General features: G+C 54.0%; 80 protein-coding genes (1 of these 80 running past the window's edge). 30 read left to right on the top strand and 50 right to left on the bottom strand.

What is annotated here, in order from left to right; translation table 11 throughout:
- Positions 1–827 carry the 3' portion of an SDR family oxidoreductase gene (locus AC5DDB_RS21355; protein ID WP_491741800.1) on the top strand. Its footprint begins 43 nt before the window's first position, so only the last 827 of its 870 coding nucleotides appear in the window; the start codon falls outside the window, past its left edge; it ends in the stop codon at positions 825–827.
- A 66-nt stretch (positions 828–893) separates the two neighbouring features.
- Here AC5DDB_RS21355 and AC5DDB_RS21350 read toward each other — a convergent pair whose 3' ends face one another.
- Positions 894–1,661 carry an AraC family transcriptional regulator gene (locus AC5DDB_RS21350; protein WP_491741799.1) on the bottom strand — a complete coding sequence of 256 codons (768 nt, stop codon included), beginning with the start codon at positions 1,659–1,661 and terminating at the stop codon, positions 894–896.
- 167 nt (positions 1,662–1,828) lie between these two features.
- Here AC5DDB_RS21350 and AC5DDB_RS21345 point away from each other — a divergent pair, with 167 nt between their 5' ends.
- Genes AC5DDB_RS21345 through AC5DDB_RS21335 form a run of 3 tightly spaced genes read left to right on the top strand, consistent with a single transcriptional unit; the run spans position 1,829 to position 7,218 of the window.
- A complete protein-coding gene (locus tag AC5DDB_RS21345) occupies positions 1,829–4,906 on the top strand; it encodes a DUF1553 domain-containing protein (protein WP_491741798.1) in 3,078 nt (1,025 codons plus the stop codon).
- 6 nt (positions 4,907–4,912) lie between these two features.
- Complete coding sequence (locus AC5DDB_RS21340) at positions 4,913–6,340, top strand: DUF1501 domain-containing protein (protein ID WP_491741797.1); 1,428 nt, start codon at positions 4,913–4,915, stop codon at positions 6,338–6,340.
- A 50-nt stretch (positions 6,341–6,390) separates the two neighbouring features.
- On the top strand, positions 6,391–7,218 hold the full coding sequence (locus AC5DDB_RS21335) for a hypothetical protein (protein ID WP_491741796.1): 828 nt from the start codon (positions 6,391–6,393) through the stop codon (positions 7,216–7,218).
- A 55-nt stretch (positions 7,219–7,273) separates the two neighbouring features.
- On the opposite strand, the gene AC5DDB_RS21330 is transcribed toward AC5DDB_RS21335, so the two are convergent.
- The 3 genes from AC5DDB_RS21330 to AC5DDB_RS21320 all read right to left on the bottom strand — a co-directional run bounded on the left by AC5DDB_RS21330 (position 7,274) and on the right by AC5DDB_RS21320 (position 14,048).
- Complete coding sequence (locus AC5DDB_RS21330; protein ID WP_491741795.1) at positions 7,274–8,872, bottom strand: alpha-L-fucosidase; 1,599 nt, start codon at positions 8,870–8,872, stop codon at positions 7,274–7,276.
- 91 nt (positions 8,873–8,963) lie between these two features.
- Complete coding sequence (locus AC5DDB_RS21325) at positions 8,964–10,427, bottom strand: sulfatase family protein (protein ID WP_491741794.1); 1,464 nt, start codon at positions 10,425–10,427, stop codon at positions 8,964–8,966.
- A 213-nt stretch (positions 10,428–10,640) separates the two neighbouring features.
- A complete protein-coding gene (locus tag AC5DDB_RS21320) occupies positions 10,641–14,048 on the bottom strand; it encodes a S41 family peptidase (RefSeq protein WP_491741793.1) in 3,408 nt (1,135 codons plus the stop codon).
- Between the two features lie 354 nt (positions 14,049–14,402).
- Here AC5DDB_RS21320 and AC5DDB_RS21315 point away from each other — a divergent pair, with 354 nt between their 5' ends.
- The gene (locus AC5DDB_RS21315; RefSeq protein ID WP_491741792.1) at positions 14,403–15,089 is read left to right on the top strand and encodes a DNA alkylation repair protein; all 687 of its coding nucleotides are present in this window, start codon (positions 14,403–14,405) and stop codon (positions 15,087–15,089) included.
- Positions 15,090–15,327: 238 nt separating this feature from the next.
- On the opposite strand, the gene AC5DDB_RS21310 is transcribed toward AC5DDB_RS21315, so the two are convergent.
- Positions 15,328–15,738, bottom strand: a complete 411-nt coding sequence (locus AC5DDB_RS21310; protein WP_491741791.1) for a hypothetical protein — start codon at positions 15,736–15,738, stop codon at positions 15,328–15,330.
- Positions 15,739–16,144: 406 nt separating this feature from the next.
- Here AC5DDB_RS21310 and AC5DDB_RS21305 point away from each other — a divergent pair, with 406 nt between their 5' ends.
- The 3 genes from AC5DDB_RS21305 to AC5DDB_RS21295 all read left to right on the top strand — a co-directional run bounded on the left by AC5DDB_RS21305 (position 16,145) and on the right by AC5DDB_RS21295 (position 20,789).
- Entirely contained in the window at positions 16,145–17,740 is a 1,596-nt protein-coding gene (locus AC5DDB_RS21305; RefSeq protein WP_491741790.1) for a TolC family protein, read from the top strand.
- Between the two features lie 73 nt (positions 17,741–17,813).
- Positions 17,814–19,307, top strand: a complete 1,494-nt coding sequence (locus AC5DDB_RS21300) for a multicopper oxidase domain-containing protein (protein ID WP_491741789.1) — start codon at positions 17,814–17,816, stop codon at positions 19,305–19,307.
- Between the two features lie 474 nt (positions 19,308–19,781).
- Positions 19,782–20,789 (top strand): GNAT family N-acetyltransferase, encoded by a 1,008-nt coding sequence (locus tag AC5DDB_RS21295; RefSeq protein ID WP_491741788.1) that lies wholly within the window; start codon positions 19,782–19,784, stop codon positions 20,787–20,789.
- Between the two features lie 329 nt (positions 20,790–21,118).
- Here AC5DDB_RS21295 and AC5DDB_RS21290 read toward each other — a convergent pair whose 3' ends face one another.
- Positions 21,119–21,892 (bottom strand): GNAT family N-acetyltransferase, encoded by a 774-nt coding sequence (locus AC5DDB_RS21290; RefSeq protein WP_491741787.1) that lies wholly within the window; start codon positions 21,890–21,892, stop codon positions 21,119–21,121.
- A gap of 617 nt (positions 21,893–22,509) precedes the next feature.
- Here AC5DDB_RS21290 and AC5DDB_RS21285 point away from each other — a divergent pair.
- On the top strand, positions 22,510–24,093 hold the full coding sequence (locus tag AC5DDB_RS21285) for a TolC family protein (protein ID WP_491741786.1): 1,584 nt from the start codon (positions 22,510–22,512) through the stop codon (positions 24,091–24,093).
- Positions 24,094–24,109: 16 nt separating this feature from the next.
- Here AC5DDB_RS21285 and AC5DDB_RS21280 read toward each other — a convergent pair whose 3' ends face one another.
- From AC5DDB_RS21280 to AC5DDB_RS21270, 3 genes are all read right to left on the bottom strand, one after another.
- On the bottom strand, positions 24,110–25,459 hold the full coding sequence (locus tag AC5DDB_RS21280; protein ID WP_491741785.1) for a sigma-54-dependent transcriptional regulator: 1,350 nt from the start codon (positions 25,457–25,459) through the stop codon (positions 24,110–24,112).
- A gap of 82 nt (positions 25,460–25,541) precedes the next feature.
- Positions 25,542–25,907, bottom strand: a complete 366-nt coding sequence (locus tag AC5DDB_RS21275; protein WP_491741784.1) for a hypothetical protein — start codon at positions 25,905–25,907, stop codon at positions 25,542–25,544.
- Positions 25,908–26,027: 120 nt separating this feature from the next.
- On the bottom strand, positions 26,028–26,411 hold the full coding sequence (locus tag AC5DDB_RS21270) for a hypothetical protein (protein ID WP_491741783.1): 384 nt from the start codon (positions 26,409–26,411) through the stop codon (positions 26,028–26,030).
- 89 nt (positions 26,412–26,500) lie between these two features.
- Between AC5DDB_RS21270 and AC5DDB_RS21265 the strand changes: the two genes are divergently transcribed.
- The 3 genes from AC5DDB_RS21265 to AC5DDB_RS21255 are packed head-to-tail and all read left to right on the top strand — an operon-like array spanning position 26,501 to position 29,090.
- Complete coding sequence (locus AC5DDB_RS21265; RefSeq protein ID WP_491741782.1) at positions 26,501–27,091, top strand: RNA polymerase sigma factor; 591 nt, start codon at positions 26,501–26,503, stop codon at positions 27,089–27,091.
- 1 nt (position 27,092) lies between these two features.
- A complete protein-coding gene (locus AC5DDB_RS21260) occupies positions 27,093–27,956 on the top strand; it encodes an anti-sigma factor family protein (protein WP_491741781.1) in 864 nt (287 codons plus the stop codon).
- A gap of 33 nt (positions 27,957–27,989) precedes the next feature.
- Positions 27,990–29,090: a potassium channel family protein gene (locus AC5DDB_RS21255; protein ID WP_491741780.1), complete on the top strand. Its 1,101-nt coding sequence runs from the start codon at positions 27,990–27,992 to the stop codon at positions 29,088–29,090.
- 91 nt (positions 29,091–29,181) lie between these two features.
- Here the strand turns inward: AC5DDB_RS21255 and AC5DDB_RS21250 are convergent, their stop codons facing one another.
- The 8 genes from AC5DDB_RS21250 to AC5DDB_RS21215 form a co-directional block, all read right to left on the bottom strand.
- The gene (locus tag AC5DDB_RS21250) at positions 29,182–30,297 is read right to left on the bottom strand and encodes a sialidase family protein (protein ID WP_491741779.1); all 1,116 of its coding nucleotides are present in this window, start codon (positions 30,295–30,297) and stop codon (positions 29,182–29,184) included.
- A gap of 259 nt (positions 30,298–30,556) precedes the next feature.
- Positions 30,557–31,030: a hypothetical protein gene (locus AC5DDB_RS21245; RefSeq protein ID WP_491741778.1), complete on the bottom strand. Its 474-nt coding sequence runs from the start codon at positions 31,028–31,030 to the stop codon at positions 30,557–30,559.
- 103 nt (positions 31,031–31,133) lie between these two features.
- The gene (locus AC5DDB_RS21240; RefSeq protein ID WP_491741777.1) at positions 31,134–34,646 is read right to left on the bottom strand and encodes an efflux RND transporter permease subunit; all 3,513 of its coding nucleotides are present in this window, start codon (positions 34,644–34,646) and stop codon (positions 31,134–31,136) included.
- Positions 34,643–36,562: a heavy metal-binding domain-containing protein gene (locus AC5DDB_RS21235; RefSeq protein WP_491741776.1), complete on the bottom strand. Its 1,920-nt coding sequence runs from the start codon at positions 36,560–36,562 to the stop codon at positions 34,643–34,645. The genes AC5DDB_RS21240 and AC5DDB_RS21235 overlap by 4 nt, the downstream gene beginning before the upstream one ends.
- 782 nt (positions 36,563–37,344) lie before the next feature.
- Complete coding sequence (locus AC5DDB_RS21230) at positions 37,345–38,028, bottom strand: ABC transporter ATP-binding protein (RefSeq protein WP_491741775.1); 684 nt, start codon at positions 38,026–38,028, stop codon at positions 37,345–37,347.
- A gap of 54 nt (positions 38,029–38,082) precedes the next feature.
- Positions 38,083–39,315, bottom strand: a complete 1,233-nt coding sequence (locus tag AC5DDB_RS21225; protein WP_491741774.1) for an ABC transporter permease — start codon at positions 39,313–39,315, stop codon at positions 38,083–38,085.
- A 113-nt stretch (positions 39,316–39,428) separates the two neighbouring features.
- Complete coding sequence (locus tag AC5DDB_RS21220) at positions 39,429–40,190, bottom strand: hypothetical protein (RefSeq protein WP_491741773.1); 762 nt, start codon at positions 40,188–40,190, stop codon at positions 39,429–39,431.
- 295 nt (positions 40,191–40,485) lie between these two features.
- Complete coding sequence (locus AC5DDB_RS21215; RefSeq protein WP_491741772.1) at positions 40,486–40,827, bottom strand: hypothetical protein; 342 nt, start codon at positions 40,825–40,827, stop codon at positions 40,486–40,488.
- Between the two features lie 1,241 nt (positions 40,828–42,068).
- Between AC5DDB_RS21215 and AC5DDB_RS21210 the strand changes: the two genes are divergently transcribed.
- On the top strand, positions 42,069–46,484 hold the full coding sequence (locus tag AC5DDB_RS21210; RefSeq protein WP_491741771.1) for a protein kinase domain-containing protein: 4,416 nt from the start codon (positions 42,069–42,071) through the stop codon (positions 46,482–46,484).
- 91 nt (positions 46,485–46,575) lie between these two features.
- On the opposite strand, the gene AC5DDB_RS21205 is transcribed toward AC5DDB_RS21210, so the two are convergent.
- On the bottom strand, positions 46,576–47,082 hold the full coding sequence (locus AC5DDB_RS21205; RefSeq protein WP_491741770.1) for a hypothetical protein: 507 nt from the start codon (positions 47,080–47,082) through the stop codon (positions 46,576–46,578).
- 114 nt (positions 47,083–47,196) lie between these two features.
- Complete coding sequence (locus tag AC5DDB_RS21200; RefSeq protein WP_491741769.1) at positions 47,197–47,529, bottom strand: hypothetical protein; 333 nt, start codon at positions 47,527–47,529, stop codon at positions 47,197–47,199.
- 98 nt (positions 47,530–47,627) lie between these two features.
- On the opposite strand from AC5DDB_RS21200, the gene AC5DDB_RS21195 reads away from it, so the two are divergent.
- Positions 47,628–48,302: an HAD family hydrolase gene (locus AC5DDB_RS21195; RefSeq protein WP_491741768.1), complete on the top strand. Its 675-nt coding sequence runs from the start codon at positions 47,628–47,630 to the stop codon at positions 48,300–48,302.
- A 145-nt stretch (positions 48,303–48,447) separates the two neighbouring features.
- Positions 48,448–48,906, top strand: a complete 459-nt coding sequence (locus tag AC5DDB_RS21190; protein WP_491741767.1) for a hypothetical protein — start codon at positions 48,448–48,450, stop codon at positions 48,904–48,906.
- 107 nt (positions 48,907–49,013) lie between these two features.
- Here AC5DDB_RS21190 and AC5DDB_RS21185 read toward each other — a convergent pair whose 3' ends face one another.
- On the bottom strand, positions 49,014–52,118 hold the full coding sequence (locus tag AC5DDB_RS21185) for a PSD1 and planctomycete cytochrome C domain-containing protein (RefSeq protein WP_491741766.1): 3,105 nt from the start codon (positions 52,116–52,118) through the stop codon (positions 49,014–49,016).
- A gap of 182 nt (positions 52,119–52,300) precedes the next feature.
- Between AC5DDB_RS21185 and sppA the strand changes: the two genes are divergently transcribed.
- The 3 genes from sppA to AC5DDB_RS21170 all read left to right on the top strand — a co-directional run bounded on the left by sppA (position 52,301) and on the right by AC5DDB_RS21170 (position 59,966).
- Positions 52,301–53,503: a signal peptide peptidase SppA gene (gene sppA / locus AC5DDB_RS21180; protein ID WP_491741765.1), complete on the top strand. Its 1,203-nt coding sequence runs from the start codon at positions 52,301–52,303 to the stop codon at positions 53,501–53,503.
- A 161-nt stretch (positions 53,504–53,664) separates the two neighbouring features.
- On the top strand, positions 53,665–57,348 hold the full coding sequence (locus AC5DDB_RS21175) for a beta strand repeat-containing protein (protein WP_491741764.1): 3,684 nt from the start codon (positions 53,665–53,667) through the stop codon (positions 57,346–57,348).
- Positions 57,349–57,503: 155 nt separating this feature from the next.
- Positions 57,504–59,966, top strand: a complete 2,463-nt coding sequence (locus AC5DDB_RS21170) for a DEAD/DEAH box helicase (RefSeq protein ID WP_491741763.1) — start codon at positions 57,504–57,506, stop codon at positions 59,964–59,966.
- 57 nt (positions 59,967–60,023) lie between these two features.
- Here the strand turns inward: AC5DDB_RS21170 and AC5DDB_RS21165 are convergent, their stop codons facing one another.
- Both AC5DDB_RS21165 and AC5DDB_RS21160 read right to left on the bottom strand, forming a co-directional pair.
- On the bottom strand, positions 60,024–60,518 hold the full coding sequence (locus AC5DDB_RS21165) for a diacylglycerol kinase (protein WP_491741762.1): 495 nt from the start codon (positions 60,516–60,518) through the stop codon (positions 60,024–60,026).
- Between the two features lie 92 nt (positions 60,519–60,610).
- A complete protein-coding gene (locus tag AC5DDB_RS21160) occupies positions 60,611–64,066 on the bottom strand; it encodes a hypothetical protein (RefSeq protein ID WP_491741761.1) in 3,456 nt (1,151 codons plus the stop codon).
- 378 nt (positions 64,067–64,444) lie between these two features.
- Between AC5DDB_RS21160 and AC5DDB_RS21155 the strand changes: the two genes are divergently transcribed.
- Complete coding sequence (locus tag AC5DDB_RS21155) at positions 64,445–66,193, top strand: SpoIIE family protein phosphatase (RefSeq protein WP_491741760.1); 1,749 nt, start codon at positions 64,445–64,447, stop codon at positions 66,191–66,193.
- 25 nt (positions 66,194–66,218) lie between these two features.
- Here AC5DDB_RS21155 and AC5DDB_RS21150 read toward each other — a convergent pair whose 3' ends face one another.
- On the bottom strand, positions 66,219–66,599 hold the full coding sequence (locus AC5DDB_RS21150; RefSeq protein WP_491741759.1) for a DUF5658 family protein: 381 nt from the start codon (positions 66,597–66,599) through the stop codon (positions 66,219–66,221).
- A 605-nt stretch (positions 66,600–67,204) separates the two neighbouring features.
- On the opposite strand from AC5DDB_RS21150, the gene AC5DDB_RS21145 reads away from it, so the two are divergent.
- The 3 genes from AC5DDB_RS21145 to AC5DDB_RS21135 all read left to right on the top strand — a co-directional run bounded on the left by AC5DDB_RS21145 (position 67,205) and on the right by AC5DDB_RS21135 (position 69,861).
- Entirely contained in the window at positions 67,205–67,690 is a 486-nt protein-coding gene (locus AC5DDB_RS21145; RefSeq protein WP_491741758.1) for a DinB family protein, read from the top strand.
- Positions 67,691–67,744: 54 nt separating this feature from the next.
- Complete coding sequence (gene hflX, locus AC5DDB_RS21140; RefSeq protein ID WP_491741757.1) at positions 67,745–69,079, top strand: GTPase HflX; 1,335 nt, start codon at positions 67,745–67,747, stop codon at positions 69,077–69,079.
- A gap of 608 nt (positions 69,080–69,687) precedes the next feature.
- Positions 69,688–69,861 carry a hypothetical protein gene (locus AC5DDB_RS21135; protein ID WP_491741756.1) on the top strand — a complete coding sequence of 58 codons (174 nt, stop codon included), beginning with the start codon at positions 69,688–69,690 and terminating at the stop codon, positions 69,859–69,861.
- Positions 69,862–69,961: 100 nt separating this feature from the next.
- Here the strand turns inward: AC5DDB_RS21135 and AC5DDB_RS21130 are convergent, their stop codons facing one another.
- Together AC5DDB_RS21130 and AC5DDB_RS21125 are read right to left on the bottom strand one after the other, a co-directional pair.
- A complete protein-coding gene (locus tag AC5DDB_RS21130; protein WP_491741755.1) occupies positions 69,962–70,636 on the bottom strand; it encodes an MBL fold metallo-hydrolase in 675 nt (224 codons plus the stop codon).
- A 907-nt stretch (positions 70,637–71,543) separates the two neighbouring features.
- Entirely contained in the window at positions 71,544–71,873 is a 330-nt protein-coding gene (locus tag AC5DDB_RS21125) for an STAS domain-containing protein (RefSeq protein WP_491741754.1), read from the bottom strand.
- A 229-nt stretch (positions 71,874–72,102) separates the two neighbouring features.
- On the opposite strand from AC5DDB_RS21125, the gene AC5DDB_RS21120 reads away from it, so the two are divergent.
- Positions 72,103–73,032 carry a hypothetical protein gene (locus tag AC5DDB_RS21120; protein ID WP_491741753.1) on the top strand — a complete coding sequence of 310 codons (930 nt, stop codon included), beginning with the start codon at positions 72,103–72,105 and terminating at the stop codon, positions 73,030–73,032.
- 63 nt (positions 73,033–73,095) lie between these two features.
- On the opposite strand, the gene AC5DDB_RS21115 is transcribed toward AC5DDB_RS21120, so the two are convergent.
- The 5 genes from AC5DDB_RS21115 to AC5DDB_RS21095 form a co-directional block, all read right to left on the bottom strand.
- Positions 73,096–73,437 (bottom strand): hypothetical protein, encoded by a 342-nt coding sequence (locus tag AC5DDB_RS21115; protein WP_491741752.1) that lies wholly within the window; start codon positions 73,435–73,437, stop codon positions 73,096–73,098.
- A gap of 203 nt (positions 73,438–73,640) precedes the next feature.
- Positions 73,641–74,942, bottom strand: coding sequence for an ergothioneine biosynthesis protein EgtB (gene egtB, locus AC5DDB_RS21110; RefSeq protein WP_491741751.1), 1,302 nt, complete (start codon positions 74,940–74,942; stop codon positions 73,641–73,643).
- A 210-nt stretch (positions 74,943–75,152) separates the two neighbouring features.
- Positions 75,153–75,359, bottom strand: a complete 207-nt coding sequence (locus tag AC5DDB_RS21105; protein ID WP_491741750.1) for a hypothetical protein — start codon at positions 75,357–75,359, stop codon at positions 75,153–75,155.
- Between the two features lie 55 nt (positions 75,360–75,414).
- On the bottom strand, positions 75,415–75,837 hold the full coding sequence (locus AC5DDB_RS21100; RefSeq protein ID WP_491741749.1) for a DUF2306 domain-containing protein: 423 nt from the start codon (positions 75,835–75,837) through the stop codon (positions 75,415–75,417).
- A 123-nt stretch (positions 75,838–75,960) separates the two neighbouring features.
- A complete protein-coding gene (locus tag AC5DDB_RS21095) occupies positions 75,961–76,563 on the bottom strand; it encodes a heme-binding protein (protein WP_491741748.1) in 603 nt (200 codons plus the stop codon).
- Positions 76,564–76,665: 102 nt separating this feature from the next.
- On the opposite strand from AC5DDB_RS21095, the gene AC5DDB_RS21090 reads away from it, so the two are divergent.
- From AC5DDB_RS21090 to AC5DDB_RS21080, 3 genes are all read left to right on the top strand, one after another.
- On the top strand, positions 76,666–77,073 hold the full coding sequence (locus AC5DDB_RS21090; protein ID WP_491741747.1) for a DoxX family protein: 408 nt from the start codon (positions 76,666–76,668) through the stop codon (positions 77,071–77,073).
- A gap of 360 nt (positions 77,074–77,433) precedes the next feature.
- Positions 77,434–78,138 (top strand): hypothetical protein, encoded by a 705-nt coding sequence (locus AC5DDB_RS21085; protein WP_491741746.1) that lies wholly within the window; start codon positions 77,434–77,436, stop codon positions 78,136–78,138.
- 168 nt (positions 78,139–78,306) lie between these two features.
- Positions 78,307–79,680, top strand: a complete 1,374-nt coding sequence (locus AC5DDB_RS21080; RefSeq protein ID WP_491741745.1) for a sulfatase — start codon at positions 78,307–78,309, stop codon at positions 79,678–79,680.
- 16 nt (positions 79,681–79,696) lie between these two features.
- Here AC5DDB_RS21080 and AC5DDB_RS21075 read toward each other — a convergent pair whose 3' ends face one another.
- Positions 79,697–81,295, bottom strand: coding sequence for a HEAT repeat domain-containing protein (locus AC5DDB_RS21075; protein WP_491741744.1), 1,599 nt, complete (start codon positions 81,293–81,295; stop codon positions 79,697–79,699).
- 591 nt (positions 81,296–81,886) lie between these two features.
- Here AC5DDB_RS21075 and AC5DDB_RS21070 point away from each other — a divergent pair.
- Entirely contained in the window at positions 81,887–82,828 is a 942-nt protein-coding gene (locus AC5DDB_RS21070) for a histone deacetylase family protein (protein ID WP_491741743.1), read from the top strand.
- 48 nt (positions 82,829–82,876) lie between these two features.
- Here AC5DDB_RS21070 and AC5DDB_RS21065 read toward each other — a convergent pair whose 3' ends face one another.
- The 11 genes from AC5DDB_RS21065 to AC5DDB_RS21015 form a co-directional block, all read right to left on the bottom strand.
- Positions 82,877–84,673, bottom strand: a complete 1,797-nt coding sequence (locus AC5DDB_RS21065) for a tetratricopeptide repeat protein (RefSeq protein ID WP_491741742.1) — start codon at positions 84,671–84,673, stop codon at positions 82,877–82,879.
- 283 nt (positions 84,674–84,956) lie between these two features.
- Positions 84,957–86,039, bottom strand: coding sequence for an LOG family protein (locus AC5DDB_RS21060; RefSeq protein WP_491741741.1), 1,083 nt, complete (start codon positions 86,037–86,039; stop codon positions 84,957–84,959).
- A 42-nt stretch (positions 86,040–86,081) separates the two neighbouring features.
- On the bottom strand, positions 86,082–86,447 hold the full coding sequence (locus AC5DDB_RS21055) for an STAS domain-containing protein (protein ID WP_491741740.1): 366 nt from the start codon (positions 86,445–86,447) through the stop codon (positions 86,082–86,084).
- Positions 86,431–89,067, bottom strand: coding sequence for a HEAT repeat domain-containing protein (locus tag AC5DDB_RS21050; RefSeq protein WP_491741739.1), 2,637 nt, complete (start codon positions 89,065–89,067; stop codon positions 86,431–86,433). Before AC5DDB_RS21050 ends, AC5DDB_RS21055 begins: the two co-directional genes overlap by 17 nt.
- 66 nt (positions 89,068–89,133) lie before the next feature.
- Positions 89,134–90,516, bottom strand: coding sequence for a sigma 54-interacting transcriptional regulator (locus AC5DDB_RS21045; protein WP_491741738.1), 1,383 nt, complete (start codon positions 90,514–90,516; stop codon positions 89,134–89,136).
- Positions 90,517–90,530: 14 nt separating this feature from the next.
- Positions 90,531–90,905 carry a response regulator gene (locus tag AC5DDB_RS21040; RefSeq protein ID WP_491741737.1) on the bottom strand — a complete coding sequence of 125 codons (375 nt, stop codon included), beginning with the start codon at positions 90,903–90,905 and terminating at the stop codon, positions 90,531–90,533.
- Between the two features lie 49 nt (positions 90,906–90,954).
- Positions 90,955–91,419, bottom strand: coding sequence for a DoxX family protein (locus AC5DDB_RS21035; protein WP_491741736.1), 465 nt, complete (start codon positions 91,417–91,419; stop codon positions 90,955–90,957).
- 121 nt (positions 91,420–91,540) lie between these two features.
- On the bottom strand, positions 91,541–91,834 hold the full coding sequence (locus tag AC5DDB_RS21030; protein ID WP_491741735.1) for an antibiotic biosynthesis monooxygenase family protein: 294 nt from the start codon (positions 91,832–91,834) through the stop codon (positions 91,541–91,543).
- A gap of 30 nt (positions 91,835–91,864) precedes the next feature.
- Entirely contained in the window at positions 91,865–93,628 is a 1,764-nt protein-coding gene (locus tag AC5DDB_RS21025) for a hypothetical protein (RefSeq protein WP_491741734.1), read from the bottom strand.
- A 145-nt stretch (positions 93,629–93,773) separates the two neighbouring features.
- The gene (locus AC5DDB_RS21020; RefSeq protein WP_491741733.1) at positions 93,774–94,724 is read right to left on the bottom strand and encodes a S1C family serine protease; all 951 of its coding nucleotides are present in this window, start codon (positions 94,722–94,724) and stop codon (positions 93,774–93,776) included.
- Positions 94,725–94,767: 43 nt separating this feature from the next.
- Positions 94,768–95,847: a hypothetical protein gene (locus AC5DDB_RS21015; RefSeq protein ID WP_491741732.1), complete on the bottom strand. Its 1,080-nt coding sequence runs from the start codon at positions 95,845–95,847 to the stop codon at positions 94,768–94,770.
- Between the two features lie 301 nt (positions 95,848–96,148).
- On the opposite strand from AC5DDB_RS21015, the gene AC5DDB_RS21010 reads away from it, so the two are divergent.
- Positions 96,149–98,263: a type II secretion system protein GspD gene (locus AC5DDB_RS21010; RefSeq protein ID WP_491741731.1), complete on the top strand. Its 2,115-nt coding sequence runs from the start codon at positions 96,149–96,151 to the stop codon at positions 98,261–98,263.
- 23 nt (positions 98,264–98,286) lie between these two features.
- Here the strand turns inward: AC5DDB_RS21010 and AC5DDB_RS21005 are convergent, their stop codons facing one another.
- A complete protein-coding gene (locus AC5DDB_RS21005) occupies positions 98,287–99,162 on the bottom strand; it encodes a LysR family transcriptional regulator (RefSeq protein ID WP_491741730.1) in 876 nt (291 codons plus the stop codon).
- A 155-nt stretch (positions 99,163–99,317) separates the two neighbouring features.
- Here AC5DDB_RS21005 and katG point away from each other — a divergent pair, with 155 nt between their 5' ends.
- Positions 99,318–101,744, top strand: a complete 2,427-nt coding sequence (gene katG / locus AC5DDB_RS21000) for a catalase/peroxidase HPI (RefSeq protein WP_491741729.1) — start codon at positions 99,318–99,320, stop codon at positions 101,742–101,744.
- 235 nt (positions 101,745–101,979) lie between these two features.
- Here katG and AC5DDB_RS20995 read toward each other — a convergent pair whose 3' ends face one another.
- Complete coding sequence (locus AC5DDB_RS20995; RefSeq protein ID WP_491741728.1) at positions 101,980–104,190, bottom strand: DUF5722 domain-containing protein; 2,211 nt, start codon at positions 104,188–104,190, stop codon at positions 101,980–101,982.
- A gap of 150 nt (positions 104,191–104,340) precedes the next feature.
- On the opposite strand from AC5DDB_RS20995, the gene AC5DDB_RS20990 reads away from it, so the two are divergent.
- Positions 104,341–105,291 (top strand): aldo/keto reductase, encoded by a 951-nt coding sequence (locus AC5DDB_RS20990; RefSeq protein WP_491741727.1) that lies wholly within the window; start codon positions 104,341–104,343, stop codon positions 105,289–105,291.
- Between the two features lie 196 nt (positions 105,292–105,487).
- Here AC5DDB_RS20990 and AC5DDB_RS20985 read toward each other — a convergent pair whose 3' ends face one another.
- The 6 genes from AC5DDB_RS20985 to AC5DDB_RS20960 all read right to left on the bottom strand — a co-directional run bounded on the left by AC5DDB_RS20985 (position 105,488) and on the right by AC5DDB_RS20960 (position 115,207).
- Positions 105,488–106,228, bottom strand: coding sequence for a protein-tyrosine phosphatase family protein (locus AC5DDB_RS20985; protein ID WP_491741726.1), 741 nt, complete (start codon positions 106,226–106,228; stop codon positions 105,488–105,490).
- Positions 106,229–106,304: 76 nt separating this feature from the next.
- Positions 106,305–107,573, bottom strand: a complete 1,269-nt coding sequence (locus AC5DDB_RS20980) for a DUF1552 domain-containing protein (protein WP_491741725.1) — start codon at positions 107,571–107,573, stop codon at positions 106,305–106,307.
- Between the two features lie 36 nt (positions 107,574–107,609).
- On the bottom strand, positions 107,610–109,988 hold the full coding sequence (locus AC5DDB_RS20975) for a DUF1592 domain-containing protein (protein WP_491741724.1): 2,379 nt from the start codon (positions 109,986–109,988) through the stop codon (positions 107,610–107,612).
- A gap of 37 nt (positions 109,989–110,025) precedes the next feature.
- Entirely contained in the window at positions 110,026–111,489 is a 1,464-nt protein-coding gene (locus AC5DDB_RS20970; RefSeq protein ID WP_491741723.1) for an FAD-dependent oxidoreductase, read from the bottom strand.
- A gap of 188 nt (positions 111,490–111,677) precedes the next feature.
- Positions 111,678–113,663, bottom strand: coding sequence for an ABC transporter ATP-binding protein (locus AC5DDB_RS20965; protein ID WP_491741722.1), 1,986 nt, complete (start codon positions 113,661–113,663; stop codon positions 111,678–111,680).
- A 101-nt stretch (positions 113,664–113,764) separates the two neighbouring features.
- Complete coding sequence (locus AC5DDB_RS20960; RefSeq protein ID WP_491741721.1) at positions 113,765–115,207, bottom strand: DUF1501 domain-containing protein; 1,443 nt, start codon at positions 115,205–115,207, stop codon at positions 113,765–113,767.
- Between the last annotated feature and the right edge of the window lie 136 nt (positions 115,208–115,343).

Here is a 115,343-nt window from a genome sequence, read left to right as displayed (position 1 = left end):
GTCAGCTTGGTTCGGCGATCGTTCAGGCTGCCAAGAAAATTGTTGGTGATGGAAATGTTGTCGCTCTTGCTCGTACGCCGAGCAAAGCCGCGGGGTTGGGGGTTGAGGTCCGTCCTGGTGACTACACGAAGCGCGGTGAGCTAGCAAAGTCGTTGCGTGGAGTAACGAGTTTATTACTGGTCTCTGGCATGGATCGACCAGACAAGCGGATTGGCCAACACCGCAATGTGATTGAGACAGCTCGGGAAGCGGGGGTCCGAAAGATTGTCTACACGAGCATTCAGGGGGCGGAAAACGGCACTGCTTTTTCACCCATTGTCCAAAGTAATCGGCAAACCGAGGAGGACGTACGGGGAAGCGGTCTTCAGTGGTCAATTGGTCGCAACGGGATCTATATTGAACCCGACGTCGAATACCTCGATACCTATCAGAAGCGTGGTGAGATCGCTAACTGCGCTGGTAATAGGAAGTGCGGCTATACAACACGAGGTGAGTTGGCCTATGCGTATGCGTGTATGCTGACCGAATCCTCGCACGATGGGAAAACTTACAACCTGCACGGTCAGGCGATCACGCAACAAGAACTCGCGAACTATCTTAACGATACATTCGGGACGAACTTGGCATATCGGGAAATGTCTGTGGCGGAGTATCGCGAAGAGAGGATCGCGGAACTGGGCGACTTTCTTGGGACTGTTATTGCGGGAATTTACGAAGGCATCCGCAACGGAGCGTGTGACAATGAAAGTCACTATGCAGAAGCAGCGGGACGAGAGCATCAAAGTTGGGATGCGTACTTTGAAACATTGAGAAAGGGTGAGACTTAGTTTCGGGGAAGACCTTTTGTCATCCTTTCGGCGAAATCGAGTTGTTAAGATCTTCGGCCGGCTATTCTAATGGACGAATCGCTTGCGATAGGCGAGTGGGGTCATGCCGGTGAATTTGCGAAATCGTTTGGTGAAGTGGCTTTGATCGAAGAAGCCGACTTCCGTACCGATGTCTGCGATGGTCCGGTCGGTTTTCAAAAGTAGATTCTGTGCCTCTTGGACTCGTCGTGACAAAACGTATTCGGTTGGTGACATCCGGAGGACGGCGCGAAATCGTGCGTTGAAATGAGTAGGTGACAGATTGGTTAGGCGGGCCATCTCCTTCATAGAAATCGTGGTGGCGAAGTTGGCATCGATGTGACGGACCGCTGGCAGTAGTTCCTGAAAAAATGATTCCTGCTCTTCAGGGGTCTCGATCGGGTACATGACTCCCGCGATGCCAATGACCTCACCGTCCGGAGCAAACCAAGGGGTCTTCGAGGAAACGTACCAGCGGGGTCTTCCTTGGACATGGGGGACCAACCAAACCTGGTTCGGGATTGCTTCCCGCGACTCCATGACACGACGATCCTCAGCGTGATAAGCCTCGGCTAACGCAGGCGGCTGAAAGTCACGATCGGTCCGTCCGAGCAGGTCGCCCATCTTTTCGAGTCCGAAGACTTCGACGAGCGTAAGACGGTTCGTGGCCACGTAACGATGTTCGACATCTTTGGCGTAGAACAGCGTGGACGGCAAGTATTCAAAGAGTCGGACGAGATCGCGTGCGTCCGGTTGACGCTGAAAAAATGCGTCACGAAACGCTTCGCCCATTTCGACAGGGTTTGAATGAGTCATCGTCAAATCATACCAAAATTGAGCGGCCTCCATACAAGACGTTGATTGGGCAACGGCGTAGAATGACAACAGATCCCCAAATTTCTGCCGGAGAGCAACCTGCTATGCATAAGGTGTCTACGATATATTAAGCTCTCTCAGATGATATCAAATTCGGATCATGCGCTATGAAGATCTTTGTCAGCCTACCGGTTGTCTTGTTGACGAGTCTGGTTACGTCGGTGCTCGCCGATGAGACTCTGTCATTCAATCAGGACATTCAACCGATTCTGTCGGAATACTGCTACGCCTGTCACGGGCCTGATGCGAATCATCGGGAGGCCGATCTGCGTTTGGATGATCGAGACGCCGCCGTCGAATATGGCGCGATTGTGCCCAAGGATCCGAAGTCGAGTTATCTGGTCGAGCGAATCCTCGCTGAAGATCCTGATTTCATCATGCCGCCACCACGGGGTGGAAAGAAGCTGTCCGCCGACCAGAAAAAGAAACTCGTCGAATGGATCGAACAGGGGGCAGCGTATCAGAAGCACTGGGCGTTTGAGTCGGTTCCGCAAGCGATTCCCGTGCCCGATGCCGGGAAGAATTGGGCCCGAAACGAAATCGATCGTTTCGTTGCCAAGAAATTGGAACAGAAAAAACTCACACCCAGCCCTGAAGTTGACCGAGCCACGTGGCTTCGACGCGTGACATTCGATCTGACAGGTCTGCCGCCATCGCTGGAAGAACTTGATGCGTTTCTCGCTGATCGGTCCGACGATGCCTATGAGAATGTTGTCGATCGTCTGCTCGCTTCGGATGCCTACGGAGAACGCATGGCGAACATGTGGTTGGACGTCGCGCGATATGCAGACACGTTTGGATATCAAAACGATGTTGCCATGGAGGTCTGGCCCTGGCGTGATTGGGTGATCAATGCTTTCAATCAGAACATGCCTTTTGACCAGTTTTTGACCGAACAGATTGCCGGTGATCTTCTGCCCAACGCGACTCAGGATCAGCGACTTGCGACCACCTTTAACCGACTACACCGCCAAACGAATGAAGGTGGGAGCGTGCCCGAAGAGTTTCGGCTCACCGGTGTGGCGGACCGAACGACGACCGCTGCCACCGCGTTTCTCGGACTGACTTTCGAATGCTGTCGTTGTCATGATCACAAGTTTGATCCGATGACCCAGCGGGACTTTTATCAGCTCTCGGCATATTTTTCGGATATCGACGAACTTGGCCTCTATTCCCACTTCACGTTCGCTCAGCCAACCCCCGCGATGCTGCTTTACTCGGAAACGCAGCGGAAACAACATGCAGAGACGCAGACGGCCGTCGAAGAGGCCAAGCGGCAGTATGAGCAAGTCGTTGAGACTGCCAGATCGCATTGGAAGCAGCATTCCAAAGAGTTGATTACCAAACTGCCGAAAGTTCGCGAACCGGTTCTTCAAATGCCACTCGATGGCACGGAAGACGGTGTGGTCGACGCGGCGACACTTTTTGACGGTGACAATTCTGTCACTTGCGAAACCGCACCGGAGTTTGGGCGGACATCTCCGTTCTCGTTCAGTCTGTGGGTAAAGCCAGCTGTCACGCAGCCTCGGATGGTGGTGTTACATCAATCGGTCGCCGCCGAAGATTCGGGTTTCCGAGGTCTGCAACTGACAATTGACGATGGCTTTCCAGAATTCTCGATGATTCATTTCTGGCCGGGAAATGCGGTTCGAGTTCAGAGCCGCATGGGTGTTCCCACTGGCGAATGGACCCACTTAGCGGTCACTCACGATGGCAGTGGCACGGCGGCTGGGCTCAAACTTTTCGTTGACGGTCGTGCGGTGGAAGTCGACGTCAAACGTGATGGGCTGACGCGTGATATTCGTCACCGCCGGGAATGGGGTGACATGAATGTCGGCAATGTGAAACTTGCCCTCGGTGCCCGATTTCGTGATGTCGGTTTTCGGAATGGATTGATCGATGAGTTCAATGTCTTCGACCTGCAATTGTCACAAGCAGAAGTAGCTACTTTATACAGTGTTGTTGAAGCAGACAGCTCTCCTGCAATGATCGACAACCAGATGGCCTTGGAACATCAACTGTTGACTGCGGACGAGTCCGTCGCGGCGGCACGCGAGAAACTCCACAAGGCTCGCGTCCATGAAAACGAACTGGTGACCGGCATCCGTCAAATCATGGTGATGCAGCATTCAGAAAATGCTCGTCCGGTTCATATTCTTGAGCGGGGGGAATATACCCAACCGGGTGAACGGGTGACCGCGGAGATACCGGGTTTCCTCGCCGAAATTCCCGCGGATGGTCAAGGGCGAATAGCATTAGCGCGTTGGATGACACATCCCAGCAATCCTCTGGCATCGCGTGTGATTGCCAACCGGATGTGGCATCTGTTCTTTGGCCGAGGGTTGGTAGTCACACTTGAGGATTTCGGTTCGCAGGGGACTCCTCCATCCCATCCGGACTTGCTCGATCACCTGGCCCAATCGTTGATGGATGATGACTGGGACTTGAAGGCTCTCTGTCGTCGAATTGTACTCTCGGCAACATACCGACAGTCATCGACAGTCGAAGAACCCGGTTTGTTGCAGCAAGATCCTCATAATGTTTGGTTGGCTCGGGGACCGAAGCATCGGCTGTCCGCTGAGCAACTTCGCGACGCCGCTCTAGCTGCGACGGGACTTCTCGTTCGCAAAGTCGGCGGGCCAAGTGTAATGCCCTACCAGCCGGCCGGACTTTGGCAGGAGGCCGGCACGGGGAAATCCTACAAGCAATCCACGGGCGAGGGTTTGTACCGTCGCAGCTTGTATACATTCTGGAAACGCACGGCACCACCGCCATCGATGTTGACGTTCGATGCCACCAACCGCGAGAGTTGCACGCCTCGTCGCGAGTTGACAACAACTCCGCTGCAGGCACTCGTCTTCCTCAATGATCCGCAGTATGTCGAAGCGTCACGAGTATTGGCGGAACAACTCGTGCAAACGCATGGCAAGTCGCTGGATGCTCGGTGGGATGAGTTGTTCCGACGCTTGATTAGCCGGAAACCCACAGACAAAGAACGCGAACTCGTCGATCTGATGTACGGCGAGCAACTTACGTATTTTCAGAATGATCCTACCCGAGCAACAGAACTACTTCAGGTCGGCGAGCGACCATCGCAACCAACGCTTGATCCGGTCGATGTCGCTGCGACAACTGTGGTTGTCCAGACCATTCTCGCCTACGACGAAACCATCATGTTGAGGTAACACTGTATGAACTACCATCTTCACCGCAGACAATGGCTTCAGCGATCGGGTCTCGGGCTTGGTTCACTGGCGCTGATGCACATGCTGCAGAAAGATTCGGCTGCAGAAGGCACGCAGACCGGTGGTATGATCAACCCTACGCATCATGCCCCGAAAGCCAAACGTATCATTTACCTATTCCAGGCCGGCGGACCATCGCAGTTGGAAACGTGGGACTACAAACCACTCCTGCGTGAGCGACAAGGCGAACCATTGCCGGATTCTGTTAGACAAGGGCAACGGCTGACGGGAATGTCTGGCAACCAAGCGGTTTTGCCGGTGGCCGGTTCGATCTACAAATTTGGCCAACATGGTCAAAACGGAACATGGGTCAGTGAGTTGATGCCTCACATGGCAACGCAGGTGGATCGCATCGCACTGATCCGATCGATGCACACCGAAGCGATCAATCACGACCCAGCAATCACGTTTTTGCAAACCGGCAACCAGCTATCGGGCCGACCGAGTATCGGCTCTTGGCTTCATTACGGTTTGGGGAGTGATAGTGAGAACCTACCAGCATTTGTGGTGTTGATTACCAAAGGGAAAGGCGGACAGCCGCTTTATTCGCGTTTGTGGGGATCGGGATTTCTACCGGCCCGCTATCAGGGCGTGCAGTTTCGATCGGGCAAAGAGCCTGTACTTTATCTATCAAACCCGCCCGGCATATCCCGCGATAGCCGTCGCAAGATGCTCGACCGACTGAATCAACTCCACGAGTTAGAAGAGGACCGCCTGGGTGATCCGGAACTTGCCAATCGGATCGAGCAATATGAAATGGCCTATCGGATGCAAGCGAGTGTCCCCGATGTGGCCAACCTTGCCGACGAACCAAAGCACATCCTTGATTCCTACGGCCCCGATGCGACCAAACCCGGCACGTTCGCCGCGAACTGCGTTCTCGCTCGACGGCTAGCGGAACGCGGCGTTCGCTTCATTCAGCTCTATCATCAAGGTTGGGATCAACATGGTAATTTGCCAAACGCGATCAAGCGGCAATGCCAAGAAACCGATCAGCCTGCCGCTGCCTTGCTGCAAGACCTTGATCAACGAGGAATGCTTGATGACACCCTAGTAATTTGGGGCGGAGAATTCGGCAGGACCAACTATTCCCAAGGGACGCTTACGGCGACTAACTACGGCCGCGATCATCATCCACGATGTTTCAGTATGTGGATGGCGGGTGGCGGTATTCGCAAGGGTGTCGTACATGGCGAAACTTGCGAATTCGGCTACAACGTGGCGTCCGATCCGGTTCACGTTCGCGATTTTCATGCCACATTGATGCATCTAATGGGAATCGATCACGAACGCTTGACCGCCAAGTTCCAAGGACTCGATGCCAAACTGACAGGTGTTGAGCCTGCGAAGATCATCGATAACATTCTTGCGTAGCTATATCACGATTCCCGCTATTCGCGTGTTTCGGGAAAGAGAGAATTGAAATGCTCCATTGCAAAAGTCTAGCGACTTGTGTGTTCGCGTTATTGCTAGTTGTCAATATTAGGCCACTGTTCTCGAACGAACCTGCGGTCTCCGGTAATGCTAAACCATGGCCTGAGCTTTCAAGTGATTCTTCAAAGGTGCTCGTCCAGGGCAAGGCGATCTTTTTGACGCTGAAACCCAAGGCTCTTCAAGCAAAGAAAGCCGCCATTCCTCGCTTGTCGGCACCAATTCGTTCGATTCGATGGGTCAATGACCCCGAGACGGCCATCAAATTCTGGCCGGAGCAAGAAGAATGGTTGTTCTCATGGAAAGAACAGCCGAAGGGAGACGCAACCGTTGAAGTGGTGTTCGATCGCAACCCGGTCCTTCCAGCCGACTGCCCCAAAGCCGAACCCGCCGGCGATGGTTCGATCATGTTGCATGCATACCAGGCAACAACCTACGGCGAAAAGCTGCGATTCGAGCCACAATGGTACAAGAACACCGTCGGGTATTGGACGGTCGCAACCGACTACGCAACCTGGAAATTGCACGTAAACGAACCGGGAACGTATTCAGTCGCCGTGCTGCAGGGGTGCGGAAAAGGGCAGGGGGGCAGCGATGCCGTCATCTCCCTATGGCGAGAGAACAAAGTCCACACCGAACTCGATTTTCAAACCGTCGACACAGGTCATTTCCAAAACTTTCGCTGGAATCATTTAGGATTGATCGACATCGATCAAGACGGATCATTTGAGTTGCGAATCAACGCCAAACGGATCGCCCATAACGCCTTGTTCGACGTCCGAGCAATCCATCTCGTTAAACAGGCCGATGCATCAAAGTAGTTAACTTGGCCAGTTCTGAACTAGTGATCGATTCTACGAATGCGAAAATCTCTTCTCACTGCTGGATTTTGAGGAGGTAGGCATACTCGCAAGGAGCCTTGACGGGAAGCGTGACGTGCAACCCCTCGGTATCACGTTTCCACTTAACTTCCGCATCAGTTCCTAACAGTTTCAACGACTTGATGTTCGGCACGTTCTCGTTGGTACTCGACAAAGTCTTAATTGTCACCTGCTGAGATTCCGGCCAAGCCAGTAATATCGCGTATAACGCATTGCCTTTGGTTGTGAAACGAATGTCCTGAGATGTAAACGGTTGGTCTTTATGCTCGGCTAGGTGGCCGGTAGTCGTTTTGGTCGGCCCTTCGCCAAAGGTCTTCCAATAAGTCGTCCCGTAAATAGCTTCACCGTTGATTTTTAGCCACTTGCCAATGCTGAGAAGAATTTCGCGATCCTTCTGAGGAATTGTCCCATCAGCACGTGGGCCGACATTGAGTAGCAGACAACCGTTCTTCGAAACGATGTCGACGAGGTCATCGACGAGGCGTCCGGCGGACTTGTACTTCTGATTTTTCGTGTAACCCCAGGAACTGCTACTAATTGCCGTGTCCGTCTGCCAAAAGGGCACACGAATCGCGTCCATTTTGGATCGCTCCAAGTCGAGAACAGCCGCGCCTTCTGGAAAGGCTTGCCATTTATAGTTGATGATCCCCAATGGACCTTCACGTTTGGATGCGACGTTGTAGTAATAGGCTGCAAACCGCTGCAAATACGGCGAGTAGTGGTTGTCGGTGTAATGAGTGTCTTGACTAGCAGTGATACCAAAATCGAACCACACCAAATCAGGGTTGTACTTGTCGACTAGCTCACAAGTACGAGCGAGCCAGTCTTCTTTGAACTGCGTGTCTTGTGGTTCGAACCGTGACCTGTAATCGGCTGCATCATCCTTGAAAAGGAACGGCATTGGTCGGCCATACAATCGGGCATATTTAGGGTTCGCGTTGTCGAATTCCGGCCTACGAACATAGTATTTCCAGTTAAAAGCGCGGTGACTGCTCAACCCTAGTTTCATGTCACGCTTTCGAACGGCGGCGCTCAATTCCGCGATGATGTCTCGCTTCGGCCCCATTTCCGTAGCGTCCCACTCTGTGAAGCTACAATCGTACATAGGAAAACCATCATGATGTTCCGCAACCGGCACTACGTATTTTGCACCGGCCTGCTCAAAGAGTTCGGCCCAGTCTTCCGGATTGAATTGCTCTGCTGTGAACTTCGGAATGAAATCTTTGTAGCCAAACTCTGATTGAGGACCATAGGTCTCAAGATGATGCTGAAAGAAGTTGTCACCCCGCCGCTCTATGTCGATATACATCTGACGCGGATACCACTCGCTACCAAAAGCGGGCACACTATAGACGCCCCAATGAATAAAGATTCCAAACTTGGCATCTTTGTACCATTGCGGAATCTTGTACTTCTTCAATGACTCCCACGTCGGTTCGAATGGTCCCATGTTGATCACAGCATTAATCTGCTGGATTGCAGGAGCAACTTTCGGATGAGCAGCCAGCGGATCCTCGGCTGACACCAATAACGGTTCAAAGACACTTAGAAGAAAGGTCCCGAACACCACGGTCATAAAATAGGATTGCCGCATTAGTCTCTCACACGATAGTGGAGCAGGAGGTGATTTTGAATGAGTCGGATGCTTTGACCGCATTGACGTCACTGTTGACGGACTTCGTTGCTCACCGTTGAGGCTGATCCCAGAGACGATAAGGATCGTCGAATCGTTGCATCTCCGAGAGCAGAAGTGCTTCGAGTTCTTGCCGTTTCTTCGTGTATCTTGGGTCATCCGCCAAATTGGTTTCCCAGGGGTTTTCTCGTTCGTGTTCTTTTAAGAACTCATTGGGATTCTTGGCGAGATCAAACAGCTGAGTTTGGCGGACTGTTCCATCCATGACATCATACTTGATAAGTTTCCAATCGCCCTTCTTGACACAACGCATGCCGGGTTTTGTTCCGCCACTATAAACACCATACAGTACGCCCCGCACGGTTTTCTGTTTCCCTTCAAGAACAGGTCGGAAGCTTATGCCTTCGACCGTCGCAGGGCTAGCAATGTTGGCGAGGTCACATAGCGTTGGCAGCACATCTAATAGATAGATGTTTCCCAGGACTCGGGTACCGGCCTTGATGCCTGGACCACTAACAACAAACGGCACACGCCAGGTATGTTCATAAAGATTTTGTTTACCCTGCAAACCATGTCGTCCGATGGCCATACCATGATCGGCGGTATAGAAAATATACGTGTTGTCTAACTCGCCCATCGCCTTCAGCTTTTCCAGGACACGACCGATCTGCGTGTCAATGTTTTCGCTGCATGCAAACTCGCGGCCGAGTTCATTGCGAATGGTTCGCTCATCACGTCGCTCCCAAACTCCGCTGACGGCTACCTCATCACGAAGATTCGGATGCCCATGATGGAAGGGATGCGCCGGAAGATAATTCGTCGGCAAAGGCGGTTGCTTAGGATTTGCCGGGGGCAGACTTCGTTTGTCTCGATGGTTGACGGCTCCGTACTTCGCAAGAAGTTCAGGTTTGCCATCCCGCACATCATGAGGATGTGAAAAGCCAAAATAGATCAAGAAGGGATCGCTATCATTCTCGGCTTCGCGTTCGGTCAGATAATCGAGGACCTGTTTTGCATGCCAAGCACTTCCGGTTTGATCCGTATCGCCCCGTTTCGTCGCATCCCGACGCACAGTAAACAATTTATTCGCGGCTTCGTAACTGTTGCCGGCTTTGCAGGTCCGCATCGTATCATATCCGGCTCGATTGAAGATCGCAGCCATCGTGTTCGTTGCAAGATCCGGTGGAACGAGCTTCGGATTCGATTCGTTGGGATTCCGCGATTGGCCGCGACGTTTATCTGGAATGTGCCATACGGTTCGCCCACTCATAATCATGTGCCGCGATGGCGTACAGACCCCGCCCGCCCAAGCTCCCATATGATGCGCGGAATCAAAAACCATTCCGTTCGCAGCTAAGCGGTCGATGTGGGGCGTCTGCAGTTTTGACTCGGGTGCATACACCTGCAGATCAAACGGCGACTGGTCATCGACAATGATGAACAGAATGTTGGGCCGGTCCGCTGCATTGGCGACCGAAGTCGTCAAGATTCCAGCCAGGAGCGCTACGGTTCGCATTTCTATCATCTCCGAGAGAGCTTTGATCGGATTTCGGCTAAAAATGGATTGAGGTACGACTAAGATGTTATGCGTTTACTTCAGATTCGAACTGCAGCATCGGCTTAAGATCCTCGCACAGTTCGCGAACTATAGTCTAGATGCGCTTCTACGGTAACTTGAGTAAAGCCCAGCCGCATCCGAACAACACTTTCAATCGACCTAGTCTTGGTTTCAGTTACGTGCTTTTAGAACTGCCGGCTGAACATCTCGTTCTGTCGCTCTTCGAAGAGGAACCTCAGTTTTACTATCTGTCTTCTTCAGGTCGTCTAATAATATAGCTACGGCGGCTTCGAGTTGACGATCTTTGCCCTGGGGGAGCTCTCCGGGAAGTGGCCAAATTTCGAGATCTGGTCTTGCTCCATTGAGTTCCATATCTTCGCCGTTAAGCAGAAACCAGCCGCGGAACGGTTGCCGAAGGGTTCCCATATCCATCACAGAGGCAGCCCCGGTGCTAATCACACCGCCGGCGGTTGTCACTCCAACAACCTTTCCGCGTCCTAGCGTTTTGATGGCGTGCGAGAATATCTCGGCGTTGCTGAAACTATTCTGATTGCACAAGACGATGATGGGCTTGTTCCAAGTTGCATAGATCTTTCGGTCATGAGGATAGCCTCGTCCGCCATCACGCGGGACGGTAATTGCGTGTCTTGGTTGGGTCAGAACTGTAAGTAGATGGTCGGTTGTCGAACCACCGCCGTTCTCACGAACATCGATGACTAGTCCATCTTTTCCATATCCTGCATTGTAGAGTTGTCGTTCAAACTCTCGGAAACTCGCCGTGTTCATGCCTTGGATATGAATATAACCGAGCTTGCCTTGAGAGAGTTCCGTCACTTTTTGCCGTGTCTCTTCCTCAAATTGAGGATACAACAACGAACGGATCTGAGAGTAACTGACGGGGCGAATGGTGACGTCACGCTCTTCTTCCGCGGGATTTCGCACTCGCAGCACTATGTCTCGATCCAACTGGCCATTGAGTAACAGTGTCAGATCCATCGCGGGATCAACAGTTGTTCCATCGACTGAAACGATGATCTCCCCTGCGTGGATTCGCGAACCTTGACGATCGGCCGGGCCTCGCGAAACGACATCTTTCACCTTGAGGCCAGGACCAAGATACTGACGATCGAATCGAACTCCCAGATGAGCCGTCGACTGTTTCCAACCATCGCGTGAGTAGGAAGAACTTGACCGTGAGTAGTAGCCTAAGTGGGAGCCATTTAGTTCGCCTAGCATTAAGGAAACAACGTCGGCGAATGTAGCATCGTCAGGGGCATGGCCGGCGGCGGGTTGATACTTTCGACGAATCTCAGACCAGTTGCGATTCCCGAATCGGTCGTCGTACCAGTTGTCTCGCATCAGACGCCATGCGACATCGAAACCAGCTTGAAATCGTTGACTGATGTCTTGCTCTTGCTTCGCGGAAAATGTGAAGGACGTGGTCGCACCTTTGGCCGAAAGCGTGCCAGGTTTGCCAGAAGACAACCAGCCAACCGTATCTTTAGACTTCAACCGTTGAATGTGCGAACCCGTTGAAGAGGTCAGTTTCTTCGGCGACAGTCGCTCGTTGATTTCGATGGTATAGGTCCCACGTTGGCCATCGATCGTCGCCGTGAATGCCAGTGTCTTGCCATCACCTAGCCAGAACAAACCCCGTTCGTTGACGTTCGGAATCGAAACGCGATGCAGCCGATTCTCAATATCTTCGAAATCGATTGTGACTTTAGGCGGTTCGGGTTTAGACTTATCAGCGTCGTTTGCATTCTCCGGTTCTGATGTGTCGTGTTTCTTTTCTGTATCTTTGGTTTGCTTCTGTGAATCTGTCTGCTGTTCCGTTTTCGGTTTAGGGTCCGTGTTCGTAGGTTTTTGCCGAGCTTTCTTGAGTTTTTCGATTGCTTCTTTTAGTTTCTTATCGCGAGCCGATGTCTCATCATCTTTTGCGTTCAAGAAGAGGTAGTAAATATCCCACTCTTCCCCTGTTCGCCGTCCCACGAAGGCGATCGTTTTACCATCCGGTGACCAAACGGGTGTCACATCATCATCGGGATGACGGGAAACGTTGTACGGTTCTCGGGACAAATCCGTCGGGACGATCCAGATTTCGTCGTTGAAATCATTATCCGCTTGAGAGTAAACAATCCACTTGCCGTCGGGCGAGAAATCGAAACTCGGGATATCAAAGCCGGAGACAAGTTTGTGAACCGGACTGCCGTCGAGTTTCATTAGCCATAAGTCACCAGGTTCCTTAGTGACCGCAAAGTGCTGACCGTCTGGACTGAGACGCAAATTCACTTCTGTCGCAGCGTCGTTTGTGAGTCGTGTTGTTTTGAACTCATGATTCTGCCACCAATACATCGAAGGGTGAGCTGGTTCAGTTCGATAGACATCCACCTGCCCATTTTCTTCCTTAAGGTATAGGAACGCTTGACCATCTTCGACGAATACCGGTGCTCTTTCCTCGACCTCAGATTGTGTGATCGACACGGGTTCTTTGAGCACTGTATCCATCGCCCACAAGTCTCCCCCCGCCGAAAAGACCATCTCAAGACCATCGGGAGTGAAGGTGACGTCGCTAGCAGAACTAAGTGTACGGCGGAGTGAGGTCTCGATTGGATCGTCGCCAGAAGTTACTAGTTTTAATTTGCGTGGCGGCTTGTTCTTGCGGGGATCGATTGTATAGAGATCAAACAAGTGTCGAAACACAAGCGTCTTGCCATCGCGAGACAACGCTGGCATGACAACCGAGTCGTCATCGAATTGAGTGAGTTGCTTCGTTTCTTGAGATTCGAGATTGTATTCCCACAAATTGAAGGAACCGGACTCGTTGGTTACAAAATAGAAACCCGAGCCATTCGGTTTCCACAAGGGAGAGCGATTCTCATAGGGACCAGCAAGTAGTTGCGTGAACGACTGATCTTCCGTGTCATAGAGCCAAACCTGTGAAGCACGTGAGCCAACATAGCCTTTCCGCCACCAGCGTTCACCCTCACGTGTGAACAACAGCTTTTTGCCATCGGGAGACCAGCGACCGTCTTGACCATAAGCATCAAACACGATGCGTTCCGCTTGTCGTTTCTCGGTGTTGATTTCGAAAAAGCGGTCTGCGCGTTTCCAATGGTGATCACGTCGCGTGAGGGTCAGAATCGATTGACCGTCCGGTTCCCAATCCTGCAAGCGGAATCCTTCGGAATGGAACGTGATCTGCCGAGGTACGCGTTCGTCTTGCTCTACAATGAAGACTTGGTCGGCTCCCGTGCGATTACTAACGAAAGCAATTCGGCTTCCATCGGGTGAATAAATCGGCGAATGCTCTCGGGCGGGGTGAATTGTGAGTCGTTTTGCGATACCGCCATCACTTGGAACAGTCCAAATGTCGCCGGCATAGCTAAACGCTAGTTCGGATCCATCTGGCGAGACGGCAGGCTCGCTGGCTAACTGAATCTCTCGCGCCGATGCACCGTTAGCGATTAGACCCAAAACCGCAATGGCAGCGAGTAGCCAAGGCGGTGCAGCAGGGGGAGTATAACGGGTCAGGGAGTGGAGTCGTCGAGCAGTGTTGCGGCAGGTATACCGGTACATAGGATCTTTGCACACAGGATAGAGTACTCAAACACGGAGGTTTCAACCTAACCTGCCGGAAGGTCCGTTGACCACCCTAAATCGGAAAAACGTCGAACCGATGTTCCCTTGCTGTTGACTCGTGGAATTGAACAGGTGGGCATTGGTTCCTGTGATCGGAGTTAATGTTGGCATTCATAGAAGGGACTGATACGATGAGAATTGTATACGTCATTGCACAACCGCGCCGGACTTGCATGAGCAGATTGTCTGTGATTGGACGTCGTTCATTTCTGTCAGACTAGCATTCTGATCCGGTTGTGAAGTGTTCTTTTCGATCAATTGTCCCGGTTTGATAGCTTGGTTGGTCCGACTATGAATAAGTCAACAGTGCATGCATATCTCAAAGAAAACCAGGATCCGCGGGGCATCGAGAACTGGAAGAAAGTCTACGATGGGCCGCTGAAAAGTTATGGGATCGGCCTTACCAAACTTCGAGCCTACGCCAAAACGATTGGACGTGATACTAAACTTGCAAAGTCTCTATGGGCTTCTAACTATTATGAAATGAAGATCCTTTCCATTTTGATCGATGACCCGAAAACGATGACCGTCGAACAAGTGGAAACCCAGGTTGATCAGCTCGAAGGCGGGTATCTGACGCATGTCTTCTCAACCTGTGGCGCACCGTTGGCGAAGACTCCGTTTGTCGTCGAACTTGCGGATTCTTGGATCGATAGTTCTGACACCGTTCGTCGCCAATGTGGGTATGGGCTGCTATACGAGATCTCCAAGAGCAAGAAAAAGACCGCCCCGGACGAAGCTTATTTTATGACGCATGTCCGGAAGATCGACGAGAGTCGTGAGGGTGCATCCATCCCATTGCTGATGGCAATGGCGACCGCCCTCATGGGCATCGGCAATCGGACGAAGAAGCTCAATCAAGAGGCATTGAAAGTGGCCAAAGCGATCGGCCCGATCACACATAGCGAAACGTGTGACCCGTTCGATGTCGTCAAGCACCTGACTAGCGATCACACAAAGAAGAAACTTGGCCTGTAGTTGATCACGACCATACCGAGAAAACCGGATAGCTCGATCCCACACGTGCCAAGTTGAACGAGTTCGGTAGAGCGAATGATCGTGTCACACGCATGTGTTGATCAGCCGCGTTGAGGTTCGGGCTTTCACGATGGGGTTCTTGTCAACTTGGTGCACGAAAGTTTGCCGACATCAATAGCTTGCCGACTCGTTTAGTCGGAACGCACTTCGTTGGTGATAGATTTCGTGAGGGGTGCTATTACGGGACCACTTCCGATTTGTCGTATTCACCTGCTCCACCTGCTAGCGGGGTTTTGTCACGTTGGCCGACTGGTACGCCGCGGTACCAAGACGAACCTGCATACGATGCGGGCGACGTTGGTATGGAAGAACGAAGCTGGTGATAGTGCAGTGGGGCATAACGACAGCCACGACAATTCCAACTGCCTTGCCCCAAATGAAACAAGTTGTGAGGGTCGTGATAGAGCTTTTCCATCGTATCGTCGCCGTAGACGTCTTCTGTCATGTCCTCCCAAACGTCCTCCGGGCAGGGATCGCAGGTGCCGTAATGATTTTTCGCATGCCAGCCGAGCCAATCGCCACCAAAGGCAGACGGTGCCCCTGCGAGTACCATTACAATCAGTCCACTAAGAATCCGCTCGAATTGCATTCCAGTCTCCAGCCAAGTTGAATTCGTGACTCCTGCGTTAGTAAGAACGTCGACCAATCGCTTACGGAAATCTCATTCCAGTGTTCGTCGGAGCGATCGCGCGGGGCGGGTGTGTTCCACCGATCGGAGCAGTTTTAAGGTGACTGCAGAACCCTTAAAACCGTTAAATCTTGCCTAGCTTGGCCAGGCCATGCGTGCTGAATAGCTCTTGCATGTGCGATCCTGTCAATCCGTCAATTCGCCTGTTCTCAACATACACAGCCTCAGCGGTCGTGACGATAAAAAGGATGGCGACCTTCGCCCGAGTAGCACCGGTTGTGGCGGTAATGCGGTGTGGCGAACGGAGCCCGGCTCGCAGACAGGCCGAGCGATACCATGAGGAATTACGGATAGCGGGGGACGAGGAATGCCACGTTGGAAGATACGATTCGTTTCGGCAGGATTGCTTGCCGTTCTGGGAAGTGGCTGTGCCTTGCCTCCTGCTACCCCACCGTCTGCCAACTCGTCCGTGTCGCGTGATGGTCAAAAGCCCTCTCGGACAGCGAACGTCGACCTGGCCTCGGCGGAAGTTGCTCAGAACACTCCGTTACAACCGGGACCGGGAGATAATCCAGTTATCCAGCGGAAGGGAGCCGGTGTGCCGGTCCCATCTCCTGTTCCGTCACCGAAGTTGCAACCCGCGGTAGGGGAGCGATTCGTCGAACCGCCACCGATTCCACCGACCCCAGACGCGGAATTGGCAATCGAAACCGGACAAACGGGTCCCACTGGTACTTCATTGACTTTGGAAGCCCTCGAAAGTTTGGCCTGTGCCAACAATCCGACGTTGATCCAAGCCAAAGCCCAGGTCGATGCCACTTTTGGTAAGGCGATCCAGGCCGGATTGTGGCCCAATCCGCAGGTGTTCTACGTTGGCGAACAAATCGGCATCGACACGATGACCGACACGGATTCGCCCGGCGAATTTCAGGGGGCGGTTATTCAGCAGGAATTCGTGACAGCCGACAAACTCGACTTGAGTCGCACGAAGTACCTCGAACGTGTGCACGTTGCCGAATGGCTGGCGATGGCTCAGGAATATCGAGTCCTCAACGATGTGCGGTTGCACTTCTTCCGTACGTTGGGGCGGCAGGAAATTGTCAAAATCCAGCAGGAATTACTCAAGAATGCCGAGGATCAACTCGTCACGGTGCGGGAAGGCTACAACCTCGGTTACCATCCCCGCTCGGAAGTGCATCGGGTGAATGCTCTGCTTCAAGAACAACGCCTGATGTTCTTGATGGCAGAGAACGACTATCGCGAAACCTTTGGCACGTTGACGGTGCTCACCGGAGTCGACCAACCGCCGACACTCCTGGAAGGAGATTTGGTGGGACAACTGGAGCCGATTGAGTTCGACGTTGCGTTAGAACGGTTGTTGACGGAAAGTCCGGAGATCAAAGCGGCTCAATCGAAGTTGCGGGCCGATCTTGTGACGCTTCGTCGGGAAGAAGTTCAACCGATTCCCAACATCGTGGCTTCCGCTGGGACCGGCTACAACTTCGAGGCCGTCGAAACAACCGCCAATGCCCAAATTCAATTAGAAGTTCCCCTCTGGGACTGGAACCAAGGCACGGTCAAACAAGCCGAAGCAGACTTGGTACGACAACGGGCCGAAGTCCAGCGAACCGAACTGCGACTACGGCAAGAACTGTACTCGGTCTATCGCAACTATCTGACTGCATTGCAGCATGTTCGCAATTATCAAGAGGTTGTGATTCCGGAAAACCGGAAGGCTTACGAAACGCTGCTCGATATGTACGAGGCCGACCGGGTGCGATGGTTAGACGTTCTCGCCGCCGAACGGACCTACTTCCTATCACGCTTGACTTACGTGCAGAATCTCATTGCTTGGCGAGAATCGGAAGTTCTCATTGCCGGTTACTTGTTGCACGGCGGCTTGTCGACACCGATGGAAGTCACACCGCCCGGGCATCTCGATGCTGTTGCGAAGCCGCGCTAGAATTCGCAGGATTCAACGGAATACATCAGGAACCACCGGAGCGTGCTCTGGGGGACTTCGGAAAGGAATACGAATGACCGACCCTCAATCATCGTCGAACACCCGGCGAGAGTTCATCAAAAGTGGTACGGCGGCCGCGGCAGGACTCATCGCTGGTGCATCCGCGGGACAAGCGCAGAACGGACCGGCGTTGCCGGAAAACCAAGAGTCCACCCCGCCTGCCACTGCTGCGAAAAGCGACACCGACGGCAAATTTCTTTCGGACACTCCAAAGGAATTTCAAGAGTTCTCTCGTTACAAGCCAAGTTACGGCGGCCCTCCCGGTAGCGACACCTATCTGGGGAAACTCGTCCCCGGGCTACGAGAAAGCGGGCTTGATTCCGTGCCGGTGGAAGCTCCGGATCTGCCCAAGTTGCCGTTCAAAATGGTGAATGGCTGGAAGGAGTTCCACCTCGTTGCAGAACCGGTGGTGCGAGAGTTCCTACCGGGCAAGTTCATGAACGTCTACGGGTACAATGGCAGTATGCCGGGGCCGACGATCGAAGTCACTCAGGGTGACAAAGTTCGCGTGGTGGTACACAACAACTTGCCAGAGATGACTAGCGTGCACTGGCACGGTTTTGAATGTCCGGTTGCGATGGACGGCGTACCGGGACTGACTCAAGACCCCATCATGCCCGGTAAGAAGTTCGTCTATGAATTCCAAATGCACCAAGCCGGCACGTTCTTCTACCATTCGCATATGCCAATGCAAGAGGCGAATGGCATGGTCGGCTGGTTCATTATTCATCCGGCGAAAGCCTACGACCCGCCAGTGGACCGCGACTTCGCCCTCATCTTTCAGAACTTTCGAATCGATGCTGCCAATACCATTGCCGACTCCTGGGGCATGGATTGGAATTGGCATACGATTAACGGACGAAGCGGTCCGTACACGACGCCTTTGGTTTGCAAGCACGGCGAACGGGTGCGAATTCGGCTGCTGAATTTTGCGCCGGTCCAGCATCACCCGATCCACTTACACGGGCACACCTTCTGGATTACCGGCCATGAAGGTGCTCGCATCCCTCCGGAAGCTTGGATCCCGCGCAACAACACTCTTGTCGGCGTGGCCCAAGCGAGTGATTTCGAGTTCATCGCCTTTAATCCCGGTGATTGGATTTTCCACTGTCACATGGTCCATCACATGATGAATCATATGGTTCGGCAAAGCGGTCCGCGAATTCGCGACGAAATCGAAGTCTCTCGGTATAAGGAAAGTCTCACAAGTCGGCCAGATGTCCATTACCCCAAAACCAACAAGTATGCGGCGGTTCCGGGTTGGCCGCAGATGATGCAATCGAAAGGTTTCTCGCCGGAAGAGTTGGAAAAGATCTTCAACCGCCGGGAAGTCAAAGGCATGCGGAAGAATTGGCATGAAGGCGTTAAAGGCCTCATGACCGTGGTTCGCGTTCTGCCCGATGATCTGTACCATCGCGTCATGGAAACGAATGAGGAAGTCCCGTGGGGGACCAGCGTTCCCGGCAATCCTCATATGTCGATGCCCGGAATGAAAAAGAAACCGTAAAGCGAATTCACTCCGCTCACCGTCCGGACACCTCTTCGTCAAGTTTCTTTGGCGGAGAGGTGTTTTTTTTGCGGACACAGTATGTGTCAAATCCGCCCCTATTTCCTTATCGAAATTGACCTCAAACGTCCCACTTACAGGTTCAGAACCGCGACCGATGAGGGACATCTGCAACACAACATATCATTCAGACCTTTCAAGAACCGAGCGAGCCATTTCCGAACTTCTGTTGCCGATTCTCCTCGCAATGCAAATTGAGAATTGTAAAGTTCATTGAACAGGTATGGCTTCGTTACGGCAGAGCCAGTCGATTCGAATTCTGCGGTGAGTTTGGAATCGATCAGCTTCGTCCTGTCAAGCTTTCCAGATTCTTCTATTGTTCGGGCAGAAGCGCCACGAGTCGAAGTCGGTGCCTTGCGAACAATCCTGACCAATCCGCAATCGACACATGCAAGCCATACAACGGGGGATTCGATGGACACGTTAGTAATTTCAGCGGCCGAGCTAACACCTGCAATGTTGGCTAGTTGGCATCAGTTCCGAACAGAGAATTCGACGCTTCGCAATCCCTTCTTTTGTCCTGAGTTCACCCAGGCCGCCGCACGAGTGCGAAGCGACATCTACGTAGGCATCCTCTTCAACGAGGAGAAGTCGCCAATTGCAATTCTCCCGTTTAAGAAAGTCGGGGCATCGCGGGCAACGGCCATCGACCTTTCGGACTACCATGGAATGATCTCTATGGCCGACCTGCAAGTCGATCTTCCGAAGCTCATCCGTGCGTGGGGATTGAAATCCTTTGAGTTCCGATATGTACCGACAGAACAATTCACATTTCAGTCCTCATGCGTTGAGCAGAGCGACTCACCGGCCATTGATCTAAGAACCGTCGGGGCACTCAAGAAAGAAGACCGAAAGCTACGGAAGCTATCACGTGAAGTAGGTCCGGTACGATTTGAGTCGCATGTGGACGATCCGGCGGTTCTCCACCAACTCATTGAGTGGAAGCGGTTTCATTGTCAACGAACAGGCTTCGCCGATCTTCTGAAAGACCCATGGTCAAGAGATTTTCTCGCCGACTTGCAACAGGTCGAAACTTCACAATTCGCCGGTCGCCTGTCAGCTCTTTACGCCGGTGACCAACTCGTGGCGGCGCATTTAGGGTTGCGATCGACAACAGTCTGGCACTGGTGGTTTCCTTCTTACAATTTTGAACTAAGTAAGTACTCACCAGGCCTTTTGATGCTGTTGCACCTGATTGAGCATGCTCGAGATGAAGGTTTCGCGGAGTTCGATTTTGGAGTCGGCGAGGAAGGATTCAAACAACGTTTCGCGACTGGAGGCATCCCCTGTGGTCGCGGGCGAGTCACGGCCAATGCATGGCAGCAAAAGGTTTACCAAGCCCAATGGCGAGCGAGCCGTCGTCTCATCCAATCCCGCATTGGAGGCACAGTTCGGTCTCTGAAGCATTATCTTCGAAGCTAGGATTCCGGGTTCTTGAGTTTTGAATCGAGTCTTTATGAGATGAAGCAAGACTCATCAATTTTTAAACCCGCAAAACAACGATCGACAGGTTAGTTAGCAAAGAGCTGTTTCATTGAGACTTCCCTCGCAATCAGATTATCTTTGATGCATCGTTGAGTAAGCTAGTCCGACTAGAACTATATTAGTACGCTTGATTTCACACACTCATCGAACCTGCACAGCGTTACTGCAACGTCGACTAACTTCGGCGTTCCTCGCGACCGATCGGTTGAAGTGTCGTGTCGCTTGAATCAAAGCGTTGTTCTAGTCCCATTGGATGCTTCGGTATTTTAGGCTTCAGGTTGTATTTCGTCGTTTCGTTCAGCCTTTTCTGAAGCGTGATTGTCAGGCACATTTGGTTGGGGGGCTTCGAAATCGCTACGTGTGATACCGTAGATTTCAACTGGCTTTCCAAGGCAGAGAGATTGCTTTTCCCATCGCATACCATTTTTCTGAGCAACACGTTGCGAGGCTGTGTTGTCGGAAGCGATGGCTGAAATTACATGGTCTACTCCGTGATCAAACAATAGTTTGCGAACAGCACTTGCAGCTTCAGTTGCATACCCACGACCCTGATACTGTTCACCGATCCGATAGCCGATTTCAAGTTCGTCGACGCCATCGATCGTGAGTTCTGTCAAGCCACAATGACCGATGCACTCACTGCTTGTTCCAAGGCGAACGGTCCAGGTTTGAAAAGCGGTCAACAGTTCACGAGTTAGAATGGACTCGGTTGTCCAGTAGCGAGGCTTCGCGGTATTGGTAGGGGAATCGGGAGGAAATAGGTCAATGAGTTGGTCAAGATCAGAGACTTCCAAGGGAGTCAGTTGTAATCGTGACGTTTGCAGGATGGGGGGCGTGTTCTTGAGAAACTCCAACCGTGGATCATCGAGAAGCCGCGGTGCAGGTAGATTTCGCCGACCAAACGGCGGACCAAGTAATCCGGATCGAAATGCCCCGATTCCATCCTGGCGAACTCGCCAATAGGCGATGCGGACACGATCGGCCAAAGTACGGCGTTTCCAGAACCATCGCTTGATTGCCGATTGCTGTTGCCAAGTCATCTTCAAATCTGCCTCGACTTTTCCCTACGATGCGATCGACAATCGAGTTCGTGGTGTGGCTAAGTTCCGGGTCCTGAACAAAGAACCAACCTCTGCATTCAAACGTCTTAATCCTGCTGTTTGCTGGGCTGCATTTGAGTTCCACCCGTCACGTCTGGCTCGAACCACTGGCTCCGCCGGCAGATTCGATGATTGCGAATGCAAATTTCTTCGCGATATTCTTGTTTTTCTTCGATTCACTGCACTGAAGAAATCTTCGAACCGGCAGGACAGGAGAATCCAATCGCGGACTGTTGAAAACCGCACAGCAGCGTAACTTTCTGACGGATTTTTGAGTATCTGGAAGTTTGTGCGGGTGCTGTTTCAACGCTGCCAGTTTTTGTTCTCGTGTCTTCTCGCCGTTGGTTGTTATTGAAATTGGGTCAGAACCGCACACGAGGCATACGATTAAGCCCTAATCTGGCAAGGGGTAACGGCTTTGCGCATCAATTTGTACGCAAGTCGATTGGCTGCCCGGGAACCGTTCAAGCCCTACAATCGCTTTATCCGATGGATTTGACAAAGAGCGTTTTTTCGGAAGACCGAGATGGGTTAAGGCGTGGATCGAGGAGTGTAGTATGCCGCGAAATTTGATCCAACGCTACGGGGGAGGAGGGCTTTTGTTGGCTGTGACCGCAGGGTGCGTTTCTCAGCCAGCCCTGCAGACCGAGTACGCTCAGATAGCCCAGAATGCGGCAATCGCAGCCTGCGATCCTGATGTCGAAGAAACGGCCGCCCTGGCGATTGAGGAAACATTCACCGGTGAACATCCCATTGAGTTCTACGTGATTTCCGCACTGGAACGGAACCCCGAACTGCTGGCGGCGAATCACCGCGTGACGGCTCAAGCCGAACGAATTCCGCAGGTCACCGCGCTCGACGATCCCATGGTCAGTGAGCAGTTTTATCCGCTTGACGATCATTCGCTGCAAACCGCAGGCGGACGATTGCCCAGTACACTGACGCTTTCGCAGAAGTTCCCTTGGCTCAGCAAGTTGCGGGTGCGTGGGGAAGTCGAAGAGCAGGAAACTCAGATCGCACTAACGCAAGTCGCCCAGACTCAGCTTCGTGTAGCGGAACAAGTCAAATTGACTTATTACGATTTGTACGCCAATCAGCAGGTGATCGAGATCACCGAATCCAGCCGGGAACTCTTGGAAGACTTGCTACAGTTCGCTGAAGCTCGCTATCGCACTGGCGGCAGTCAACAGGATATCCTTCGCGCGCAATTGGAGCTCGATCGGGTCGCAGACCAATTGATCCAGTTGCGTCGGATGCTGCGTGTCTCGCAGGCTGATATGGCGGAACTTCTGCATACTTCGCCCGAAGTCAAACCGCGGGCGGAGGATGAGGTGGTGCTCACCGATGTGCCGGCAACAATCGATGCGTTGTATGAAGCTGCCGTTCGGTGTCGACCAGAACTCCAAGAACGTTTGCATGCGATCATCCGCGATCAACGAAAACGCGAATTGGCTCGGCTTCAATATTACCCCGATTTCAACGTGGGTCTCGGTTGGCAAGCGGTCACGACCGACGATGCGGTGGCCAGCAATGCCAATGGCAACGACAACTTTCTCGTAACGGTCGGGTTCAATCTTCCGATTTGGCGAGACAAGTTGCGAGCCGGCGTGCGAGAGGCGGAGGCTCGGGTGTTGACCGATGCTCGACAATACGATGCCGAACGCGACGAAACTTTCCGTCAGATTCGGCGGCTGATTGCTCAAGCTGATGCCTATCAACAGCAAATCGAGCTGTACACCAAAAACATCATTCCAAGAGCCGAACAGACATTGCAAGTTTCGGTCGCCGATTATCGGGTGGGGAAAGTCGACTTTCTGCAGATCGTCGACAACTGGAACGAGTTGCTGCGGTTCGAAATTCAACTCGTGCGTTTGCGGGCCCAACTTGGACAGACACTCGCTTCGTTGGAACGCGTGATCGGTTGCCAATTGGCCACGCTGCCCGACACGTTTTGTCCAGAAACCACGTCTGTTCCTACCGCTCCACCACCGGCATTGGAAGGCGAGGAAAAATCCGAGCAGCCGAAGTCGCGGACGAAACCTCAAGACGAAAAGTCTGATGACAAGAGCGAGCAAGAACTCATCTTCTCGCTTCCCACTGATGCCGAACTGTTCCCAGCGGACTATCAAGACTCTGAGTGAATTCGGAATCTGCTGGTTAATCGGTGACGTTGAGTTTGTATTTCTCGATCAGCCGATAAAGACTACGACGGCTAATACCCAACGCTTTCGCTGCGCGGACTTTGCTTCCTCCTTCACGAGCTAACACTGCCGCGACGTGTAGGCGTTCAAGTTCGGCGAGGTTATCAGGCATGGAAAACGCTTCCAGTCGGTTTGAAAATCGGGAATGTCCCGCGTGGCCGAACGGGGCCGGAAGACTATCGAGAGCAATTTCCGGCCCATCGCAAAGTGTCGTGACTTGTTCGATCAGATTGGCTAACTCACGGACATTGCCCGGCCAATTATATTGCGACAGTGCTTCCTGAGCTTCCTCCGTTATACGCCACGTATGTCTTCCCGAACGGGCAAGGAATTCATCGGTCAACAACGGAATATCTGCTCGCCGTTCTCGTAACGGCGGGATCACGATGCTTAACACGTTGATCCGATAGTAAAGGTCGTTGCGGAACCGTCCTGCATGCACTTCTTGCTGTAGGTTCTTGTTCGTGGCCGCGACAATCCGAACATTGACTTGTGTTTCCCGATTCGAACCGACCCGTCGCATCGTGCCATCTTCCAGCACCCGTAGCAACTTGGACTGCAAGGGCAGCGGGAGTTCCCCAAGTTCGTCAAGGAACAACGTGCCGCCGTCTGCGACTTCCAATAACCCCAGTTTGGCTTCGGTGGCTTCGGTAAACGCACCACATTCGTGGCCGAAAAGTTCGCTCTCAAGCAACGTTTCTTGTAGAGCAGCACAGTTGATTGTCACGAGGGGGCTGTTGGATCGAGGACTGAGCCGGTGTAGTGCCCGCGTCACGAGTTCTTTGCCAGTGCCGCTCTCACCGACCACCAGAACAGAACTCTCCGTCGGACCGACTTTGTCAATCAATTCCCGTAATTGCTGAATACCTGGTGATTGGCCGATGATTTCCGGACCTTGAACATTTCGCTTCAAGGCGGCTCGCAAACGAATGTTGTCCCGGTGTAGTCGGCCATGTTCCGCAGCCTTCGCGAGCGTGGTTACAAACGCTTCGTAAGAGCACGGCTTTAATAGGTAGTCGAACGCTCCCTGTTGAACAGCAATCACGGCAGTGTCGATGTGGCTGGCCTCGGTGAAAACGAGGACTTCCGACTCGGGTGACTTATCCTTGATTTGAGACAGCCATTCCACACCACCCATCTCAAGTACTGCAATATCAATGACGACCACATCGATGCAGTCCTCCTTGACAGTCTTTAAGGCTGCATCGAATGTCGTCGCTTCCAGAGCGTGGTGGCCATCGTGTGTGAGACGATCAAGTATTTGCTGGCGGAAGTTCGTGTTTTTGTCGAGCAACAATACACGCATGGCGAGAATCGGTCCAAGCCTTGAGGTTCCAGAAGAAACCGCCGATACACCAACGGCTGTTCGGCGGTTGTTCGTCCAAGTCCTATGACTTCTCTACCTTGGCGAGATACTTGTCAGGGTTTTCCTGGACTGATTGCACGCAACCCTTGCAGCAAACCCAGACGGTCTTGTCTTTGACTTCGACTTTGATCGGGGTGCCCATCGAACCAAGTGGTTCGTCTGTGACCGGACAAATCTTCTGAGCCTTTGCCGACTCTTGGTCTTCCGGTGACAGTTGGGCCAAGTTCGCCGCGATCGCCTCCGACCGATCGTCATCATGATCATGATCGTCGGCAGCGGATTGAGAGTTTGCAGGTTCAGAATTCTGAGGCGATGATCCACACCCAGTCACGGCAAAAAGCAACGCGGAAAGGATGACAGCAGCGGGCAGAATCGACAAATGCAGCATGAGGATGTTCCTAAAACCAGAGTGGACGGAATCCGCGCAAATACTCACCCAACGGATTCGCAAAATTGGAAAGAACGCTCGCGACAATTCCTGCGAGCCAAAGCAATCTGCAGAACGCCGTTACAGCAAGAATCGCTGGAGCAGTAAACGGATCGGCGGCCGGTCGACCGTTCTGTCGGAATGCCAATCGATCGCAACAGTCGGTGGCAGACGCTCACTGTCGCTCGCGGTGGCAGCCATGTGCGCACTGCCCAGGACCGAGAAACCTTCCCCTTCGTTGGCATCGGAGAAGAGTTGGCTACTGTCCCACTGGTGACATTGACACGGCCGTGGGATCGACGAGTCACTGGATTTCTTAGAATCGCCGCAGAAAGGACATACGTGGCCAGCGGCTGAGGATCGTGAACTCACCGTTGCGAATCCGGATTGCGAGCATCCACCGCAACAGAGTTGCGGCGTATTCACGATCAGCAAAACGAGTATCAACAACCAACGAAACATCATTCCTCCTATCCATTGGATGCACGGTCGAGCCGAGTCCTTCGCGAAATTCCAAAAATTCTGTTAATCTTTTCCGCAGAACCATGAACGACGTGAAGAATTCGCCCTCTCGCGGCATCCAATCTTCAGAGAAACCACACTCGACCAACCGGCAGGAACCGGCGGCCGAGTTACTGAAAGCGTGTCAAGAAGGTGACGCGACTGCTCGGCAATACCTCTACGAACTTTACCGGCAGCCGGTCTTCCGTTTGACAAATCGGATGGTCGGTGCTCAGGACGGAGGGGACTTGACTCAACAAGTCTTTTTAATGGTCTTTCAAAAATTAGACCAATTCGCTGGGCGTTCGCAATTTCGCACTTGGTTATATCGTTTGGCGATCAACGAATGCTTGCAACATCTTCGTCGTCAGAAACGAGTGGTTCATGGACGACTTATGCATGATCCGGAGGATTCATCCGCAAACGAGATGGCTCGTCGAGAGCAGCATGAACTATTGGAACAAGCGTTGGGTCGGCTAGAGCCAGAGTTGCGCACGATCTTCCTCCTCAAGGAAGTTGAAAAACTAAGCTATGCCGAACTAGCAGAGACGCTCGAAATTCCGGAAGGCACGGTGGCCTCACGCCTCAACCGAGCACGGACGCAGTTAAAAACCAATCTCATCGAACTCGGATGGGAGCCCTAACATGAACTGTGAAAAGGCTCGGGAGTTGCTCTCTGCTTATCACGATGGCGAATTGCCGACAGAGACTGCTGAGCAGGTCGGACAGCATGTGCAGCAATGCTCTGTGTGTGGAGAAAAGTATCGGGGATTTCAATCGCTCTCAGAATTAGCGAAGTCATTGTCCGACCCCGAGAATCCACCGGCGTGGTCTACCATCGAAGATCAACTTGTCCATCAGGACTCCCGGACGACTCTAAAACGACTGGCTCCTCTCAAAAACGCTAAGAATTGGCGACGGATGCTAGTCGCGGCTGCTGGACTGTTGATCTTGGTGATCACCTTTGTCTGGTCTACTCAAGACGAGGAAGCCCATGATCACGGACCGCATCTAGCGGTGAATTTCGACAGTTATCTAACACTGTTCTCTCAACAGCCTCAGGAAGCGCAGCACGTTCTGGTTCATCACTATCAAGGGGAACCAGTTTCAATCTCCCAAGCAACTCGGCGTTTACCATACCGTCCACTTGCCGCTATCGGCCCACCACCAGGTTACGAATTCGATACCGCCTACTTGTTGAATATGCCTTGCTGCAAATGTCTTCAAGCGATTTATATCAATGCAGATCAACACCGCTTAGCACTTTTTGAACATGAAGCAGATCAGCCGATTTGGTTTGGGGATCGACCAGCTTTGTTAGCCGAATGTGGTGGAACGACCTGCCGGATCGTGCAATTTCAATCACATCTGGCCGTGACCTGCCCGCTAGGAGTTCGCTATGCCACAATTGTAGGAGCACGAAGCTTGGAGGAAGTCGTTCAGATCGTGGAACATTATCGGCCCAAGGGCACGTCCGTAGCTCGACGGCTTACTTCCAGGCATCACTAGTTTCTTCTCACGCCTTTTGAGCACTTCGACGACATGACAACCACCGATTGGCTGATACGTGCGTTAGGTATCCTCTGTGTCGTTGCTGCAGTGCTCGATATCTACATGACAGTGCTGTTCGCAAGAGGCGGCGTCGGTCTCATCAGCCCAGGACTACATTCCTGGTGCTGGCGTATACTGCGGTGGTTTGCAAACGGTTCGAATTCTCTTCGCCGATCGGTCCTTCCCCATGCCGGACCGCTGCTGCTTGTCTTAGATATGCTTGCTTGGAGCAGTTTGTTACTCGTGGGGTTCGCTTTGATCGTATGGCCGGAACTCGGGACAGGAATTCAATCAAGCAGCAATGAGCCAACACCTCAAGGTTTTAGTGCAGCTTTATACTTCGCGGGTTACAGTCTGACGACATTGGGCACAGGAGATTTAGTTCCAAAGACGAGTGCCATGCGGTTACTCATTGTCGGTCAGGCGGGACTAGGCTTTAGTGTGTTGACATTGTCACTGACGTACTTCATGTCGGTCTATAGTGCTTTGGCGCGTCGCAATCGATTCGCATTAACGTTGCATCATCAAGCGAGTGGTGGTGACACGGTCATGCTGATGTCCCGAATGATGCAAGGTTCTAACGATGTGACCCAGCGAAGTTTTGCAGATATCAACGCCAACCTAAATGATCTCTATGAATCCCATCACCTTTATCCGATTGTGCATTACTTTTACTTACCATCTCCGGCCTACGCGATGGCTCGTGTCCTGTTTTTGAGTCTCGATGCGGTCACAATAGTGCGGACGGCTTTGGATGCGGACAAATCAAGGGCGTTAGTCAATTCGGCAGCGGTGGAAGGGACTTGGCAAAGCGGGCTACATATGCTGGGAAATCTGTCGCAGACTTTTCTTCCCTCGGCATGGCGAAACGACACGGCAACCGATGATGAAGAACATCACGAGTGGAAACAACATTTCGATGCCGCAATTCAAGCTTTGCAACAAGCGGGCGTTGAAACAACGACAGACTACGAAGACAGCTGGAAAAGGTACCGAGAGTTACGCACTGAGTGGAACGGTCTAACTCAATCCTTCTGTCATTACATGGCCCATGATTGGGAAAACGTCGTCGAACCGCAAAGCCAAGCATAGTTCATCGAGTACGTTCCTAGCACTTCGGCTAATGCCCGACATTGTATGACAGGTGGCGGCGAATTCTTCCGTGTGTCTGCCGATCAATCGGTTAGTTGCTCGACACGACCTGCACACGGATTCGGCGATCTTTGCGTGGTCCTTCTTCCCAAGCCAACACAATAGGTCCTTCGCCGTTGAGCGAGGCGGCCAAGACCGGATCATTGGCGTTGCGAGCAACGACTTCAGAACGTCGCTGATCAAGACGTTGCAGAACCAACTCGCCACCATCATGGGAAATCCAGGTTGTCCAAATTCCTTTTGTGTTTGCAGCAGTCCAGGGCTGTTCTCCCTGTCCCAAATGCACTTCATTCGGTTTCTCTGGCAAAGTTGCGAGAATCGAATTTTCTCTTCGCCAAATGGTTGCAATCTGACCCGGCCGACCAACCGCGACGGCTCCTCCGTCCATCGGACAATGATCGATTCTCCAATTCCCCCGGCCAAGCTGCTTGGCAGGTGAGAAGGTTCGCCCACCATCTTTCGAGGCACTTAAGTACATATCACGGCGACCGTCCAGCCAATTCCTCCACATGACATAGAGTGTGCCTTCGGAATCGAAAGTCACGCTCGGATGACAACATTCGCAGACATTCCCATCCGGCGAATGGTAGATTCGTTGGTTGTTGCTCCATGTCTGGCCGCCGTCGCTAGACCGAGAACCATAGACCTCGGGACTGTCATTCCTCAGGTCCAGCCATACGCAATACAATTCGCCTTCCGGTCCGGCGGCCAAGGCGTGCAAGCCTTCGCGTGCGGCTTGCGGAATGTCATTAACGATTGTCGGCCCTTGCCAATTTTGACCAGCATCGGCTGATCGCCAAGCGTGCAAGTTTCCACCGTCACCGATGGCGACGATTACAGCGTTGTTACCTGACGCCGCAATTCGCGGGCCGCGACGACTGCCAAGCATCAACGACGACAGAGTTGCGACCCGAATCGGCGGGGCAAAGGTTTTTCCACCATCGCGAGACGTCGCACAGAAGATGCTTTTCCCTCCGCCAAATGCTACATAAGTTTTCTCCGAACCGGCTACAGCAACTTGGGGCTGCTGAAACATCTCAGCATCACGCTTTTGAGTGTGCTGAAATGTTATTGGCTCAGCGGCCTGAACCGCGTCGCTCACCATTGCCGACCCTAAAATCATGAGGACTAAGTTTTTCCATACCATGCTAAACATCCTATTCAAGGAACGCCGGAGATTTCATCGTAATTCGTTTGCTCAAGGAGAAGAGCAATCAGGCTAGTTTTGCTTTCTCTAGTGGGTTTTGTTTCAAGGGGACGCCTGGGATCTCAAAGTCTTCATGTCATTAGCGATGAGCCATACAAGTTTTATGTTTGGCTCATCGCTAATGATAGTCTCAATTGACTTGGGAACGATAGGAACTCCAACCAACGTTGTAGACTGTTAGTGCTCGTTGTATTCGGGTTTAACGACGACTTGTTTTATCTTTCAATGATGCCAGATAGAGATCGTCAACTTTCTTCGTGTAGGTTCTGGAGTCGGCTTCGATTTTCTTGGTGCACGGGGGACAGCAGACGTAAACAATTTGGCCCTCGACGACAGTGTACTTCGGCTTCTTAGGTAACTCTTTTTTCATGATCGGGCAAATGCCTTGTGCCTTTGCAAAGTTCGCGTGAATCGTGCCCCAGTGTTTGCGGTCGACCTGTTTCTTGGCACATTCCCGGCAACACAGAAATACCTCTTCTTTTCCGATTTTGACTTTAATCGGGTCGCCGTGAGCTCCTAACGTTTGACCGGAAACCGGGCAAATCTTTTGCACGGCAGCATGTAGTCGGTCGCGACGTGCCTGCTCTTGTTCCGTTTCGGATCCTTGAGTCAACGCGGTAGCACTGCTGACCGCCAGAAGTGTGAATAGCAAGGTCATCCATGCATTCTTCATTGTCCAACTCCTTTTTCTTGGACAGGCTCTCAATCGGACATTACCCGCTGTAATGTCAGGAAATGACGAGGAGTATTTTCCTCGGTGTCTTCGTGTTGTGAACTTAGTTCTGGGGGACCGCTAGTGTTTGATTTGGGTGAGACTGTTCAATCGAGCTGGCTTTGCTCCAGTATTCGTCCTGCAAACCGGCTCGCATTTTGAATTCCACATACGCACTATACAGTGTGGGAACAATGAAGGTGGTGAAAGGTTCGATCAGCATGCCACCGAAAACCGGTAACGCCATCGCTCGGGCGACATCCGAACCACGACCTACCGATGTCAAAACCGGTAGCAAAGCGACTAATGTCGTTACGGTGGTCATCGTACAGGGCCGAATGCGTTTGAGGCCCGCCTCATAAATGGCATTGCGAATGTCATCAACTGTCCGAATAGTGCGGCGGCTAAGTGTCTCTTTCATATAGGTCGCCATCACGATGCCATCGTCGGCTGCAAGTCCGAACAAGGCAATGAAGCCGACCCACATAGCCGTATTCATTTCGACGCCCATCACCGCGACGGCGATCATCCCGCCTGCCGCAGCTACTGGAATGCCAGAGAAGACGACAAGTGAAATCGGCAAGTTGCGGAAGTGAAGGTAGTGCAATAGAAGATTGATCAAAATTACAGTCGGCACGATCCACATCAGTCGTTGATTGGCTTCGATCTGGTTTTGAAACGATCCGACGGCCTGTAATTCGAAGTTGCCTTGCGGAAACGATAGCTTTCCGGCTTCGCGAGCGGATCGCAGGGAGTTGATTACCGCGTCGACAGTTTCCAGATCCCCTGCGATACCCGACGGAGAAAACGCCACATGCGCGACCAGTCGGGCGTCTTCACTGTTGATGGCTCCCGGTCCCCATGTGGTTGTCATCGTTGCAAGCCGATCAAGCGGGACGACTTCGCCCGCATGTGTGACGACCGATACTTTCCCCAGATCGTCGACTTTTTCCCGAACGCTGCGTTCGTAACGGATTTGAATCGGATAACGTTCGCGGCCCTCGACTGTGGTGGTCACATCCAACCCGCCCAGCCCAGCTGCGACGATTTCATTGACCATCATGGTCGTCATGCCGTAGCGAGCGGCTTCTTGTCGATCGACCTCGAACTCGTAGTACGGTTTTCCCATCACGATATCCGGATTGACGGTTCCCGCATTGACGTGCGGCAACGTTTTCAGGTGATCGGCGACTGCGAGCGATGCATCCGCGAGGCCTTGCAGGTCATCTCCATAGACTCGAATGGCCATCGAGGCTTTGATACCCGCCTGCAACATCACTACACGCCCTTCGATCGGCTGTAACGGTGAGGCCGGAGTCACGCCGGGGAGCGTTGCGACTGCGTTAATTTCATCCCAGATTTTTCGGGCCGTCATGCCCTTTCGCCATTCTTCACGCGGTTTGAGCATCACATAGGTTTCGATCATGGCTGCCGGGGCCGGGTCGAGTGCCGACTCTACACGGCCAATTTTACCGAGCACATCCTGCACTTCGGGAATCTCTTTGATCATCGCGTCTTGCGTTTGCAGAACCTGCATTGCTTCGGAGAAACTTGCCGCCGGATACAAACTCGGCATGTAGAACCAGCTGCCTTCATCAAGGGCAATCCAATCGTCGGATGCCAACCCGGTGAAGGTGTGTTTGAAATCGACGTAGCCAGGAACGTTATTGAGGTCAGCCCCGAAGATATTGGCGACTTTTTCGACCGGTTGCAGAACCGTTGGCAGGCCGATCCATGCCCCGAGTCCGAGAACGAGAATGAATCCCGGAATCGAGAGCATCAACACTTTTCGCCGCAACGCGAGTCGCAGACGACCGGCATACAGCCATAGCACAAAACGACTCACGGGGTTGGTTTCCATCGGCAGAATGCGTTCACGACTCATCCACCATCCGACGGCGAAACCCACTAGTCCCCCGATAGCCGTCGTGACTGGCAGGCGAAGTGGAATCCATTGAGTCAGATGTTGTCCCCAAACGAAATAACAGAGCCCTGCACTCAACACAGCAAACCCGGTACCGCCAATCAAACCGGAACTGACGCGGCGTTTTGTAGACTTCAAAAATACTCGGCAAAGCATCGGCACGACGACGACCGCCACGATCAAACTTGATGCCAAAGCGAAAGTTTTGGTCCAGGCCAACGGGGCAAATAGACGGTGATCGCGCCCGGTCAGAAAGAACACCGGGAGGAAACTAACAATCGTCGTCGTTACGGCTGTCATCACGGCGGGAACGACTTCCGCAGCCGACTCCCGAATGATTGTAAGTCGTCGTTCGCTACCTCCAGGGGACCCTGCCGCTTCCCATTCGGCGAGGCTGCCATAGACGTTTTCTAGCACGATGATGCCCATATCGACCATCGTGCCGATAGCGATCGCAATCCCGGCCAGTGACATGATGTTCGCATCCACGCCGAACACGTTCATCGCGATAAACGACATCAACACGGCCATCGGCAGGGTAATGGCAATCACCAAACTGGCACGGACATGCAGTAGGAACAGGACCATCACAGCGATGGTGATTAGTGTTTCATGGAACAGGGCATCGGTAAGAGTGGCGACGGTTTCATTGATTAATGTCGTGCGATCATAGATGCCGTGGATCTCGATGCCAGCCAATTCAGACTCTAACGCCGCAATCTTGGCTTTGACGCGTTCGATGACATCTCGCGGGTTTTCTCCGTACCGCATCACGACGACTCCGCCGACGGCTTCGGTACCGTTGTGGTCCAATGCTCCCCTTCGGAACGCGGGGCCGGTTTGTACTTGGGCCACGTCTTGAACGCGGATCGGCACACCATCATGTGTTTGCACAACAGTTTGCCGAATCTGTTCGATCGTCTCCGCTTCAGTTTTGCCGGCTCCGATAAAGCCTTTGCCACGGACAATATATTCCATTCCGCCGCTTTCGACCGTCTTGGCTCCGACGTCGATATTGGACGCCTTTACTGCCGCAATGACCGTGCTGAGGGGAATGTTGTGATACCGAAGCTGGTCGGGATCGATCTCCACTTGATACTGCCGAATATAGCCGCCGATCGAAGCCACTTCGGCCACGCCGTTTACGGATTGAAGCGCGTACTTGATGAAAAAGTCTTGTTTCGATCGCAGTTCCGCCAAGTCCATGCCCGGCGGCGGTTTTAGCACGTAGTAGAAAATTTGACCGAGCGCGGTCGCGTCGGGAGCAAGCGTCGGTGTGACCCCTTCCGGCAGTGAACCGGCAACCGTTGTCAACTGCTCTGCCACCCGTGAGCGTGCCCAGTAAAAGTCGACATCGTCGTCGAACGTCACCTGCACGAAGCTGAAGCCGAACATGCTTTTGCCACGCACACTTTTCGACCCCGGCACAGCTTGCAACGCGATGGAGAGCGGATAGGTCACCTGATCTTCCATGTCTTTCGGTGACCGTCCCATCCATTCGGTGAGCACGATCACTTGGTTTTCACCGACATTCGGAATGGCGTCGACGGGCACCGTTTGGGTGGAGTGCCACCCGTAAACCACCAATCCCACGGCTAAAAGGACAATGACTAACCGCTCGCGAATGCAGAAATCGAGGAGTCGATGAATCACTGCGTCACCTCCTCGAGGCCTTCGGTCGCACGACTTTTGATCGGCTCCGGTTCGAGCATTTCGATCGCCTCGATTGGCGGGGCAGCGGGAAAATCGTCTTCGGAATCCTCCTTCGGACTTGGTGGGGCTGACAGCTTCTCCAAATGCTTTTGCGGTTCGTCAAGCAACGACTGGCGACAAGCCGCACAACATATCCAAACCGTTTGGCCGTCGACATCGACTTTTTGCGGCGTTCCCATCGACCCAAGTTTCATCTCGGTGATCGGACAAATCTGTTGGTCTTGGGCGGATTGGCGATCCTTCGGTGTGAGTTTCTTCAACGCCGCGATGACGGTCTCCGAGGGGGGATCATCCAATAAAGATGGTTTGGCCTTGGCGGCTTTCGTGGGATCGATCAAGGAGGGATTTCCAGCCAGTTGCATTTGAGAGTCAATTAGGAAGTTGCCCCGCGTTGCAACTTGATCGCCTTCCTGGAGTCCGCTGACGATCGCAATCTTTTCGCCGGAGGTCGGCCCTAACTTTACTCTTCGAATCTCGAATCGCCCCGGTTCGGTTTCCACATAGACCACACTGTTTTGGCCAGCCATCAACACGGCACTTCGGGGCACGACGATGGCGTGTGTGCCGTTTGGTGGTGCATCGGTGAAACCCAATTGGGACGCTGGAACGAGCTTCATTCCGCAAATCGGACAGTCTCCCGCCGACGAAGACACCACATGCGGATGCCGAGGACTGATCCACTTGTCCGCCAACACGGGGTCGTAAATTGGCGCGGGCTTGCCATCGGTGCTGCCCATGGGGGCTTCGATTGTCGCCTTGGCAAAGTCCCCGACACGCAGCAGGCCATTTGCGTTGTCAATGACCACCCGGACACCAACGGTACGCGTTTTGGGATCGACGTTCGGGTCGACAAACGCAACCCGCCCGGTAAAAGTGCGATGCGGCAGCGATTGCACGACTGCATCGACTTGTTGACCATACCGCACCAACGCCGCATCTTCGGGGAACAGTTCCAACATCAACCAGACAGAAGACAAGTCAGCCAGCCGATAAATTGGCTCTCCTTCTTTGACGTATTGACCTTCGACAGCAAACTTCTCAATGACCGTTCCACCAATCGGAGCATAAAGATGCATCCGACTATTGGCTTCGCCTTTTTCTTCGAGTTGATTGATTTGCTCGGTAGTCATTCCGAGTTCGATCAATCGTTGTCGTGCGGTTTCGTAGAGGCTGTCGTCGGTCAACTGGAAGCGGGATGAAGAAATTGCCCGCTGCTCTTGTCTCGCTCTCTTCGCCAACAGCAATTCCACTTGGCCGGAATACAAGCGAGGCGAATACACGAGTGCCAGTTGATCGTCCTTGTTGACCACGACACCCGTGTAATCAGCGTATAACCGATCGAGTCGGCCATCGACGTAAGCGGAGATCGTCTTCAGCCGACCTTCGTCGTAACTGAGTTCGCCGACCGCTCGAATGGTACGAGTCATGGGAACGGACTGCGCCGCGACCGTTTGAATGTTCGCCACCCGACGAGCAACCGGATCGATCACGATGGATGTCGACGGACCTGAGGAACTTCCCGCCGCTGCGGGCACAAGTTCCATGCCGCAAACCGGGCATCGTCCTGGTTCGGACTGCGGCGGCGTGCACATCATCGGGCAAATGTAATTGACGTCATCACTCGCCGACGCCGCATGATTGTGACCAACACCACCGCCACTTGCCGCAATCCACCCCATTTTCTGGGCCAGACTCAGCCCGGCGAGCAACATCGCTCCGGCAACCAACACGAGCAGCGGTTGTAAGAAAAGCTTGATCCACCAACGTCGGGCCTCTCGACGAGTTGCCAACGTGGAAAGCGGTGTTGACGATTCGCTTGTTCCAGACGGACTGCGATTTTCGAATGAACTGGCCATATCTCACCCGCATGGCGGCATGAAAGGGATCTCGCTGACAAGTCCAACTCGGTCAAAACGCATTTCGCGCGTCAGACGTCGATCGACTTGATAAACGGAAGACGAGTGGGGCAGTCGAACGTCCGGTCAACAAACCGAGCGCGTACGACTCCCTGGGCGAGATCAAGCCAGCCAGCAACAGAGAATCGCTTGCCAACTGAGTGAGGGCCAAGACGAGAGCCAAGAGGTGTCCTGCAATTCCGCGATCGCCGAGCCGTCAGCAACCGGAACGTGTACAGCCGAACGCTCCAGAGTCCTCGATAACTTGTATTGTTCGAGGTTCTTCTGACCTTTGGGCTCGGAAGGGGCAGGAAATTCGTTCCCAACTTTGCAGCGACAATTGGGAGCCTGTGCCATTTGTGAGCAGCAACTGACTGCACTCTCAGCACAGCAGCAGGTCCGACACTCTGTTTCCCCAGCTTCGCTTCCCTGAACGCTCGGCAACGGCATCACGGCCGTAAAAGCCATGGCCATAACAAGCCAAAGGGATACTGAAGTTAGGTAACAGGACCGAAACATAATTGGCAAGCTGACAATTGGGACGAAAGATTCTACATACTATCGTTAAAATGAAGCCGCATTATGTCAAGGTGAAATTCCGTCGGTCACCTGCGACACGATTCACAAGCGTATCCTTTTCACCACCGAACTCACGACAAGTTGGCACCAATGCGGCTCGGCATGAAAAGTTTCTAAACGAAAATCAGAGGTATTTCTTCGACTGTCGTAAACTTGGCACTCCCCTAAGCGGCTTCCGCCTTGGTTGTTTCTTCGACGACACCGGCCACGAGCCGAATGGTTCGTTTCGCGAATGCGGCGGTTTGGGCGTCGTGAGTGACTAGGACAATTGTCCGTCCGTCGTTGTGGAACTCGGTGAGGTATTCCATGACTTGAACCCGAGTGTCGGAATCGAGGTTTCCGGTGGGTTCGTCGGCCAAGATCACTTGGGGATCATTGGCAAGTGTGCGGGCAAGGGCCACTCGTTGTTGTTGTCCTTGGCTGAGTTCCGCTGGACGGTGGTCGGTCCGGTCGGATAACCCCACGCGATCCAGAAGCTCTAACGCACGCTGCCGTTGCTTGTCGGGCGATTGACCGCAAAGCATCAGTGGGATTTGTACGTTCTCGCAGGCACTTAACCAGGGAATGAGATTGAAGGACTGAAACACAAAACCGATCGTCTGCTGTCGCAAGGCGGCTCGTTCTGCAATCGAGAGTTCGTAGATCGACTTCCGATCGAGCACGACCTGACCCGCTGTCGGAGCCAGCATGCCTCCCAACACCGATAACAACGTCGTTTTGCCGCTACCACTCGGGCCAACCACGGCGATGAAATCGTTTTGCGGGATGTCGAGGGTTACATCATCGAGAGCCGTCACGGTTTGTCCGCGACGTTGGTAGGCATGAGTCACCGATTGAAGCTGATACATTTTGTCTCCTTCAGGATGTCTGGGTTGACCGCCAAATGGTTTGGGCGGGCATGTTCACGCATCGTTGAACACCAAGCAGGGATCGAGTCCAGCGGCTCGTCGGGCCGGCAGAAAACTCGCGGCAAGTGCAACGAGCGTGGCGGCTGCCATTCCAATGGCGAGCAGCTCCGGCAACGGTTGAACGGTGATGCCCAATAGTCGCGGTCCCAACACGGCCGCTAGGATCGTGCCGCCTAGGAAACCCATCAGGCCACCGACCAGTCCAAGGAGCATGGCCTTTCCGAGAAACATGCGAACGACGAACCCTCGGCTGGCACCCAGCGCCATTAGCGTGCCAATCTCTTTGCGACGTTCGGTAACGTTGGCGTACATGACGCTGGCAATGCTCGCAGCTCCAACGAGCAACAAAATCGAGAAGAAGACCCAGGAAAGCCGCGACATCAAACGATTCACGGCAACTTGTGTTTCGACAACTTGGGCGATCGTGACAATCCGTGTCTCCGGCAGTTCTGCCGACAGGTTGCCGATCAAATCCCCGGCGGCGTCTTCACAACATGCCATAATCTCGATGACATTCACCACCGGGCCGCTATCGGCCAATTCTTGAACGCTGTGTAAATGAGCGAACAGACGGGAATCGTCAATCGTGCCGGTCGTCGGCAACACGGAAAGCACTTGGAAATCGTCCCCCGATATCGTCACTTTGTCGCCGACCTTCTTCCCGAGTTTCGTAGCCACATCGCTGCCAAGAATGACATCGCGTTTGTCGAGTTGCGAAATGGTTCGCATTGTCGCCAAGGATTCCGGGGCCGCATCGACTTCGGTGTCAACGGTCGTCGGGCAACAACCCCGTTCGGTGCCGATCGCGTCGGACATGGGCATGATTCCAATGCCCTGCCAAGCGGCTTTCGCTTGAAACTCGCTACGGGGCAGGATACCAGTCAGCGTCACCGCCGTGTCTTCCACATCCGTCTCGAGGCACAGTTTCGGAGCCAGATTCTCAACGCCCGGCATACGAGCGAGTGCCAAGCGGGTGACATACTCTTCCGGCATCGTTTGACCATGCATGTCGGCGGCGTAATAGTCCTCCAACGTAACATTCGGCGGAAGAACCAACACGTTCGCCCCCAAAGAGGCCATATCCTCGGAAATTTTCCGTTCGGAGAAGACGGTCAGGTTCTGAATCGCCACCAAGGCCGTGACACCCAGGGCGACGGCGATCAAGCTGGTCAGCATCGGGGTCGGACGCTGCCAAAGTTCTTTCCAAACCATTGAGCGAAGTCGCATCGTTTCCCATCCTTGGGTAAAAGTTAACGTGTTGACCCATTCAAGGTCGGGAGCCGACTCGGATCGACTCCTAATCTTGACTTTTAAACAACCGCTAGCGATGACGACGGGTTTTACTTCGCGCCAGTATTTTTGTGGTACTTGCAGTTTTTATCGTCACAACATTGGCCCGCGGCGGCCAACTTTTCCGCAAGTTTACGATGCGTGACGCTCTCGCCGAAGATGCCGATCATCACTCCCGGAGGAGCCATGAATGCGACAACAGGCGAAGGCTGATCCGTCGGAACGCGAAGTTGACGCAAAAACTTCGCTTCGTTCGGGTCGTTGGCTTGAACTGTCACAACTTGCGTTCGGTCTTTGAATTGTTGGTCCTGCTGAAACGCACGGACTCCCGCCGGAATTTCCGCCGATGTCGTCGGCTGGGCACACAGAATCGTAATTTTCTTGTCCTGCAACGACTTTAGACACGTCGCCTGAGCCGGAGTAACAAACATTGCGTTAAGGTGTTCGGCACTAACACGCTGAGGAAGCACACTGCAAACGGCGTCGTTCGGTGCAAGAACCGCAACCGAGGGCATCGGCAAGCGAGTGGCATCAAACCGTTTGATCAGAGTTTGTTCAGCCGCATCGGCGATATTGACAGGCACGATCACCGCGTCTTCCCGACTCTCTAAAGTCGATTTCAACGTGCTATGCATGCTCTTTGTGGCAGCATCGTTGCCACGATAGAACATGATGAACGCAAACTGGTTGTTTTGAGCTGCCTCCGCAACGGCGTGCTGACCGGGACCGGCGGCGTAAGCACTTGAGCCAACACTGAACGCGATACTTAACACTGCAAGAGTCCAAGTGTGGGGCGAGACAATCCTTGCCATGGGGGATAATCCTTTCAAAGTCGAGTAATTCGTGCAAACTCTCGGCGGATAGATGCCAAATTGGCAACGAGAGCCAATGACAGTTTTATGAGTACTTGCAAGAAACATCGGTACTCTGGCTGCGTAACATGCATTGATCTGGCCTACGTAACAGGCCGACATCGCAGACTAGCGAAACTTATGCCAGTCAGGTGAGATGGGGCATCGTCAATGCTGAGATACGCCGGTCTGGAATCGTCCGTTCCACCGCAAGCACATCTGCGGGAACAGACTCGATCGGCTACGTAACAATCGATTAGAGCAAGAGCGATCCGAATGTCACACACATCGCCTGACCCGAAGTGAATTCCGGGTGCGTTGCGTTCCGCCCTTGCGGACGAGTGGTGATCGACGCAAATGGCTGAGAGACGGAAACCGCTAGTACGCCAGCATCCGCCAGAAAAACGGCGTCAAGTTTGAGCAGAAGTGTCCGAGTGGTCGTATTGATTCGTGCGTTTTTGACACACTCGTGATGACACCCTTTGTGAGGCGGATGGTCTGGGTATTCACCGCTGGCCGGAAGTTCATTTTGACAATCCGACACCGCAACTTGACCACCACAACAAGGAACAGCCACTACGACAGCACTCCGTTCCATCACCGACTCCGTCCCCATGCAAGCAAAAGGGCAGAGTAACATGCCGAAGACCGGCAAAATTAAGGTGACGAGTTGAGCCAACATTGACAGGAGCAAGTCGTTTCCAAAGTTGGATGATTCCGGACAGGCTAATGCCTACGGAAACCGAAGACGCGAGTCAGCGGAAGGTTTCTACTCCGCAAGATCGGCATTCAAGCTAGTCGGTCTTGACGAAGATGACGATCCAACGAACGAGATCGCCATCGCACAGAAGTCCGGCCCACCCGGGATTCCATGGAAATCGTCGAGACAACAGGACCCGAAGTTACTAGGAAGCCCGTAGGGAGCGACTTGTTCAACCGCTCTGTAATTTTTACGAAGAACTCAAAACGCGTCGGCTACCGGACACATCGCGCGCAAACCTATCAAAAGCGGAATTCTTAGCGAATCACAGTCGCGCAGAGATATCAGATCATAGGCAGTGACCAAGTTCCAATCGCTTTCATCTGCAACCTGAATTCTTAGGTTCAGATAAGTTGCTTGATCTGAATAAGAAGGTGTCCGCACGTTTTCATATTTGTAGCCGCGAAGTTATCCGTGCCATGGGGGGCGTCTCCTAGCATCGTGTTAGGAATGCATGTTGAGTTCCGTTGCTGATTTTCCGGACGATCAGAGTGCCTGGTGACGTGGGGGAGACAACTCTCTATAGCAATGTGGACTTCAGTGATAAGTGTTGTTCGGTAGGAGCAGGGGTAGGAAAACCGAGTTTCGCCGCTCGGTCGTCGAGTCTCAAACTGGATGTTGGCTTTCAACTATGAAGAATCATAGAAAACTCGAAAAGTCTTTGTTTTTTGATCGGTATTGAGGGCGGTTTGCGATATGTTGATCGGGCCGTTTCTGCGTTCTCACTATCTCTAAGTATTCTCGACAAGTTACCGACGTACTAGTCCTCAGATATCTGCCAGTCAGATTACCAGAGCAGTTCGATTAATCCCGTCATTTGCGACATGGCCAAGACAAGAACACAAAGCCGATTACTAAGCACTACCAGTCGGGTTACAGTGTTTCACTGATTGAGTTACTAGATGTTGTTTTATGAACCCTTGTTGCCTTGCTATTGCTGGCCTTCAGACTCGCGAGTGACCCCTGTGGACTCAATATCAGTCTGGTTTTTGGGCAGGTTGTTAGATCGTGCGGCTTCTAGGTTCAGTCATTGGGATGATAGTGAAAGAGGACTAGTCGCTACCCGAGGAGAGTTGAAAGTGGACCAAGTAAGCTTTCGTCAGACGCGGTTGTGCAAGAAATTCGAGCAGGCTTGGAAATCAAGTGATGAAGTTCCGGACTTGGCAGACTATCTTCGGCAAGTTAGTGCGTCGGATGATAACGCCTCGGTTGGCAAGTTCGTGCGGATTGATCTAGAACACCGGTGGCGGCGGTTCGGGGGACATTCCCCGAACGAGTGTGTGCTCGGATTACCGGCCCGGCCGACTCTGCAGGACTATATCGACCACCTCGGCAAACTGTTCACGAACGATCAAGTCACGCCGGAACTTGTTGCCGAAGAGCAACGCGTCCGAGAGCGTTGGGGAAGCGCAGTGACTTTCGACCGTGTGCAAGCGCTCTGCGAAGACTTTGCGGAACAATATCGTACTGCTATGCAGCCTCGAATTGAGAATTACCTAGTTTATTGTCCTGCTGACGCAGCAGAGATTTTGATTCGAAATCTGATCCAGTTGGAGTTGGGGTTCCGGCAGGAGCAGGGAGAGGAGCCAGCTGTCGACGAATATCGTCAACGTTTCCCCCAGTTCGTTACTGTTGTGGAGGATGTCTTTCACAACGGCAACTCAACGATTCAGGGGACAATTGCCGGACTTGAGACCGACGCCTATCCGCCAACTGGCGCTCGGTCCGCGGAGTGGAGTATGCAAGTGTCGTCTTCGGGACAGACATACGATGCAGAACCCCTTGCCAAAGAGCATCTGAGCTTTCGTGTTCCTAGTCGGCTTGGTTCTTATCAACTGATCCGCGAACTCGGTCGAGGTGGAATGGGCACGGTCTACGAGGCGGTCCATAGTCACGACGATACCCACGTGGCCCTCAAGACACTCCCACGCGTCGACGCAGTAGCACTCCATCATTTCAAGCGTGAATTTCGCTCTCTCGCAGACTTCGACCACCCGAATCTCATTAGCTTGTATACGCTTGAGGCCGACGGTCCTCAATGGTTTCTGACGATGGAGCTAGTTAATGGGAGTGACTTCCTCAGTTATGTTCGCCCGTGGGGAATACTTGATGAGACACGTTTGCGTCAGGCACTTCGACAACTAGGCGATGCGTTACTGGCATTGCATTCGCATCATGTCATTCATCGTGATCTCAAACCGTCCAATGTAATGGTCTCCGGAACGGGTCATGTGAAACTGCTTGATTTCGGACTCGTTTTCGAAGAGGAACAAACATCGGTGCATTCTGCGGAGGCGATCATGGGGACGCCTTTGTATATGGCGCCTGAGCAAGCAGCTCAGCAGCCGGTTACTCCGGCTAGTGATTGGTATGCAGTTGGTGTCATGCTCTATGAAGCCTTGACCGGACGTCTTCCGTACCGCGGTTCTGTGCTCGAAGTTCTCCGCGAAAAGACTTCTATCGATCCGCCCCCAATCGAAGATCTGGCTCTACCTCCGGATCTCGTCAATCTCTGCATGAGCCTTCTTAGTCGAGACCCGGAGCTGCGACCGAGTTCGATCAATGTGAATGTCTGTGAGTCAGGCGTGGAGTTGTCATCTACGCCCCCGACTTTCAGAACAGACGAATTGCTTGTCGGTCGAGATCAGCAGATAAAAGCTCTTTCTGAGAATTGGTCCTCGGTTCAAAACGAGCAGAGAGCTGGTGTGGTCTTTGTGAGTGGTCGTAGCGGTGAGGGTAAAAGCTCTCTCGTCGAGCAATTCCTCAAACCTCTAAGGGCAGATCCGAGTGTAACAGTGCTCACCGGTCGTTGTTATGATCGCGAGTCCGTGCCTTTCAAGGCCGTTGATAATTTGATTGATGCTCTCACAGCTTACCTTCGAGGTCTTCCCGCGGAAGCGGCGGCAATGTTGATGCCTAGAGATGTTGCGGTGCTGGCGCAGTTGTTTCCCGTCCTCAATCGAGTGCGTGTCATAGCCAATGCACCTCGGCCGCAACTGAAGGATGTAGACGATCATCAAGTCCGCAAGTTAGCCGGTTTGGCACTGCGAGAGTTGTTTTTGCGGATCACCGATCGCACGCCGGTGGTCCTTTTTATCGACGACTTACAATGGGGGGACGCCGATGGAGCGCAGTTGCTGCACGAAGTGCTGCGGGCTCCCAATGAACCACGACTATTGTTGTTAGGGACCTATCGGAGTGACGAGGCAGAACGCAGCCCCTTTTTGCAAGAGTGGACTCGACTCGAGAACACGCCGGACAACGGGGTACCTGTCCAACATATTACGGTGGAACCACTCTCGGAGGGAGAGTGTTTGAAGGTGGTACGGGCTCATACTGGTCTCGACGATGACAGCCTGCGACAGCAGGCCGCTCGAATTGCCGATGAGACAGGTGGCAATCCGTACTTACTTTCACAATTGTTAGAAAATTTCGATGCGAGCACTGGTTCTTTTGAACTGTTTCCAATGCACGAGCTTGTCGCTCAGAGACTCCAGCGACTCTCGGTCGAGGCTGCGAATCTACTTGAGGTCGTATCGGTGGCTGGGCAAGCCCTGACATTAGAGGAAGCGGTCGGTGCCTGCGGGTACGTCGGGCTTGAAATCGCAGCTTTCACGCAAATGCGGAAGCAACGACTCGTGCGGTTGTTGGGTGACGAGGCAGAGGATCAGTTGGTCGACACTTATCACGATCGTGTCAGAGAATCGGTACTGCGCAAGCTCGATGTCGCAAAACGAAAAGAATGGCATATTCGTTTGGGCGAGGAAATCGAAAAAGGCGTGGCTAACGGGGCGACCGAGGACCAGTTAGCCGACGAAACTGTGGGAGGTCGTGATCTCTCGACAAATCCTCGGATCTACGATTTAGCCTATCACTTCTTCGAAGGCGAAGATCCCCGAGCGTTTGCCTACCAATTGCAAGCGGGAGAGGCCGCAATAGAGGCTTATGCGTTGGAGAAGGCGTATGATCATCTCGATAAGGCACGTCAGGTTTTACCTGAAGACGCAGAGCCGCAAGTGAAATATCGACTTTGGGAACGGCTGGGAGATGCGTGCAGCCGCACCGAACGATTACCGGAGGCGAAAAAGTACTACGAGAAATCCTTAGAATTCGCTGACGGCTGCATCGAAAGAGCAGTGGTTTGCGATGGCATTGGGGAAACCCTTCATCGCTTAGGCGACTTCGATGCTGCAATCGATTCCTTCGATCAGGCTTTCGTGGAGCTTGGTTTTCATCGGCCGAAAAGTTTGCCTGTGATCATATTGCAGATGGGTTGGCTGTTGACGCTCTGCTTCTTCCACTGGTTAGTACGTCCATATCGAAATGACGAAGACCGTCATCGTGCAAGAATAGCAACTGAAGTCGCTCACCATCTCTGCCAGATTTATCTATTGACAGATGTCCTGAGATATGCGGATGTCTCGGCACGAATGTGTTTCTATTCGCTACGAAGTGGAGACACCGGATTGATCTGCGAGGGGTTCGCTAAACTCGGTTTCAATAACTCGGTTTCCGGACTTTCATTACCGGCCCGGCTTTTCTTTTCGCGGGCACAACGACTCGCCGACCAAACCGATAGTCCTTGGGCAAAGACGATAGCCCAGTTCTATGAATGTTGCCATCGTTATATACGTGGGCAACTTACACAGTCCGAACAAACTGCCCATGAAATCCAGGAAACGGTGGAGCGACAGGGGCAGACATGGGTTCGGATGTCGCTCGTTCACACCTTACGCCACGTTTACCACGTGCAGGGCCGTTCCGACAAAGAACTTCAGATGGCTGAGATCGAACGCCAAATTGGCGAGGCCGTTTCAGAGCCGGATACAATTTGTTGGGCCCACTATGGCTTCGCAGTTGCGAAAGCCAGGCTGGGTTTGGTGCAGGAGGCCGAAGAACATATGCGGCTATCAACGGAGGCGCTCGGAGGATTAGAGAGGCCGCTGTCACGCGGAATTATGTTACACCACTATGGATTCGTGCGACTCCAAGCCTCGGATTATGCAGGCGCCACGGACTTGCTTGAGCTGTCTCGACAGGAGTTTGAATCTAATTTTATCTATCTAGAGTATATGCTTTATGCTTATCCACGGTTGATGGAAAGCTTGATCGGCCCCGACTGGTTAGAGCCACGCAAGAACAACGAAATCCGACGGGCAAGACGACTCTTACTTAAGACACAGTTCTTTGCACGACTGTTTCCGAACCTCCGCCCTCATGCGTTTCGCGTCAAGGGACGATTGCTGTGTGTGACCGGTCGTCGGCACAAATCGTCGTATTGGTTTCAGAAGTCGATTGACAGTGCCCGACAGATTGGTGCCGAATATGATGTTGCTCGTGGCCTACTCGACTTGGCTGCTGTCGATGAGGAACGTCGTGACACACACCGAAGCGAGGCTGTCGAAATCCTCAGACATCTTAAAGCAGTTATTCCTAATGCTGAACGGTGGCAACTTGGCGAACATCCCGACGAGAGCTGCTTGCCGAGGCCTTAACCGCTTTTCGTGAAGGGTGGACGTGTCGACTTCCGTTGCTTCTTCGCATCGTCCACTCGTTTGAGCTCCGAGGCCATGTCCTTTGAGCCGATTAATCCGACTCCGGTTTGTCGGCTTCGCTCGGCTCGGCAGGCTCTTCAGGCTCGGTGGATTCTTCAAGTGCTACGGGTTTGTCTTGTTGAATCGGAGGTAGTTTTTTGGGGTCTTCCTCATTGACGGCACTTGGGGGGACGAGTTCGGCGACTGCAGGTTTGACGCCGTTATCGAGATAGACTTCAATCGGATACTCGCGAATGACACCCCATTTGTAGGTCCGCATTGAACCGTCGTTTAACTTGGTTTCGGTGAAGTCGGCGGAGCCTTTCATCAAGCCGGCCAAGTCTTCCGCATAGAGTTCGGTACCTTCGACTTCTCTTTCCTGCATTGCGGTTTGCCAAGCATCATAGGTGGCTTCGGCATTCTTCTTTTCGAAGAAGTCTAACAACGCGAAAACGAGCAACACCCCTAACACGCCGAACACGACGCCCCGGATGATCCAATCTTTCTGCGAACTTTTCTTCTTTCCAGCCGTATCGTTAGACGGGTTCGCATCGTTCATGGGTGGGTCCTTGTAGGTCAATCGAAAGTCTGGGAAGAACGGTAGAACGCTTTGGCCACCAACATACTGGCCTTGATCCTGAGATTCCAATCCGAATCGAGAATTCTCAGCTTGTTAACATGAGGTGACTCTTCGCCACACAGTTGCAGATTGCTGCCGATCTTTCGGAACGCGAATTTGGTCGAGCCAGTTCTCAGCGATTCCAGGCAAATTCTGAGTGAGAGCGTCGACGGCATCCTTAAATCCAGGCCAGTCTTCGCGGATTTCGAGGATATAACCGCTAGAATGCTGAAGCTCGATGACGACCTGCCAGTCCGCTGTGGTCGCCAGTTCAACGCCACTTATTTCCATAATCCCGTCCCAATAAATGCCTGATGACAGATCTGGGCGGTCATCGCACCAAATGCCACGGGCGTCGACGCGGATGCGAGGGAATGCATTGTACAAGACACAAAACCTTTGAGATGATTTGTACACTTGTTGTATCGGCTGGTTTGTTCAACAGTTTCAGCTGAGAAATTCAGTTTTCAAAGCGAGCCCTTATTATGCATATCTGTTTCTTCGATATCGATGGCACGTTGCTGTTGAGTGGTGGAGCCGGTCAGGCGGCTATGGAAGCGGCGTTGATGGCGGAGTTTCAAACTCGTGAGGAACCTCATGGGATTTCCGCTGCGGGACGGACGGATCGTGCGATCGTGACCGATCTTCTTACCTACTACGGTATCGAGTCGGACGACGCGGTTTATGAACGCTTCCTGGGAGTTTATCTGTCACATCTGCCGCAGCATCTGTCGTCACGCGGTGGCGCGGTGTTGCCCGGCGTGGAAGACGTTCTGGAAGGACTCCATGCGCGCGATGATGTGCGTCTCGGTTTGCTCACCGGTAATTATGCTCGGGGTGCCGACGCGAAACTCCGGCACTTTGGGTTGCATCATTATTTCCAATTCGGCGGTTATGGTGATCGGCATACCGACCGTGCCGACGTTGCCCGCGAGGCCCTCGCTGCCTATCGTGAATATCATCCAGAATGCAGCGACGATGATACGCTGTGGGTCATTGGTGATACTCCGCACGACATCACCTGCGGACGAGCTATCGACGCGAACGTGATTGCCGTCTGTACGGGCATGTTCAACGCGGAAGAACTTGCTCAATACGACCCCGACCACCTGTTCGAAGACTTTTCCGATGTCGAGCAGATTCTCAGAGTGTTTCCCTAGGGCAACGGATTCGGAGAATCGATGCCAGGGTTCCGGAATTTCCGGGTTTTCCACTTCCAATTTGCCGGTTCTCTATCGATCATGGCAATATCAGTGTGAAACTGGGGTGTATGCACAGAGTGGAAAGATACGGAGAAATTATCTCATGAAGAAAATTCGGTTGATGTTACTAGTGGCCTGCGTTGGGGCATCGGCGAGTGTGTCGGCCGCCGACGGTCCGACGTTGGCGCCTATGCCGGTCCCGGAATACCGAACGCCGTTGCCAACTGAGTTGCCAGTATTGCCACGGGCGACGGTTGTCCGTTCGACTTCAAGAATCGTCGGCGAGCCTTTGCCGCTCTTTGAAAATGTGAAAGTCGAAGACCGCCACAACATCCACCCGTTTGCGGTCAAGGAAATCGTTCGGGTGAAGGATCCCCGTCCCGATTGTCATCTCTGTGGCAGCCCAGGATTCGTGTTTATCGAAATCTGTGTTCCACCGCATTGCAAACCGGAAATCGACATCAAACGCAAGGACGGCAGCAAGATCGAATACGACTACGGCGATTACGAAGTCGAGATCACGTCGAAGAACGGTTATGTGAAAGTCGACTACGACGACTAGAATTATTGATTTTCGACTTATCCGGCTTTTGTCGTTCCGGTGTGAGCGCAAGAGTCTCTGATCGAAACGGACGCGTGTGAACACGTGTCCGTTTTTTTTTGGAGTGGCTACTCTCGACTGATCACTTCATCGAGGTTCAGCATCATCCGGGCTACGACCACCCATGCGGCCGATTCTTCCACCGACTTGTCGTCGGCTCGGTGAAGTTTCGTAAGTTCCGCTGCCGACTCCGGGTGAGCCTCGTAGTATTCGCGGGCAGACTCCAACAGTTTCTGGAAAACTGCGACCGATTCGGATGTCGCCGGGCGAGCCGTGCACAATTCGAAGCCTTGACGAATACGTGTCTCGTCATCGTCGGAGGGAAACTCAGTGAGCAATCGCTTCGCGAGCGCCTGTGCGGCTTCCACGAACACGAGGTTGTTCAATGTGGTCAACGCCATCAATGGTGTGTTCGATGCTCTGCGTTCGACGAGTGTCGTGTTGCCGTCGGGACAGTCGAAGGTTGTAAGATTCGGGTGTGGGGCGGTTCGTTTGAAGAACGTGTACATCCCTCGACGGTAACGGTCTCCGCCCTCGCTCGTCTTCCAACGGAAGTTGTTGGCGTAGCTCAATGCAGCGACATCCGAAGGCATCGGTGGGAAAACACTTGGTCCGCCCACTTTTCGAGAGAGCAATCCGCTGGCGGCCAAGTAGATGTCCCGCACAAGTTCGGCCTCGACACGAAATCGGTTCTGCCGAGCGAGCCAGTTGTTCTGAGGGTCGCGTTCGGCAAGTTCCGGTCGCACCTGAGACGACTGCTGATACGTCGCCGACATCACAATGTATTTGATAAGTTGTTTCCGACTCCACCCGAACTCGGTGCGGAATCGCGTTGCCAGGTCGTCGAGTAACCGCGGATGCGTCGGCGGTTCGCCTCGAACACCGAAGTCATTGATCGTGGGGACTAATCCCCGTCCGAACAGCGGCCGCCAAAGATGGTTGACCAGGACCCGCGGCGTCAGCGGATTTTCATCGGAAACTAACCAGCGGGAGAAATCCAACCGGTCGGGTGGTGAATTCGGATCGCGTGTGGTCAGCGGTGGCAGAACGGCAAGCGTATCTGGTTCAATTTTCCCTTGCGGTTGAAGGAAGTCACCACGACGGAGTAGATGCGTCTGTCGAGGATTCTTCATGCGTTGCGAGATCACCCGCACGCTCATATACGGTGATTTCGGCGTTTTCTTTTTCAGTTGTTCTTGCTGTTTGAGCAGGACTCGTCCGGCGTCGGAATTCGCAAAAGCATATTCGAGAATGGCTTTCGTTTGTGTTTCGGTCCGTTCTTCGGGGGGCAGTTGTACGATGTTCAGAATCTCGTTCGGCACACCATCGCCGGGTTTGGTTCCGGTTCTGGCTTCTAGTTGGAAACGACCGATCGTGTGTTGACTACCGTAGTTCTGATGCAACTCTATTTTGAGCCAGTTCGATTTCTCATCGCTGTTCACAGGCGACTGGAAGACGAACTCGGCGTGGTGATCGGCCCCACGTTTCGGCGAGACCGCCCAGCCAGTTTTCGGTTGACCATCGAACGCCCCAATCACGGCCCAACCATTTTGCGAATAGTCGGCCGTCGCGGACTGGATTGGTTGGGGGGTCGCTTTTTTGAAGTCCTGTTTCTCACTCGATTGCACTTGGATTTCGTTCAATACGAAGTTTCCATGTGCGACGCGTCCTGGTCCTCGGCTCGGAAGGTTGGCATCTGCGAGTGTTCGGAGACGTAGACCGGTGATATCTTTCTGGTCTGCTTTGGCGATGATTGTGTAAGTCGCGGATGCGGGGTTTTTCCCGGTTGCCAAGTAGGAACCATCTGGTTGAATTTCGAACGTCGTGCCGCCGGTGGATTTTACCTCGATGACTTCGAGCGGATGGAATTCGATGCGGTTCGGGTCGGCCTTCGCGAGTCTTTGTTGCAGTTCATCGATCCACAGATCGAGTGTCGTGCGGAATTCTTGTTTTGCGTTGTGAATTTTCTCAGCGTGGGCAGCAAGCAGTTTGTCGTGAGCTACTTTTTCGCGTTCATAGTTAGCGAGTTCCTCCGCACTTCTGGCAACTTCGGTATTGGTTTCGTCACCGTTGTTGAAGAAGGCGAACAGTTGGTAATACTCGGCTTGCGAGATCTGGTCATATTTGTGGGAATGGCATTGAGCACACCCGACCGTCAACCCGAGCCATACGGTTCCGGTGGTGTCGACACGATCGAACACCGCCGCTACGCGAAACTCCTCTTGGTCGGTGCCGCCTTCGGTGTTGGTCAGTGTTTGCCGATGAAATGCTGTCGCGAGTTTTTCGTTTGCGGTCGCGTTGGGCAATAGATCACCGGCGAGTTGTTGGATAGTAAAATCATCGACCGGCAGATCGTCATTGATGGCGTCGATCACCCAATCCCGATACCGCCAAGCATTCGGACGCGGTCGGTCTTTCTCGTAGCCATCGGAGTCTGCATAACGGGCTTTGTCCAACCAGTGGCGACCCCAACGTTCGCCAAAATGCGGGCTTTCTAGCAAACGATCAACAACGCGTTCATAGGAATCTGCGGATTGATCGTTCAGGAACTCGTCGACTTCGTTTGGTGTCGGAGGCAAGCCCGTGAGATCGAAGTACAACCGTTTGAGCAAAACATACTTGTCGGCCCGTGGTGACGGCTCCACGCCTGCTTCTTGCAGTTTTGCCAGCACGAAGCGATCGATGTCGTTTTGCACCCAAGCCGACGTGGGCAAGTCGTTGACCGCTGTCTTCTGCAGAGGTTGATAAGCCCAGTGGTCGGTCTTGACCACGAGTTTCTTGCCATCGTCCGGCCAAACGGCTCCCGCATCGATCCATCGGCCGATGGCCGCGATGTCCTCGGCACTCAGCGGGTGGATATTTTCTTCATACGGTGGCGGCATTTTTAGCGATTCGTCATCGCTGGTGATTCGGCTCCAGAGTTCACTTTTCTCGCGTTGTTTCGGTTCGAGAAGCGGGCCGGAGTCACCGCCTCGCAATGCCGTCGCACCATGATCGAGCCTCAAACCGCCTTCCTGTTTGTCGACTCCGTGACACGATCCGCAATGCTTTGTGAACAGGGGTTTAATGTCGCGGCGGAAGTCGATCGAGGCGTCTTCCGCCAGTGTCATGGGTGCGGTTAGAACGACCAATAACGAACATTGGATTGTGTGTCGCACGGTGATATTCAGCATGGGGGCTTCCCTTTTGGTCGACAGGCTTCTCACTCCATTAAACGGCGTCTGCCTGGTTCGGTCAACACATGCGGATTCATGCATGGGTTCCGGCGAAGGCACAGCCACCTTGCCACACACGCCTTACCCTAAGTCCCACAGAAGATTACAGTACGAGAAAGTCTTTATTAGGAAAGAATGTTATGAGCACTCCCCACGAACCCTATCCGCCGGCACCCGAGGGATACCCCTTGCGGCGAGAACCCGCCAAACCAGTCCCCGCGAAGTCATCTTCGGAGTCTGACGAGCCGCCACGGGCACGTCGTCGTTCGAAATCTGCTCCGCGTCCGCGTCGATGGGGGTTCCGGCTTGTGCTCCTTCTGTTGCTGATTTCGATCGGCGTGAACTTCGTCATTTATTCCAAGTACAGCGACTACTTCGCCGCCTCGAGTTCGCCCGCTGAACGGTTTCTGTCAGGTGATGCCGAGTCCCGGGATAAGATTGCCGTGATTCGCATCGAAGGTACGATCATGCCGCCATTCACTGCGAACTTGCTCAAACAGATCGAAAAGGCAACCGAGGACGATGCGGTCAAAGGCGTGCTTCTGACGATTGATAGCCCCGGCGGATTGGTAGCGGACAGCCATCAAATTTATCATCGTCTCGTCGAACTTCGCGAAGCCGGAAAGCCAATTTATGTGGCGATGAAACGCATTGCCGCTTCCGGGGGGTATTACGTCGCGATGGGGTGCGGCTCCGCGGGAAAAATCTATGCCGAGCCGACCACGTGGACCGGGTCGATCGGCGTGATCATTCCACGATATGACGTCAGCGGTCTGGCGGAGAGTTGGCATGTGCGGTCCGATCCGTTGAAGACCGGTCGTTTCAAAGACGCGCTCAGTCCGTTTCGGGAAATCACACCTGAGGAACGTCAGCTTTGGGGCGGGATCTTGAATGAGTCGTTTGATCGTTTTCTGACGGTCATCGACGAAAATCGTGATACTCTCGTTCGTCGTGAGTCGGCAGCGGTCGCGGAGAAACCGAAAAACGATGTCGTTCCTCATTCGACGGAGTTGGTCGCGTTCTCGGATCGCAATGCAACCAGCGAAGACTTGGCTACCGGTCGCATTTTTCCCGCCACCGAAGCAATGGCAAAAGGACTCGTCGATGAGATCGGTTTCGAAGACGATGCACTCGAGGCGTTACAGCAACAGTTGGGGTTAGAGAATCCTCGTGTCGTGACGTATCACAACCCGATGTCGCTGTTCCAAAAGTTGCTCGGTCTTATGGAGGCCCACGAACCGACACACGATCAGCAACGCGTCCTCACCGCAACGGTTCCGCAAGCAATGTACTACTTTTCGTGGGTCCCGCCGGTATGGCCACTTGCCCTGGAAACGCCGTAACCCGAGCTTACCGATGTCGGCGAGTGTGGTCAGGGTTTGATCATTAGTGCAACTGCCGATTGTGCGTGGTAACAACGCCGCGTTATAGTTTTCCTTCCACTCACGATAACCGGGCAGAGTCTCTGCGACGGTTTCCATCTTATTACGCGTTGGAGTTTTTCATGCAGTTGACGCATTGGCTGAACGATCTCGCCGTGAAGTTCCGTTCCGGACAAACGAACCGCAAGAAGTCTCGCCGTCGCGTTGGCTGTATTCCGATGGCAGCCGAAGTGCTGGAAGATCGCACGTTGCTCTCGGCCCTCACTGTGAACACGACCGATGATACGGTCGCCAGCGACGGTCTGCTGACACTCCGGGAAGCGATTCTCTTGGTGAACAACGGCGGGGATGCCAATGCAGCTCTCGGGCGGGCACTCACGGCAACGGAACAATCCCTCATCGATACGAGCGAACCGTTCGGCACGAACGATACCATCGCGTTCCCACAGGGGTTTGCCGGCGGAACCGTGAGTCTCAATTCTGAGGCGCCCGGTGGCCCGGAAATGCAGATTTCCGCTTCGGTTTCGCTCCAAGGTCCGGGGGCAAGTTTACTCACGATTGATGCCCAAGGTGCTTCACGAATTCTTAGTGTTAGCAGTCCTTCGAATATCGTCGTTTCCATCCGTGGGGTCACCTTGACCGGTGGTTCTGTGGGCAATAGTGAGAACGGTGGGGCGATTGAGAATCTTGGAGAGGCGTTGTCCCTCGATGACGTCACCTTCGCAAATAACCAAGCGGAACGTGGAGGTGCCATCTTCTCTCAAGGCGGGGTGCTCAATCTTGCCAATTCACTTCTCGACGGCAACACCGCGACTGCTGAAGGCGGTGCGATTTACAACGATGGCACAGTGACCACGCTGATGGGTGTAACCTTCAGCAATAATACAGCATCGGGAAGTGGGGGAGCGATTTACAACACCGGCGGTGGCGACATCCTTGCGAGTAACCTCACGTTCCAGAATAACACGGCCAATGGCGATGGCGGAGCGTTGTACAACGAAGGAATGTTCGATCAAACCGACGGTAGTTTTTTTGGGAACACTGCGACGAGTTTCGGTGGAGCGGTCTACAACCATGCCAATAATGTAATTCTCGAAAACGTGGTCATTCAGAACAGCAATGCTCCTTTCGGTGGTGGGGTCGCCACGCAAACCGGGGCATCGACGACCGTCAACATTTCGACAATTACGAATAACAGCGCCAGTTTGGGCGGAGCGACCTACACGGAAGACGGTGGGACCTTGTTGATTCAAGACTCCACGATCACAAATAACGGTGCCGCGGAAGGTGGAGGAACGGCGAACGATGGAACGACCACGATTCGACGTTCACTCATCGCAAACAATTTCGGCACCAACAACGGCGGTGGAGTCCGGAATTTCTCCGGAACGACGACCGTCATCAATTCCACGATCTCGGGAAATCTAACCAACGGTTCCGGCGGTGGCGTGCATAACTCGCTCGATAATGTTGTGCTGGTGAACACGACGATTACCGGAAACGATGCCGATGCGGATGACAACGGCGGTGCCGCCGGAGCAGGGGTCTTCACAGAAGATCCTGGCAGCACTCTGATGGCCACCACGTCGCTCTTCAACACGATCGTTGCCGATAACGAACTCGGTGCCTTGTCGCCGTTCCCATCGGACATTGCCGGTCAGCCGGTGAGTACGAACAGTGCTAGTAATCTCATCGGAGACCCAAACAGTGCCGGCGGGCTAACTCACGGAACCAACGGGAATATCGTCGGGCAGGACAACGGCGTTGGCGGACGCGAACTCGTGTCGATCACCAACGTGCTGGACACAACTCTGACCGACAATGGCGGACCGACCCAAACACACGCGTTGGTTCTCGGAGGCTTAGCATTCAATGCGGGAAACAATGCACTTGTGACAACACCTGGGGACGATGGTATTCCGGGGACGAGTGATGCAAATGAAACAACCTTGACTGTCGATCAACGCAATGTGAACACTTTCGAAGTGCCATTCAGGCGGATCGACTTTGGAACGGTCGACATCGGTGCTTTTGAAATTCAAGCTGCTGTCATTGGCATTACCGCGAATGCTGTGAGTGCCTTCGAAGGTGATTCAGGCTTTACGAACTTTTCCTTCCTCGTCAGTCGCACTGGTAACCTCGAAGGTACAGCCCTTGTCGACTACGTTGTCACCGGCACTGCCATCGACGGCACTGATTTTGGCGGTTCTATCCCCAGCGGCACAATCACGTTTAATAACCTAGAGACGACTCAAACGCTCACGTTGCAAGTCGCAGGGGATGTGTTCCCGGAAGCCGATGAACAGTTCACAGTGCAGTTGTTCAACCCGACACTGAATGCGGAAATCGGAATTGGCTCGGCGACAAGTACGATTCTCAACGACGATGACCTCAGCGACTTCCCGAACGTAATCGTTAACGATTCTTTCGCTGTCGAAGATGATGGCATCGTCAATGTGACGATTTCTCTCACACAAGCAGTGACCTCCGACGTTTCCGTCGATTATGTCACGACCGTGGGCACCGCTGACACGACCGACTTCACTCCCACTTCCGGGACCGCAACCATCCCGGCGGGATCGACGTCAACAACCTTTTCCGTTGCGATCACGCCGGACACGAATGTTGAACCGGACGAACAATTCACGATCGACATTTCCAATTTGGTGGTCGCCGGTTCGGACCTTGTATTCATCACCGATGCCCAGGGAATTGGAACGATTCTCAACGATGATGTCGCGACAGGAGCTGCCAGTATTCAACCCCGTCCGATTGCACCGGCGGCGATCAATGGCAACTCTTTCCAAGAAGTCGGAGCCGGTAACTTCGACGGCATTGTGAGTTCGCAGTTCTTCTCGGATATTCCCGTCCAACTCGATACGCCCGGCCCGGCGGCGGATGACCTGTTCTTCTGGGATCCTCGTACGGGGCAAAACCGCATTGTTTTCGGTGACGGTACGATCCAAAACGATCCATTCCCACGCACCGCGATTAACGGAAACGATTTCACCGTTGTCGTGTTCGGTAACTTCGACCAAGGTGGCGGCAGTGATCTGTTCTTCTGGAACCCACTCACCGGACGTAATCGGCTCATGCATGCCAATGGCCCGACTGGGAATGTTACCGGAACGATCGAAACCAACATCGTCCCCGAGATTGCGATCAACGGCAACGAATACACGACCTTCGTGTCCGGAGACCTCGACGGCGGTGGAGCGGAAGATATTTACTTCTGGAACCCACTTACTGGCGAAAACCGTTTGATTCACTTCGAGACGGTCGTGAATGGGAGTTCCACGAGCGGGGGCAACTTCCAAACTTCGGTGATCGATCCCACCTTCATCAACGGGAACGACTTCGAACAACTGCACCTGGGCCAATTCACTCCCGCGGGTCTGCCGGAATTCCTGTTCATCAATTTGGGGTCAGGGTCGAACCGGCTTGTTCCGTTATTGACCGGGATGGCAGGCCAATCCACCATGATTGGCGTCGTCCAAACCGACATGTTGCCGCCGACTTCGTTTAATGGAAACGACTTCGAGCAGATCGAAATCGGCGACTTCAACGGCGATGGCGTGGACGACATATTCGCGTACGACATGACCAGTGGTCAAAACCGGATTTCCGTGACCAGCCCGATCATGATGCCGCCCGTGATTGTCGAAGACGTCGTTCCCCGCGGAGCCATCAACAACGGTTTCTCGAAAGTCAGTCGATTGACGGACCAGGCTTTCGCGCCCGGGGACCAGGATAAACTGTTCTTCTGGGACCCCGTCAGCGGCGAAAATCGCGTCGCGTTCCTGTAGTCCTCCGGGCCATACCGAATGACCTGCTCACTCCGTGTCGTGGGCAGGTCCAATTCATCTGTGCCTGAAAATTTGGGGCATGGTGCGAATTCCTGGCTGGTTCCAGGCGGCGGGTTCGGCGCGTCCGACGAAACTGCGTACAATCAGAATCCACGATGCGCGATTTCACGTATCGGTTGGTTCACGAACGTAGGCGGCTCACCGAAATGACCACAGACTTCCCCGCGAACAGTCCCAAAGTCTCTCGAAATCGGCGTCCTGATGGGATGTCCCTGGAGGATTGGCAAATCGCGTTGCGTCGGCAGTATGGACGCAATCAGGATTTTTCCGTCACGAATATCGGGGACGACGCGGTTTTCTCCGAGTTCAAAGTCCATAATGCCGTCAGCGGAAACACATACCGGGTGGCGATTCGGGGCACGAAGCTCGGCGACAATTATTGTTCTTGCCCGGATTTCGAAACCAACCATCTGGGCACTTGCAAGCACATCGAATGGATGCTCGCTCATCTCGAGCACGATGTACATCAAGCCAAACGTTTGCACGACGGTTTCTTTCCGCCTTACACGGAAATCTTTCTCAAGTACGGCTCACAGCGAAAAGTGGTGTTCCGCGCGGGTTCGGAATGTCCCGATGAATTGAAGCAGTTGGCCCAAAAATATTTCAACGAAGATGGTTTGCTGACTCCGGATGCGATCGGAAAATTTCCGAGTTTTCTCAGCAAAGCCGGTGAGATCGGCCATGAGGTGCGTTGCTACGACGACGTGCTCGCCTTCATCGCGGAAGTCCGCGACGAACAACATCGGAAGCAGCATCTTGAAACGGTGTTCCCTGTCGGTGCTCGCAGTGCGAATTTGAACAACGTATTGCGACTCCCTTTGTACGGGTATCAACGCAAGGGGGCCTTGTTTGCCGCGAAAGCCGGTCGATGTTTGATCGGCGATGACATGGGCCTCGGCAAAACCGTCCAGGCGTTGGCAGCGGCGGAAATCCTGGCAAGTGAATCCGGCGTGGAGAAAGTGCTCGTTGTCTGCCCGACGAGTTTGAAACACCAATGGGCGCGTGAAGTCGAGAAGTTCACGCATCGCAGCCAAGTTGTGGTGGAAGGCACAGCCGCGAAACGAGCCGACTTATACGCCGAGGATTCGTTTTACAAAATCACCAATTACGACACGATCCCGCAAGACTTGGCGTTGATCGGACGATTTGCCCCTGATTTGGTCATCGTCGATGAAGCTCAGCGAATCAAGAACTGGGATACGTTGATCGCGAAGAGTGTCAAACGCATCGATTCCCCATACGCGATCGTGCTCACGGGGACGCCGTTAGAGAATCGGTTGGAAGAGTTGGTTTCGATCGTGCAATTCGTCGATCGACATCGACTTGGCCCAACGTACCGGTTCTTAGACGAACATCAGCAACGCGACGAGACGGGTCGTGTCGTGGGATATCAAAATCTCGACGACGTCGCGAAAACACTCGAACCGATCTTTCTGCGTCGGACCAAATCGGAAGTTCTCGACGAATTGCCGGAGCGGATCGAAAAGAATTTCTTCGTCCGCATGACATCGCAACAATGGGACGCGCACCAAGAGAATCGCGAAACCGTTGCCCGCATCGTTCAGCGTTGGAAACGAGTCGGCTCACTCCGCGAACCTGAGCAACGTCGCTTAATGATTGCTCTGCAAAATATGCGGATGGCTTGCAACAGCACGTATCTGCTCGACCAGGAAACCGATCACAGCGTCAAGCCGGACGAGCTCGTCGCGTTGCTTACGGATTTATTCGAAACGCCTAAAGTGAAGGTCGTAGTGTTCAGCCAATGGACGCGAACGCTGGAACTGATCGTGCGGCGGTTGGATGCGGCGGGAATTCGTCATGTGTTCTTCCATGGCGGAATCTCCAGTAAACGCCGCAAGGAATTCGTGCGGCATTTCCACGATGACGCGGATTGTCGATTGTTTCTCTCCACCGATGCGGGTGGAGTCGGTTTGAATCTGCAAGTCGCCAGCGTGGTGATCAATCTCGATTTGCCCTGGAACCCGGCGATTCTCGATCAACGCATCGGCCGGGTCCATCGCATTGGGCAAACCGAGCCAGTGCAAGTCGTAAACATGATCGCTGAAGGCACGATCGAAGAGGGCATGTTACACACGCTGGCATTCAAGAAAAGTTTGATGGAAGGCGTGCTCGACGGAGGCCAAAGTGAAGTGTTCCTGGGAGAAGGTCGGTTTCAGCAGTTCATGGAAACGGTGGAATCAGTCACCGATTCCATCTCGAAAACACCGCCTGAACCGGCGACGGAAATCGAATCTGTCGTCACGCGAACACCAGGACCGATTCCATTCGCGCCGTACGAAACGCCACCATCACCCGTGGAAGAAACCGAAGACGTACCGGAACCCGTTGCAAATGTGTCTACGGATGCGTGGAATGATTTGATTCAAAACGGAATGACGGTTCTACAGCAACTCGCCGCCGGGAATTTGAAGTCCATCGAGACCACACGCGATGAATCCTCCGGCCAGGAATACCTCAAGATTCCGCTGCCGAAACCAGAGTTGCTGCAGGAAACCCTGACCGCTGTCAACAAGCTATTGCAAAGTTTACAACGCTGATTTGATCAACGGGGAATGTCGATTTCGGACTGGCATCACGACCGTGTGAGACGGGTTTTAGCCGGTGAAGGTTTCCCAAAGACGGTGACCGATAATCAGACCGATCGCCAGGAGTGTACCAAGGGTAATCATCGTGACACCGGCAGCGCTAATGCGACGAAGTTTGCGGACGGTCGGTGCGGGCGGGCGTGAAGAATCAGGTAAGGATTCCAACGTTTGCATCAATGCGCGGTGGAATAGTTCCGCTCCGATGACGGTCGATAACGACAACACCATAAAGCACCACTGAACCAGCGAGATCCGCAGGACCCAACCGGCTGCCAGCATTACGGTACCGCCGAAGAAGTACACGAAGAACGTGCTGTCGCCGCGGAAGCCTTCGGTGAGTCCGCGTTCGGCATCCACCAATCGACGACGCCATAACGGACGACGACGCTCGGCCCGACACATCGAGATCTCGGGATCCGAATTCGTCGGTTTCGGTGTTTCGGCCGGTTTGGTTTCACTCGGCGAATCGGAGAATGTCTGCAGGCGAAGTTGCGGTTGCGACATGGTAAGCAATTAGGATTTGGGATTTAGGGATTAGGGGATGAGATTCGTCATATCAGATCATCACCCTAGACCTCATCACATCATCATGTCTATCAGCGGAAGGTCGGTAGCAAGGAGCCGAGTTGTGTCATCGAGTATGGCGAGAGTGGGCCGAAACGGGGTTCGAGAGCAAACATAATTCCTGCGTTGTCTTTCCCCGCATCGTAGTTCGCGCCAAGGTGGAACAGGAAGTCTGCACCGACGCGTGTGACCGTCAGTGATTGTCCGGCGTTCCGTTCTTCGCGGATGTCATATGCGGTGGCAAACGTACTGATCCACTTGGGACTCATGCGGTAACTGTAACTTCCTGTGGCGATCAAACTGTCGAGCGCTCCACCTTTCACTTGTTGCACACCGACGTACAAACTACCGCGTTCGCTACGTTGCGTGTTGAAGCCGGCATTCCAGATTTCCTGGCCACCATCAAAGAAGTCGTACATCGCGTTTGCGACGAATTGCGTACGGTCGCCGAAGTTCCATTCGTAATGCCCGTCGAGTAAACCGAGCGGCTCGCCGAAGTTATCGCGTTCGTCATCTGGGAAGTACGAGACGGCGGCGTCGAAGACCATCCAATCCTTGATTCGCATGCGTTCGGGCGGACCGACTTTGGTCTGCAGACGATGTCGCCAGGCGAGTCGCAGCACGTTCAAGTCGTCGACCAACTCATGATACGGATCGGACACATTCCGCCCGGCTCCGTAGCGAATCGCATAGGAACGCGGGTCCAATTGTGCCGGAACGCTACCATTGAAAATCAGATTTGGAAACCGTTGCCGGTATCGTTCTTGCGCGTTGTCGTCGATTTCGTTGTATTGCGGAATCATGTCGATGGACGTGTCCGATGCGGTGTAAGAATACTCGGCTTCAAACACCATCTTGTGAGCCAACCCGTTGAGGTTGAAGATTCGACTTTGCACATAGGGGAATGTCCGCATGGCGAACAAGCTCCCGCGAATCCCGCCACTCCCGACAAGTCGGGTCAGCGAGTCGCCGTTGAAATCTTCACCCCAGAAGTCGGCTTCACCCATTACAAACGGAACGATGTTGAACGGACCGGCTTGCAGCGGCGCATTGAGTTCGTGCCGCGTCATCAACACCGCGCCTTCCTGATCCTGAATGTAAGGAATCGGTGTGTAGATGTTGAGAAGTTGTTGTGAATATGTGGGCGGATCTCCACGTCTCAACGCGGCGTACCCGGCTGAGGTGTGCTGACTCCAATTCACCCAACCATCGAGAATCGGTTGGCCGAGGATGTAGGAGTCACCTCGTACCCAGTTGGTTTCGTTCTCGAAGTCGTTCAAACGTGGCTGTAACGTAGCGGTCCAGGCTTCGTTGCCATCGTATTGTTGCTTGAAGTACAGGAGGGTTTCCTGGTCTTTGTCGCGGTCGTATTCGAGTTCCCAGTATTGCTCAAGGAAGTTCGGATCGGAGAGGTAACCGATCTCGGCAATCATATCGATATTGCCAGGTAGGAACTGTCGATGACGCAGCTTGACTCGGAAGCGATTGTCGTCTTCCAAGGGGATGGCTCGCCGTTCGCGACCGAGATTGTCTTCGCCGCCATCATTGATGAAATAGACCAGTCCTTCTCCGAAGAACGAACCCGGCACACCGAACAAGCCCTCGCCGCCATAAGTCCCGCTCGTGCCGAGACCAATACCGCGGTCGGTATAGACATCGGTGTGGAGTTCCCACTCCGTGCCGTCCGGTTGGTCGAGTCCGGTGAGTTGGAACAAGTCCCAGCCCACGCCAAGTTGGAACCCGAAGATGCGGTCATAACCGGTGCTGAATCGACGGATCGGAATATTCGGATCTTCCGCCGGCCCTGCGATCTTGGGTAAGTACAGTAACGGGACTTCGTCCACGAAGAACTTGGAATTGAGTGCGGTCACGAAGGGAACTTCGCGGACCACAGGTTGACCAGTGACGGGATCACGCGCTAACGCACCTTGTCCCCACCACGGCCGCATGATTCGATTTTCGAGGTAAATGTCGGTTGCCTGCATCCGGTATCCGGGTTTGGCGAACTGACTCGGCGTAACATACGCGTTCTGGGCATGGAAGGAATCGCGTGAGAGTTGCCGAAGTCGATCGGCCCGCACACGGATATCTCCCATCAACGATGGCAAGAACGTACGCAACTCTGCGTTGACCAACAACGCTCGGTCTTCGCGTGCGTCATACACACCTTGAGCAGCTCGAACGACGTTTTCACCCTGACGAATGACGACATTGCCTTCGAGATAGATCGTGAAGGGCGTGTCGCGTGTTTGATAACTTTCGGCTTGGAAATCGGCCCCGCCGCCGGGTTGTGTCCAAACCACAACGCGGTCGGCTTTCAAGTCGATCGTGCCGAACTCTTCGACGCCATCGATGACCACATTGATCCCACCAGTCAACCGCCAGATCAACTCCGGAGGCGTGGTATCGGTGGTTTCGCGAGTGTCTAAGTTGAACGGCGGCCCATACCGAGGGAAGAACCGAATGCGACGCAGACTTGCCGGTCGCGATTGTTGAATCAACAAACTCGGCGGCGGTGCGGTTCCTTGAGGAATTCGGAGTTGTGTCGGGTCGAGTTCTCGTCGACCGTCCGTTTTCTTCAATGTCTCCTCGGCTCGCAAGAAGACTGGGTCTTGCAATGCCGGTTCAAAGAGCGGTTTGTAGTTTTCGACCACACCGGCGCGTGTGGAGACTTCAATCATCAACGGCGAATCTGACACCGAACTGCCCGGTCGCTGTACGAGCACGTCATCTTCGAGATAGATCCTCAGATCGTCGTGTGTTTCGCCCCCTCGTTGAGACTGCGTTCGCCATACGACCATTTTCTGAGCAAAGATCACCGACGTCCCTTGTACGATTCGACAGCGTCCACGCAGAAGCGAAATCGTTACGTCGCCCGCAGACCACTTCTGGGCCCAGTCGGCGTCGATGGAAATCGGATCGCGTTCGGTGGCTTCGCGGAGAATATCCGCCGGAGCCGGTGCTTCTTCATATTCGGAAGTCAGACCGACCTCAGAGTCCGAAGTGTCGCCATCGCGGTTAAGAAAACGATCGAACAATCGCAGTGGCGATGATGATCGACTTGGAGACGCATTGGGAACCGGTTTAACGCTGGCTTCCGCTGGGGGACCGGTTTCCGCATCCGGGGCCGGTGGAGGAACGAGTCCCGGATTCGCTGCGGTCAGCTCGATCTCGTCGGAAGTTTCGATCAACTCGAAACCACCCTGGACCGGCCGTTCCGCGGAGTGCTCAGATTTTTCGGCCATCGGAGTCCAGTCCCAATCGACATCGGCTACAGACCGATTCGCGTTCAGGGGAGTTGACGTCGATGACGAAGACCCGAGATCCGGAAATGGCGGTGCGGTCGAACCCGACGACTCGGGATCGATCTCGGTCTGTCCACGCAATCCGCTATGCCATACGCCTCCCGCAACTGCGAGGGCGAGCGCAGCGAAGATGGTGGCGATCGACAGACCGCGCAATTGAGACCAAAGGGCCGCCTTAGGCATTCCTTGGAATCCGCTGAAGTAACAATAAGTGAGTTTGTTTGGCGTAGCTCATCCTGCCGATTGCGTTGTCATCCTGACGACCGCATTCAGCGTCCCGCTGGCTGAGCCTGCCCTCTCGATAGTCTGAAAGGGGCGGGACTATATGCCGATGATCCAATCCGGTCAAGACGTTTTTTGCGGCGATGTCTCAGACACTTCTTCTCGGCCGAAAACAACCATGATTGCCTGGAAAACAACCCGCAAGATTACAAGTCTTGATTGCCGGATGAAGGTGTGACCGTTAAGATCAAATCGTGTAATGATCCGCTACGCCGCGTTTCGGATTCCGTTCGCAGCTTGGCGATTCCTTGACGATCCACTCAGGCGACGGGAATCACAGTGGCTTTTCTCAAAGTCGTCAAAGGAGCCGTTCCCGGGCAAATCCTGGAGCTTCACGGCGAACGAACTGTTCTTGGTCGGCATCCCAACTGCCAGGTCATCTTGGACGATGCCTCAGTGAGCCGCCATCACGCTCAGGTCTTAGAGACGCACGGGCACTTCTATTTGGAAGACCTGAGAAGTCGGAACTACACCTACTTGAACGGCAACCGGATCGAGGGCCGTACGGAACTTCACGACAGCGACGAAGTCAAGGTGTGCGGGATTCTGTTCCGGTTTCATACGGAACTTCCTCTGGATGACAAGCCGCGTAAAGACGACACCACACAGGCTCATCGTGTGGTCTCTCGTGATTCCGAAGTTCGCACCAACGCCGGACGTGGGACCGTAGAATACCCGGCCGAAGAGACCGACGAACAACTGGAATCCGGTAAGAGTTCGTCGATCATCAGCACACTCGACGTTCGCAGCAGTCAGGATTTAAGACTCAGTGTCAAACCGGAAGCCAAATTGCGGGCGGTTTTGGAAATCAGCCGAGCATTGTCGCGAGCGGTCCGTCTCGACGACGTGTTGAAGGAAATGCTCGATGGTCTGTTCAAAGTGTTTCCTCGTGCCAGTTATGGCATTGTGCTGATCAAAGACCCTTCCAGTGGCGAACTTCAAGTCCGTGCCACACGCTCGTCGTTGCCGCACAAGGAGTCTGACGAAATCTACAGCCGGACCATGGTCGAACGGGCCATCGAGACCGGTGAAGCCATCCTGAGTGCGGACGCTGTCAGTGACGAGGTATTTAGTCACAGTGAAAGTGTCCGTAGTATGCGGATCCACTCGATGATGTGTGTGCCCCTAATGTCACAGGAGGGGGAACCTCTCGGGGCGATTCAGATTGTCACGCAAATCACGCAAGAGCAATTCATCCAAGACGATTTGGACTTGCTGACAAGTATGGCGTCGCAAGCGGCCTTGGCTGTGGAAAACTCGCGATTGCATGAGCAGGTGATGCAGCAACGCGAAGTCCAACGCGATTTGGAAGTCGCCACACGGATTCAATTTGGTTTTCTGCCGAACAGTCGTCCCACTCTCGACGGCTACGAGTTCGCCGATTATTACGAACCCGCGCAAAGTGTGGGAGGCGATTACTTCGATTACATTCCGCTGCCGGACAATCGCGTTGCGGTCGCAATTGCAGATGTGGCCGGCAAAGGGGTTTCCGCTGCTTTATTGATGGCGAGATTGTATTCCGCCGCTCGCTTCCACCTCCTGATGCACACCTCACCCGCAGAGGCAATGACTGGGCTGAACGTGGAAATTACGTCGAGTGGACTGGGCTTTCGCTTTATCACGTGTGTGCTCATCGTGCTCGATCCGGTGGCGAACACGCTGACTATTGCCAATGCCGGGCATATGCTGCCCTTGATTCGTCGAGCAGATAAAACGGTGGAAGGACTAGGGAAAGGATTTTCCGGGATGCCGTTGGGGATCGAGCCGGATCAAGTTTTCCGCGAAACGACTGTCCCTATCAAACCGAACGAAACCGTTTCGCTGTTTACCGACGGCATTACCGAAGCGATGGACCCCGCGCAGAATCTCTATGACACCCGATTGCTCAGCCGATTTATTTCGACCGGGCCCACCACGGCGGAAGAGTTGGTGCAGGGGATCATTAGCGATGTCGAACGATTCTGCGAAGGCCGTCCGCAGGCGGACGATATGTGCTTGGTTTGTTTTCGTCGGAAAGAAAAGACGTAAACCGCCAGCCGGCCATGCTTTTCGCTCAGACGACCTGCAGAATATGTCTGAGAAAGAGAAATAGGCTGTACATGACTACTCCGCCGACAACGAGTGTTGCGAATTTGAACAAATACTCGGCGGCACGTGGACGCTTAGTGGCAATAATCTGAGCCAGCACGATCACAAAAGCGACCATGCCGAACTTGAAGTAGATCATTCCCTTCATGCCCCACCGGTCGAAAAAGTACCTCGCGACCGGATTTCCTTCCTGGAAAGTGCCTGACCGCATCAGGATATACGTCATAAAGACGTCGAGGGCGCTGACGAAGATATAAAGCGTGATCTCGTTCTCGAAGGGCAGATGATCCCATAGCAGATTTCTGCTGCGTTTGTTGTCGTCGGACTTTTCGGTTTTCGTTGTCATATTGGGACCTTTCAGCACGGATTCGACTGTAATTGTTGCAAGATTTGCAACCAATCTGGTTGAAAAAAATACAATTCAACAAGTTATTACCCGTTGCGAAAGCCATTTTTCGAGGATTTAGATTTTTTGCAAGTCGATAAAGATCAATTGGTTATGTTCGTTTTCTCGGGGTAGGTGTCTTCTTTTCTCATTCAAGAATTTTTGTTTTGGCACGGCGAGTGCAGTATGTTCGTGGCAGAGAGAGACTCAGAAGTTCACGAAAATTAGCTCGCACTTCTTTTCGTTTGAACCACGAGTGAGAGAAAGAGAGAGACTCAGACCCACCGGCCTGTGGAGACAGGCTGCACACCTCACAACAGGCTCTTCAGCCTCCAATCCCCCAGAGCCGAGACGATTCCCGCATCGTCTCGGCTCCTTTCATTTCCCACTGGCAAGTTTCTTCCGATTGACGGTTTTCGCGTCAATACCCATCGTTCTTCAATTCAATGACGAATTGTTCCGAACCTTTCACGTTGCGTCGACTCTTTCAAGAAACCTATTGATGCCTGAGACAGTGAGCGCTACACTAACTGAGCAACACTTACTTCTTGGTTGTGCAGGATCTCATGCTCGACAACGAAATCGTTTTGAATAATTTCATGCTCGGAATGTTCGAGCGTTTGTCCAACGATTTTCCTGCCGACCAAATGCTACGGAGTTTTTCCGGGCACGGGCATTCGCCGATTTGGATTGCCGGGCACTTGGCAATCGTCGGCGAAATGGGGTGCAGTATGCTAGGCGGCGAAATTCGCCACCCAAGATGGCTCCCCTTGTTCGGACCCAGATCGGAAGACGTTCCCGAAAAGTACGTCAATATCGATCCAAGCGATTGCCTGAATGCCCTTGCTCCGGCGTATCAAGAACTCCAAAAACGATGTCAATCAGCTTCCGCTCAGCATCTAAGTGCGCCCCATGAAGTCGACGTACTGAAGAATTCCAACCTGAAAACCAACGAGCATGTCATTGCTCACCTTCTGACAACGCATCTCGCGTTCCATTTGGCCCAGTGGTCGGCTTGTCGACGTGAAGTCGGCCAACCGCCACTATTCTAATAAGTCGAGCGTAAACCGCCGGCTGATTAATCCTCTATTCAAACAGAGAATCACTTGGCGAATCCTAGACGAGAAGAACTTCGGGTCGAGAATCAGACCGCCGTTTTGGCCGCTGTCATTGACCCCACCGATCCGGTTCCAAAGGAACGGGCCCTCGAAGAAATCCGCGGACTGGTCGAAACCGCTGGCGTGAAAGTCGTCGGCGAAATCGCTCAAACCCGTGAAACGAAGCACCCGGCGACTGCGTTGGGACCCGGGAAAGTTGAGGAGTTAGCGGCGTTGGTCAAAGCGACCGATGCTCAGCTAGTCGTCTTCGACAACAACCTCACGCCCGCACAAGGTCGGAACCTGGAAGAGGCGTTGAATACGGTCATTGTCGACCGCAGCGAAGTCATCCTGGATATCTTCGCCAACTCGGCCCGCACTCACGAAGCGAAGTTGCAGGTCGAGCTGGCACAACTGCTCTACTTCCGCCCGCGACTCAAACGCCTGTGGACCCACTTGGAACGCATTGGCGGTGGTATCGGAGCCGGTCGTGGACCGGGGGAAAAGCAGTTGGAAACCGACCGCCGGTTGCTCGACCGTCGCGTGTCGGAGTTGAAACGCAAACTCAGCGAGATCGACGCTCGTCGTGAACGCTTGGTGGCGAATCGGCATGACCAAATGACGGTTTCGCTCGTCGGCTACACCAACGCCGGCAAAAGCACCCTGATGAACGCGCTCACCGGAGCCGACGTGTATGTCGCGAACAAACTGTTCGCCACGCTCGACACCCGCACACGGAAGTGGGACATCCCGAATCTCGGCGAAGTGTTGCTCAGCGACACCGTCGGTTTCGTGCGGAACTTGCCACACCATTTGGTCGCATCGTTTCGTTCGACTCTGGAAGAAGCTCGGCAAGCACAACTGCTGTTGCACGTTGTCGATGCGAGCCACCCGGAAGCCGAGGAGCAAATCAGTACGGTTTACAAGGTGCTCGACGAAATCGGCATCGAACACGAAAACGTGCTACTCGTGCTCAACAAGCTGGACGCCGTCGATGATCGTTCGTTTGTTGACGTGCTCCGCCGACAATATGAAGATGTCATCGGCGTCAGTGCACGCACTGGGGAAGGGCTCGAACGTCTTCGCAATGCGGTCGCGGAACGCGTGAGTGGCGGCTATCTCGATACGCAAATCGAAGCCAACGTGGGCAACGGTCGCCTGATCTCCTTCCTCGCCGAACACGCCGACGTCCAAGACACCACCTACGAAGACAACCGCATGATCATGCAATGTCGCTTGCCCAGGCGGTTTCTCAATGTCGTCCAAGAAGAAGACGCGAAAGTCATCGTACGATCCGGTAATGGTACGGTCTTGAACGACACGGACTTTCAACGCGAACGGTAGGTCCGACAGGATGGCAGAATCTCGCGACCAACTGCCAGAAGAGTTAACTCGATCAATTCGCTCTGGGCTGCGGTTGTTAGGTCTTGGCCTGTTTTTATCGTATGCTCTAATTGTTTTTCTAAAGTTGGCTGGGTTTTATCCCGGTCATATGACATGGTTGGGACTAACACTCGCGCCAGCAGCCATCTTTGTATTGCTAGGGGCACCGTTTGCCGGTCTGCTTTGGCTTGGCCCTCGTTGGTGGTTGTTCTTTGTGCCGGTCGCTTTCTGTTCTATCACAATATTGTATGGATTGAACGTGGCAAACTAGTATTCCAGCGCCCGTAGGTCAGGCTGTGCCTGACGGTCTTTCATCAGTCCAAAACTCCAACGCGAACGCTAAGCAGTTGAGCCGAAGACGATCAAAATTGTCTAACGCAGAAAGAACACGTGCGGCCATGTTGCCGTTCGTGTTTTTCATTGCGATAGGAATTATGTTCCTCGTTTTTACAGTGCTAGCCGGTATCCGCGGAGAAACTTTGCGACAGCTTTTGAAGTCTGACGATCACTGGTTGCTTATCGTCATGTTCCCAGCGATCTTCTTTGGTTTCACAGCGGGATTTATCCTAATGAATCTCATCTTATACTTTTCGCCACTCAAAGAAGTCTTCGAGAAAGAAAGCGATGAGAGCGGGCGTCCTGATTTCCATTCGGCGACTTACACGTTAGCCCGTGCAGGAGCTGTTCTTTTCGCTCTGACGATCTTGGCAATGATCATCTTTTTGCTAGTGACTCGGAATTGAGTCGAGTATTTTGGAGATCGCTCAGGCACCCGTAGGTCAGGCTGTGCCTGACGGTCTTTCATCAGTCCAAAACTCGTCAGGCACAGCCTGACCTACAGTTCTAGAATCGTACGCGCAAACCATCGTACGCGAGTTCTACACCGTCCGGCAGTGCGGCGTTGGTTTCTTCGTATTCGAGCATGCACGCAAGGTGCGTGAAGTAGGTTTGCTTCGGTTTCACACGTTCGACGACTTCGAGGGCCTGCTCCACGTTGAAGTGCGTGGTGTGTGGTTCGTGGCGAAGGGCGTCGAGGATCAGCGTGTCCAAGCCTTCCAAGTGGGGCCACGTTTCATCAGGAATCTCGCTGACGTCGGTGCAGTACGCGACATTTCCCACGCGAAAACCTAACACGGGCAGTTTGCCGTGCATCAACCGCAACGGGCGAATTTCCAATCCGAACAATTCGAACGGTTCCAAACCGATACGTTCGAATCGCAATTTCGGCAACGCGAACTTGTGAGGGTTGATGGGAGCTTCATTGCCAAAGGCGTAGTAGTACGACTTCCGCAGTGCCTTTTCGACGGGTTCCTCGCAGTACAACGGCACCGGAGCATCCAGACGGTGGCCGCAAATCCGCAGATCGTCCAATCCGAAAATATGATCCGCGTGGGCGTGCGTGAACAGCGTGGCATGCACGAGCGGAATTTTCTCTCGCACCAACTCCAAGCGAATTTCTGGAGGCGTGTCGACGATGATCCAACGTTCGCCAGCGGGGATCGCAATGCTGCAACGCATGCGTTTGTTTCGGGGATGGTCCGAAATGCATGTTTTACATTCGCAGCCAATCACCGGGACGCCGACACTTGTGCCACAGCCCAGAATAATGATTTCGCGGTTTTGCCCGGTGTGATTCATATGACAAAAGGCATTCCAAGCAGAAAATCCGTGACGGACCGATCGCCAGCAGATCAGTTTCCATCGATCTTGTTCCTGCAACGATAAGAATCCGAACGAAATCGGGCAAGACCGCTCGCCTACGTTTGTCGACCGGTCCCCGAATTTCTGCCTGTTCTTTGGGAGTGATTTGAAAGTGTGCAGAGAGCGTAGCCAGAAGGCCCGCTTTCTAAGCACGTTTTGCCTAAGGCGGGTGCAGGCATCGCGCGCCAAATGATTGCCCTTGAAACGTCTTGGGGAATTTATTTCCTTATCTAGTAATGACTTAAGGTTAATTGTCGAAGTTGCTCTGCGAAGTGGCACGCACTTTGCCATATACCTATTTCGGAAGCGTTAAGCTGGACCGACTCTCCTCTCCAGGGTTGTCATCATGTGTGGGTGATGACAACTCAACCTTCCTCAGGAGATCGGTCGGAAGTGTAGCCGGATTGAGCCGCGTGTGTGCTTCTTCCGGGCGAGCGCCTACACTTCCGGCCGTCTCCTTTTATTCAACTTTTGAAGCCCCAGGGAATTGACCCTGGGGCTTTTTCAATGGAGTCGTTGATGTTCAACCGCAGGACGAACATCCTTTGAACGAGATTCGCTGAATACAAACAGCCGCCGAAACGTTTCCGTTTCGGCGGCTGTTTTTTGTCTTCGACTCGTATATTTCGAAGAAACCGTGTTACAAGTTTCTTCAACCTTCATAGAGGCTTTCGTAAGTCATCGCTACAGAGCACGGCTACGGTGAACAATGCCTGAAAACGCTTTAGGATTGGGGCATGTCCACTTCGGGAAAGAGATTTCCCAATTGTGTGATCTGTAGAACCTCGCGGATATGATCCGACGGATTATACAAGCTGACTTTCACCCCTTGGCGATGTAAGTGGAAGAGATACCCCAACACACCACTGGACACGCTTTTCACTCCGGATAAGTCGACCACCAGCGATTTGGTTTTATGTTCATCAATAAGTTGCTGAAGTGGTTCGCGGAATTTGTCCAGTTGGTTGTCGTCGACAATTTCCAACGATTTGAAGCCGATGAGTGTCGATGGACCGGTATCGTACACCATCAGAGCACCATAATCGTCGTTCATTATATCTCCTTCGCCACTTAGGAATGGCCCGAATTATGTTCTGGGTGAGTACCTATATTATACGGGGTCGGGCAGGCAGCGAATAGAGGTTGTTCGCGACATGCAGATTCACTCAGCACTGTGTTCACTAAGGGTATATTATTCGACGCTGTTCACAACAAACATTCTCTGACGCGGCTTTTAAAGACATAAAAATTTTGCATCAGTCACTATCTGTGAGGTCTTCAAAGTGGCCGTACCGCCGTTTTCCGAGCGAAACCAAAAACCGAACTCCCGTCGTGCCATCATCAAACTGGCGAACGTCAGTCGGGTCGATGCGGATGCGTTGCACACGCTCTACAGCGTGTTTTACGATCTCGACACGAAACAATTTATCCCAACTCGAAGTTGGATCGACGGTAAGGCACTGCTCAAAGACGAGATCCCGGCGGACCAGTTTGACCATGCAGTTCGCGAAGGCGTGTGGATTCCCCCGCGAGAACTTTCCGCCGAGTCATTGACGGAATGGTTTCTCGAGGAGAAACGTCGACTGCCATCACGGGAGCAAATCGGCGATGCGTTCATGGTTGGATTGCGACAGGGGGCGATGCCGTTGCGATCGTTGCTAGGAAGTTACGCGAACTTTCGTGCAGTAAACGAGTCGAATTTCGATCACTGGAGGAACGAGCCCGGTTTCCTCGGAGATATTGAAGTCGCGGAGACCAAGATCTTGGCGGGTTTGCAGTTTCGGCGGTTTCACGGTCCATACATGAGTTGCCATGAAAATATCGTCTATGCGTCGTTAGACTTCGAACAATTCAATCGCTTGCCTTCGGTCGAAGCAACACAAGACGACCGTGACACGATGCGGGCGGTGCTCGATGCGATCCGCAATTTGCCGGCGTCTGCTCAACTCACCGAACTCAATAAGTGTCTGACTGGGACGTTCCCAAGTAACAAGCTTCAGCGGAAACACGTACTCGAAATTCTCGGGTTGGCGGACATTTTGCATCCGCACAGTCAACCGTTGGTTGCGGAACGCTATCTTCGTCCGAGTGAGTGTCCGTTACCAAGCAGTTCCACCAAACGCGATACACGGTATCCACTGTGCTGGTGGACCGGCGAAGATGGCGTCAACGAGAAGGCGGTTGCGGAGTATTTTCCCGGTCTGGAACGGTGAATCAAAAAACGGGCTGATGCAGATTTCTCCGCTCAGCCCATTTTGGGGGAGTCTTCACAAGGCTTAGTGATGGCCGTTGTGGTAATGGTAATGGCCTGGGATGTAATCGTAGTGATTCCCATGGCGTTGGTAAGTTGGCGGATAATAGTCGTAGTGACCATGGTGTCCGTGATGATAGCCGCCTCGATAACCGTGTTGTTGAAATTGATAGCTCGGGTAGCCGTAGGATCGGTAGCCATAGTTCCGATACCCGTAGTTGCGTCCGTAGTATCCACCGCGTCCGTAAGAGCCGCCACCGATACTAAACCGAAACCCGATATTCGCCGACGCTTGTTGCGGGGCCATCAATTCGACACACCCCAAGAGCAACGCAGCCCCAGCTCCCAGTAGCAATGTCCGTTTCATTGGATTCTCCTTCCAGTGTTGTGCAAAGTCGTTCTCATTGGAGAAGGGGCACAAGGCCAAGTTGGGCCGTCTTGAACCAACCTCTCACCCTGAGAATGACTTTTTACGCACCCAGCCCGACACGATTTTGGAGTTTTTTACAAAATCCTTCGCGCCCGGAGGTTTCGCAGGAGAAAACAATCCAATGGGGCAAGGTCGTGCGATCAGATATCGCGTGCCAACCGAAAGCCGCTCATTTGCCAACGGGCATTGGCGGGGAAGAAATTGCGATAGGTGAGGCGGATGTGGTCTTGAGAGGTCAAACACGAACCGCCACGGAGGACCCACTGATCACACATAAACTTGCCGTTATACTCCCCGAGAACTCCCGAGAGCGGTTGGTACCCGGGATACGCAGTGTACGGACTTGCGGTCCACTCCCAAACTTCGCCGAGCAGTTGCTGCATGGACCGAGATGTCGCCGGTGCGGGGTGCAATCGTCCGCTCTCGACGAACCCTCCAGTTGGCGTCTCCGACGATGCAAATTGCTGGGCGGCCACTTCCCATTCTGCTTCCGTCGGCATTCGAGCACCGGCCCAACGGGCATAGGCGTCGGCCTCGAAGTAGCTGAGGTGGCAGACCGGCTCGTTGTCTTCCACCGTACGAACTCCGCCTAGCGTCAGCGTCTTCCAGTCAGAGCCATCACGGTGCCAATACATCGGTGCTTGCCAACCTTCCGACTGCACCACATCCCAACCGACAGACAACCAATATTCCGGCTGCGAATACCCACCGGCCTCAATAAACTGGCGAAACTCGCCATTGGTCACCAAACGGTTCGCGAGTTCAAACGCCTCTAGGAATACCCGGTGTTGGGGAGTTTCATTGTCGAAACAAAATTGGTTTGTCTCCGCAGGCAAACCAATTTCTTGAATGCCCTCAGTGAACGTTTGCCATTCCAGCGAGGGAGCCGGCGTTTCCTTCGGAGCGGCTGCGCCATCCATATACGCGGGCAACAGAGGATTGCATGAGAGCAAATGCTTCACATCGGTGAGTAACAATTCTTGGTGTTGCTGTTCGTGATTCAATCCAATTTCGAGAATCTCGGTTTGCTCGTCTGTCAGACCGGCCTCGATTCGTTGGCAGACGGCATCGTCGACGACTTCTCGATACGCATAGACGTCGCCCAAACTGGGACGAGTCAACATTCCCCGCTTGGGTCGGTCGTGCCGATCCCCCACGCCGTTGTAATACGAATTGAACAGGTACGAAAACTGCGGATGGTACGGCTGATAACCGGGGTCGGCTTGCAGAATAAAGGTTTCGAAGAACCACGTCGTATGAGCCAAATGCCATTTGACGGGGCTAGCGTCTGGCATGGACTGCACAACGCAATCTTCGGGCGAAAGCGGTTCCGCCAGATGTTCGGAAATTCCCCGGGTCCGCCGAAAGGCGGTTCGCTGTTGGTCAGCGTCCCCCAGAACGATTTGTGAAAGGTTGGATCGGGACGCAGGTGGCAATGGCATCGGCGGGATTTCCTGATCAAATTCGGAAGGAAGGCAAAAACCGCTCCCACATCTTATTCACCCAAACGCCATTGGCAACCACCGTAAACAAATCCGTTGCTGAAGAACCCGAGAACGAAATGTACGTCACCGTCGAAATGACAAATGATCAACTATCGAAGACGCGAAACCTGATCGACGATCGCCAGTGCAGAGGAACACTCGCAATAGCTACGCGACTGGTGTGCGGTGTTTTTTCCGGCTGTCGTCGGAGCGGAAGTGCGGACGAAGCAGTTCTAAGGTCAACAGTGGCAACAACCAACTGACCCATGCAGAGATCGGGTAGGTTTCGTTCCCTCCGAAACTCGTAATCGTGAAAAAGCCGCCGAGGATCCGAATGACAATCGCAGAGCACAATAAGACTGCGGTTCGTTCCATCCAGCGACGATGCTCGCGAAACCGGCGTTGAACGGCCGTTCGCTAACCCATCACACTACACGCTGCAGTACCGATCGCCAGACCGACGAAACCCGCCTTCGCAACCGGTCCGCCTGCCGAATACAAATGCCATCCAAAATCCACTTGGCACAACGCCGAATAGAATCACAAAAACTTGCATTTGGCCAAGTCGACGATGCCAACGCGGATACGTTTTGAGATACCGCGTGCTCAAAAGTACGGGCACGAGAATGAGCGAAATCGGCCCCGTGATGAGATGGGGATAAAACGCCCATTGGTAGTCCGCGTAAAAGTAGCTTTGCCGACCTTCCAAAAATTCGGCGGAGAAGTCTGCCGGAAAGTACTGCGGGTAGTTGCTTAGAACACTGATCGTCACTTTGACAAGCAACAAACACGCGGCCAATTGCAGCAGACGAACGGATCGGGAATGTGGATCGAAAGTGACACGACGAGACACAACAGAACGCCAAAAAGTCAAAACGGCGAAGACATCTCCGCTTCCATTGTTTCCGTCGGCCAGTCTCGATTCAAGACTTGCAGGGTCTCATGCACACGATCAACCGATCCCGTTTCCCGCGTGTTACTTTTCGGATTTCTTTTGGATCGGAATCTGTACTTCCCAAAGACGTTTCGCCGGCGGCGTCATGGGGCCGTGATAACCAAGTCGACGCGGTGTCCCATCCGCTTCCCATTGCGGATGATTTTCCAGCCAATCGCGGAGTTGCTCGATGCCCGATGCATAGACCTTCTGTTCGGCATTGCCTTGGATTCCGAGTGCCACAACCGTTTGTGCTGGATGATCTTCAACCTGCACCTGTCCGACACCAGCCCCGGATTCGCCCTGCGACGGACGACGATACAAAAACTCCATCGTAGCGGGTCGTTCGGAGGATTCCTCCGTTGGATACGTGCTGATGACAGGAGCCGTCATCGCGATCTTTTTGACTTGAATATGCGCAAAGAGTTGCCAGAAGAGCTGATTGTCGACCTTATCGGAACTATCCGCAGTTTGAGCAATTGCACTGCGATAGGCGGGGATTTGTTTGATCTCGATCACCCCGGGTTCTGTCGGGCTTGGCCACCCTTCGGGCAAGGGGGCGTCGACTTTCGCAGGCTTGTTGTCGTCTGCGTTCACATGTCCGGCGGTCAGAGTTAAACAGGTTACTAAGAGAAGATGTTTCATCGGGACGTCCTTCGTCGTTTCCGCGGGCTATGGTATGGTCTACGCAAATGTTAGACACCAAATTACGTTTGTCCCCTGGAATCTTTTAAGACGGATCCGTCGATGAGAGTTCTTAAAGCGATTTCGAAGTGGACGCTCGCCGCCTTCATGATCACTGCAGGCGTCATGCATTTCGTTGCCGATGACTTTTTCCTGAAAGTCGTGCCCACATATCTGCCTTGGCCCGAAACGATTGTCTCGGTCAGTGGCGTTGTCGAGATCGGTTTAGGGCTCTTGCTACTGATCCCCAGTTGGACCCAACGAGCCGCCTGGGCCCTGATTGCGTTCTACCTCGTCGTATTCCCGGCAAACATTCACGTCTACTACAATCAACATCTGTTTTCGTTACCGAAGTGGCTCCACATCGTGCGACTACCACTGCAGGGGGTCCTCATTTTCTGGGCATACTGGCACACATTACCAGATGCAAAGTCCCCACGAGAGCCCGGAAATGGCGAGTCGGAAGTCTAGGTATGATGCCTGAAAATTATTCGGTCGAACAACTTTGGATGACACTAGTTTCGATCGACGGAAATTCGCATGGATTGCGTGCATCTTCGGTTTTCCCAGCAAGCCCGGGAGAAACCTAAGTTTTCGACGCGGTGACTGGAAGAGAATTCCTACAGTAAGGCGTGAACACAATCGGCTATCGTGGATCAAATAAATGACGATTCCCCATGACATTCCCAATTCTTTAGTTGGAGTTCATGTGCACGGAAACACGCCAAATCTTATCGAACCAGCGACCAGGCCTTCGCACTCGTCGATGCTACTGGATGCCGTTTAGCCGGTCCTCGTGAAACATCTCCGACACAGTAGGTGGCTCCCAAAGTGTCCGATAAACCCACCGCATACGAACGCTTGATGGAATCCGACGTCACAGTTCCATTGGCTGTTGCAGCTCTTGTTTTGTGTGGCGTCGGCTTTTGGGGTGGCCCATCGCTGATGCTCAAAACGTTCGGCTACGGGGTGGGTGTGTTGTTAATTGCTTGGATGGCAATGTTGCTGATTTTCGGCAGTCACGTCGAAAACCGTAGTCTGCGGAAACTACAGAAAACGTATGGTGGGCGATCACAACGAAGTTTTTTCAACTTCCGGCCGTTCTATCGGTTTTCCCATCGCGGGCATGCGGTATCGTTGCAAAAGTATTCCGGAGGCAGGAACCGTCCGGGTTTGCTTCAAGTCACCGTTGAGTGGCAAAATTCTCCTCGTCCATTCACCATTCGACCGCAGGGAGTCTTTGACTCGTTGCGAAAAATTATCGGTTCGCAAGACGTACAAATCGGGCGAAAGCGTTTCGACGACGCGTATCTCATCCATGCCGATGATCCCGAGGAAATTCGACGATTGCTCGATTGGGAAGTCCAGCGGCAGATCTTGGATGTCCCCGAGCAGAAAAGGCTAGTGATCCGATTGCATGGTGAGGCGTTGCTCGTACGGGCTCAGTACTATAGTTTGACGAGCGACCTCGAAGAGTTCACCGCTGCAGCCCTGCGTGTCTTTGATGCCTTCGAACGTTCCGCCGGCGAATTCTGAAACGCTTGAAGTTTCTCGTCGCGTTTGCAGGCAGGCTGTTCGTAGCGAACACACGGCGTCGACTGCGACACCAAAAACAAGGATGGTCTAGCACTGACCCTTCCGCAGGAATCGGCGAACGCGTACCTTGAATGCCTTCCCTTTTCTTAACATAAGGAATGCAGCGCTATGCATCGAATTTTGTGGAGTGTTTGTTTACTCGCGGTGATCGGAACCGGCCCAGCCAACGCCGCGAAACCCAACGTGCTGTTCATCGCGGTCGACGATTTACGACCGGAACTTGGTTGCTACGGCGTGACAAAAATTCATTCGCCCAACATCGATCGCCTAGCGGCAGAGGGCACTGTTTTCGAGCGGGCATACTGTATGGTGCCGACGTGTGGAGCCTCGCGAGCGAGCCTGCTGACTGGCATTCGGCCGACCCGCAATCGCTTCAAGAGTTATCAGACCTGGGCAGAGAAAGACGCACCCGGCATCACGACCCTCAACACTCATTTCCATGAAAATGGTTACCTAACACTGTCGAACGGGAAGGTGTTTCACCATCCGAAAGACAACGCCAAAGGTTGGACGGAACCGGCTTGGCGACCGAAAAACGTCCAGCAATATCAGTTGTCCGATAGTCGTCGTGCGATGCGGGAAAATCCGAAAGGACGCGGACCGGCCTATGAATCCGCCGACGTTTCCGACCAAGCTTATGCAGATGGTCACATCGCCGAGAAAGCGACCAAGGATTTGCAACGCTTGGCAAAGCAGGACCAGCCCTTTTTCCTTGCGGTTGGCTTTATGAAACCGCATTTGCCGTTTGTCGCCCCGCAAAAGTATTGGGACCTTTACGAGCCGAAATCGATCCAATTGCCAGCGACGTACCATCGACCGAAGAATGCTCCGGATGAAGCGATCCATAGTTTCGGCGAACTTCGGCAGTACGCTGCGATCCCTGCGACCGGCAAGTTACCGGACGAAACGGCTCGCAAGTTGATTCACGGATACTACGCCTGCGTCAGCTACACCGATGCCCAGATTGGCAAGGTGCTTCATGAGCTCGACCGTTTGCAACTCGCTGAAAATACTATCGTCGTGCTCTGGGGCGATCACGGATGGAACCTGGGAGAACACACCCTGTGGTGCAAGCACTGCTGTTTTGAGACGTCGATGCGTGCGCCACTGATTGTCAAAGCACCTGGCTTAAATGGCGGACAGAAAACGCAGGGACTAACCGAGTTTATCGATATCTACCCATCGCTGTGTGACCTCGCTGGGCTCGCGAAACCGGAACATCTTGAAGGTCAAAGCTTTGTGCCCTTGTTGAAAGACCCCTCCAAGAAATGGAAGTCCGCAGCGATCGGGCGGTTTGGCAATGGGGACACGATTCGCACCGATCAGTACCGCTTCACTGCATACACAACGCGTAAACAGGAGCTACAGTCGCGAATGCTTTACGACCACAAAAACGACCCCGGCGAAGACGTCAATGTGGTCGGTCGGAAGGATCTCCAAGACGAAGCGGATTCACTCCTTCGACTGCTTCAAAATCGATGAAGTTACTGTTGGCCCATCACTCGCCGCCGGACGAACCTGGTTCGGCGGCGGTTTTCAACGGGCCGATCGGGTTTAAGTCGGAGATGTTTGGCGCGAGTTTGTTGTTCGCCGGTGTTTTGTTCTGCAACCATTTCGTGAGCGAAGCGATTTGCTCCGCAGGAATCTGAGCGGCTTGCCCTTGCACGGGCTGATTGATCGCATGAGACGCCAGCGGCACGATTTGCTGATAAGCATCCGTCATCACGGCGGGAACCGCATTGGACAAGAATCCCGCCTTCTGTTTCCGTCCGTTGCCGGAGTACCGTTGGACTTCCAGGTGCGTCTCTGGTTTAAAAGCCAGGTAAATGCACCATAACGCTTCCCGGAGATCTGCCCGGCCAGGAGACTTCTGGTAGGTTTCAGCGACTTCTTTGGCAAGTTGCACAATTCGGTGCGCCAATGTCGGCCATTCTACGGTTGCCGGTAGCGGAATCCGACCCAAGGCTTTCGCCGCATAGGCACGCACGACGAGTTCTTGATTCTGATCCGTCAATACATCGCCCAGGGCTTCGAGGATAATCGGTTTCGCATCTTTACCTTGTACGAGATCGACCGCAGAAAGCGCTTCGAGCAGGCTTTGCTCATACCACCAATGATTGTTAGGCTGCTTGAGTTCACTGATGAGTGCCTGGGCGATCTCGTCCTTGTCCAGCACTTGCAGGTCTGCCAGTGAAGCGGTCAATGCGATGTTCCGCAATCCTAAGGCCGCTCGGATTTTGATCGATTCATGCTGTTGGTCGAGTTCACCACCAGTCGGTGTTTGGAGAACTTTGATCAATGGTTTGTAAGCTGGTGCATAGGCTTGTCGCGTGGTACCGCGTCGTCCGTCATCTTCGAGCATGTTGAGGTTGCCCAAAAGGATGACTGCGTTGAGTCGAACCCAGTAGTTGCCTTCCAAGACTTCCTCGGCTCGGGCAGCGACTTCCTTGCAAACTGTGCTACGAATGATTTTGACCTGATCGACGCGTGCCGCCAGGCTACCAGTCGAACGCAACTCCCGTTCAAGTTTTTCACGCACATCGGCGACCGACTCGAAACGGGGGATCTTTTTCTCTTCCTTCTTAGGTGGCGGGGCTGCAAACCCACCGTAGGACTCGCCACCCTCGGGCAGGAAACCACCTTCAGCGCCTCCCACATTCATTTCGCCCGGTTTCGGACGTTCCGTCGTGTACTTCACAACGGGGGGAGTGAAATGCTCGGGCATCGTCATTTCATAGACACGCAATTTGGCCCAGTCGGCGATCTTGCGTTTGTCGTCGGTACTTAGCCCGTTGCTTTGACCACGCAAGACATTGGCAATGCCAATCGAACTTTTCTTCAGAGCTTTTTGCTCGTCTTCCGTCAGCAGAGGCTTCTGGAAAGTAAATACAGGCGGTGCTGCACTCGGGGGAGCATAACCCGGTGGTAACGCCGGAGCGTTCGACTTCTGAGCCGCGGGGCGAAGCGGAGCATTCTGTGCGAAGGCGGCCTCGCCCAGACTCGCCAAGCTGACGGCGAGTATTCCAATCGTTGATCGCAAGAGATGTTGCATCTGATGAGTTTTCACTTTTCCAAGACCTGCAAACGATCGTGACATTCCCCAAAATCCATGGCGAAGGCCGAGTTGCCGACGGTCAACGGAACTTGACGGAGTTGTATGTTGTTTCATGACCTCTCTCCGTGTTCGTGACTTCCGCATTTGAAGACCTTCAGGTATGTCAACATATCTCGCGTTTCATCGAGCAATAATACCCGCTAGCCGCGTGCTTCCCAAATGAATCTTCACTAATGTTCCGCCACATTTTTGAGTCGCGGGAGAATCCCATTCTCACCTGTTCAAGTTACCGTAGCTTGGACTCGTTTTCCAGTAGGAGTTTCAGCCAGTCCGTTGTGAAGACGCGACCCATACGGATTGAACCAGTTTTCGAGTTTGGTTGACTTTTGCAAACGTCGACGAATGTCGAGCCGACAACTCCCCGACGGGGATGTTGGCCGCAGATAGGTTGTGTCTATAAGGTTATCACTCTCAAAATTTGAAAGTCAAGTTGATTCCGGTCTCCGCGGTCTTCCTGCGTGACGATTTGCACGTCGACCGACGCTCTGTCAGAATGCGCGAACTTCGAACGATTGCGCGGTTTCCGGAAACAACGGGGACCGTTCGTGTTCCATCAATCAGGCGACGACGATCATGTCCGTGCGACTTTTCACCGATGATGTCTTTTTGAAACACGAAACCGGTGAACACCCGGAGCGACCGGCTCGCCTGAGTTCGATTACCCAGAAACTGCACGAGCAGGGGCTGATCGAACGTTGTCAAGCTGGTGAAGTTCGTCCAGCGACCAATGAGGAATTGCTGCGAAACCACACGGAATCGCACCTCAAAACCATCTCGGACATCGCGGGAAAATCAAACGGGTGGTTGGACTCGGACACGCCGTACTCCGCGTTGTCCGCCGAAGTGGCTCGCAAAGCCGCCGGCACTGCAGTCGAAGCCGTCGATGCCGTTTTCGGTGAGAATTGTTCAAGAGCCCTCGCCCTCATTCGCCCTCCTGGTCACCATGCCCGTCCGTCGGAAGCGATGGGATTCTGTCTGTACAATAACGTCGCGGTGGCTGCTCGGTATGCGATTGCGAAGAAAAACATCGAGCGGGTCATGATTATCGACTGGGACGTGCATCACGGCAACGGTACGCAGGACTCGTTCTACGATGACGAGCAAATCACATTCTTTTCCGTTCATCGGTCCCCGTTTTATCCAGGCACAGGAGCCGCTAACGAGACCGGGAGCGGGGCCGGTTTAGGACATACGCTGAACTTGCCGTTGCGGTTCGGAATCACACGGAAGGAATATCACGCCGCTTTCGCGAACACACTGGCCGATGCCATCAAGAAAAGCCGTCCCCAGTTGATACTACTTAGTGCCGGTTTCGATGCTCATACTGCAGACCCGATCGGTTCGCTCGGCTTAGAATCCGAGGATTTCGAAACCCTCACACGATTGATCGCCGATGTCGCCGACCGTGAATGCGAGGGCCGACTGGTCAGTCTCCTCGAAGGCGGTTACAACCTCGACGCCTTGGCTGAATCCGTCGCATGCCATCTGGAAGTGCTGCTCGAAGAACCGCAGTAGAATTGTGTGTCACGGCTTTGAGACACGTGACACACAATTCCTGATTGATCAATACGGTCGCACGACCGGTAATTGTTCTTCGTTTCCGAAGGGTTTCGGATCGACGATGGTTTCATCGGGTAGCGGCGTGGCAATTTCGAATCGAACGGGTTTTGCGCTACGATGACGGATCGGTTGCGACTGTGGGGCTCCGGCAATCGGGATCGCGTCCCATCGGCCGGTTGTGGCCGTCGACAGCAGTGTCCGATTGCCTTCGCGGTCAATGGCGGTCACTCGCCATGAGCGGTCGCTCGACCACATGCGGTCCGCGAAACCGCGTCGGTCCTGTCGGGCTATTGTGCGGATTTTCTCGCCGGAAATTTCTTCGAGGTGCACAGTCATTTCGCCAACTTGCGGGTATTGCAAGACCAACGACAACGGCATCTCCGGCGATTCTCCACTTTGAATCGGTGTGCCAGTTTCGGCGACACGTGAGAATCTCGCTTGAAACCCATCCTTCGTGACCGACAACGTCGGCCGGGTCAGTAATTTCTCGCCGATGCGAACCGCCATCCGGGCTTCATCGAGCTTCCAATCGCGTGTGGCTTCGATCACCAGGTCGTCCAATCCGAATCGGCGTTCGAACCGAGCCACCAGTGTTGTCGTCAGGTGTGCGGTCGCGGTATTTGGAACCTGTCCCGTGCCAAGTGTTCCCACCGCATTCAGCAAAATCGGGACGGAAGCTCCTTCGACAGTTTCCGGCCGACTAAGTTGCTTGGCAAGTTGCGTGGCATTATTGGCGTTGGAATAGACAGACAGCAATGCCATTCGGCTTTGAGATGATTCCAGCCCGACGTCGAGGTTCCGCAGGATCGCATCTTCAGCCGCGGTGATCGCTCCTCGTCGAGCCAGCAACATACCGCACTGTAAATTGACTTCCCACGCATCGGTCGCCTGTTCCAACGCAGCGAGAGCCGTCTCTGAAGCGCACGCGAGTTCAAGGTATTCCTGAATCATCGCTTGGTTGCAAAGCGCGGCCGCCAGCATTTCGTCACGACGAAAGTTGTCGTCGCCGAAGGACGCCAATTGCTGGTAGGTTTCCGCCGCCGGCGTCCACTGACCGAGTTCCTGCTGCGTGCGTGCGACGTAGTAAAAATAGGGCGGGAAACACTCCATGAAGCGTTCCATCCGGCTGAGAATTCGCAAGCGAACTTCCGGTCGCTCTTCGTTCATTGCATCGGCAAGTTGATCGAGATCGTTGCCCCGCACGAGCCAATGATCGGGAATGTCTCGTTTGCGAGCGAGTTTCCAGAACGTATCGAGAAACAAGAACGACTTGTCAGCAACCGCTTGCAGACGTTCTTTTTCGATCTTCCATAATTGTAATTCGCGGTCGTGGACACTCGAGCGGTAGTCCCACCAGCTACGGGCTCCGGTTTGCAAAGCGGATTGATACTGTGCAGTCGCCAGTTGCGTACTGAGTCCGAATGCCGCCAGCGAAATGTCCCGCATGACCGCCCGTTTATGAGCGGCTTGAATCACCTGACGTTCCTGCTCCGCGATTTGCACCTCGGAAATCTCACTCAAAACCGCTGTGTAGAGTCGAATGACTTCCGCGTCGGCAATTCCGTTGAGATTTAGATTGTTGAGAACTTTCTCCTGCTCCTCCATTAACACGCGTTTGGAGGGCGTGCGTTGTAAGCGGTGAAATGATGCTCGACAATAATTGAGCGCCACCGCCGTGCGACGAGCGGCTGCCGGGTCGAGATCGATGTCTTCACCCGCATAACTCACGGACGAGACCGTGATCATGAACAGCAGGAGTACCAAGCTGCGTCGGTAGAGTGTTGAATGCTTACGAATCATGGATCGGCACACTTCGTAGACGTTGGCCCTCGACATTCAAACCCGCTTCCATTCGGTTCGACGTCGGAAATTCGCATCGTCAACTGACGCGATCTGATGATTTCAATTTCGGGAACCCCAAACGGCCTTCCACACCGCAACGTCATCAACAACCAGTTTATGAATTGTCGGTGAGCTGCGTGCAGAGAAACCACCCATCAGCACCTGAGTTTTCCAAACCTGTTGTCAGTTCGGTAAACGGGTGAAGATGGATTGTTTGCGTTGAGTTTTTCGAATGACGGTTTCAGGTGGGGTCCACGGGCGTGAAACCGTCCAGCGTTGCATCGCTGAGTTCATCGTTCAATCGGTCCACCATTTGTCGAAGACGTCCGACGCCACGGCGATTAAACCGCAAACTCAGGCGGGGCAAATCACGCAAGTGTTCGTCGTCGGCTTCCAATTCATGCATGGCCGTTTTCTCAATTTTTCCCGACTCGACAATGTCGGCAAATTCTTTGTTCAGTTCTGCAACGAGTTCATCACTTGGTTCGCGGTGGAGTCGTAACACCAGCCGGTCTTTGACGTACCGCATGCTGTTATACACGTCATAGAACCCAATGATTTCATTGACGGCTTCCTGGGCATTGTCTGTGACTTTGTAAAGGGACAGGTCGTCCGGGGAGATCAGTCCATCGCCGAGAAGTTCTTCGACGACGAATTCCTGCCAGCGTTTCCAATAAGTTCCGCCGGGCTGATCCAGCATCACGATCGGCATGAGATCGCGTTTGCCGGTTTGGACGAGCGTCAAAACCTCAAACCCTTCATCTTGCGTGCCAAAACCGCCAGGACACAAGACGATTCCGTGTACCTCTTTGACAAATAACAACTTACGGGTGAAAAAATATTTGAGGTGTACTAATTTCTCGTCGTTATGAATGATGTAATTTGCATCTTGTTCAAACGGGAGCATGATATTCACACCGATCGACATATCCCGACCGGCCCCGACATGGGCACCTTCCATGATCCCACCGCCAGCTCCCGTGACGACCATCCACCCCTGCTCGGCCATCAACCGTCCGTATTCCACGGACTGTTCGTACGCCGGGTGACCTTCCTTCAATCGGGCCGAACCGAACACAGTCACTTTTCGCTGACGACGCAACGGCGTGAACACCTTGAAGGCATATCGCAATTCTCGCAGCGCTCGACTGACAAGTTTCAAGTCGCCACGTGTTGCATCGTCACGGAAAAATTTGTCAGCCGTTTGCTTGATCTCGTCGACCAACGCCGATTTCTGACGCAAGTCAGGATCATGCTCTGTTGGCAGAACGTCGGACTCCGAGACGTTCGGTCGAGTGTGGCGAGGTTTCTTCGATTGGCTCATGGTCGTCCCTGGTGAAAACGCTTTCCAAAGGATTATAGGCAACTACTCGATGAGGGCTTCCAACGCTTCGTCGCGTGATTCATAAATGGCCCACAGCGTGTCGAGGGCAGTAATCTCCAGCAGTTCGGCTGCTCGTTCGCTGAGTGAGGCCAATACCAGCTCACCGCCGCGTGTTTTGATAAGGGTATGACATCGTAGCAGCAGTTGGAGGAACGCCGACCCGAAATAGTTCACTTCCGCCAGATCGAAAATGACCATCGGCACCGCGAGTCGAAGTGTTGGTTGCAGGACGATTTCCGCGGCAGATGGGATCAAGTCCCAGGGCATTGACTCCACATTGCCTTTTGCGGCCACTACGAGGACATCGCCATGCCATTCGAAGTGAAACGCGTCACGGATTTCGTTCATCGGGTCGCTTCCCCTGCTGGATCGGAATGGCTTCGCCCATGCGAGCCGACTCGGACGAACTCGCGAACCGCCAGTTTTGCCAGGCGGTCATCCGTTGGTCCGTCGTCCGTATCTTAGCAAGTTCCGCGGGACGGGTCTCTGGTGGCACGAGACGGTCGAGGCTCTCCAACACCGCCCGCCGGACAGTCACATCGCGATCGGTCCATCCAAGTCGAATCAAATGTTCGATAAATCTTGCTTGGCCGGACTCACCCATCGCGAGCACGACTTTTCGTCGCACACGCCCATCTGCATGCCAGCTGAGTCGGGTCAGTTCGTCAAGCCCTTGCGGATCACCATGACGACTCATTGCGATCGCCGCCGCGATTCGGACCAACTCTTGGGAAGAGGTCAATAACGGACGCAGTCCTGAAGATTCCTCGGAATTGGGATGTTGCACACCATCTAAGACCCGACGATTTCGACATCGTCCGGCGGCATCGATCGCGGCTAACTGAACTGCAAGATTCTCATCATTCAGCAAGAGCGGCAGCCATTCACCATGTTCAGGTCGTGGGTGAGCTGCTGCATACTCGCAGGCAAGTTGCCGAACACCAGTAACTTCCTGATGAGCCGCCAGCCGAATGATGCGATCGATATCTGGGTGACTGTCTTGCCAGACCGCTTGCAGAATCGACCGCCAAATCAGTTCGTCGGTCTCTTTCGTCAGATATTCGCCGAGACGTCGAATTACCAACGGACTCAAGGATTGTTCCGCCCCGAATGTCGCGAACTCCCGTGATAGCTGACGACGAGTTTGAAGGTCACCCGCTGGGAACTTCGCCAGGGCTGCGTACACCGGACTAATCGCAGGCAGCACATCTTGCTCAAGCCGAATGATTCCGGGTGAAGTGGGATCCGACGCTGCCAAAAATGCCTCAATTGCTGGAACATCTGCGGGCTTTGCATGCTGCAAACGTTCGAACGCATCCTGATATTCCGCCGACCGAGGATTGATATCGACAGCGGTCACGAGTTTCAAATCAGCCTGGAGATCGTCAATGTGCTGTGCAACCGATGGTGTCTGTGCGGTGGTGGTCGATGGTCCATCCAGTCGCACAGGAAGGTCATGGCGACGAGCCAACGAATGGACTGCGTCAGCTCGCTCGGCCGCAGTGCCGAAGAACGGAAACGGTTCCGCCATGCCGGTGCGAGTTGCCAGTTCTGAGTACGCTCGGCGACGAGTGGTTGTTGTGCCCCGTTCCAAACTGTGGAGCAGAATCGGAATCGCTAAGGAGTCCGGCCAACCGCGGACAGCGGCGAGCACTGCACGTTGCACATCTCGACTTGGATCGGTCTGCAAACGCCACAACATATTCGCCGCTTGAAGATCGGGATAGTTCCCCAACGATTCGGCGACGGCCATTCGAACTTCCGATGATGAATCGTCGGCAAACTCCGCAATCGCCCGAACGCCCCACCGCGACAAAGCCCGAACGGCAGCGGCTCGGATCGAGGGTTCCGTTCGTCGTGCTTGTTGCTGTAATACTTCTAAAGCCGCGGGGGTTTGAAGACGGCCCAAGTTCAGCATCGCATGTTGCCGGTTCGTGGTTTCAGAATCGGTCAATTGGGCCTTCAAGAATTCGACTGCTCCCGGATGTTGTGTGAGTGCCAACCAAGTCCCGAATTGCTTTCGCATGATCGGGTCGTCTTCAACCGTGTGAACGCCATGGTCTGCCCATTCCAGCAGATTTTCTGGCCAAACCGCCGACGACCATTCCGATTCGTTCGGATGGGAGATCGCGTAAATCACGCAAGCTTCGAGTGCCGCCTGTCGAACTTCCTGCCGGACCGGTCGCCCGTTCGCTTCCGACAACAGCCCCGCATTGATTTCCGCAATTGCGACGGGCGGAACATGCCGCGAAACTCCCCGCCACAATTCCAAACGAACTCCGACTGGCAGGTCTTCATGACTTTGCAGGAAGCGGGCAATCGGTGCGAAATTGTCGATTGCCTCCCCGGGTTGATCTCCCAAAACACGACACCAAGCTTCCGCCGCTGCCGCTCGACAGGCGTCGGAAGTCATGACTGGATCAGCCGCCTGATCCGCCGATAACGACCACCAATTCGTAATGGGGGGCACAGTGTCTGTCCCCGCGACGCAAGCCTGTAGTCGGTCAGCTAAAGCAGAACCAGACGCCGGCTGGTGCTGAGCCAACATGATTGCTGCATTCCGCCCGACTTGATCGCTTCGCTCGGCTAGATGTGGAAGCTGCGTAATCCAGGCCGTTGGTAGGTTGTGCTCGTCTTCCGAAAAGTCCCGAATGGAATCAACGACCGGACGCGTATCATCCAAATCCTCTGTCTTCGTCAGACCGGTCGGAAGCACGGTCGAATCCGTAGGGAGCGACCGCAAAATCTGGGGATCAAGTCGAAAACGCCAACGCCAAGCGTGTTGTGTCGACGTCGGGGACCATTCGGAATTGAACGTCCACCGATCTTCGGAAAGCGTTTCCACTAATTGGGTTGCGACGGCAGGTTCAGGCTTCGCTGCGGTCATTCGTAGCAGACTCTGACTGCATCCGCTGCTCAAGAGCAACGCGCAGGCCGAAACCAGGATGAGTCGGCTGGGCATCCGCATGATGATTGAATCCGTGAGAAACTCCGCAGCCGGGGACTCTATCAGGTCCGCGGATCTGCGTGAAGTTCAAGTTTCGCCACCATCGGCGATACCGAGGATCTCCATGCGGCGATAAAGTTTCGGTCGATTGATACCCAGCAAATCCGCAGCTTTTTTCTTGTTGAACTTTGCGTACTGCAGTGCCAATTCGATTTGCTCGCGTTCGACCTGTTCCAAATATGGTTCCAAGGGCAAAGGCTTGGGTGTGATCGGCGGGCCAACCGTTTGGGCATCGAAACCAGTTCGGAAACGAAACGGAAGGTCCGATAACTCAACGAGCGGCCCATCGGCTCGTTCGGCTGCCTCTGCGACAACCAACGCCAACTCTCGCAGATTGCCCGGCCAATTGTAGGACCGAAACCGCGTCAGAACCTCGTCCGAAAACCCACCCAGTTGTTTGTGTGCCGATCGATTGCGTTCCTCTAAAAACGCCTGAGCAATCGTCGGTAGTTCTGCAATCCGCTGTCGGAGTGGGGGGAGTTCGATGCGGAACGGCGAGATGAGAAAGTAAAAATCGTCTCGGAGAGTTTCGTCGGCCCGAAGTTCATCGACGTTTTCGCTCGTCGACGCCATCAGCCGAACGTCCGCAAGTTGCCCGTCGGCATCGGCTTGCACCAACGATTCCTGCACCTCTCGCGGAAGACTTTCCAACGAGTCGAGCAAAATCGTGCCCGTGTGTCGCATCGGCTGTGGCGAACTCTGGGAATCGGATTCCCGGTCTTTGAGAAGTCTTCGCAGGGTGAGCTTGAGATCGATCGGCTCAATCCGTCGACAGTCGAGCGGCACAAAAACATTGCGACTCAGCGGACCGGTGTAGTGAATGATACGGGCAATGTGTTCTTTGCCGGTACCGTTCTCGCCGGTGAGCAACACCGGTGACGTATCTTCACGAGCGGCAGCGATCTGCTTCATCACGCGGTGCATCGCTGGACTGTTGGCGATGACGGAATCGTCACCATAACGTCCGCGAAGTGTCGCCCGTAACGACGCGAGTTCTGCGTGTAGCTGCTGCGATGGCCGGGCTGGAAGCGGGTGCGGCGGATCAATCGCGGTGATCAGTCCGAGGACGCTATCGACTTCATCTTCGTCAGATAGCAACGGAAAGAATCGCAGCATCCGTGGGAGCGAACCCCCGGACTTCGGTCTTAGAAACACCGGAACATTGGCTGCCGTTCCTGTGAATGTTTCCGGGGGCGGACACAAACTACCGGTGAGGCATTCCGGTTCGAGCGGGTCGGAGGAACTGGCGTAATCGCAGCGAAGTCCCAAGATTTCATCGGCACTCCAACCGGTGAGCTGTTCGCACCCTCGGTTAAAGAATAACACCTCACGATCCGCACCAATCAGGAACAAAGGTGTGGTGACATCCGTCAATCGCGAGTTGAGGCGAATTCGACGGGCTTTCGCCATGCGAGCCGTTCCTCTTAATCCCCGTTTTGCAAAACGTGACTCAACCGTTGAACGGCTTCCATATTGCCATAGTCTGATTTCCCAAATCCATGTTCGGCGCCAGCGGCAACAGCCGCTTGTTGAGCCTCTTCGTAGTTGGAAACCAACATGACCGGCGGAGCGTTCTCGTTTCGTACAAGTTTCTTGATGAACTGCACACCGTCGGCTCCGTTGCAGTCAAACTTTCGATTCACAAGAACGAGATCATACGGTCTCGTCTCGAGTGCGCTGAGGGCATCGTCTTCGTCTGCGGCTGACGACACGACCACGTCGAAATGTGACCGCAAAAACTCTGTGATACTCGCGTGATCGAATCCGCACTGACCGACATTGAGCACTTGTTTGCTCATCGTTTAACTGCCTCGATGAAACAACGGTAAAAACGGTTCCGGACAAAAACTACTTCGCGTCCGAGGGCTTGGTTCGTCCGAAAAACAATTGATCGATGCTGATTCGTCCGGGACCGATAAAGATCAACGCGACGGCAACGACACCAAGCGTGAGCGCGTATTCCATGCCGCCGTCTTTCAGAGAGAACGCCGCGCCATGAATGACGAACGAGGCAACACCCATTGTGGCTGCAATGAACAATGCAGCCAACCGTGTGAACAGCCCGAACACCAAGAGAATGCCGCCGCCAAATTCTGACCACGCAGCCGCCTGTGCTGCAACTTTGGCTGGCACGAACTTCGGCAGTTCGATTTTGGCTTCCACAACCTCGGTGAACTTCTCGATCCCAGGCCCACCAAATTCACCGAAGACTTTTTGAGCACCATGAAAAATCATGACGGCTCCCAAAATCAGCCGGATCAGCAGAAAGCCGAAGTCTTGTGAAACGGTGGTCTTTGATGGTGTGTCACTCATGTGTTGATTTCCCTATCAAGAAAAAACGGCTACGGAGATCGGTCTCCGCAGCCGCTTAGTTTAGCGAGGCCGATAAGTTCACACCAGACCGGCCCACTCTAAAGTCATTAGCGTATCAGGCTCACTCTCTACTGCCGTACGTTCGGCAAATTCGAGCGATCTGAACCTCGTAAGACTCGTACCACTTTTGTTTGCCGTTGGCCTGGGCGTGCAAGTGTTCGGCGGCCTGCTTCCAACGGTGAATGTCTTCCTCGCTGTGCCAATACGAGATGGCTAGTTCGCGATTGTCTTCTGTCATTGCAATGAAGTCGATGCAACCGAATTCCTCAATGGCCAAACGTCTGAGTCTCTCAGCGAGTTCGGAGTACTCGGAATCCAGTTGCTTAATTCTTGCACGAAAGATGACAGCGAACACCGCAAGCCTTCGTCTTTGTGTTCCCGCGAACTACTCTTTCGAGGGAACCGAAAAGTTCACGAACAACGCACCGCGTTCGTCCGGCACGGTGTAACCACCCATCATCGGGAGGTAGTCACGAATGACTGCGAAATCAGGCAGTTTCGTGAAGTCGACGCCTGGCACTTGTTCGCCGAGTTGGCCGGATTTCGCGAATTCATAAACCGATTCCAACTGCGAATTGCGACGTTGGAAGGACAACATCGAGGTTTTCGCTGGGAAGTACTCGGCGATCTTCTTGTACTCTGCGAGTTCGGCAACCGGTTCCGTTCGTTTGTCCCGGAGGATCTGCTCGAGATCTTTGGCGTCGGTCGAGAAGATGAACAACCCTTTGCTAACCGCGAACGACACGCCCGAGAAATTCGCTCCCGCTGCACCGGCCGCTTCGGGATCGATCTTCAGATCGTAAATGGTTTGGCCGTTGAACTCACGAGCTTCGACCGCGTCGCCAGCCTGGTCGAGCATCTTGCCCACCAAGCCTTGCATTTTCTTCTCATCTTTGAGCGTCAACGCAACCACGGTTTTTGGAATGCCAGGCGATGGTGCACCGATGGCATTCACGTTGGCTTTTCCGGCTCCGTAATTCACGGAGTAAATCGGTCCGTCAATCTGATCGATGATGTCGGTCTTGATGTTCACACCGATGCCACCTTCGGCCTCAGCGATTTCATCAATCTTTGCTCGCAGTCCGCCCGGTTGACGGAACACGAAATTGTCGACCAACGTTTCGATCGATGTATACGCAGCACCGGCATCCCAGTTGGTGATCGTGAAACCATCGACATCGGCAGGAATCCACGCGGGCGGGGCCAAATCGGTGGCGGGGAAACGGAACAAGTTCAAGAGTCCCATCACCGGTTGGTCGACGTGCAATAGCGTTTTCGAAACTTCTTCAAAATCACCGGCGGCCACATAGCTCGCTCCGCCCATGCCTTTGAAATTGTTCACACCCAGGATCGGCAAGAACGCTGACGCCAACGCGACCTGTGGGTTCTCGGCCGCAGCAGCTTGCAAGCCCGCTTGAATTCCGGACAACGGATCCGCGAACCACTTCACAGCCGGTTTCGCGTCTTCGTAGGTACATCGCGATTGAATATATTTGTAGCTAGCGTTGTCGGAGAATTTGTTCTCGTGTTGACCATCCCAACGGACCAGCGATTCCTGCAAGACGTCCGCGTTCGTTCCGATTAACAGCGTCGAGTCTTTCACGCAGTAGGCGAGCTTCGGTTTGAACGAAGACTCCGCTTCTTCGATCTGCGGAAAACTGTAAGTGACGATTTGCGTGCCTTCGAATTCGGTCACGTCACGCTCGGCGTCGGTGTTCTCCAAGCTCTCTTGTGCTTGCGTCAGGAGAGAATCGATTTCGTCTTCTTTGTCGCCGAAATCAAGAAACGCAACCAATCCCACACTTTGTCGCGGTTTGGCCACCACAGCCAGGGCCACTTCGCCAGTCGGAATATTCACAAGTTGCTTAAGTGAAAGCCCGACGTTTTGCTCGAGTTCTTCCGAAGCTTTCTCGATTTGAACGTTGACATCTTCCCAGAAGTCGGCGAAACGCTCGTCTTCGCACACTTTGGCCATCGAGGTTTTTTGGAACTGAGCCTTGAACTCGGTGACGTTCGGGAAGCTGAAATACAGCATCACGTTCGTCGGCAGTTTCTGATCGACGGAGACGGCGTCGGCTGCGGAGACGGTCAGCCCATTTCCGATCAGCAAGGCAAGCGAGGTGAATACCGCAAAAACGGTGCGTTTCATTCGATTCATCCAATTGAGAGTCATGCGAGAATCCATTTGTCGAATTTTTATCTTCCTCCAGTGCAAACCGCAACGGCCCGACCGGGATAACTGATCTTACCTAGCGGAATGGCCCGAAGTTTCACGCAGATTTCTAGTGACCGCATCATTCCGCGGTTTTCTCGAGCGGAGGCTTCGCGAAATTTTTGCGACGTGGGCCGGGCAGATACCGGAAGCCGCTGTTGGCGTTATTCTTGTCGTAAGCGAATGCATCGCGATTATCTAGAAAATGCTTGAGGTACGTTACCGGAATCGCGAACCCTAGCCCTTCGCCGAAGGTGAGCTTCATGTTCGTAACACCGATGACCTCACCGCTGGCGTTGAATAACGGTCCGCCGCTGTTGCCGGGGTTGATTTGTGCGGTTGTCTGTATGTAGACGATGCCCTCGAAACTCCGATTGCGTGTGCTGACAATTCCCTTTGAAACGCTGCGTTCCAAGCCGAGCGGGTTACCGATCGCGAAGACTTCATCGCCTTCCCGGAAGTCGGCTTCCGGGCTGAGATAGACTTTCTGAAACTTACGGCCTTCCGTCTCGGGAATTTGCAGCAACGCTAAATCGAAGAATGGGTTGAGGGCGATGATTTTTACGTCATCGATTTGTCGCCGGGTGAATTCGCCGTTCTCGTTCTTGTCGAACATCACAACGGCTAATTCGGTTTCCTGTTCGACGACATGATAATTCGTCACACAGTAGCCTCGGTCGTTCACAACGAAGCCGGAACCAAGACCGCCCGGGGTTTGTACCAACACCACACCTTCGCCGAACTTCTCGGCGAGTTCCTTCACACTTCGCACCGGCAAATCAGCTGTGGAGTAAACCCCTTCGCTAGCTGGCTTCGCTTCGACACGATCAGCTTCCGGAGAGGCTTTTTGCCTGGTGCGGATGCGGTCTTTGGGCACGCGGATGATGTCGACGCCCAAGTCGACAAACACAGAGTCCGCAGTCTCTTTGAGAACTTCCCCCTCCAACTTTTGTCCGCCGGAAAGTTCAATCACATCCGCCCGCCCGACTGTAACACCGAGCACCACGAAACAGAGGAAACAACCACGAAGCATGTCAAACTTTCCTGAGGGGGAATCAAATGTTCGCACGGAAGAATTAGCCGCGATAGTCGGTATGACACAGCGTGCAGGCTTGCCCCATTTGAGAGCGGGCCAAATCGAATTTTTCGAACTGCTCGGATTCAATGGCCGAGTTCATATCCTGGCTGGCTTTCACGAGCATGTTGACGAATTCGTCGAACCCGGAATCGCCTTCGTAGCCGAATCCTTCGCGGTTGAGGACGTTCGTCACAGCACCCATCACCATCGCTTCGTGCCGAAGTTTGTCGGCATTGGATTTCATCGCGTCTTCGTTGCCCCCGTTGACGTTGATGAACTTCGACGCGTTCTCCAACCGTTTCATCAGTTCGCCGAAATCGGTGGTGTCGGGGATTGGCTCGTCGGCTGCGGTTTCTTCCAGGCCCGGTGGCACACTGCCGTTCATCAGGTCGAGGAAGAAATCGAACTGCTCACGCAGCGGCCGAAAAGACCCTGCGCCCGTTCGAAGTTGTTCCGCGTTCATGTTCTTCGCGAGCTGCTGAATGTAACCGGCTTTGTCTTTCCATCGGAAATCGTCCGGGTGCTCCTTCGCCACGCCCGCCATGACCGCCAGAGTTGCTAGGTGCGGCGGCAATGCGAGGTAGTTTCGGTTGTACGTTCCGACGCTTTGCAAATCGGTGTTGAGCCGGTTGCGAATGTCGGTCATTTCTTTATCTAACGCCTCGGCTGTGATGATGGCCTTCCAGTCGATTCCGCCGCCGGCTGCCGGTTCTTCGGGGTCGTCCTTGGGTGGCATGGGATCGGCTTGCGGCGTGGGCATCACACCGGTATTGCCATCTGTGGCGTTCGATGCAATCGTCTGCGTATCCGATGCGACCGCGAGTGGATCGTCGTACCAGACATCCAAGGGAATATCCCCGATCCACTGTTTGCCATTACGAACCTGGACCAGAACATCGGTCTGTTCTTCGTTTCCACTGGTGGCCGGTTCCGACGTGGTAGCACTCGAATTTGTTTCCGCCGACGATTGTGGTTCGGGGTTTTCGCCGGTGGGCGATGATGAACTCCCGCCACAACCCATCAACTGAAGGGACAGAATGACGAAGAGCGTTCCGTGTGGCAACAATCGTGTTCGCATGGTGATTCGCTCGGAAACTCGTTCAAAACCTGCGGCGGTTTAGACGGAATCTCATCCGTCATTGTTGAATTGTATTATGAAGGGCGAAACTAAGCGAAGCAAGTCGCGATCATAGGTCGAGCACTGAATTGTGGTGGTCTAATGTGAGTTAGTGTCATTGTTTTGATCCATGCGGTCGAACCCGGAGGCCGATAAATTGGGGTGAGTTTGACGATTTTGCCGAAGAATTCGATTCCTTTGCGTCGATGATTGATGTGAGATCATTTTTTGAGCGATCGAATTCTTGTGAAACCAAGTCCTCATGCTACAGCGTCTTTGCGATTCTAAACGCTGGCACAGTGCCCTCTCCGTCATGGGGTTGGTCATGGTGTTTGCATGGAACGCATTGGCGGCAGATGATTTCGGGGTAACGATTGTCCCTCGACAATCCGCGGCGAAACCCGTCTCCTCGAAAGCTTCGACGCCTCGGCATACAGGCTCTTTAGTGGTCATTCCAGAGAATTCGGCCATGCAGACAGGTGACGACAGTTTTCGAGTCGATTCGAAAACCGGTTGGCATCGATCACGGCCCGTGAATCCACAGCCGGTGAATCCACAGCCGGTAACGAATTCGACTCCGGTGCAACCGGCGGCTAAGTTGCCAACTGAGCGTAAGCAACCCACTTGGAGTGAGCTTCCACGATCGACCGACACTTACGTGCGACCAGTGGCAGCCAATGGGAACGATTTGCCGCCGCCTCGACCTCGGGCAGAATTGGCACCGCCGCCGCTTCCGCTTGGTCCTCGGCAACAGATGCCACGCCATCATGCGATACCGCGACCGCCACTGAGGGCCGACATACCACCTCGTCGCCCGGCGGAAGAACCGGTTGTCGATGCACCTCCTCCGTTGGAAATCGATCAACCGCGACGAATCCCGATTGAAATGCAAAGTCCGTCTACCGGGCAGTTGCAGGTTGATATTCAAAACGATCGCATCACATTGACCGCGAACGAAGCGCCGTTGGATGTCGTGTTATCGATGATCGCCCGGCAACACGGTTTGAGTATCGTTGGCAGCGGGACCGCGGGACGAACGGTCACGGTGGGGCTGTCCGATGCGCCGCTCGAAGACGCATTGACGGCCATTCTCGGCGTGAACGGGTTCACCTGGACAAAACGCGGCAACATCTTGATGGTGGCTCCGCTGAGCAAAGAATCGGTCGTGCCGGCTGCGGTCCAAGGACGCGAGGTTCGAGTATTCTCGCTGAGTTATGCCTCGGCTTCGGACATCGACCGTGTGGTTCAGGGGTTGCTTTCGCCAATTGGTCGAAGTGTCGCGGTCGAGTCGGATTCCAAAGACAAACGGCGGACCCGAGAGCAGGTCATCGTCGAAGATCTGCCGGATTCCATCGCCCGAATCGAGCGTTATGTCTCTCAGGCGGACCAACCGCCGCGACAAGTGTTGATCGAAGCGCAAGTGCTAAAGGTCGATCTGAAAAACGAATGTCGTCACGGTGTGGATTTCGAACAGTTAGTCAATGTGGCGAATGCGGATATCACCTTGAAGTCGGCGGGGTTCGCGAATCCGTCGGCTAGTCCCGCGTTATTGTTGGGAATCAACGGCACCGAGATGGACGCCTTGATTGAATTGATCCAACTTACGACCGATGCCAAAACGCTCGCGCGTCCGAAGGTGTTGGCCGTCAATGGGCAGGAAGCTCGCGTGCAGATTGGCGAACAGCTCGGCTATTTCATCACAACAACAACACAGACCAGCACCCTGCAGAATGTGGAATTTCTCGATGTGGGAATCGTGTTGAACGTCACCCCGATCATCGGAGACGACGGTCAAGTACTCATGACCGTGAAACCTGAAGTTTCGAGCGGCACGGTCAATCCCGCCACTGGTCTACCTGAAGAAGAGACGACCGAAGTCGAAACAACGGTGCTCCTGGGAGACGGTCAGGGCATGATCATTGGGGGACTCATCCAAGAACAGGATGTGGATACCCAATCGAAAATCCCTTTGCTAGGCGACTTATGGGCCGTCGGAAAGTTGTTCCAGAAGACGACCGTCACCCGCGAACGTAGCGAAATCATTGTGGCACTCACGCCGCGGATTCTTCCATACGACGGCTGCAACCAAGTCCGCGAGAAAATGAACTTGATGCGGGTTCACACGCCCTTGCTCGAAGGACCGTTGAAACCGGTGGACCGTCGGGCGTTCGAAGCGGAACTGCCAGATGCGATCGACAATCCGCGTTATTGCGATCCGCGTCGCACACCGGATGTGCTCACGAACCACCCGGGCGAGAAACCACTTACGCCGAATCACTACTTCCCAACCAAAGACGAACGTCAACCGGTGCTTCCGCGTCCGTTACCAAGTTTCCCGGCCAACTCAATGCCCAGCGAAGGGCTGATTGGCCCGTGATTGATCGTCATCAGAGGGAAATATCACTTTCCCTGGGCGATCAAATGGTCGCGGAACGCTTGAAGCAACCGACTCTGAAAGCGATACGGATTCCATGTGACCGCGACGGTGCGAGTCGGTTTCGGATCGGCGAGCGAGCGGTAAACGCGACGGCCACTGTCGTCTCGTTCTCGCGCCATGGCTGGAATGAGCGACACACCGTGCGAAAGCGAGACCAACTCCTGTACCATCGCCAGTTGACTCGTGCGTTCCACTGTCACCGGCAGGAACGATCGTTGTCGACAAAACGAAACGATGTTGTCCGACAAACAGTGAGCCTCGTCCAACAAGACGAACGGGTACGGTTCCACGTCCGCCAGACGAATGTCCGGCACACCGACCAATGGATGTTCCGGCGGCAACACGAGGAACAATTCTTCGTCGAAAAGCGTTTCGATCTCCAAATACTTCGCCGGGATCGGCAATGCTAGAATTGCTAGATCAATCTCGCCCTGGATGCAGCTCTTGAGCAGTCGATCCGTCGTGTTTTCTTGCACGATCAAATTGGCTTTCGGGTGTGCCTTCGAGAATTCTCGCAAGACTTTTGGGAGGAAAAACGGAGCGATCGTCGGGATAGCCCCCACACGCACGCAGCCGCTTTCTCCGTCATCATTGATCTCGGCTTTGGTATCTTCCAAGATCGATAACACCTGACGAGCACGGCTTTGCAGCAACACGCCGGCATCTGTCAGAGTCACAGAACGTGTTTGCCGTTCAAACACGGGTTGGCCAAGCTCCTCTTCGAGCTTCTGAATCGATCGGCTCAGGGCCGGTTGCGAGATCTTCACATCCTCTGCAGCCCGGGTGAAATTGCCCCGTTCGGCGACCTGCAGAAAATATCGCAACTGATCCAACTCCACGGCCGTTCTCCACAATTGTTTCGATCCATGCACTGAATGCATCAATCATATCACGAGAATGCATTGGAACAATTGCCAGGGGAGGTCTAGACTTTCGATGTCGGGTAAGAACGCCCGATAACGGCAGCCAAGTCCCACACCCCACAGGAGAGACCATGCACGCGAAACGGTTATTGACAACTTGGATGACGAGCGCGGCGTTGCTGGGCATCGCAACCTCGTTTTTTGCAGAACGCTCAGTTCGAGCCGATGAACCCGCAGGAGAAAACTCCGAACTCTCAGAACTTAATGACGATTCAGGCAACAAGGGCACCGAAAAACTGAAAGGCGGTGGAGCCGCTCAGTGTCCCGTGATTGGCAACTTGGCTCCACCGAGTGACCGCAACACGGCTAGCGGTTTCATGGGAAATGGCGACTGGTGGCCAAACCAGTTGAACTTGAACATCCTTCACCAGAACTCGCAAAAAAGCAATCCGTTGGCTAAGGATTTCAACTACGCCGACGAGTTCGCGAAACTCGATTTAGCAGCCGTCAAGAAGGACATCAAGACGCTGATGACCACCTCGCAAGACTGGTGGCCGGCCGACTACGGACATTATGGTCCATTGTTCATTCGTATGGCATGGCATAGCGCCGGAACGTACCGAGTGAGTGATGGTCGGGGCGGAGCGAGCGACGGCACACAGCGATTCGCCCCGCTCAACAGTTGGCCCGATAACGCCAACCTCGACAAAGCCCGACGATTGCTTTGGCCAATCAAACAAAAGTACGGCCAAAAAATTTCCTGGGCCGACTTGATGATTCTCACCGGGAACTGTGCGTTGGAGTCGATGGGCTTTGAGACCTTCGGTTTCGCCGGTGGTCGCGAAGACGTCTGGGAACCGCAGCAAGACGTCTATTGGGGTCCGGAAAGCAAATGGCTCGGCGGTGAGCGGTATTCCGAAGAAAGTGGCAAACTCGACAACCCGTTGGCTGCCACTCAAATGGGGCTGATTTATGTCAATCCGGAAGGTCCGAAGGGCGAACCCGATCCGTTAGCTGCCGCAAAAGCGATTCGTGCCACTTTCGGCAATATGGCCATGAATGATGAGGAAACGATCGCGTTGATCGCCGGTGGTCACACCTTCGGCAAAGCTCACGGAGCGGCATCGCCCGGCGAACATGTCGGTGCGGAACCGGAAGGTGCCAGCATCGATCAACAGGGTCTCGGCTGGAAGAATAAATACAAGTCCGGCAAAGGTGCTGACACGATCACCAGTGGTTTAGAGGGTGCGTGGACAACGACTCCGGCTCAATGGTCGCACGATTACTTCGAACACCTCTTTGGTTACGAATGGAAACTCGTCAAAGGACCGGGCGGTGCCCATCAATGGACCCCAGTCGAAGATGCAGCTCAAGGAACCGTGCCCGACGCGCACGATCCCAAGAAAACGCACGCCCCGATCATGTTCACGACTGACATCGCACTCAAGGAAGACCCGGAGTTCCGCAAGATCTCTAAACGCTTCCACGAGAACCCCAAAGAGTTCGAAAAGGCGTTTGCAAAGGCCTGGTACAAGTTGACCCACCGCGACATGGGACCTGTGACCCGGTGTCTCGGACCGGAAGTCGCTGAGCCGCAATTGTTCCAGGATCCGGTGCCGGAAGTCGATCACGATCTCATCGGTCAGCGAGATATCGCAAAGTTGAAGAAGACGATTTTGGCCTCTGACCTTTCGATCTCTGATCTTGTCACGACTGCCTGGGCGTCGGCTTCGACATTCCGCGGAACCGATAATCGCGGGGGAGCCAACGGTGCCCGCATCCGGCTCGCACCGCAAAAAGATTGGCCCGTCAACCAACCGGAAAAACTCGCGAAGATTTTGGCGAAGTTGGAGAAGATTCAAACGGACTTCAACGAAGCTCAATCGGGGAATAAGAAAGTTTCACTCGCGGACTTGATCGTCCTTGGCGGTTGCGCCGCTGTGGAAGAAGCTGCCAAGAAAGCCGGGCACGACGTCAAAGTGCCTTTCGTTCCTGGTCGCACTGACGCAACGGATGAAATGACCGATGCCGAATCGTTCGCCCCGCTTGAACCGATTGCCGATGGTTTCCGTAACTATCAAGGCAAAGGACTCAAACGACCGGCCGAAGAAGCGTTGGTCGACAAAGCCAATATGCTCACGTTGACTGCACCCGAAATGACCGCACTTGTCGGCGGTATGCGAGTGTTGGGAACCAGCGTGGGCTACCCGACCCTCGGGTTGTTGACGAAAGAGCCCGGTCAACTTTCGAACGATTTCTTCGTGAACTTGCTCGACATGAACGTCGAGTGGGAACAGTCGAAAATGTGCGAACACTTCTTCGAAGGTCGTGATCGCGAGACCGGCAACGTGAAGTGGATCGGCAGCCGCGTCGACTTGATCTTCGGTTCCAACTCGCAACTGCGAGCCATCGCCGAAGTCTACGCGAGCGACGATGCCGAAGAGAAATTCGTGAACGACTTCGTCCAAGCCTGGGCCAAAGTCATGCACCTCGACCGCTTCGATTTGGATCGGTCCCAACGCACCGGAACCAACCCGGTGGCACTTGGACAACGGTAGTTGGTGTAGGCGGAAGTTCCCTCTCCCTCTAGGAGAGGGTTAGGGAGAGGGCTTTGACCACACGTGTTGAAAGTTCTTCAATTCCGGAGCAACTTCGAACGTCCTTGGTGAGCCCTCATCCGGCCTTCGGCCACCTTCTCCCCGAGGGAGAAGGATTCTTTGAGAATCGCGGATCGCGAGAGTCGTTTCAGCGGTTTTCGCGATCCGCGATCTTCTATCCTCCGTTCTTATTTCTTTAGGGCGAGATGATCTCATCGGCGAACCGAGTGGCTTTTCTTTCGGCAGGCGTATCGAGTGCTTTGTAGACATCCCACGCGAATTTCTTTTCGCCGTAGGGTTTGCCGTTCGCGGGGAGTTTCCGCAGGCCGAGTAGCAAACCGCCTTCGTGGGGATGATCGACCCAGCGGTGATTGTGAAACGCTTCAATCGATGACAGCCCCCGCATCTGTCGCCACATGTAAACAAAACCCGCCGCCTGTAGTCGCTGACTTTGCTGGGAATAGTCGGGTGTGTTGAAGCCTTGTTCGGACAGTAACAATCCACGCACATTGCCTTTGGCGTCACGCATTTCCGGACGTTGCATCCACCGATCGAGCACCGCGATATTCTTGGGCGTGATCAGCGGTGTGTTGAAGTCGTTCGTGACCCGAGTGTCGTTCCACGCATCGGGTTTGCGGAGATTCTGCGGGTACGGATGGTAAGCCACACCCCAGGCAAAGTCTCCTTCAATCTTGCTGGACTCGTTCAACCGCTTGAGGAAATCGAGGTTCGAGTACGATCTCCAGTCTTCCGCCGATGGCGTGTTCCAGTGATGCGTGAGTGAAATGAAAACCCGTGCGTGCGGATTGTGTCGCCGCGTGACGTTATGCACTAACCGCATCGACCGCAGGTAATGATCGAAATACAACATCGGCGGTTGATGGCCCATGTTCGTCCATTCCCAGCCGTAACCAACTTCGTTGTGCACAATCCAATTGCTGATGCGGCCGTGTTCGTTATCCGGCGTGGCATACCGTGATGCCAAGAACTCTAACACCGCTTCGTAAGCCGTAATGCCTGCGTTGCTCGTCAAGTTCGGCATTGCATAGTGACCAGCAGGGTCAGCTTCGGGATGTCTCAACGTGCGTGCAAATTCTGATTCACCGAACGGCACCAACAAAATCCCACTGACGACGATGTCGTGATCGGTCGCAAATTTGATGAGCGTATCGTTCGCGGCCATCTGAGCCGGGTTGACGTACCACGTGGCTCCCGCATGTTCGAACGTCGGCCAACCCACATGCGGTTTCGAATCCAACATCCCACTCAATGCCAGGTTGACCGTGATGTTGTGCACGCCCAACTCGACTAATTCCTGTAGCGGAAACGCTGGCGAGATCCCGCCCATCCCTTTGACGCCCTTTGAAGTCATCCGTGGCAAATCGTGCTCGGCGGCTTCGGTCAAATCGGTTGCGTATTTCCAATTTGAAAGTAGCTGAAGATCGCTGGGTATGATTGCACCGCCTACGCCTGTCCCACCAATCAGCACCCAACGCGATGTGCTTCGATCAACATTGCCAATCCGCCGAGACACGCGCACCGTCCAATTTTTGGTTGAGACGTCGTCAGACGAATTCCTTGTTGCGGGCCTTATCCCTCCCCAATTCCTTGTTGGGGGGCTTATCCCTCCCGATGGCCGAATCACCCAAGATTTCAATTTTGAAGGCTTTCCCAGCGGACCCTCTGCCGTGTTGATCAGGGTGAAGTCCGCAATGGACACTTCCGGACGAGTTTCGCAAAGCTCTCCTGCCCAGCCGTTGCTGCGACCTTTGATAATGATTTCCGTTTGCGTCACCTTGACCGAGTCGATGTGGTTCGGGAATTTGGTTTCGTAGAACGCGTTGACTTGCTTCTCGGCCGCCAGTTTACGTTCGCGTTCCGCTTGAATTTCGCTGAGTGAGCGTTGTTCGTTTTCGGTGCGGGCACGCAATCGGAGATCGCGAATCCGGAGCGTCACGTCCGGCTTCTGACCGAAGTCCAGCCGGAGTTGATTGGACTTCGCGTTCCACTTTCCTTTGGAGAGGGCTTTCAAATCGATCGCGAACGGCAACCACGATTCCGCCCGGCCCACGTGACCGGCATCTACACGGTTTTTCGCGGTGATCGGCGGGCCATAGTGAACCTCAAGCCCATCGACACCTTCCGGACAGAAATACTCGAACGCCAACACCGCATGCGAATCCGAAATTCGCGCGGGTTCGATCGGTTGCAGCATGACGTAGGGATCATGCCCGCGTGTCGTTAATTCATAGCCGACCTCGTCCGGCAACTTCCGCACATCAAGCTGATTCGCGGTTTTGGGGATGATGGACAACGCCGTTGGCGGAGAAGGGGATCCGTATCCGCCGACAACCAGTGGTTGCTGGCAGAAAGTCGCCACCATGATGAACGACAATGGAAGTGACATTGGGATGGTCCTCATAACGCGCTGGAATTTGGCTCAGAGTAGAGTTTCTGGCAACAGAGTGTAAAGCGGTGCGGTTCCATTCGCGGGGCGAACGCAGCATAATGTCGGCGAATCGTCAGACATTTTCCTTCAGATCGAAGTGTGCTCACCGTGGAAACTAGACCGCTTGGCAAAACCGGAATCGAACTGACAAAACTGTCGTTTGGGGCGTCCTCACTTGGGGCAGAGTTCCGTAACGTCGACTTGAACGAGGCGTTTCGTAGTGTGCATGTGGCACTCGATGGCGGGATGAATTTCATCGATACCTCGCCGTTCTACGGGCGGGGCATGAGTGAGATGCTGCTCGGTCGCGTGCTGCCGGAGATTCCGCGGGACAGCTATTACCTCGGCACGAAACTCGGTCGGTACGCCGGTCAACATTTTGATTTTAGTGCCCGGCGCGTGGCTGAGAGTGTGGATATTTCGCTCGAACGGATGAAGGTCGATCATCTCGATATCGTGCTGTGTCACGACTTGGAGTTCGTCGAGATGTCGCAAATCGTCGAAGAAACCCTGCCCGCCCTACGGAAGGAAGTGGAGAAGGGCAAGGTGCGGTTTATCGGTGTGAGCGGTTATCCGATGAAGATGTTCAAGTACATTCTGGAAAACGCAGAGATCGATTGTCTACTGACGTACAACCACTACACGCTTCAGAACGATATGGCGTTGGAGTTGGTGCCGATTTGTCAGCAGAAGGGCGTGGGACTGATGAACGCCGCACCGTTTTCGGCCCGATTGCTCACAAATGCACCGTTGCCCGAGTGGCACAAAGCGACTCCGAAAGTTCGCGAGATCGCAAAGCAAGCAGCCGAACACTGTGCGAGTCAGGGAGTCGATATCGCCCAACTTGCAATGCAATTCTCGCTCGCCAATCCGGATTTCACCACCTGCGTAAGCGGTTCGGCGAATCCAAAGCGTGTGGCCGAGTGGATTGAATGGTCGCAGAAACCCTTAGATGAACAATTGCTCGCCGACGTTCTCGAAATCCTGAAGCCGATTCACAACTGGTTCTACATCGAAGGTCGCCCCGAGAACAACGACGAACCCACGGTCGAAGCCTAATGCCACTGCAGGAAATTGCATCGATTTAGCGTCGTGGGTGGCATGCCCACGGTTTTACGTGGGCATGATTAGACATTCAAACATCGCTGGCCCATGCCCACCCCAAACGGTGGGCATGCCACCCAAGTATAAACTGCATTACATGTTACGTAATATTGTTTTTAATACATGCAATTGCCTGCACTGGCGGTATCAGTCATGAGCTCGACACTGCCGATTGGTTTCTCCAACGCTTTTCCCAGTGTTTGACACGGGCGCGTTGCCAGGGACGTGGTTTGATGCCAGGGCGGATGGCTTTGATCATCGCAAGGGCGTCGTCGGTGCTATCGGCTTCGCCTTTCGCGATGAGAACGATAGCCGTCAGCATCGCCGCCCGTCCGTGACCTTCCGCACAATGTATGTATGTGCCGCCAGGGTGGTGGACGATCGAATCCAATGCTGTGAAGACGGCATCGTCGTTGTCGGGACATGATGCGTCTAACGTGGGCAGGCCGATGTATCGTCGTCCGGACCGTACACATTTTGGTTCGCAGAACTCAGCGGTCAGATCGACGACCACATCCACATCGCTTGGCAACTCATGTCCGAAGGCGCGTCGTCCGATGTAAACGCCATCAGCAACTCTGTGCCATGCCGGTTCGGTCCGACGTGCCAGTCGCATGGCTCGCCAGCCCCAGTAATTCACACTGCAGTAAGGAAGAAGCAGAATTCGTGTAAACCAACGTCGCGTGCCCACCGGTGTTTTTCCGAACACCCGCGAACCAATCAACAAGTACCCGCAGCCGACGATCAGTAGTGTCGCCGCCGGCCAAATCGCGAGCCACCACCATCCGCCACGCCAGACCATCACCGCGACCAACAACAACCCCAGCGTGACGAACAATACGCCGAAGATGTTGAATTCTTTCCATCGCGGCGGAGTTACAAGCGAGTTCATATCTTCCATGGCACGAATGAATCAAAGTCGTCAGCAGAAGTATCCAAAACAAGGTGTCTGGGGGACAGCCAGAGAGTTAGACAGATAACCCCGTCAGCGTACTCGTTCCGCTGGAGAACTGATCGACTTCCAGCCCAAGGTGTTGCAGGAACGAGACGTGCAGGTTGGCGAGTGGCGGTCCGTTTTGGGGATCGAATGCCAGGTGTTGGCCGTGCTGGAACTTTCCGCCCGCCACGACGATCGGCAAATTCGTGTTGTTGTGACTGGAGGCGTTCCCCAAGTTGGAGCCAAGGAGAATCGCCGTTTGATCAAGCAGCGATTCCCCGCCGTCTTTGATGTCGGCCAACCGTTTGAGGAACTCGCCAAACAATCGCATTTCCTCCTTCTCGATAATTGCCAGTTGTTCGATTTTCTCAGGCGATTTGCCGTGATGGCTCAGGTTATGCCAACCATCACCGACACCCTTCAAGTCGATGACTTCGTTTCCGCCGGCTCCCTTCAAAGTAATGAGACGCGTCGAATCGGTTTGCAAAGCCAGCACCATCAAATCAAACAAAAGTTGCATACGTCCGGTGAAGTTCGCGCGGTCGTCGATATCTGTCGGTTGCTCGACATCCACAACGGGTTTCGGACGCTTCGCCCAGTCTTCCGCCCGAACCATGCGTTGCTCGAGTTCCCGCACACTGGTGAAGTATTGGTCGAGTGTTTCTTGGTCCTTGCGAGTTGTCTTGCGTTGAATGGATTGCGTTTGCGAACGGACCAAATCGAGAATACTTTGCCCATCTTTGATGCGTCGCAATTGGGCGGCTTTTTCGGTTTCGCTGCCTTCCATGAAGAGTTGCTGGAAGACTTTCGAGGGCCGACTTTCCGACGGAATCAGCACGCCGGACCGCGTGTAGGATAGTCCGCCGTTACTGCCAGAAAGTGACAAAAACGGGAACCGTGTTTGATGACCAATGCGTTCGGCGGCGTACTGGTCGACGGAAATCGTATTGCGGAAACTTGGTTGGCCGGGATGGGCAGCACCGGTGAGAAAACTTTTTTCTGCTGCGTGTCCGCCATCGACCATCGGGTGCATTAACCCAGAGATGACCGAAAACTTCTCACGGACGGGTTGTAGCGGTTCCAAGTACGGCGTGACTTCGTAATCGCGTCCGGGTGTCTTAGGGAATAGCAGTGGCGTGTGGATGCCGAGCGGCGCACAGATCGCGACCATCCGCCGAGCTGATGTTGGGCCATCGGCACCCGACACCTTCCGCGGCGACATGCTTTCCAAGAACGGTAAGCCCATTGCGATGGCGGAGGCTCGCAGAAATGTCCGGCGTTCGATTTGTCCGTGTGGCATGGTGAAGACTTTGCTTCTGGATGTGATTGCGTTGGATCAAGGCTGGCGGAACAATTCGCTGTCGACAACACCGTGGATCATTGCTCGAAGACCGAAATCGGCTTTACGGGCGGTTTCTACAACGGATTCGATTGAGGCCTGATCAGCCCGCGTGACCGGACGACCGCAACCATAAACTAACAGTTTCTTGGCCATCGCGCGGGCGATCGTTTCAGGATCATTCCGTAAATGTTCACGGAATTCCATGAAGTCTCCGAAGATGCGGCCGTCGTGCAACTCGCCATCCGATTCCACCGGCGGCCCCGCATAATACCGCGTGTTGCCAACGCGGCGGCCTTTGCCTTCGAGTGAGCGATAAGACTCACGATGGCCCCCGATGACATCGAATTCCTCCAACGCAAAACCTGGGGGATCGATTCGCACATGACAACGGTTACACGATTCGTTCTCGCGGTGTTTTTGAAGTTGATCGCGGATTGATGCGGCACCGCGAATGTCCGGTTCGACGGCAGGAACTCCGGGCGGTGGTGGCGGAGCGGGTTGCCCGAGCAACCGATCGAGCACCCAATTTCCACGGATCACAGGCGATGTGGTCGTGCCGTTCGCCGTCACTTTGAGAACGCTGGCATGGGTGAGAATTCCACCACGAACGCTGTCGTCGGGTAACGGCACGACACGGAATTCTTCATGGCCTCGAACACCGGGAATGTCGTAGTGTGTGGCCATCCGCTGGTTGAGAATCGCAAAATCCGAGTCCACAAAATTCAGCACACTGAGGTCGTTTTTCAGGACGTGACGGAAGAAACCTTGAGTTTCCGCCAGCATGGACCGCAACAGCAACTCGTCGTACTCGGGATAGAGAATCTTGTCCGGAGTTGTAAATTCGATTTCCCGCAGATCGAGCCATTGGCCGGTGAAGTTGTCCACGAACCGCTCGATTTTCGGATCATCGATCATCCGATCGATCTGGGCGTGCAAGACGTTTCGGTCGCTAAGTTTTCCTTCATCGGCGAGCCGTATCAGTTCATCGTCCGGCATCGAGGACCACAGAAAGTATGATAGCCGAGAAGCAATCGCGTAGTCGTCGATGGTTTCTTCCCGATTAAGTAGCAGGAAGTGAGGCGAACACAGCACCGCCGACACTCCGGCCCGCACGGCTTGTTCGAACGTGCGGCCTTCGTCGAGTCGGGCTAACGCGAGACTCACAAATTGATCGGCAAGGGCACTGTCAACCGGCCGGCGAAACGCACGGGGCACGAATTCACGAATGATGCGTTCAATGTCTTCACGCGGTTGGCTGGAGTCGACGAAATGCGACTTCACATTCTTGCGATGCCGCATCCAAATCGGTGTGCCTTCCTGCATGGATAGCGAATCGCTCGTTCCAAACAGTTTGGTTTGCGACTTTGCCGGAAAACTTTGGTCCAACGGCCCGTGCGTTTCCGCCCAAGCGATCGCGACACCCGGACGAGCTTCATGTTTGTCTCGCCAAGTCACATGCTCGGGATAGACCCAAGGCAGTACATGCAATGCATCGCCTTCGTTCAAACGCGTTGTGAATTCGATGATGCGGGGATCGTCCGGTGTGCCGGTGGCGTCGAACATACCTTGGAAGTGACGTTTGCCATCCCCGAACAGCGGACCGGTAAACACGGCGACGCTGAGTGTCCGATTTTCCCCCGGTTCGTGCGGCCAAACTGCGACGCGACACCGATAAATTCCGTTTTCGATCGGATGGGCCTCATCCACCCGTGCCGGTGGCCAACCCGGTGTGAAGTCGACGAACGCGCCTTCCGATTCGATGACCCCACCTTTCTTCGCTTTCACAGAGCTGATGTTTTCCTTGTGGTTCATCAACACCGCACGGCGAGTTTGTGGCGGCAGCGGTTCGATTCGCCGAATCGTCGCCTCGAATGCGGTGTCAGCCGCTTCCAGGTAGCGTTCCAACAGAATCGAAGAAATCCCCAGGCCAGTTGCGACATTGTCGAACCCCTGCACCTTGCCGTCTTCAGGGAGCAAAGACGCCAATGATGTGTCGATTCCAAGCAGGTCATGCACCGTGTTCTCATATTCGACACGGTTCATCCGCCGCAACGCGGATGGCGTCGGTTGTGCTTGGTGAAGTTCCGTGCCGATCCCGATCAGAAACTCTCGGACCGTTTTTGGGTTTGGTCGGGCTTCGTCTTTCGGGGGCATATCGCCGGATTCGACACGATCGGCGATCAATGCCCATGTTGCGGCATTGTCTGCGGTCGGTCGAGCGAGAGTGTCGAGCCGCAATTCCGCTTCTTGCACATCCGGACCGTGACACGCAACGCAATGGCTTTTGATGAACGTCTCGGAAACCCCGGCCAACACCACTTGCGGTGTGACGAAGCCACAGATTGCGAACACATGCGTCAAGAATTTCGTCATGAGGGAGGCTCAACGAGTTGGTCACGCGGTGAGAAGATTAGGATTGTGTCGTCTGAATTCGATTCCACTGCAAATCATGTGGCAAAACATTCGCTTCGATCGATTTCGCAGCAGCCAGCCCCGCGGCTTCTCCCATGGCGACCGCGTTGCCCGTCACGCGATAGCTGGAATGAGCCACGAAATCCCCACTGATGCAACGACCGGCCATCAAGAGGCCATCGACGTCAGCCGCCACCAATGCCGGGTACGGAATATCATACGGTTTCAGCCCACCCTTTTTGAATTGCTGATCGACTTCTTTATTCCCGGACGTCGACAACGCATGCACGTCGATCGGGAATGTCGCCCGGCAAACGGCGTCTTCATGTCGCAAACCCTGGGCGAGATCCGTACTGGTGAGGTGATACCGCCCGCGAATGCGTCGCCCCTCGCGAATGCCAATTTGTTCGGCGGTTGCGACGACAGCCAAGTCTTTCCAGGCTCCGCCGAGTTTTCGCATCGCCACGACGATTTCGTGAATTTCGCGGCGGGCGCGAATTGTGGCTAAGGAGACGGCTTCGTTATCGAAAGCGGACACGCCGTACTCGTGGTTCATCATGATCGAATAAATGCCACTATGCAGATGTCGCAAAGTGGGGGCTCGATACGATGGATGGATGCCGGAATCCTCCATGAAATTTAATAGGCGACGTTTTGCCGCCGAACCCGTTTCGCGGATGAATTCTTGAACCTCATCGGGATCGACACCGGTCAGCAACGCGAGCATGGACATCGGCTGACAAGTGCAGTCCGCTCCAATGCCGACGTCGAATTGACATCCGGCCTGCGCCGCCAAGTCGCCATCGCCGGTGCAGTCCACAAATCGATCGGCGAGCCACGCCTGTCGGCCAGATTTGGATTCCGTCAATACGGCCGCGAGTCGATTCTGATCATTGACGATCGCTCCCACTACTCGCGTGTGATACAGAATTCTGACACCCGCTTCGACGAGCAATTCCTCCAGAACGAGCTTCGCGATTTCGGGATCGTAGACGGTACCCTGTGTATCCCGAGCAACGGCACTGCCGCGTTCGGCGAACAATCGCAGCAACTCCCGCATGATGCCGCTTTTGTTGCTGGAGTCGAGAATTTTCGTGAGCAGTCCCGCCGTCCAAACACCACCGAGACACCCCGCGGTTTCGATCAATCGCACATCGGCTCCCGCTCGTGCCGCCGCCAACGCTGCCGCAATTCCCGCCGGTCCACCGCCACAGACAAGGACTTGCGTGCGGGATGCCACCGGGATTTCGCGTTGAGATTCCACAACCACACGACCGGCGTCGGACACCGCTCCGTCCGTGCGTAAAACGTGCCCTTCAACGAGGTTGAGTTTCGTGGGAACGGTCGCAGACGACGCGGTGACTTCCTCCGCCGCCAACCGACTCGCACCGCCCAACAAAACTCCCGCCGTCACGTTTTTGATAAACTCTCGCCGTTCGTTCCGTGGGCGTTCGTCATTCATTGTTTGCTCCGCAGGTGATTGGCTCGTGCCGATTGCACGTATCATTACTCAAGTCGAGAGACACCCCAAATCGGGCAGGCTCGGTAGCAATTATTCACCATGTGCGTCCCGATTGAAACCGAGAACGCGAAAACACAAAACGGAGGAAACCAAAATCGGTCTGGCAACACGCGATCGATTCTCAGGACTCAGGATGACTGCAATTCATCGGCCATCGCCACTTGCTGTCCGAGTTGCATTCGCACCATTTCCTGATAGCGACCGGGACGGTTCATCAAGTCGGCGTGGGTGCCGATTTCCGAAATGCGACCGGATTCGATGACAATAATTCGGTCCGCATGGGTGATGGTGCTGAGTCGGTGAGCGATCACAAAACACGTGCGTCCGCTCATCAGGTCGTTGAGACTCGCTTGAATCAGCCGTTCACTTTCGGTGTCGAGATTGCTCGTCGCTTCGTCGAGAATCAGGATTCGCGGGTCGGCGAGGATCGCGCGAGCGATCGCAATGCGTTGACGTTGCCCGCCGCTGAGTTTCACACCGCGTTCACCGATCAACGTACCCAACCCGTTCGGCATGCGGTCGATGAATTCGGCGGCATTGGCCGCTTCGGCAGCCCGGCGAATATCGGCTTCGCTCGCATGCCGGTCACCGTAGCTGATGTTTTCGGCGATTGTGCCGTCGAACAGAAACACGTCTTGCTCGACGATCCCGAGCAAACCACGATAGTTTTCGACGTCGATGTCCTGCAAATCGCGACCGTCCAGCAGAATTCGGCCCTCGCTGGGATCGTAAAACCGGGCCACCAAGTTGCAGAACGTCGTCTTGCCCGCCCCACTCGGACCGACCAGCGCGATAATCTCGCCAGGAGCAACGTCGAGCGACACATCATGCAATGCGTCATCCGGGCTACTTGGGTACCGAAAACTGACATCTTGAAATTGGATTTCTCCCGCAACTTCTGTCTTCGCCAACGAGATGGCATTTTCTGTCGGTTGCATCTCGCGGGGTTCATCGAGGAGATCGAGAATGCGATCGAGTGCTGACAAACCGTTCTGGAACTGCGTGGCACTTGAGGCGATTACGGCGAGTGGTTCAAGCAGCATCAGCAGGTAGACGAGGAACATCATCAGATCGCCCAGCGTGAGCGTGCCCTGCATCACTGCCCAACCGCCATACAGCAACAGAGCCGCACTGCCGAGCGGAACGATGGTTTCCCACACAACTTCGAGAATGCGAGCCCACCACCACGTATGAAGCTCCTGCCGCCCCATCAGGTGATTGACTCGCATGAATCGGCTGGCTTCCGCTCGTTGTCCGCTGAAGGCCCGCACAATTCGCATGCCGCCGAAAATCTCGGTGGCTTGGCTATCGACTTCCGTGCGGCGAGCCCTAATGTCGCGGAACTGCGGACGGATGCGGTTGATCCACGTGCGATGCGTCATCACGATGAGTGGGATCAAAATCAACGTGCCCAGCAGCAACCGCCAATCCACCCATGCGAGAACACACAGACTCCCTAGGAGTTGAATGATCGCCCGCCAGGGGTTGTAGATCATCCCGAAAATCAAATCGCCGACGCTGGACACGTCTTCCCGGAGAATACTGGCCGCCCCGCCGCTCTTGAGCGAATACACTCGATGCAACGGCAACCGCACCGCATGTTGGAAGACTTGCCGACGCAGTTGCAACTGAAACCGTTTGTTCGCCCGCGTGGCATGCCATCGGCCCCAAAGCTGAATGACGATCCGAAACGTCGAAAGCGCAAACACGCCCCCGGTAACGAGTAGCAACAACGACCAAGGATCGCTTGGCAACGCAACTCGTGACGTCAGCCAAGTTGGCATCGGTTGATCGCCCAGGACGTTGTCGATCAGAAATTTCGTTGCCGCCGGTGGCACCAACGCCAACAGCGTGCCGACGGTCAGCGTTGCAAGCGCAAACAAGACCGGTCGGTGAAATCCGGTGAGCAATCCCCAGAACCGCCGCATCAACTCCCACGACGAGCGTGTCCGTCCTTTCCGACTGAGATCACTGGGCCGACTGAGATCATTGGGCTGCGTCGGGTCGGAACCGTGCGTGCCCGACGGAACCGATCCATTCCGGTTGGCTAGGCGGTACTTCAAATCGGTCTTGTAACGCGCGAAGCGTTGCCGGCTGGTCAGTCGTTGTCGCACGATTGGGGGGACCCGTCACGAGGAAGGATTCAGGCAGTGAAGGCATTCGATCTTGGAATCATTGGTCCGGAGCCCGTCCGCGTCAACACCTGATCCGTTTGTCAAACAATCAGATCACGCAGTACGTGGCCGTGTACGTCTGTCAAACGGCGATCGATGCCATCATGCCGAACGGTCAATTTTGTGTGATCGATCCCCAACAGATGCAGAATGGTCGCGTGGATGTCGTACACCTGCGTGGGGTTGGCCCGGTCGAGCGGTTTGTAGCCCCATCCGTCGGACGGTCCGTAGGAAATTCCGCCGCGAACGCCACCCCCGCACAGCCAGTTCGTGAAAACGTAGGGATTGTGATCGCGTCCGACGCTGCCCTGCGTACTCGGCATCCGACCGAATTCCGTGGTCCACAAGATGATCGTGTCTTCGAGCAACCCGCGTTGCTTCAGGTCTTGAATCAGTGCTGCGGTTCCAACCGCCATGCCGCGGGCCAGCGGTCCGTGATCGCGGGCGATGTCCTCGTGCGAATCCCAATTCCGCCGGGGAAAACCGTTGTCGTTCCCCGACCAAATCTGAATGAACCGCACACCGCGTTCGAGGAGCCGTCGTGCGATCAGACACTTGCGTCCGAAGTATTCGGTTTCCTCGGCGGCGTTGATTTTGCTGGGATACTCGCGACCGATCTGGTCGAGACCGTACATCTTGAGAATATGTTTCGGTTCCCCGGAAATATCGAGGGCATCCGGTGCAGACAGTTGCATCGCGGCGGCGAGTTCATAGGAACGGATACGGGCATCGAGACGGGAATCGTACGCTCGTTCGGTTTGATAGCGGCGATTCAGCCGGTTCAGCATCTCCAACCCCGCTTGATCGCCCCGTTTGGTGACGAACTCCGCTTCCGGGTGCAGGTCTTCGATGGGATTCTTGCGTTGTGGGAAGATGGCGGTTCCTTGGGCACTCGCGGGAAGAAACGCCGATCCCCAGTTTTTCGGCCCGTTGCTGGCGAAACCGCGATGATCCGGCAGCACAACGAACGTCGGCAGGTTTTCGTTGAGTGTGCCGAGGGCGTAGCTGATCCACGACCCCATGCCGGGAAACCCGGGTCGCTGAAAACCGGTTGCTTGCAAGTACGTGGCCTGCGAATGCACACCGGTTTTGCCGACCATGTTGTGTACGAACGCAATGTCATCCACACACGCCCCAAGCGGTGCCACCGGTTCACTGAGCATCTTCCCCGACTCGCCATATGCGGCGAACGGAAATGGCGATTTCATCCACGGACCGAGTCCGTTCTGAAACGCTTCGACGTGTTCGCCAAAGTCCGATGGCTCGCCATGATGCTTTTCGAGGGCGGGTTTGTGATCCCACAAATCAATATGGCTAGCCGCCCCCGCCATAAACAACTGCACGACCCGTTTGGCTTTCGGCGGATGGTGCAGAACCTGCAACTCCCCACCACCACACCGAGCCTGTTCCTGCAACATCATCGCAAGTGCTAGTCCGCCGAAACTCGTGCCGGCATTCGCTAGAAAGTTTCGACGGTTGAGCATGAGGCCATTCCTAGTTTCGTAGACTGGGACATGTCCCAGCATTCTCGAATGTCATAACGCAATCAAAAGCTGGGTTACGCTTTGCTAACCCAGCCTTGTATCTTGCAAGCGACTATATTGGATCTTGGTTTTCGTG

The sequence above is a fragment of the Thalassoroseus sp. genome, from assembly GCF_984380535.1.
This window is presented reverse-complemented; position numbering and strand designations above follow the sequence as displayed.

Coding starts and splice junctions, on each gene's coding strand:
- AC5DDB_RS20960 (WP_491741721.1), bottom strand. CDS start 115,207: ATGCTCAACCGTCGAAACTTTCTAGCGAATGCCGGCACGAGTTTCGGC.
- AC5DDB_RS21185 (WP_491741766.1), bottom strand. CDS start 52,118: ATGCTGAATATCACCGTGCGACACACAATCCAATGTTCGTTATTGGTC.
- AC5DDB_RS20980 (WP_491741725.1), bottom strand. CDS start 107,573: ATGCCACACGGACAAATCGAACGCCGGACATTTCTGCGAGCCTCCGCC.
- AC5DDB_RS21300 (WP_491741789.1), top strand. CDS start 17,814: ATGACCGACCCTCAATCATCGTCGAACACCCGGCGAGAGTTCATCAAA.
- AC5DDB_RS21305 (WP_491741790.1), top strand. CDS start 16,145: ATGCCACGTTGGAAGATACGATTCGTTTCGGCAGGATTGCTTGCCGTT.
- AC5DDB_RS21025 (WP_491741734.1), bottom strand. CDS start 93,628: ATGAAACGCACCGTTTTTGCGGTATTCACCTCGCTTGCCTTGCTGATC.
- AC5DDB_RS21115 (WP_491741752.1), bottom strand. CDS start 73,437: ATGAAACGGACATTGCTACTGGGAGCTGGGGCTGCGTTGCTCTTGGGG.
- AC5DDB_RS21315 (WP_491741792.1), top strand. CDS start 14,403: ATGAATAAGTCAACAGTGCATGCATATCTCAAAGAAAACCAGGATCCG.
- AC5DDB_RS21095 (WP_491741748.1), bottom strand. CDS start 76,563: ATGAAACATCTTCTCTTAGTAACCTGTTTAACTCTGACCGCCGGACAT.
- AC5DDB_RS21165 (WP_491741762.1), bottom strand. CDS start 60,518: ATGTCGCAACCGCAACTTCGCCTGCAGACATTCTCCGATTCGCCGAGT.
- AC5DDB_RS20970 (WP_491741723.1), bottom strand. CDS start 111,489: ATGAATGACGAACGCCCACGGAACGAACGGCGAGAGTTTATCAAAAAC.
- AC5DDB_RS21170 (WP_491741763.1), top strand. CDS start 57,504: ATGCGCGATTTCACGTATCGGTTGGTTCACGAACGTAGGCGGCTCACC.
- AC5DDB_RS21275 (WP_491741784.1), bottom strand. CDS start 25,907: ATGCTGCATTTGTCGATTCTGCCCGCTGCTGTCATCCTTTCCGCGTTG.
- AC5DDB_RS21215 (WP_491741772.1), bottom strand. CDS start 40,827: ATGGAACGGAGTGCTGTCGTAGTGGCTGTTCCTTGTTGTGGTGGTCAA.
- AC5DDB_RS21230 (WP_491741775.1), bottom strand. CDS start 38,028: ATGTATCAGCTTCAATCGGTGACTCATGCCTACCAACGTCGCGGACAA.
- AC5DDB_RS21325 (WP_491741794.1), bottom strand. CDS start 10,427: ATGCGAACCGTAGCGCTCCTGGCTGGAATCTTGACGACTTCGGTCGCC.
- AC5DDB_RS21295 (WP_491741788.1), top strand. CDS start 19,782: ATGGACACGTTAGTAATTTCAGCGGCCGAGCTAACACCTGCAATGTTG.
- AC5DDB_RS21310 (WP_491741791.1), bottom strand. CDS start 15,738: ATGCAATTCGAGCGGATTCTTAGTGGACTGATTGTAATGGTACTCGCA.
- AC5DDB_RS21320 (WP_491741793.1), bottom strand. CDS start 14,048: ATGTACCGGTATACCTGCCGCAACACTGCTCGACGACTCCACTCCCTG.
- AC5DDB_RS21035 (WP_491741736.1), bottom strand. CDS start 91,419: ATGAGTGACACACCATCAAAGACCACCGTTTCACAAGACTTCGGCTTT.
- AC5DDB_RS21055 (WP_491741740.1), bottom strand. CDS start 86,447: ATGAACGAAATCCGTGACGCGTTTCACTTCGAATGGCATGGCGATGTC.
- AC5DDB_RS21125 (WP_491741754.1), bottom strand. CDS start 71,873: ATGAACGACGATTATGGTGCTCTGATGGTGTACGATACCGGTCCATCG.
- sppA (WP_491741765.1), top strand. CDS start 52,301: ATGAGCACTCCCCACGAACCCTATCCGCCGGCACCCGAGGGATACCCC.
- AC5DDB_RS21260 (WP_491741781.1), top strand. CDS start 27,093: ATGAACTGTGAAAAGGCTCGGGAGTTGCTCTCTGCTTATCACGATGGC.
- AC5DDB_RS20985 (WP_491741726.1), bottom strand. CDS start 106,228: ATGAACTCGCTTGTAACTCCGCCGCGATGGAAAGAATTCAACATCTTC.
- AC5DDB_RS21285 (WP_491741786.1), top strand. CDS start 22,510: ATGCCGCGAAATTTGATCCAACGCTACGGGGGAGGAGGGCTTTTGTTG.
- AC5DDB_RS20975 (WP_491741724.1), bottom strand. CDS start 109,988: ATGACGAAATTCTTGACGCATGTGTTCGCAATCTGTGGCTTCGTCACA.
- AC5DDB_RS21350 (WP_491741799.1), bottom strand. CDS start 1,661: ATGACTCATTCAAACCCTGTCGAAATGGGCGAAGCGTTTCGTGACGCA.
- AC5DDB_RS21250 (WP_491741779.1), bottom strand. CDS start 30,297: ATGGTATGGAAAAACTTAGTCCTCATGATTTTAGGGTCGGCAATGGTG.
- AC5DDB_RS21145 (WP_491741758.1), top strand. CDS start 67,205: ATGCTCGACAACGAAATCGTTTTGAATAATTTCATGCTCGGAATGTTC.
- egtB (WP_491741751.1), bottom strand. CDS start 74,942: ATGCCATTGCCACCTGCGTCCCGATCCAACCTTTCACAAATCGTTCTG.
- AC5DDB_RS21255 (WP_491741780.1), top strand. CDS start 27,990: ATGACAACCACCGATTGGCTGATACGTGCGTTAGGTATCCTCTGTGTC.
- AC5DDB_RS21245 (WP_491741778.1), bottom strand. CDS start 31,030: ATGAAGAATGCATGGATGACCTTGCTATTCACACTTCTGGCGGTCAGC.
- AC5DDB_RS21135 (WP_491741756.1), top strand. CDS start 69,688: ATGAATCTCATCTTATACTTTTCGCCACTCAAAGAAGTCTTCGAGAAA.
- AC5DDB_RS21080 (WP_491741745.1), top strand. CDS start 78,307: ATGCATCGAATTTTGTGGAGTGTTTGTTTACTCGCGGTGATCGGAACC.
- AC5DDB_RS21280 (WP_491741785.1), bottom strand. CDS start 25,459: ATGCGTGTATTGTTGCTCGACAAAAACACGAACTTCCGCCAGCAAATA.
- AC5DDB_RS21175 (WP_491741764.1), top strand. CDS start 53,665: ATGCAGTTGACGCATTGGCTGAACGATCTCGCCGTGAAGTTCCGTTCC.
- AC5DDB_RS21075 (WP_491741744.1), bottom strand. CDS start 81,295: ATGTCACGATCGTTTGCAGGTCTTGGAAAAGTGAAAACTCATCAGATG.
- AC5DDB_RS21045 (WP_491741738.1), bottom strand. CDS start 90,516: ATGGCGAAAGCCCGTCGAATTCGCCTCAACTCGCGATTGACGGATGTC.
- AC5DDB_RS21195 (WP_491741768.1), top strand. CDS start 47,628: ATGCATATCTGTTTCTTCGATATCGATGGCACGTTGCTGTTGAGTGGT.
- AC5DDB_RS21105 (WP_491741750.1), bottom strand. CDS start 75,359: ATGGAACGAACCGCAGTCTTATTGTGCTCTGCGATTGTCATTCGGATC.
- AC5DDB_RS21150 (WP_491741759.1), bottom strand. CDS start 66,599: ATGACAACGAAAACCGAAAAGTCCGACGACAACAAACGCAGCAGAAAT.
- AC5DDB_RS21070 (WP_491741743.1), top strand. CDS start 81,887: ATGTCCGTGCGACTTTTCACCGATGATGTCTTTTTGAAACACGAAACC.
- AC5DDB_RS20995 (WP_491741728.1), bottom strand. CDS start 104,190: ATGTCACTTCCATTGTCGTTCATCATGGTGGCGACTTTCTGCCAGCAA.
- AC5DDB_RS21270 (WP_491741783.1), bottom strand. CDS start 26,411: ATGATGTTTCGTTGGTTGTTGATACTCGTTTTGCTGATCGTGAATACG.
- AC5DDB_RS21225 (WP_491741774.1), bottom strand. CDS start 39,315: ATGCGACTTCGCTCAATGGTTTGGAAAGAACTTTGGCAGCGTCCGACC.
- AC5DDB_RS21340 (WP_491741797.1), top strand. CDS start 4,913: ATGAACTACCATCTTCACCGCAGACAATGGCTTCAGCGATCGGGTCTC.
- AC5DDB_RS21090 (WP_491741747.1), top strand. CDS start 76,666: ATGAGAGTTCTTAAAGCGATTTCGAAGTGGACGCTCGCCGCCTTCATG.
- katG (WP_491741729.1), top strand. CDS start 99,318: ATGCACGCGAAACGGTTATTGACAACTTGGATGACGAGCGCGGCGTTG.
- AC5DDB_RS21130 (WP_491741755.1), bottom strand. CDS start 70,636: ATGCGTTGCAGCATTGCGATCCCCGCTGGCGAACGTTGGATCATCGTC.
- AC5DDB_RS21060 (WP_491741741.1), bottom strand. CDS start 86,039: ATGAGCCAATCGAAGAAACCTCGCCACACTCGACCGAACGTCTCGGAG.
- AC5DDB_RS21330 (WP_491741795.1), bottom strand. CDS start 8,872: ATGCGGCAATCCTATTTTATGACCGTGGTGTTCGGGACCTTTCTTCTA.
- AC5DDB_RS21160 (WP_491741761.1), bottom strand. CDS start 64,066: ATGCCTAAGGCGGCCCTTTGGTCTCAATTGCGCGGTCTGTCGATCGCC.
- AC5DDB_RS21020 (WP_491741733.1), bottom strand. CDS start 94,724: ATGCTTCGTGGTTGTTTCCTCTGTTTCGTGGTGCTCGGTGTTACAGTC.
- AC5DDB_RS21345 (WP_491741798.1), top strand. CDS start 1,829: ATGAAGATCTTTGTCAGCCTACCGGTTGTCTTGTTGACGAGTCTGGTT.
- AC5DDB_RS21040 (WP_491741737.1), bottom strand. CDS start 90,905: ATGAGCAAACAAGTGCTCAATGTCGGTCAGTGCGGATTCGATCACGCG.
- AC5DDB_RS21235 (WP_491741776.1), bottom strand. CDS start 36,562: ATGGCCAGTTCATTCGAAAATCGCAGTCCGTCTGGAACAAGCGAATCG.
- AC5DDB_RS21065 (WP_491741742.1), bottom strand. CDS start 84,673: ATGATTCGTAAGCATTCAACACTCTACCGACGCAGCTTGGTACTCCTG.
- AC5DDB_RS21335 (WP_491741796.1), top strand. CDS start 6,391: ATGCTCCATTGCAAAAGTCTAGCGACTTGTGTGTTCGCGTTATTGCTA.
- AC5DDB_RS21190 (WP_491741767.1), top strand. CDS start 48,448: ATGAAGAAAATTCGGTTGATGTTACTAGTGGCCTGCGTTGGGGCATCG.
- AC5DDB_RS21220 (WP_491741773.1), bottom strand. CDS start 40,190: ATGGCAAGGATTGTCTCGCCCCACACTTGGACTCTTGCAGTGTTAAGT.
- AC5DDB_RS21205 (WP_491741770.1), bottom strand. CDS start 47,082: ATGAACGATGCGAACCCGTCTAACGATACGGCTGGAAAGAAGAAAAGT.
- AC5DDB_RS21050 (WP_491741739.1), bottom strand. CDS start 89,067: ATGCGGATGCCCAGCCGACTCATCCTGGTTTCGGCCTGCGCGTTGCTC.
- AC5DDB_RS21015 (WP_491741732.1), bottom strand. CDS start 95,847: ATGCGAACACGATTGTTGCCACACGGAACGCTCTTCGTCATTCTGTCC.
- AC5DDB_RS21290 (WP_491741787.1), bottom strand. CDS start 21,892: ATGACTTGGCAACAGCAATCGGCAATCAAGCGATGGTTCTGGAAACGC.
- AC5DDB_RS21010 (WP_491741731.1), top strand. CDS start 96,149: ATGCTACAGCGTCTTTGCGATTCTAAACGCTGGCACAGTGCCCTCTCC.